Origin of the sequence: Mesorhizobium sp. M0040, from assembly GCF_040323505.1 — a bacterium.
In the GTDB taxonomy this organism is placed as follows: domain Bacteria; phylum Pseudomonadota; class Alphaproteobacteria; order Rhizobiales; family Rhizobiaceae; genus Mesorhizobium.
Window position 1 is genome coordinate 1 of record NZ_JAMYVA010000020.1, and the last position, 90,596, is coordinate 90,596.

General features: G+C 61.2%; 90 protein-coding genes, 2 tRNA genes and 1 pseudogene. 44 read left to right on the forward strand and 49 right to left on the reverse strand.

Annotation, left to right across the window (positions count from 1 at the left end; translation table 11 throughout):
- Nucleotides 1–192: 192 nt before the first annotated feature.
- The 6 genes from tnpC to NKJ91_RS18390 all read right to left on the reverse strand — a co-directional run bounded on the left by tnpC (nucleotide 193) and on the right by NKJ91_RS18390 (nucleotide 6,050).
- On the reverse strand, nucleotides 193–1,890 hold the full coding sequence (gene tnpC / locus NKJ91_RS18365; RefSeq protein ID WP_352456705.1) for an IS66 family transposase: 1,698 nt from the start codon (nucleotides 1,888–1,890) through the stop codon (nucleotides 193–195).
- Between the two features lie 45 nt (nucleotides 1,891–1,935).
- A complete protein-coding gene (tnpB, locus tag NKJ91_RS18370) occupies nucleotides 1,936–2,283 on the reverse strand; it encodes an IS66 family insertion sequence element accessory protein TnpB (RefSeq protein ID WP_292537414.1) in 348 nt (115 codons plus the stop codon).
- Nucleotides 2,280–2,672 (reverse strand): IS66-like element accessory protein TnpA, encoded by a 393-nt coding sequence (gene tnpA / locus NKJ91_RS18375; RefSeq protein ID WP_352456706.1) that lies wholly within the window; start codon nucleotides 2,670–2,672, stop codon nucleotides 2,280–2,282. Before tnpA ends, tnpB begins: the two co-directional genes overlap by 4 nt.
- 343 nt (nucleotides 2,673–3,015) lie before the next feature.
- On the reverse strand, nucleotides 3,016–4,854 hold the full coding sequence (locus NKJ91_RS18380; protein ID WP_352456707.1) for a carbamoyltransferase family protein: 1,839 nt from the start codon (nucleotides 4,852–4,854) through the stop codon (nucleotides 3,016–3,018).
- Between the two features lie 10 nt (nucleotides 4,855–4,864).
- A complete protein-coding gene (locus NKJ91_RS18385; RefSeq protein WP_352456708.1) occupies nucleotides 4,865–5,089 on the reverse strand; it encodes a hypothetical protein in 225 nt (74 codons plus the stop codon).
- 247 nt (nucleotides 5,090–5,336) lie between these two features.
- A complete protein-coding gene (locus NKJ91_RS18390; protein ID WP_352456709.1) occupies nucleotides 5,337–6,050 on the reverse strand; it encodes an SGNH/GDSL hydrolase family protein in 714 nt (237 codons plus the stop codon).
- 676 nt (nucleotides 6,051–6,726) lie between these two features.
- Here NKJ91_RS18390 and NKJ91_RS18395 point away from each other — a divergent pair.
- From NKJ91_RS18395 to NKJ91_RS18415, 5 genes are all read left to right on the forward strand, one after another.
- A complete protein-coding gene (locus tag NKJ91_RS18395; RefSeq protein ID WP_352456710.1) occupies nucleotides 6,727–8,532 on the forward strand; it encodes an ABC transporter ATP-binding protein in 1,806 nt (601 codons plus the stop codon).
- A gap of 6 nt (nucleotides 8,533–8,538) precedes the next feature.
- Nucleotides 8,539–9,720 carry a glycosyltransferase family 9 protein gene (locus tag NKJ91_RS18400; RefSeq protein WP_352456711.1) on the forward strand — a complete coding sequence of 394 codons (1,182 nt, stop codon included), beginning with the start codon at nucleotides 8,539–8,541 and terminating at the stop codon, nucleotides 9,718–9,720.
- 9 nt (nucleotides 9,721–9,729) lie between these two features.
- Nucleotides 9,730–10,917: a glycosyltransferase family 9 protein gene (locus NKJ91_RS18405; protein WP_352456712.1), complete on the forward strand. Its 1,188-nt coding sequence runs from the start codon at nucleotides 9,730–9,732 to the stop codon at nucleotides 10,915–10,917.
- Entirely contained in the window at nucleotides 10,907–12,112 is a 1,206-nt protein-coding gene (locus NKJ91_RS18410) for a glycosyltransferase family 9 protein (RefSeq protein ID WP_352456713.1), read from the forward strand. Before NKJ91_RS18405 ends, NKJ91_RS18410 begins: the two co-directional genes overlap by 11 nt.
- A gap of 208 nt (nucleotides 12,113–12,320) precedes the next feature.
- Nucleotides 12,321–13,016 carry a sulfotransferase family protein gene (locus tag NKJ91_RS18415; RefSeq protein WP_352456714.1) on the forward strand — a complete coding sequence of 232 codons (696 nt, stop codon included), beginning with the start codon at nucleotides 12,321–12,323 and terminating at the stop codon, nucleotides 13,014–13,016.
- A gap of 30 nt (nucleotides 13,017–13,046) precedes the next feature.
- Here NKJ91_RS18415 and NKJ91_RS18420 read toward each other — a convergent pair whose 3' ends face one another.
- Entirely contained in the window at nucleotides 13,047–14,027 is a 981-nt protein-coding gene (locus NKJ91_RS18420; protein ID WP_352456715.1) for a glycosyltransferase family 2 protein, read from the reverse strand.
- Between the two features lie 221 nt (nucleotides 14,028–14,248).
- Here NKJ91_RS18420 and NKJ91_RS18425 point away from each other — a divergent pair, with 221 nt between their 5' ends.
- The 4 genes from NKJ91_RS18425 to NKJ91_RS18440 all read left to right on the forward strand — a co-directional run bounded on the left by NKJ91_RS18425 (nucleotide 14,249) and on the right by NKJ91_RS18440 (nucleotide 18,441).
- Nucleotides 14,249–15,412, forward strand: a complete 1,164-nt coding sequence (locus tag NKJ91_RS18425) for a glycosyltransferase family 4 protein (RefSeq protein WP_352456716.1) — start codon at nucleotides 14,249–14,251, stop codon at nucleotides 15,410–15,412.
- A 113-nt stretch (nucleotides 15,413–15,525) separates the two neighbouring features.
- A complete protein-coding gene (locus NKJ91_RS18430; protein ID WP_352456717.1) occupies nucleotides 15,526–16,299 on the forward strand; it encodes a glycosyltransferase family 2 protein in 774 nt (257 codons plus the stop codon).
- A 108-nt stretch (nucleotides 16,300–16,407) separates the two neighbouring features.
- Complete coding sequence (locus NKJ91_RS18435) at nucleotides 16,408–17,130, forward strand: glycosyltransferase (RefSeq protein WP_352448862.1); 723 nt, start codon at nucleotides 16,408–16,410, stop codon at nucleotides 17,128–17,130.
- A 273-nt stretch (nucleotides 17,131–17,403) separates the two neighbouring features.
- The gene (locus tag NKJ91_RS18440) at nucleotides 17,404–18,441 is read left to right on the forward strand and encodes a phosphatidylglycerol lysyltransferase domain-containing protein (RefSeq protein ID WP_352456718.1); all 1,038 of its coding nucleotides are present in this window, start codon (nucleotides 17,404–17,406) and stop codon (nucleotides 18,439–18,441) included.
- Between the two features lie 198 nt (nucleotides 18,442–18,639).
- Here the strand turns inward: NKJ91_RS18440 and NKJ91_RS18445 are convergent, their stop codons facing one another.
- From NKJ91_RS18445 to NKJ91_RS18485, 9 genes are all read right to left on the reverse strand, one after another.
- Nucleotides 18,640–18,840, reverse strand: coding sequence for a hypothetical protein (locus NKJ91_RS18445; protein ID WP_352456719.1), 201 nt, complete (start codon nucleotides 18,838–18,840; stop codon nucleotides 18,640–18,642).
- A gap of 173 nt (nucleotides 18,841–19,013) precedes the next feature.
- Nucleotides 19,014–20,090 (reverse strand): ABC transporter ATP-binding protein, encoded by a 1,077-nt coding sequence (locus NKJ91_RS18450; protein ID WP_352456720.1) that lies wholly within the window; start codon nucleotides 20,088–20,090, stop codon nucleotides 19,014–19,016.
- A complete protein-coding gene (locus tag NKJ91_RS18455) occupies nucleotides 20,087–20,887 on the reverse strand; it encodes an ABC transporter permease (protein WP_352456721.1) in 801 nt (266 codons plus the stop codon). The genes NKJ91_RS18450 and NKJ91_RS18455 overlap by 4 nt, the downstream gene beginning before the upstream one ends.
- 1 nt (nucleotide 20,888) lies before the next feature.
- Complete coding sequence (locus tag NKJ91_RS18460; RefSeq protein WP_352456775.1) at nucleotides 20,889–21,749, reverse strand: ABC transporter permease; 861 nt, start codon at nucleotides 21,747–21,749, stop codon at nucleotides 20,889–20,891.
- Nucleotides 21,750–21,815: 66 nt separating this feature from the next.
- On the reverse strand, nucleotides 21,816–22,835 hold the full coding sequence (locus NKJ91_RS18465) for an ABC transporter substrate-binding protein (protein WP_352456722.1): 1,020 nt from the start codon (nucleotides 22,833–22,835) through the stop codon (nucleotides 21,816–21,818).
- A gap of 83 nt (nucleotides 22,836–22,918) precedes the next feature.
- Nucleotides 22,919–24,394, reverse strand: a complete 1,476-nt coding sequence (locus NKJ91_RS18470; RefSeq protein ID WP_352456723.1) for an aldehyde dehydrogenase — start codon at nucleotides 24,392–24,394, stop codon at nucleotides 22,919–22,921.
- On the reverse strand, nucleotides 24,391–25,449 hold the full coding sequence (locus tag NKJ91_RS18475) for an LLM class flavin-dependent oxidoreductase (RefSeq protein WP_352456724.1): 1,059 nt from the start codon (nucleotides 25,447–25,449) through the stop codon (nucleotides 24,391–24,393). Before NKJ91_RS18475 ends, NKJ91_RS18470 begins: the two co-directional genes overlap by 4 nt.
- Nucleotides 25,450–25,454: 5 nt before the next feature.
- Complete coding sequence (locus NKJ91_RS18480; protein ID WP_352456725.1) at nucleotides 25,455–27,254, reverse strand: alpha/beta fold hydrolase; 1,800 nt, start codon at nucleotides 27,252–27,254, stop codon at nucleotides 25,455–25,457.
- On the reverse strand, nucleotides 27,247–27,834 hold the full coding sequence (locus NKJ91_RS18485) for an amino acid synthesis family protein (protein WP_352456726.1): 588 nt from the start codon (nucleotides 27,832–27,834) through the stop codon (nucleotides 27,247–27,249). Before NKJ91_RS18485 ends, NKJ91_RS18480 begins: the two co-directional genes overlap by 8 nt.
- A gap of 139 nt (nucleotides 27,835–27,973) precedes the next feature.
- Here NKJ91_RS18485 and NKJ91_RS18490 point away from each other — a divergent pair, with 139 nt between their 5' ends.
- Nucleotides 27,974–28,645: a GntR family transcriptional regulator gene (locus tag NKJ91_RS18490; protein ID WP_352456727.1), complete on the forward strand. Its 672-nt coding sequence runs from the start codon at nucleotides 27,974–27,976 to the stop codon at nucleotides 28,643–28,645.
- A 198-nt stretch (nucleotides 28,646–28,843) separates the two neighbouring features.
- Nucleotides 28,844–29,836 (forward strand): tRNA dihydrouridine(20/20a) synthase DusA, encoded by a 993-nt coding sequence (dusA, locus tag NKJ91_RS18495; protein ID WP_352456728.1) that lies wholly within the window; start codon nucleotides 28,844–28,846, stop codon nucleotides 29,834–29,836.
- Nucleotides 29,837–29,844: 8 nt separating this feature from the next.
- Here the strand turns inward: dusA and NKJ91_RS18500 are convergent, their stop codons facing one another.
- The gene (locus tag NKJ91_RS18500; RefSeq protein WP_352456729.1) at nucleotides 29,845–30,549 is read right to left on the reverse strand and encodes a TIGR02281 family clan AA aspartic protease; all 705 of its coding nucleotides are present in this window, start codon (nucleotides 30,547–30,549) and stop codon (nucleotides 29,845–29,847) included.
- Between the two features lie 13 nt (nucleotides 30,550–30,562).
- Nucleotides 30,563–30,796 carry a DUF1289 domain-containing protein gene (locus tag NKJ91_RS18505; protein ID WP_031193575.1) on the reverse strand — a complete coding sequence of 78 codons (234 nt, stop codon included), beginning with the start codon at nucleotides 30,794–30,796 and terminating at the stop codon, nucleotides 30,563–30,565.
- A gap of 197 nt (nucleotides 30,797–30,993) precedes the next feature.
- Between NKJ91_RS18505 and NKJ91_RS18510 the strand changes: the two genes are divergently transcribed.
- Nucleotides 30,994–31,992, forward strand: coding sequence for a nicotinate-nucleotide--dimethylbenzimidazole phosphoribosyltransferase (locus NKJ91_RS18510; protein ID WP_352456776.1), 999 nt, complete (start codon nucleotides 30,994–30,996; stop codon nucleotides 31,990–31,992).
- Between the two features lie 4 nt (nucleotides 31,993–31,996).
- Here NKJ91_RS18510 and NKJ91_RS18515 read toward each other — a convergent pair whose 3' ends face one another.
- Nucleotides 31,997–33,511: a sensor histidine kinase gene (locus NKJ91_RS18515; protein ID WP_352456730.1), complete on the reverse strand. Its 1,515-nt coding sequence runs from the start codon at nucleotides 33,509–33,511 to the stop codon at nucleotides 31,997–31,999.
- A gap of 75 nt (nucleotides 33,512–33,586) precedes the next feature.
- Between NKJ91_RS18515 and NKJ91_RS18520 the strand changes: the two genes are divergently transcribed.
- The 4 genes and pseudogenes from NKJ91_RS18520 (at nucleotide 33,587) to NKJ91_RS18535 (ending at nucleotide 36,187) form a co-directional block, all read left to right on the forward strand.
- Nucleotides 33,587–34,210, forward strand: coding sequence for a thermonuclease family protein (locus NKJ91_RS18520; protein ID WP_352456731.1), 624 nt, complete (start codon nucleotides 33,587–33,589; stop codon nucleotides 34,208–34,210).
- A gap of 41 nt (nucleotides 34,211–34,251) precedes the next feature.
- Nucleotides 34,252–34,863, forward strand: coding sequence for a glutathione S-transferase (locus tag NKJ91_RS18525; RefSeq protein WP_352456732.1), 612 nt, complete (start codon nucleotides 34,252–34,254; stop codon nucleotides 34,861–34,863).
- A pseudogene (locus NKJ91_RS18530) lies at nucleotides 34,860–35,494 on the forward strand (uracil-DNA glycosylase family protein). Before NKJ91_RS18525 ends, NKJ91_RS18530 begins: the two are co-directional and overlap by 4 nt.
- 201 nt (nucleotides 35,495–35,695) lie before the next feature.
- Entirely contained in the window at nucleotides 35,696–36,187 is a 492-nt protein-coding gene (locus NKJ91_RS18535) for an Lrp/AsnC family transcriptional regulator (RefSeq protein ID WP_023675006.1), read from the forward strand.
- A gap of 11 nt (nucleotides 36,188–36,198) precedes the next feature.
- Here the strand turns inward: NKJ91_RS18535 and NKJ91_RS18540 are convergent, their stop codons facing one another.
- The 11 genes from NKJ91_RS18540 to NKJ91_RS18590 form a co-directional block, all read right to left on the reverse strand.
- Complete coding sequence (locus NKJ91_RS18540) at nucleotides 36,199–36,771, reverse strand: DUF3299 domain-containing protein (RefSeq protein ID WP_352456733.1); 573 nt, start codon at nucleotides 36,769–36,771, stop codon at nucleotides 36,199–36,201.
- Nucleotides 36,772–36,839: 68 nt separating this feature from the next.
- Complete coding sequence (locus tag NKJ91_RS18545) at nucleotides 36,840–37,421, reverse strand: GNAT family N-acetyltransferase (RefSeq protein WP_352456734.1); 582 nt, start codon at nucleotides 37,419–37,421, stop codon at nucleotides 36,840–36,842.
- Nucleotides 37,381–38,085: a DNA alkylation repair protein gene (locus tag NKJ91_RS18550; protein WP_352456735.1), complete on the reverse strand. Its 705-nt coding sequence runs from the start codon at nucleotides 38,083–38,085 to the stop codon at nucleotides 37,381–37,383. Before NKJ91_RS18550 ends, NKJ91_RS18545 begins: the two co-directional genes overlap by 41 nt.
- 9 nt (nucleotides 38,086–38,094) lie before the next feature.
- The gene (locus tag NKJ91_RS18555) at nucleotides 38,095–39,069 is read right to left on the reverse strand and encodes an NAD(P)-dependent oxidoreductase (protein WP_352456736.1); all 975 of its coding nucleotides are present in this window, start codon (nucleotides 39,067–39,069) and stop codon (nucleotides 38,095–38,097) included.
- Entirely contained in the window at nucleotides 39,030–39,857 is an 828-nt protein-coding gene (locus NKJ91_RS18560) for an ABC transporter permease (protein ID WP_352456737.1), read from the reverse strand. Before NKJ91_RS18560 ends, NKJ91_RS18555 begins: the two co-directional genes overlap by 40 nt.
- Nucleotides 39,854–40,567: an ABC transporter permease gene (locus NKJ91_RS18565; protein WP_023675013.1), complete on the reverse strand. Its 714-nt coding sequence runs from the start codon at nucleotides 40,565–40,567 to the stop codon at nucleotides 39,854–39,856. The genes NKJ91_RS18560 and NKJ91_RS18565 overlap by 4 nt, the downstream gene beginning before the upstream one ends.
- Before the next feature lie 118 nt (nucleotides 40,568–40,685).
- Nucleotides 40,686–41,468, reverse strand: a complete 783-nt coding sequence (locus tag NKJ91_RS18570; RefSeq protein ID WP_023717637.1) for an ABC transporter substrate-binding protein — start codon at nucleotides 41,466–41,468, stop codon at nucleotides 40,686–40,688.
- Between the two features lie 213 nt (nucleotides 41,469–41,681).
- Nucleotides 41,682–42,191, reverse strand: coding sequence for a molybdopterin-guanine dinucleotide biosynthesis protein B (gene mobB / locus NKJ91_RS18575; protein ID WP_352456738.1), 510 nt, complete (start codon nucleotides 42,189–42,191; stop codon nucleotides 41,682–41,684).
- Nucleotides 42,188–42,817: a molybdenum cofactor guanylyltransferase MobA gene (gene mobA, locus NKJ91_RS18580; protein WP_352456739.1), complete on the reverse strand. Its 630-nt coding sequence runs from the start codon at nucleotides 42,815–42,817 to the stop codon at nucleotides 42,188–42,190. The genes mobB and mobA overlap by 4 nt, the downstream gene beginning before the upstream one ends.
- A gap of 58 nt (nucleotides 42,818–42,875) precedes the next feature.
- On the reverse strand, nucleotides 42,876–43,796 hold the full coding sequence (locus NKJ91_RS18585; RefSeq protein WP_352456740.1) for a DMT family transporter: 921 nt from the start codon (nucleotides 43,794–43,796) through the stop codon (nucleotides 42,876–42,878).
- A gap of 122 nt (nucleotides 43,797–43,918) precedes the next feature.
- On the reverse strand, nucleotides 43,919–44,275 hold the full coding sequence (locus NKJ91_RS18590; RefSeq protein ID WP_352456741.1) for a hypothetical protein: 357 nt from the start codon (nucleotides 44,273–44,275) through the stop codon (nucleotides 43,919–43,921).
- A 199-nt stretch (nucleotides 44,276–44,474) separates the two neighbouring features.
- Between NKJ91_RS18590 and NKJ91_RS18595 the strand changes: the two genes are divergently transcribed.
- Nucleotides 44,475–45,203 (forward strand): DUF1579 family protein, encoded by a 729-nt coding sequence (locus NKJ91_RS18595; RefSeq protein WP_352456742.1) that lies wholly within the window; start codon nucleotides 44,475–44,477, stop codon nucleotides 45,201–45,203.
- A gap of 51 nt (nucleotides 45,204–45,254) precedes the next feature.
- Here the strand turns inward: NKJ91_RS18595 and NKJ91_RS18600 are convergent, their stop codons facing one another.
- A complete protein-coding gene (locus tag NKJ91_RS18600) occupies nucleotides 45,255–45,728 on the reverse strand; it encodes a hypothetical protein (protein WP_352456743.1) in 474 nt (157 codons plus the stop codon).
- A 55-nt stretch (nucleotides 45,729–45,783) separates the two neighbouring features.
- Nucleotides 45,784–46,779 carry a GTP 3',8-cyclase MoaA gene (gene moaA, locus NKJ91_RS18605; protein WP_352456744.1) on the reverse strand — a complete coding sequence of 332 codons (996 nt, stop codon included), beginning with the start codon at nucleotides 46,777–46,779 and terminating at the stop codon, nucleotides 45,784–45,786.
- 199 nt (nucleotides 46,780–46,978) lie between these two features.
- On the opposite strand from moaA, the gene NKJ91_RS18610 reads away from it, so the two are divergent.
- Entirely contained in the window at nucleotides 46,979–47,332 is a 354-nt protein-coding gene (locus NKJ91_RS18610) for a gamma-butyrobetaine hydroxylase family protein (protein WP_352456745.1), read from the forward strand.
- 23 nt (nucleotides 47,333–47,355) lie between these two features.
- Here NKJ91_RS18610 and NKJ91_RS18615 read toward each other — a convergent pair whose 3' ends face one another.
- Nucleotides 47,356–47,784, reverse strand: a complete 429-nt coding sequence (locus NKJ91_RS18615) for a nuclear transport factor 2 family protein (RefSeq protein WP_352456746.1) — start codon at nucleotides 47,782–47,784, stop codon at nucleotides 47,356–47,358.
- 158 nt (nucleotides 47,785–47,942) lie between these two features.
- Here NKJ91_RS18615 and NKJ91_RS18620 point away from each other — a divergent pair, with 158 nt between their 5' ends.
- Nucleotides 47,943–48,554, forward strand: a complete 612-nt coding sequence (locus NKJ91_RS18620) for a pyridoxamine 5'-phosphate oxidase family protein (RefSeq protein WP_352456747.1) — start codon at nucleotides 47,943–47,945, stop codon at nucleotides 48,552–48,554.
- 27 nt (nucleotides 48,555–48,581) lie between these two features.
- On the opposite strand, the gene NKJ91_RS18625 is transcribed toward NKJ91_RS18620, so the two are convergent.
- A complete protein-coding gene (locus tag NKJ91_RS18625; RefSeq protein ID WP_352456748.1) occupies nucleotides 48,582–49,034 on the reverse strand; it encodes a MarR family winged helix-turn-helix transcriptional regulator in 453 nt (150 codons plus the stop codon).
- A 47-nt stretch (nucleotides 49,035–49,081) separates the two neighbouring features.
- Here NKJ91_RS18625 and NKJ91_RS18630 point away from each other — a divergent pair, with 47 nt between their 5' ends.
- The gene (locus tag NKJ91_RS18630; RefSeq protein WP_352456749.1) at nucleotides 49,082–49,990 is read left to right on the forward strand and encodes an alpha/beta hydrolase; all 909 of its coding nucleotides are present in this window, start codon (nucleotides 49,082–49,084) and stop codon (nucleotides 49,988–49,990) included.
- 34 nt (nucleotides 49,991–50,024) lie between these two features.
- Here the strand turns inward: NKJ91_RS18630 and NKJ91_RS18635 are convergent, their stop codons facing one another.
- Nucleotides 50,025–50,639 (reverse strand): TetR/AcrR family transcriptional regulator, encoded by a 615-nt coding sequence (locus NKJ91_RS18635; protein WP_352456750.1) that lies wholly within the window; start codon nucleotides 50,637–50,639, stop codon nucleotides 50,025–50,027.
- 98 nt (nucleotides 50,640–50,737) lie between these two features.
- Between NKJ91_RS18635 and NKJ91_RS18640 the strand changes: the two genes are divergently transcribed.
- Entirely contained in the window at nucleotides 50,738–51,484 is a 747-nt protein-coding gene (locus NKJ91_RS18640) for an SDR family NAD(P)-dependent oxidoreductase (protein ID WP_352456751.1), read from the forward strand.
- A 220-nt stretch (nucleotides 51,485–51,704) separates the two neighbouring features.
- Entirely contained in the window at nucleotides 51,705–53,609 is a 1,905-nt protein-coding gene (locus NKJ91_RS18645) for a L,D-transpeptidase family protein (protein WP_352456752.1), read from the forward strand.
- A gap of 11 nt (nucleotides 53,610–53,620) precedes the next feature.
- Here NKJ91_RS18645 and NKJ91_RS18650 read toward each other — a convergent pair whose 3' ends face one another.
- Together NKJ91_RS18650 and NKJ91_RS18655 are read right to left on the reverse strand one after the other, a co-directional pair.
- On the reverse strand, nucleotides 53,621–54,097 hold the full coding sequence (locus NKJ91_RS18650) for a hypothetical protein (protein ID WP_352448896.1): 477 nt from the start codon (nucleotides 54,095–54,097) through the stop codon (nucleotides 53,621–53,623).
- A 125-nt stretch (nucleotides 54,098–54,222) separates the two neighbouring features.
- Nucleotides 54,223–54,474 carry a PepSY domain-containing protein gene (locus tag NKJ91_RS18655; RefSeq protein WP_023675031.1) on the reverse strand — a complete coding sequence of 84 codons (252 nt, stop codon included), beginning with the start codon at nucleotides 54,472–54,474 and terminating at the stop codon, nucleotides 54,223–54,225.
- A 646-nt stretch (nucleotides 54,475–55,120) separates the two neighbouring features.
- On the opposite strand from NKJ91_RS18655, the gene NKJ91_RS18660 reads away from it, so the two are divergent.
- Nucleotides 55,121–55,786 carry a hypothetical protein gene (locus NKJ91_RS18660; protein ID WP_352456753.1) on the forward strand — a complete coding sequence of 222 codons (666 nt, stop codon included), beginning with the start codon at nucleotides 55,121–55,123 and terminating at the stop codon, nucleotides 55,784–55,786.
- A 277-nt stretch (nucleotides 55,787–56,063) separates the two neighbouring features.
- Here NKJ91_RS18660 and NKJ91_RS18665 read toward each other — a convergent pair.
- Together NKJ91_RS18665 and NKJ91_RS18670 are read right to left on the reverse strand one after the other, a co-directional pair.
- A tRNA-Val gene (locus NKJ91_RS18665) sits at nucleotides 56,064–56,138 on the reverse strand.
- Between the two features lie 102 nt (nucleotides 56,139–56,240).
- A complete protein-coding gene (locus tag NKJ91_RS18670; protein WP_352456754.1) occupies nucleotides 56,241–56,924 on the reverse strand; it encodes a phosphoglycolate phosphatase in 684 nt (227 codons plus the stop codon).
- Between the two features lie 144 nt (nucleotides 56,925–57,068).
- Here NKJ91_RS18670 and rpiA point away from each other — a divergent pair, with 144 nt between their 5' ends.
- The 3 genes from rpiA (at nucleotide 57,069) to gor (ending at nucleotide 59,871) form a co-directional block, all read left to right on the forward strand.
- The gene (rpiA, locus tag NKJ91_RS18675) at nucleotides 57,069–57,800 is read left to right on the forward strand and encodes a ribose-5-phosphate isomerase RpiA (protein ID WP_352456755.1); all 732 of its coding nucleotides are present in this window, start codon (nucleotides 57,069–57,071) and stop codon (nucleotides 57,798–57,800) included.
- A complete protein-coding gene (locus tag NKJ91_RS18680; RefSeq protein ID WP_352456756.1) occupies nucleotides 57,787–58,365 on the forward strand; it encodes a DUF2059 domain-containing protein in 579 nt (192 codons plus the stop codon). Before rpiA ends, NKJ91_RS18680 begins: the two co-directional genes overlap by 14 nt.
- 117 nt (nucleotides 58,366–58,482) lie before the next feature.
- Nucleotides 58,483–59,871 carry a glutathione-disulfide reductase gene (gene gor, locus NKJ91_RS18685; RefSeq protein WP_352456757.1) on the forward strand — a complete coding sequence of 463 codons (1,389 nt, stop codon included), beginning with the start codon at nucleotides 58,483–58,485 and terminating at the stop codon, nucleotides 59,869–59,871.
- 57 nt (nucleotides 59,872–59,928) lie between these two features.
- Here gor and mgtE read toward each other — a convergent pair whose 3' ends face one another.
- Both mgtE and NKJ91_RS18695 read right to left on the reverse strand, forming a co-directional pair.
- On the reverse strand, nucleotides 59,929–61,293 hold the full coding sequence (gene mgtE, locus NKJ91_RS18690; RefSeq protein ID WP_352456758.1) for a magnesium transporter: 1,365 nt from the start codon (nucleotides 61,291–61,293) through the stop codon (nucleotides 59,929–59,931).
- A gap of 271 nt (nucleotides 61,294–61,564) precedes the next feature.
- Nucleotides 61,565–63,454, reverse strand: coding sequence for an ABC transporter ATP-binding protein/permease (locus NKJ91_RS18695; RefSeq protein ID WP_352456759.1), 1,890 nt, complete (start codon nucleotides 63,452–63,454; stop codon nucleotides 61,565–61,567).
- A gap of 628 nt (nucleotides 63,455–64,082) precedes the next feature.
- Between NKJ91_RS18695 and NKJ91_RS18700 the strand changes: the two genes are divergently transcribed.
- A complete protein-coding gene (locus NKJ91_RS18700; RefSeq protein WP_352456760.1) occupies nucleotides 64,083–64,517 on the forward strand; it encodes a hypothetical protein in 435 nt (144 codons plus the stop codon).
- 6 nt (nucleotides 64,518–64,523) lie between these two features.
- On the opposite strand, the gene NKJ91_RS18705 is transcribed toward NKJ91_RS18700, so the two are convergent.
- On the reverse strand, nucleotides 64,524–65,201 hold the full coding sequence (locus NKJ91_RS18705; RefSeq protein WP_352456761.1) for a DsbA family oxidoreductase: 678 nt from the start codon (nucleotides 65,199–65,201) through the stop codon (nucleotides 64,524–64,526).
- Nucleotides 65,202–65,224: 23 nt separating this feature from the next.
- Nucleotides 65,225–67,045 (reverse strand): extracellular solute-binding protein, encoded by a 1,821-nt coding sequence (locus NKJ91_RS18710; protein WP_352456762.1) that lies wholly within the window; start codon nucleotides 67,043–67,045, stop codon nucleotides 65,225–65,227.
- Between the two features lie 231 nt (nucleotides 67,046–67,276).
- On the opposite strand from NKJ91_RS18710, the gene NKJ91_RS18715 reads away from it, so the two are divergent.
- Nucleotides 67,277–67,906: an invasion associated locus B family protein gene (locus tag NKJ91_RS18715; RefSeq protein ID WP_023675042.1), complete on the forward strand. Its 630-nt coding sequence runs from the start codon at nucleotides 67,277–67,279 to the stop codon at nucleotides 67,904–67,906.
- Nucleotides 67,907–68,028: 122 nt separating this feature from the next.
- On the opposite strand, the gene hspQ is transcribed toward NKJ91_RS18715, so the two are convergent.
- Together hspQ and NKJ91_RS18725 are read right to left on the reverse strand one after the other, a co-directional pair.
- On the reverse strand, nucleotides 68,029–68,352 hold the full coding sequence (gene hspQ, locus NKJ91_RS18720; RefSeq protein WP_023675043.1) for a heat shock protein HspQ: 324 nt from the start codon (nucleotides 68,350–68,352) through the stop codon (nucleotides 68,029–68,031).
- A 221-nt stretch (nucleotides 68,353–68,573) separates the two neighbouring features.
- Complete coding sequence (locus NKJ91_RS18725; RefSeq protein ID WP_352456763.1) at nucleotides 68,574–69,782, reverse strand: UbiH/UbiF family hydroxylase; 1,209 nt, start codon at nucleotides 69,780–69,782, stop codon at nucleotides 68,574–68,576.
- A gap of 103 nt (nucleotides 69,783–69,885) precedes the next feature.
- On the opposite strand from NKJ91_RS18725, the gene NKJ91_RS18730 reads away from it, so the two are divergent.
- The 8 genes from NKJ91_RS18730 to NKJ91_RS18765 all read left to right on the forward strand — a co-directional run bounded on the left by NKJ91_RS18730 (nucleotide 69,886) and on the right by NKJ91_RS18765 (nucleotide 78,161).
- Nucleotides 69,886–70,782, forward strand: a complete 897-nt coding sequence (locus NKJ91_RS18730) for a DUF2182 domain-containing protein (protein WP_352456764.1) — start codon at nucleotides 69,886–69,888, stop codon at nucleotides 70,780–70,782.
- A gap of 14 nt (nucleotides 70,783–70,796) precedes the next feature.
- Nucleotides 70,797–71,411 carry a DUF1326 domain-containing protein gene (locus tag NKJ91_RS18735; protein WP_352456765.1) on the forward strand — a complete coding sequence of 205 codons (615 nt, stop codon included), beginning with the start codon at nucleotides 70,797–70,799 and terminating at the stop codon, nucleotides 71,409–71,411.
- Between the two features lie 35 nt (nucleotides 71,412–71,446).
- Complete coding sequence (pcsA, locus tag NKJ91_RS18740; protein ID WP_502896505.1) at nucleotides 71,447–72,223, forward strand: phosphatidylcholine synthase; 777 nt, start codon at nucleotides 71,447–71,449, stop codon at nucleotides 72,221–72,223.
- A gap of 18 nt (nucleotides 72,224–72,241) precedes the next feature.
- Nucleotides 72,242–73,219 carry a quinone oxidoreductase family protein gene (locus tag NKJ91_RS18745; protein ID WP_352456767.1) on the forward strand — a complete coding sequence of 326 codons (978 nt, stop codon included), beginning with the start codon at nucleotides 72,242–72,244 and terminating at the stop codon, nucleotides 73,217–73,219.
- A gap of 151 nt (nucleotides 73,220–73,370) precedes the next feature.
- Nucleotides 73,371–74,963 carry an ABC transporter ATP-binding protein gene (locus tag NKJ91_RS18750; protein ID WP_502893792.1) on the forward strand — a complete coding sequence of 531 codons (1,593 nt, stop codon included), beginning with the start codon at nucleotides 73,371–73,373 and terminating at the stop codon, nucleotides 74,961–74,963.
- The gene (locus NKJ91_RS18755; protein WP_352456777.1) at nucleotides 74,960–76,072 is read left to right on the forward strand and encodes an ABC transporter permease; all 1,113 of its coding nucleotides are present in this window, start codon (nucleotides 74,960–74,962) and stop codon (nucleotides 76,070–76,072) included. Before NKJ91_RS18750 ends, NKJ91_RS18755 begins: the two co-directional genes overlap by 4 nt.
- Entirely contained in the window at nucleotides 76,072–77,046 is a 975-nt protein-coding gene (locus NKJ91_RS18760) for an ABC transporter permease (protein ID WP_031211313.1), read from the forward strand. Before NKJ91_RS18755 ends, NKJ91_RS18760 begins: the two co-directional genes overlap by 1 nt.
- Nucleotides 77,047–77,093: 47 nt before the next feature.
- Complete coding sequence (locus NKJ91_RS18765) at nucleotides 77,094–78,161, forward strand: BMP family ABC transporter substrate-binding protein (protein WP_352456768.1); 1,068 nt, start codon at nucleotides 77,094–77,096, stop codon at nucleotides 78,159–78,161.
- A 63-nt stretch (nucleotides 78,162–78,224) separates the two neighbouring features.
- Here the strand turns inward: NKJ91_RS18765 and rimO are convergent, their stop codons facing one another.
- From rimO to NKJ91_RS18785, 4 genes are all read right to left on the reverse strand, one after another.
- Entirely contained in the window at nucleotides 78,225–79,538 is a 1,314-nt protein-coding gene (gene rimO / locus NKJ91_RS18770) for a 30S ribosomal protein S12 methylthiotransferase RimO (RefSeq protein WP_352456769.1), read from the reverse strand.
- 152 nt (nucleotides 79,539–79,690) lie between these two features.
- The gene (locus tag NKJ91_RS18775; protein ID WP_023675054.1) at nucleotides 79,691–80,350 is read right to left on the reverse strand and encodes a TerC family protein; all 660 of its coding nucleotides are present in this window, start codon (nucleotides 80,348–80,350) and stop codon (nucleotides 79,691–79,693) included.
- 190 nt (nucleotides 80,351–80,540) lie between these two features.
- On the reverse strand, nucleotides 80,541–80,948 hold the full coding sequence (locus tag NKJ91_RS18780) for a DUF930 domain-containing protein (protein WP_352456770.1): 408 nt from the start codon (nucleotides 80,946–80,948) through the stop codon (nucleotides 80,541–80,543).
- A 282-nt stretch (nucleotides 80,949–81,230) separates the two neighbouring features.
- A tRNA-Ser gene (locus NKJ91_RS18785) sits at nucleotides 81,231–81,320 on the reverse strand.
- Nucleotides 81,321–81,626: 306 nt separating this feature from the next.
- Between NKJ91_RS18785 and NKJ91_RS18790 the strand changes: the two genes are divergently transcribed.
- From NKJ91_RS18790 to NKJ91_RS18825, 8 genes are all read left to right on the forward strand, one after another.
- Nucleotides 81,627–82,511: a GNAT family N-acetyltransferase gene (locus NKJ91_RS18790; RefSeq protein WP_352456771.1), complete on the forward strand. Its 885-nt coding sequence runs from the start codon at nucleotides 81,627–81,629 to the stop codon at nucleotides 82,509–82,511.
- A gap of 273 nt (nucleotides 82,512–82,784) precedes the next feature.
- On the forward strand, nucleotides 82,785–84,008 hold the full coding sequence (locus NKJ91_RS18795) for a septal ring lytic transglycosylase RlpA family protein (protein WP_352456772.1): 1,224 nt from the start codon (nucleotides 82,785–82,787) through the stop codon (nucleotides 84,006–84,008).
- Between the two features lie 131 nt (nucleotides 84,009–84,139).
- Nucleotides 84,140–85,270 carry a D-alanyl-D-alanine carboxypeptidase family protein gene (locus tag NKJ91_RS18800; protein WP_352456778.1) on the forward strand — a complete coding sequence of 377 codons (1,131 nt, stop codon included), beginning with the start codon at nucleotides 84,140–84,142 and terminating at the stop codon, nucleotides 85,268–85,270.
- A gap of 64 nt (nucleotides 85,271–85,334) precedes the next feature.
- Nucleotides 85,335–86,009, forward strand: a complete 675-nt coding sequence (tmk, locus tag NKJ91_RS18805) for a dTMP kinase (protein WP_352448921.1) — start codon at nucleotides 85,335–85,337, stop codon at nucleotides 86,007–86,009.
- A complete protein-coding gene (locus NKJ91_RS18810) occupies nucleotides 86,006–87,061 on the forward strand; it encodes a DNA polymerase III subunit delta' (protein WP_352448922.1) in 1,056 nt (351 codons plus the stop codon). Before tmk ends, NKJ91_RS18810 begins: the two co-directional genes overlap by 4 nt.
- 153 nt (nucleotides 87,062–87,214) lie before the next feature.
- Nucleotides 87,215–88,765, forward strand: a complete 1,551-nt coding sequence (gene metG / locus NKJ91_RS18815; RefSeq protein ID WP_352456773.1) for a methionine--tRNA ligase — start codon at nucleotides 87,215–87,217, stop codon at nucleotides 88,763–88,765.
- A complete protein-coding gene (locus NKJ91_RS18820; RefSeq protein WP_352456774.1) occupies nucleotides 88,765–89,559 on the forward strand; it encodes a TatD family hydrolase in 795 nt (264 codons plus the stop codon). The genes metG and NKJ91_RS18820 overlap by 1 nt, the downstream gene beginning before the upstream one ends.
- A gap of 3 nt (nucleotides 89,560–89,562) precedes the next feature.
- Nucleotides 89,563–90,381 (forward strand): MBL fold metallo-hydrolase, encoded by an 819-nt coding sequence (locus tag NKJ91_RS18825; protein WP_023675062.1) that lies wholly within the window; start codon nucleotides 89,563–89,565, stop codon nucleotides 90,379–90,381.
- Nucleotides 90,382–90,596 lie beyond the last annotated feature (215 nt).

Sequence of the window (90,596 nt, forward strand, 5' to 3'; positions counted from 1 at the left end):
CCTCGCTTCCGCAGAAGCCTGGATATACGTCGCTCACATTCGCCTGCTCACCCGCAGGCTCGCAAGAAGTTGATATCAAAACACTCTTTTTGATTCAGGCTCTTAGAGATCGAAGGTACGCATACGACGAAGGCCGCATGATTGGCACACGCGCGTTAGCGCGGCGGGCTCTATGATGGCGTTGCGTGAAGGTCAGGCGGCCTGCTGATCGGCGGGCTTGTCGGCTTCGCGCAGGCGCTTCCATTCCCAGGGCAGTAGTTCGTGCAGACGCGAGGCGGGAAGATCGGCAATGCGGGCCAGGGCGTCGGCAAGCCAGGCTTTCGGGTCGACGTCGTTGAGGCGTGCCGTGGTGATGAGGGTAAGCATGACGGCGGCGCGGTCGGCGCCGCGCTGGGAACCGGCAAAGGTCCAGTTGCGCCTTCCCAGAGCTATGCCGCGCAACGCTCTTTCGGCCGCGTTGTTGCTGAGGCAGATCCTGCCGTCGTCGATGAAGCGGGCGAAGTCGGCCCAGCGCCTGAGCATGTAGTTGATCGGCTTCAGGACCTCGGAAGAGCGCGAGAGGGTATCGCGCTCGCGGAGCAACCAGGCGTGCGTGTCGTCGAGAAGTGGTTTGCTCTCCTCCTGGCGCACGGCATACCGCTCGTCAGCGCTGCGGCCGTTGATGGCGCGCTCGATCTCGAACAGCGCGTCGATGCGCCTGACCGCCTCCAGCGCGATCGGGGAGACCGGTTTGCCATTCCTCTTGCCCTCGCGGGCATTCTTCTCGATGTCGGCCAGTTCGAAGAAGCCCCGCCGCGCATGGGCGAAGCAAAATGCCGGCGTGATCGGCAGCACCTTCTTGTGCGGGTCGAACAGCGGTTCGAAGCCATTGTAGCAGTCGGCCTGCAAGATGCCGGCGAAGGCGGCCAGATGCTTCTGTGGGTGCTCGCCGCGTCGGTCGCTCGAGGCGTAGTAGACTGCCGCCGGTGGTGCAAGCCCACTGAAGGGCCGATCGTCCCGCACGTAGGTCCAGATGCGCCCGGTCGTGCACCTGCTCTTCGCCAGGATGCGGATGGTGGTGTCGTCGCCATGAAGGCGCTCGGCCGCGAGCACATGGCGCTCGATCAGCTGGAAGAGCGGCATGACGGCGAAGGTTCCGTGGCCGACCTGATCGGCCAGCGTCGACAGCGGCAGGTCGATCCCCTCGGCCTTGAAGCGCGCGCTCTGGCGGTTGAGTGGAGCATGCATGCCGAACTTGTCGAACAGGATCGTCGCCAGCAGCTGCGGACCGATGAAGCCGCGTGGCGTGGCATGGAAGGGCGCCGGCGGCTGGCTGATCTTTTCGCAATCGCGGCAAGTGAACTTCTCGCGCACCGTCTCAATCACCTTGAACCGGCGCGGGATCTCCTCCAGCGTCTCGGTCACGTCCTCGCCCAGCTTCGACAGCCGGGATCCGCCGCAGCAGGCGCAGGTGGTGGGAGGCTCGATGACGACGCGCTCGCGCTCGATATTCTCTGGCCAGGGTTTACGCACTGGCCGCTTGCGCGTGAAGGAACGCACGCTCTGGGTCTTCGCCGCCGCGGCGGCCGCGGCAAGCTCGTCCTCGCTCGCCGCGGTCACGAGGTCTTCGAGTTGCAATTCCAACTGCTCGATCAGCCGCGCCGTGCGCTCGGAGCGCTGCCCGTACAGTTCGCGTTTCAGCTTCTCGATACGCAGCTCGAGATGCGCAATCCGCGCCTCGGTGTCGGACAGCATGGCTTGCGCATTGGCCGCTTCGGCCTGCCAGTTGGAGGCCTCCGTCTGCGCCACGTCGCGCTCGGCTTCGACCCGCAACCGTGCTTCGCGTTCAGCCCGCAGCGCCGCCAGGGCACTCGCGAGGTCCGAAGGAAGATCATCCGGCTTCAACGTCATGAGGCCAGTGAATCAGATTTTGCCTGCAATTTCAAAATGTAAATGCTAGCCGACCCGCGTCGGACGCCAGGTTTCCTGAGGGTTGCGCCAATCGATCCCGGACAGGAGATAGCTCAACTGCGCCGTCGAGATCGTAACGCTTCCGTCTGCCAGAGAAGGCCAGATGTAGCGGCCACGCTCAAGACGCCTGGTAAACAGACACGATCCTTGCCCATCATGCCAAATGACCTTCAGGAGATCGCCTCTTTTTCCGCGAAAGCAAAAAATATGGCCGCTCAGCGGATCCTTCTTCAAGATCTCCTGCACGCGTAGAGCAAGGCTGGGAAAGCCGCAGCGCATGTCGGTGTGTCCCGTCGCCAGCCACACCCGCACCCCCGTCGGAATCGGGATCATCGCAGCGTTTCCAGGCCGCGCATGATCCGAAGCAGCGCTTCCACGTCCACGTCGGGCTCGACGATGACCCTGCGGCCATTCACGCTCACCACTTCCATGCGCCCGCCAGCCGGTTCTGGACCCTTCTTTGGCTGCTCCGCTACGATCATCGCCGGCACGAAACCGCAGACGCCACCTTCGCCGAGCCGACCCTCGCGATGCGCCTTGCGCCAAGCAAACAGCAGTGGGTTGGAAATCCCGTGACGCCGCGCTGTCGCGGATGCTTGCCGCGGAGCCGAATAGCTCTCCTCGACGATCCGCAGCTTCTCCTCCTCCGACCAGCGACGCCGGCGGCCAGTGTCAACAATCTCGAGTCGAGTGACTTGGCGACAGTCAGTAGCGATATCCATACCGACAGTCAGCTACACCATCCGTTCGCAGGCAAGGTGGCCGTCCGCGGACGCGTACGATCGAAGATCGAAGCGTCCAGCCTCTCGCCATACCCTGATACATGGGGTGGCCTCTCCGCTCGCACAGCTTAAGATCGAGTGAGGACGAGTTGCAGGAGGGACGGGGTCTACCAGAGAGGGTAATTGTCTCCCGGGTCAGCTTCTTCTTTGGTCCTCCCGCGGCTTTTCGTGACCATCCGCGCCAATGCTATTGCTGCGACGATCAGCAAAGCAGAGGCTATCCATAAAAGGACAGAAGCACTCATCTCAACACCTTGTAAAAGCCTGCAAGGGCAGCGCGAACCTAATCCGGCTCAAAATCACCTCGGTAGTCTATCGCGAGGGAAGGATCCTGCTCTGTTTTCCGAAGAACGCAGTTGCCCGCCACAAGCATATCCAGGTCTGTTCCCATAAAGCATCGAAAAGCGTCCGTGGGAGAGCACACGATCGGTTCGCTGCGAACATTGAAGCTGGTGTTCACCAAAACAGGGCAGCCGGTTAGCGCTTCAAACCGGCTGATCAATGCGTGGTATAGCGGGTTGGTTTCGGCGTGGACCGTCTGAACCCTGGCCGAATAGTCGACATGCGTGACGGCAGGAATGTCGGATCGCCGGACGTTGAGCTTATCTATTCCGAACATCGCTGCCTCTGAGGGCGTCATTGCACGGTGTCGGGACTGCTCAACCGGAGCGACAAGCAGCATATACGGGGATTCTACTTTCAAATCGAACCAGTCCGACACATGTTCCGACAGAACCGAAGGTGCGAACGGGCGAAAACTTTCCCGAAATTTGACCTTCAAATTGAGCGTCTTTTGCATGTGGTCAGAGCGTGGATCGGCCAGGATAGACCTGTTGCCAAGTGCTCTGGGGCCGAATTCCATCCTGCCTTGGAACCATCCGACAGCTTTGCCGGCCGCCAATGCGGTTGCCGTCGTGTCGATAAGTTGGTCGGTAGGCATGACCTCGAAAACAGCTTTGGCTCGGCTGAGCTGCGCTTCAATGTCGGCCTGGTCGAATTCAGGACCGAGATAGGCCCCTTTCATTGAATCTTGTTTGGCTGCGACACGGTTACCGCCGAGTTTTATGTGCCAGGCTGCGAGCGCTGCCCCGAGTGAGCCGCCTGCGTCGCCAGCCGCGGGCTGAATCCATATTTTCTTGAAGGCACCGTCTCTAAGTACTTTGCCGTTTGCTACGCAATTAAGCGCGACGCCACCTGCCAGGCAGAGATTGGGGATCGCAAATTCCCGTGCCAAACCGCGCGTCAGCCGCAGAACGATCTCGTCGGTGACCGCCTGGATAGATGCCGCGACGTCCATATGGAAGTCGGTCAGCAGGTCAGTGTCGGGCCTTCGGACCGGTTGCCCAAAGAGGTCGGCGAACCGTGTATTCGTCATTTTTAGTCCGGTAGCGTAGTCAAAATAGCTCTGGTCGAGACGGAAGGTTCCGTCCGCCCTAAGATCGACCAGCTTTTCAAGGATCAGCGACTTGAACCGAGGCACGCCATAGGGCGCCAGCCCCATTACTTTGTATTCGCCACTGTTTATCTTAAAACCGAGATAATAACAGAATGCCGCATACAAGAGCCCCAGGGAATGCGGGAAATGCAATTCCCTCACGACGTCCAAAGTTGCGCCCCTGCCGATGGCAACTGTGGTGGTTGCTTTCTCGCCCACGCCGTCGAGAGTCAAAATCACAGCTTCGTCAAATGGTGACGGGAAAAACGCACTGGCCGCGTGGCTTACGTGATGCTCGGAAAAAAGGATACGAGACGGATCATTGAAATCAGGGTCAATCCTTCTGAGCTCGTCGAAAATGAGCCTCTTCTGAAACAATTTGCCCCCAACCCAAGCTGGCATCGCCTTTCGAAAAGAGCTGAACCCACGGGGAGCCGCATCGAGATAAGTGTCAATTAGACGCGAAAATTTCAGTAGCGGCTTCTCGTAGAACACGACGTGGTCCACATCTTTCAGCAAGACCCCGCCGGTCTGCAAAACCGACCGAATGGCGTTCGAGGGGAAACGTTCGTCAGCCTTTCGACGGGTGAATCGCTCCTCCTGGGCCGCAGAAACTATGGCGCCGTCAACAACAAGGGAGGCTGCGCTGTCATGGTAGAACGCCGAGATACCTAGGATGTTTGTCACAAGGATGTCTTCAAAACTGACTGGTCATCGAATTCAAATCGTTCCTGCTTTCGCGCACGATCCAGAATGTCTCGTTTGAATGCCCTGGTTGGAGCCGTCGGCTGATTGTTCCGATCAACCGGCGCGCGAAACCGAGGGGGAATACGACACCATAGAACGTCAATGCGCATATCAAATCGGAAAACCAACCATTGGTTTCCGCCCTCTTGGAGAGAGCATTATCGACGTCAGACATTGTTCTGTCCCCATGCAACTAAGTCGATTGAGCCAAAGGGACTCGGCTTGTCAAGGGCGTGCCCCAACTGGCAGAAACATGAGGCTCCCAGTCCGGACTTGGCTGGAATAATACGTCGGTGCGTTCGCAGCGGTCAGGGAGATATTGGTCATGCTCGCGGGCTCCGGGAGGCGGCGCAGCCTTAAATTACCGACATGCAAGGATCCGATCGCAACCACACCCTCTCTTGGTCAACATGGGACAAATCTTAATATAGGATAGGCTTCTTTTTCGACGAGTATAGTATGTTATTTTTATGGATTACATCGGCAACAATTCTTGCTGCAGCATCTGCGCCGATCTCCGTAAAATGCACAGCGTCGCGGTAATTTTCATTAAGACTGGTGTTCCCATTTACGGAGTAAGGCAGCAACCCGTTCAGATCAGCAACCGGGACGTCCATCCTTTTGCCAATATCGTCAACAACGCGTCTGTGCTCCCAAACCGCATTTGCGGGTGGGTCGTCTGGACTCTCCTGCCGGTAATTTGGATTTACAAAAAGAACCGAAGCTCCAGCTGCTCTTGCCAAGACGACCAGGGCACTCAGATTCGCACGGAACGCATCAGGCGGATTGTGCGCTATGTTGCTAGATTTGCCAGGTCGATTGCCTGAACGGCGGACGACGTTCGCGACATACGACGTCGCCAGTTTTTGACGTCTATTTATCCAACCAGAAACGCCGCCGCCTGACGGAGGCTCGAACCAAGAGCAAGAGTATTCGTTGTAATCCCGAGATAGTCCCTCTAGTCGACGGGGATGAACGTCATTGTGTGTGTAGTAATATATAATGAGATCAGGAGATAAAGGAATTACATGGAAAAGAAGTCTCAAGACGTTCTCGATTGAGGTATAGCCCATCACACCTGCATTGACGACATCAAGATCGACTCCTGGCTTCAAACTCTTCAGATACTCGCCCAATCGATATGGGTAGGTCCGACTATCGTCTAATCCCGTACAGTATGTCGACGATTCCCCCATGCATACGACTCTCCGGCGCCCGGCCGGTTTTGGCATCGATATTTCCGAGCCCCGGAATCCCATACTATTGTGTCTGGATTTACCATCAGCCGAACGCCACGCTGGGTTCAGCTCATAGAGCGCGTAAGGGTGAGGCCGGACCAAAGGTGGTGGGCAACCAAACCACTTGGCAATTCGACCGGGATAACCGATTTGCAGCAACGCCCGATCGCCAAAAATCCTGATTAGGCTTCTGAGTACGCGCTCTGCGATCGAACGTTTCCTGGCCATGCTTATCTCGACTCCAAGCATCAACTACGTGTGCATCTGCTCAAGGGAACAGGGCGGTCTCATTTGGTTTATCGTACGCAAAAACTCCCATGGAGGTAGGCCATTCGGAGCGACCTCCCAGATCAAACCACCCCTGCAAGGTCAATAAGCATGCTCGAATGACTGGATGCAAGTGTCGGTTTGCTGTCCACAACGACTATGATCAATGAGCACTCGGCCTTCTGGCATTGACTGCGATCAGGAACATCGCCACAGACAATGCCAATGCCTAACTGGTAGCTCAGAAAGGTCAGATAAAGCGAATGGGAATTAGCTGGTACCGGATTGGATTACAGTGGGCGTCACGATGAAAGCAAAGAAACAGTCTTCAGCCTCGCTCACCTATCCGCTGGCAAAGCGCTTGATCGTGGAAAATCTGCCGCCGCACAAGATGCTGTATGTGACAGGTTTGCTGTGCTCGATCGCTGCTGCTGCCGCGGTCGGCGCGACGGCCTGGATCATGAAAATCATGATCAACACCATCTATGTCGAGCGAGATGCTGCCGCTGTATCGGGTATCAGTGTCGTCATCATCGGCATTTTCCTGGTCAAGGGCATAGCTGCCTACTGCCAGACCGTCACGACGGGAAAGATTCGCCGGGCTATCGTTTCGGACCTGCAAAACCGGCAATTTTCCCGAATGGTGTATTTCGACATCAGCCGTTTCGCGAACCAGCATCCGGCAAAATTCATCTCCAAAATCATGTTCAACGCGCGCGCCGGGGCGACCGTTATTCTCACCCTCACGAGCAGCGCCGTCTCTGATCTGCTGACCCTGATTGCCTTGGCCAGCGTCATGGTCAAGCAGGACCCGGTGATGTCGCTGATATCCGTGGCGGTTCTGCCGATGCTGTTCCTGTCAGTCGGCGCGATAACCAGGAAGCTCAAGGCGCTGGCGAGGGGCGAGACGGAATTGGCTGCACAAGTCCAGTCGATCGGCACGGAAGCCGTCGAAGGCATCCGCACCATCAAGTCCTTCCAGCTCGAGGACAAGGCCGTCGCCAGCTTTGCAAAGGCCGTCCGCAAGATGGAAAGACGTGGCATCCAGATCAACCGGACGTCAGCATTGATGAGCCCATTGATGGAGACCGGCGGCGGCGTGATCATCGGGCTTTTCGTTATGTACGCCAGCTGGCAGACCCTCGGCAACGGCAAGACGCCCGGCGAATTCATGGCCTTCATTACCGCGTTCCTGCTTGCCTATGAGCCTGCCAAGCGGTTGGCCCGGGTCAATGTCGACATCCAGAAGCAAATGGTCGCCGTCGAGCAGATGTATGATTTGATCGACACGCCCGAGCAGCGGCGACTCGCGATCGCGGGCGAGCGTCTGACCGACGTCGATGGTGGTATCCGCTTTGAAGATGTGGCCTTTTCCTATGACGGCAACAGCCCCGCGCTCGAGGGTGTTTCCTTCGACGTGCGACCTCGTGAGAAGCTGGCGATCGTCGGCCGCTCCGGCGCCGGCAAGACCACCATCGTCAATCTGATCCTGCGCCTGATGGAGCCGGACAAGGGCAGGATCCTGATCGACGGAAAGGACATTTCGAAGATCAGCCTGGCCGACGTTCGCGATAACATCGCACTGGTATCCCAGGACGTCTTCCTGTTCGAAGGCTCGATCCGCGACAACATTCGCGACGGCCGCCCGAATGCCACGGATCAGGAAATCGAGTCCGCTGCGAACCTCGCCCGGGTCACCAGCTTTGCTTCGGCGCTCGAAAACGGGCTCGACACGCTTGTCGGGCCAAGCGGCACCAACCTGTCCGGCGGCCAGAAACAACGCGTTGCCATCGCGCGCGCCCTGCTCAAGAATGCTGCGGTAATCGTCTATGACGAAGCGACATCCGCGCTTGACGGTGAAAACGAACGGGCGGTTATGGAGGCAGCCTTCGACAACACATTTCAGCGCACGGTGATCTGCATTGCGCACAGGCTGTCTACAATCAAGGCGGCCGATCGTATTCTCGTGTTTGACGCCGGACAGCTTGTCGATGCTGGAACGCATGACCAGCTTGCCAAGCACAGCGAGATATATCGTTCGATATTCCACCTGGAGACGCCCGATCCGATGGTCGAAAGCGGCAAAAAGCTGCGGCAGAGCGTATTGCGCTGAAGGCCGATGACCAGCTTTTATCACGGTTCCTATGTCCGGTATGTGATTGGTGGACTGGGCCTTCAGGTGCGCCGGTACAAAAAGGCGGTGCGCAGGTTGTTTTTCAGTCCCAAGCAGCCTCGTTCCATTCTTGAGCTGCAGGCCAAGGTTCAGGCCCTGATCGTGCGCAGGGACTGGAAAGGCCTTGAAGCCGGTACCAATGAGATGGCTGTCACGGCCGATCATAATCGCGACCCGGAGCTGATGCAGAAGGCGGGCCAGGCGTTCGAACGCCTTGGCAACTTTGCGCGGGCAGCTGAGCTTCGGCTTTCCGCTCGCCGGCTGCGGAAAGGGAAAAGCGCCAACGAGTGGACCGGCGAGAATCTCGGATCGGATACACTGCTGATCGATCTTGTGGAGGATGACCCGCGCAGCCTTGGCCGGGTTATCCGCCACGCGCGACTGGCCGGCGCTGCCGCTGCCTATGCCCAAAGCGCAACAATTCGGGTCGAGCCGCGCCTGGTATCAATTCTGCAGCGAACGTTCCCTAAGGCGACCGTGGTCCCGGCACAGCAGGATGTGGTCGGCAACAAACGTGCGACTTTCGAACATCTCGCCTGGGTGTTCGGACGCGATGCCGAAAAACTTGCTGCCGACTTCGTGCCGCTGCGGGCAGATCCTGAACTCGTCGAGACATTCCGCAAGCGCTATCGCTCGATGACGGATCTGCCGCTGGCAGGTCTCTCCTGGGGCAGCAAATCCCACACCAAGGACGTGCCTGATTTTTCTGAATGGGCACGGTTCATCGCCCAGACACAAGCGACATTCGTTTCGCTCCAGTACGGACAGATCAAGCCGGCGTTGCGGCGCCTTCGCAACGGCAACGACGCGCGTCTGATCTTTGACGACAGCGTCGACCAGATGGTCGACATGGACCGTTTCGCCGCACAGGTCGCTGCACTCGATGCTGTCGTGACGATCAGCAATACGGCGGCCCATCTTGCCGGAGCCCTTGGCGTGCCGACTGTTTTCCTCATCGACGATAATTTTCAGACGGCATGGCCAGTGACCGGCGACCGGACACCCTGGTATCCGAAGGGCATTGTCATTCGCAAGGAGGGGCGCCCTTGGTCGCTGGTGCTCGACGAGGCCGGCCGGCGGCTCTCGTCGATCCTGACGACGCTTTCCGACGCTCCCCGGGGACGATAGAACATCGCCGTGCAGAACAGACGAACCATCCTTAAGAAGGCAAAAACCGCCGATCTGCGCCCGCAGGGCGCCGTCGGCAAGCGGCTGCAGAAGGTCCTCGAGCGGGCAAAGGAACTTCTTAGACGTCCCTCGCGCCACGCCGACGAAAGCGCCGAACGGCATATGAGGCTGATGGAGGAAAGCGTGCAGCGTGGTGATTGGCAAACTGCTCGCGACCATGCACTGGCGCTTGGCGTGCTTGGTGAGCAGCTTGGCGATCTCGGCCTGATCAAGAAAGCGGGGCGTGGACTGAGGCGTCTCGACGGAGGAAATCGCATCTGGCAGTTGATGGCGGCGAGCAAGCAGCTGCGCGGCAGGCCCGATTGGGATGGCAGTGATCTTGCGGGTCGCACGCTTCTCGTCGATCGTCGCGAAGGCGACCTGGCGATCTTTTTCCAGTTCGCGTCTTTGCTTGGTCCAGCAGCTGCGGCTGCCGGTCGATGCATCGTCTTCGTCGAGCCGCGACTGGCACCGCTTTATTGCAGAACATATCCTGCGCTCGATGTCAGGATTGAAGGGGAAGAGGACATGGCGGCAGTGGACGCCGATGTCGTTGCCGGTTTCGAGACACTCGCAAAGCATTTCTGGCCGGACGACCCGGCGGCACGCGCGCCCTTCGTTCCGCTGGAGCCGGACCGCCGACTGGTTGCCGAGCTGCGCGGCACCTATCTCGATGGCGGCCCAGGTCCCCTGATCGGATTTGCCTGGGGAAGCCTCAACAAGAGCAAGGATCTGCCGGCTCTGGACGATTGGCGGACGCTGTTCAGCAGCCTGCCGGGGCGCTTGGTCAGCTTGCAATATGGCGATGTCGGGCCGGCCCTCTCCGAGTTCGAGCGCCACGCGCCGGGGCGCATCATCCATGACGCTTCAGTCGACCAGTTGACGGACATGGACCGCTTTGCCGCCCAAATTGCGGCGCTCGACGCGGTGGTGACGATCAGCAATACCGGCGCCAACCTCGCCGGAGCGCTCGGCGTGCCGACGATTGTCATGCTCGACGATGGATTTCGGCTGTCCTGGCCTGCTTTCGGTGAGACCGTCGCCGCATATCCGAGCGTTCGACTGGTCCGAAAAGGCGGCCGAGCCTGGGCGTCGGCAGTGCAGGAAGCAGGCGGACGGGTCATGCAAATCATCGGCGGAGCTGGCGATGGAGGGTAGCCAACTTCTCGGCCGGTTGCGCCGCGCTGTCGCGCTTGCAGGCTACAAATACAAGGTCTGGTCCCGACGTCACCGCCGGCAGCTCTTCCTTCGCTGGCGCGACGGCGACATTGCCGATCAGATGGCGGATTATCGGCGAAGCGTCGAGTCCCGCGATTGGCCGGCGGCACTGCCGAAAGCCCTGGCTCTTGGATCCATTGCGAAGTCGAGGGGCGAGGTCCACCTGATCGACGAGCTCAGCAAGGCGCTGATGCGGATGGGCGCCTATGGCGCAGCCGCCGAACTCAGGATCGCCCGACGCCACATCGTCAACGGCCGCGTCGATGGCGAGTGGCTGGGCCAGGATATTTCGGGCCAGACACTGCTGGTCGATCTGATGGAAACCGAAAAGCAGGGTCTGGCCACCGCGATCCATCATGCGAGTTCCGTCGGCCGTGCGTTGGGGCGTGCCGCCCGTTCGATCGTCTTGGTCGAGCGCCGCCTGGTACCGCTCTTTCAGCGCACTTTTCCGACCGCCGATGTGCGGCCGGTCGGCGCTGACGGCAAGGCTGCCTATGGCGAGGCGCAGGCCTTCGCCGGCGTCCAGCATCTGACTGCCGTCTTCGAGACCGACGAGGCGACGATCCGTGAGCATTTCGTCCCTCTTAAACCCGATCCAGCCAAGGTCGCTGAACTTCGCGCCCGCTACAGCAAGGGCGGGCGGGCGCTGGTCGGTGTCGCATGGGGCAGCTCCAATCCCGGCAAAGACCTGCCGCCGCTGGCCACCTGGCGTGGCCTGATCGGCCGACCGGACCTTCGGTTCGTCTCGCTGCAGTACGGCCAGATCGAGACCGATCTGAAGATCCTGACCGACGGTGAGCCGGAGCGCATTCTTCATGACAAATCAGTCGATCAACTCGTCGACATGGACCTGTTCGCCGCCCAGGTTGCCGCGATGGACGCCGTCGTAACCATCAGCAACACCGGGGCGCATCTGGCGGGCGCGCTCGGCATCCCCTCGGTCTTCATCCTGGGCGACGGTTTCAAACGTTCATGGCCGGTGGAAGGCGATCGCACGCCTTATTATCCCTCTGCCGTGCTGGTCTCGAAACGGGAACGGTCCTGGGCCGCTGTGATGGACGAGGCCGAGAGCATTATCGTCGGTCTGCTCGACGCTAATGACCGTTTGGCGGCTCATCGGCGGGGCGGCAGTTGAGAGCAAACAGGGCCTACTATATTGATCCGGCCCCGACCGGCCAAGGCCGGCAAAAGCTTTTGAGTCAAAGACTTCGCTTGGGAGCCGTTTTGATGTTCGAACTGTTTGGCGTCTGGGCACAGCTGGAGATCTTTTACGTGAACAACCTGAGCTATCGTCCAATAAATCATTACACCTCGTGGCTTCGAGCTGGAGGAGCATTGCCGACATGGTGATGCGGACCGGATTCATTTGCGGCTGCGGCCATAGCGGGACGACGTTGATTGCGACGATCCTTGCGTCGCATCCCGACGTCTACCTGCCGCTCCAGGAAACCAACATTTTCTTCAAGTGGACGCCACTGGCCATGTTCCGCTTCCGGAAACTGAAGCGGGCGGCGCTCGATGCTGGAAAGAACGTGCTGCTTGAAAAGACACCGCGGCATATCCGCCGTGTCGCCCGCATTCGCCGGCTCGTGCCCGGCGCGCGTTTCGTCATGCCAGTGCGAGATGGGCGCGACGTCGTAGCGTCCCTGATCAAACGACTTGGCGAGCCAACGGAGGCTCTCGACCGCTGGATCAACGACAATGCGCTGGTTCTTGCGGAACGGGGAAAGCCGGATGTGCTGATCTATCGCTATGAGGACCTGGTCGAGAATCCGGCCAAAGTCGTCGAGCAGATATGCGGCTTTCTCGATGTAACCTTCAGCCCGGATCTCCTCGACTATCACAAGAACCCGCAGCAGTGGTTCAAGCCGACCGACGCCAGCGGCGAGACGCCGCATGCGGTGCTCCGGAACCAACAGGTCAATCAGCCGATCTATGACGGGAGCGGAAGATGGCGCTCCGAACTTGGAAACGCCGAGCTACAGGACCTGGTACAAGGACGAGGTGCCCAGCTTATGAAAGCATTCGGTTATGCATGATGTCGGTTCGGCATCTGCTTGAAATGCCGTCTACCAATCAATTTTGTCGATCAAACCCGTTTTGAACAGGCTGTGAGCTCCTTCGTACAGCATTGACTGTTCGCTCATCGCGCTGAGAGCGGCTTTACCGCTCGATACCTCATGATACTGGCGATATTTGGAAGCGCCGTTCCAATACTGACCTTCCGCCACCGCGACCTGCGCCTTGTCGTTGAAATCGGCGAAGAACTTGAAATGAAGCAGGCCAGCCAATCCCTTTATATAGTTTCGCCAGTATGGCAGCGGTGAGTGAATCGACGTAAAAATCGTCTGGCGATCAACATATATCAGAGGAAACTTGGTCAACTTGTGCTGCCTGGCGAAAAGCCGGGTTCTCGGGCCGCCTGTGATCTTGAGATGCCGGGGGCTCCTCGTCACCTCATAGCCGCTGCCGTCGAAATGGTCCGCAACTTGCCATGGCGGCACGATGGGATCGAAGGGTACGTCCCAGATGTTTCCGCTCGGATACATGTCGATCATCGGCGCCAGCAGGCGTGTCATTCCGCGCCGCTTGAGCCAGTCGGCCATCGCACCGAGCGGATGCTGATCCATACCGTCATAGACAAGATATTCGTCCGCATCCACGGTCAGATACCAGCGAGGCTGACCATAGATCTGCACAATCCGCTGACGCCAAAGGTTTCCCAGGTCCGACTGCGAATAGGTGATCGGCGAGCTGAATAGATCGACATCTGGCTGCTCGGCCAGAAGCTCAGCTGTTCCGTCTGTCGAGCGGTCATCGAGGACGGCGAATCTGGTGACGCCGAGTTCGCGATAGTGCTTCAGGAACGGGCGTAGCCTGTCCGCCTCGTTGCGGATGACGAGGATCAAAGGCAGGTCATTCGCTTTAAGGGGCGTTATCGGCCGCAGCGATGACACTTCTGCCCGTCTTCCGAAGGTGTGTCTCAGCCGATATAGGGCGGTGTCGGTAATCGTCCGGCGGACAATGGCGGGCCAGGTTGCTTTGCTCAAGCCATCGATTCCCCTCATGGCGGTCACCGCCCGGAGCTGGCGCTGATCCGCTGTTTGCAGTTAATTTCTACATGCAGCACCGTTAGGCAAATCGCAAGCAGTTGCGGACAATGGACACAGGCCTGTTCTGAGTTCCGGCGGGTGAGCTTTCCAAGTGTTGCCGATGCGAGCTGGCCTCTATAGACATCGTCAGATGGCAACAAGGCCGGAGCCCAGAGCCCATGTACGCCGGCATTCGTGGCACCGAAAATCAATTCGACAGGCCGATCCTGTTCGTGCGCCAGCGTTATGCGCCTTTTGGCGGAGGCGAGATCATGCTGGAAAACATCATGGCCGCATTCGCCGCGCGTCAGCGGCCGGTGGCCGTGCTCTCCGGCGACTGGCCGCGCTATGAAGGCATAGAATTCATCCATTGTGCCGGCCGCCGCTTTCCGCGTTCGCTGCGGGCGGCGTCCTTTGCTCAAGCCGCCTGCCGCAAGATCGCCGAGATGCCACCGGCGCTGGTGCAGAGCAACGATCGCCTCCCGTGCTGCGATGTTTTCCGGGCCGGGGAGGGCGTTCATGCCGCCTATCTTGCCGAGCGGCGGCGTTTCGAGACGCGGCTTGGCAGGGCGGCAATGGCGCTGAGCCCCTTTCACCGCCAGACGCTGCGCCTTGAACGTGCAACCTACGCCAGCCCGAGGCTCAAAGCTGTCATTGCCATTTCGAAGATGGTGGCAGAGGACATTATCCGTCACTACGATTATCCGGCGGAAAATGTGCACCATATTCCCAACGGGGTGGATCTCGACCGCTTCAACCCGCAGCTGCGCCAGCAGCATCGGGCGACAATCCGCGCGCGGCTCGACGTTGACGAAAACAGGCCGGTCGTCCTGTTTGTCGGCTCGGGCTTTGCGCGAAAAGGACTTCTTGCACTGATGAAGGCGGTCGCCAGGCTCGATGGCGAGCCTGAATTGTGGGTCATCGGCCATGATTCGCGCGCCAACGCCTTCAGGCAGGCCGGTGACAGGCTCGGTCTCGGCGCACGGCTCAAGATGCTGGGGCCGCAGAAAGACATGCTGCCGTGGTACGGCGCGGCCGATATTGCCGTGCTGCCTTCCATCTATGATCCTTTCGGCACAGTGGTCATCGAAGCGATGGCCAGCGGCTTGCCCGCCCTGGTAAGCACCGGCTGTGGAGCGCGCGAGCTTGTCGAGCGGTTCGAGCCGACGCTCGTTTGCGATGCGGCCAGCGAAAGCGACCTCGCTGCAGCGCTCGCGCACGCGCTGCAGTTGTCGTCACGACCTGAGACCGCAGCCCGGGTGAGAGCGGCGGCCGAACACTATGATTTCAATGTCATGATCAAGCGAATGATGGCGCTGTATGAAAGCCTTGATCTGAAATGATTTTCGACTTTGTTAGATCAAGTTAGTACCCTCAGTGTGCCAACGGAGCGGGAGCCGATGCTGCAGATGCATTCGAATGACAGTGGCAGCTTTGATGCCGGAACATTCTGACCGTGCCGGCGCTCTCGGTCATTATCATCACCCGCAACGAGGAGGCATCCATCGCGCAATGCCTTCGGTCGGTCCATTTTGCCGATGAGATCGTCGTTCTCGACAACAACAGCAGCGACAGAACCAGGGAGATTGCCGGTGCTCTGGGGGCAAAGGTTCTGATGACCGTCGATTGGCCCGGTTTCGGCGCGCAAAAAAACCGTGCGCTGGCCGCGGCAACGGGGGATTGGATCCTCTCGCTGGATGCCGATGAGTGGGTGGAGGCGCCGCTCGGCGCGGAAATAAGGGCCGCAATCGCCGACCCAAAAGCCAATGACGGCTTCGAAATACCGAGAAGATCGCGCTTTTGCGGGCACATTGTCCGCCATAGCGGCTGGTCGCCCGATCTGGTGCTCAGGCTCTTCCGTCGCCGCTCCGGGCGGTTCAGCGACGACACCGTGCACGAGAAGGTATTGGTGAACGGGAAGGTCAGCCGATTGTCTCAGCCGATCGAGCACGATTCCATTACCGACTTGGCAGATGCCCACGACAAGATCGGCCGGTACGCAGAAGCGTCCGCCGCGCAACTGCTTGCCGAGGGCAAAAAAAGCTCGATAGGCAAGGCGGTTTTGCGCTCGGTCTGGTCCTATGTGCGCAGCTATATTTTCCGGTTGGGATTTCTGGACGGTTCCATTGGTGCGATGGTGGCCGCGTATTCGGCCAGCTACACCTATCAGAAATGGGCCCGTGTCGCATTGGGAATGCGAGGCCCGGTCCACCCAAAAAAGCAACGCTGAGGCCAGGACAAATCTGTGAGAAACCGGCTTGGTTGCCCGCAATTGTTGCCGAGCCATCGCCAACTAGTTAGTGTACGACCGTAAAAATCGAAAGCCAGGGTAGTGAATATGACTGATGCGTTTAGGGTATTTATCGGATGGGACAGCCGTGAGCCGATCGCGTACGACGTCGCGCGACACTCGCTGCTCAAACATGCGTCGGCGCCTGTCTCCGTCATTCCGATCAAACAGGACGAGATGCGTGCCCGCGGGCTATATTGGCGGGAAAAAGATCCGCTCGCCTCAACGGAGTTCACCTACACGCGCTTCCTCACGCCCTTTCTCGCCGACTACACGGGTTGGGCCCTGTTTTGCGATTGCGATTTCCTGTGGCTTGGTGACGTCGCAGGCCTGCTGAAATATACGGACTCGGACAAGGCGGTCTATTGCGTCCAGCATGACTATACGCCGAAGGCCACAACCAAGATGGATGGTGTGGTCCAAACGTCCTATCCTCGGAAAAACTGGTCGTCGCTGATGCTGTTCAATTGCGCGCATCCTTCGGTCAGATCGCTCACGCCAGAGGTCGTGAATCAGGAAAGTGGCGCCTATCTTCACCGAATGCAGTGGGTTGCCGACAAAGATTTGGGCTCATTGCCGGTAGAGTGGAATTGGCTCGAAGGTTGGAATGAAAAGCCTGCGGTCGGCACACCTAAGGCGGTCCACTATACCAGCGGCGGCCCGTGGTTTGCCGAATGGCAGAATGTCGACTACGCCGATCTGTGGATAGCAGAACGCGACGAGTTCCTGGCTTCCGATCAAGCGGAATCTTCTCAGAGCGCCGTTCGATAAGAACATCGTGTTTGGCAGGTGACCTGGGCGCTTCCGAAAGTGGCATTGATTTTCGTGTCGCCAAGGGCGCAGCAACCAGCCGTCAGGCGCTGGGCGTCGACAACAATGCGTGTTGCCGCCTGGGGGCGGGACCGGGGCAGATTGCGCCTACGAATCTGGCGGCTCCGGCCGGGTAAACATGCCGCGCTGAGATAAGGATCAGTTCGCGGCAATATGATCGGTTTGGGGTCCGTCAGCTCTTTCATCGGCCTAGCCGGCACGCGAAAGTCGACCATGCCGTCACTGCGAAGACGCCTCGATCGTTTCCTGGAGAACCGCGGGCCTAAAATACCGCGGCTGCAGCTGAACCATGTCGAGCGCCTGGCGCTGGTCCGTCGCCATGGTGATTTTTCCCTGGCCTATTCGACCGCCGTGCAGAAGGGGCTTCACTACTTCGGCGATGCCCAGGGCTACATCGCTTACGGCAGCAAAACGCGACATCATTTCGCGCTCGGTGATCCAGTGGCTGCCCCGGCCGATCGGCGCGACTATATCAGACGTTTCATCGAGGTTGCCGGCAGCCCGTGGTTCGTGCAGATCGGCGACCAGACGGCGCGCGTGCTTGCCGGGCTTGGCTATCAGGTCAACCGCCTCGGCGTCGACACCAGGCTTGTCCTGCCCAGACACGACTTTTCCGGAAAGCGCAATGAGACAGTGCGCTATTCCGAACGCTGGCTCTTGAAGAAGGGTTTTTCCTTCGCAGAGGACAACGGGACTGTCTTCCTCGACGAGATTGCCAGGCTCTCCCAGAATTGGCGGGCCGACCGCATCGTCAAGCGCTGGGAGATGAGATTTCTCAACAGGCCCTTTGCCGATCACCTTGGCGTCGACATGCGCCGTTTCGTCCTGCACGGTCCGGATGGGGAGCTCGTGGCCTTGCTGGATTTCGATCCGCTGTTCAGCGACGGCAAGGTCATCGGCTACACCACCTCGTTCAAGCGCAAGCACATCGATGCCTCGGCGCATGCCGAGATCGGCCTGACCAAATTCGCGGTCGACCGCTTTCGCGATGAAGGTGTTTCCGTCGTCACCCTAGGCCTGTCGCCGCTTGTCGAAATCGGACCTAGCGGGTTTGCCGAAAGCGATTTCTGGCGGCACGCCTTCCAGCGTGCCTATGACTCCCTCTGGGTCAATCGCACCCGCTTCAATCTGCAGGGGCAGGCGGCCTTCAAGCGCCGGTTCCATGGTGTCGAAGAGCCGACCTATCTTGCCTTTCGCAAGGGGACCTTTTTCGAAGCGCTTTCTCTGCTCCGGCTGATCAGGGCCGTCTAGTGGCTGAGCGCTCGTCGTCTCCTAGTATGGTCGACCTCACACCGGTCAGGCTCGGTTGTTTAGGTGGGAAAGGAATGCCGCGGCGAGAAGCAAAAGACCGGCTGCGAACCGCCGGCCCATTCTGCGGCGTCCCCCAGTCCCGCCGGGGCACTTTTGGCAGCCTGAGAACGGCTCCGCGTCAGCGCCAAGGGGTCGGATTCACGGTTGCTGCAGCGTACCGCCAGGAATAACGAGGGTACCCTGGCCTGGCCTTGAGTATCTGAAGCCTATGAAGAACAAAGCAACGATGATCAAACAAATGACGATGACCGCGACGACGCTGCCAGGATGGTGTCCGGTATCTGGCGGTTGGACCATTGCCTTATCGCCGCTGACCTTCTTCATCTTCCAACCGAGCATGACGACTGTCAATGGATACGGGAGTTGCGCCCGCCATCCAATCAGCCGACTGCAGCGTCGATCACGTTGCGCGCTTGCTGACCGAAGCTGATGATGGACCTAACCACAGCTTGTTCCCAAGCACGCTTCCATCGCTGCGAAGCGTTGAAGGGCGGCGATCCACCGCGGCTTGGTCAGGCCGGAAACAGGAATGCAGCAGCGGGATCGAAAAAGACCTGCCGGCTGCAGGGCCACACATCCTGCGATTGCATGGCGGCGGTGGTCGGCCTGATGTCAACCTCCTGTCCAGCGGCGATGCGCGCGACGATCCGCCGGCGCTCGCCGTAAAATGCGATGTCGACGATCTCGACATTCAGTTCCGCGCTCGCCGGGCTCCGCTCCATGCTAAAGGCTTCGGGCCGGATCATCAGCCTGGTCTTCTGGCCTTTGCCGAACGTACCGTTGGCCCTGACTCCGGATATGACCGAACCGTCTGTCAAGCGGATCGTTGTCGTGCCGTTGGTAGTGCCGAGATGTTCGGCGGCGAGGAAATTCGAATTGCCGATGAAGCCGGCGACGAAATCGGTCGCCGGCCTGAGATAGAGATCCTCGCCGGTGCCGGTCTGCTCGATGCGGCCATCCTTGAACAGGGCGATTCGGTCCGACAGATGCAGCGCCTCTTCCTGATCGTGGGTGACGTAGAGAATGGTGACGCCGGTCTGGCGATGGATGCGGCGGATTTCGCCCTGGATTTCCTCGCGCAGCTTCTTGTCGAGCGCCGACAATGGCTCGTCCATCAAAAGGATCGGAGGATCGTAGGCCAGCGCCCGGGCCAGCGCGACGCGCTGCTGCTGGCCGCCCGACAGCGCACCGGGTAAGCGTCCGGCAAAGCTTTCGAGCCGCACCAGGGCCAGCATGTCGGCGACCTTTTTCTTCACCTCGGCGTCCGGCCGGCGGCGAACCCGCAGCGGAAAAGCGACGTTTTCGGCCACCGTCAGATGCGGAAACAGCGTGTAGCGCTGGAAGACCATGCCGATGTTGCGCTTGTGCGAAGGCACTGCAAGCAGTGATTTTCCTTCCAGCAAGACATCGCCGGAAGTCGGGTCCTGAAAGCCGGCGATCGCGTAGAGCGTCGTCGATTTTCCCGAACCGGAGGGCCCGAGGAAGGTCAGGAACTCGCCCCTGGGAATGTCCAGCGTGACGTCGTGCACGGCGACGATCGCGCCGAACGCCTTGCGCAGATTGCGGATGGAGAGGAAAGGGTGGGTCATGTCCGGAACTTTCGCTGCAGCAGCGCCGTCATCACCATCAGGGCAAGCGTCAGCCCGACCAGCAGGCTGGAGGCAGCGGCGATCACCGGACTAAGATCCGACCGCAGACTGCCCCAGATCTTGACGGGCAAGGTTTGCAAGCTGGGGCTGGCCATGAAGATCGCCACCACGACTTCGTCCCACGAGGCGAGGAAGGAAAAGATCGCGGCGGAGAAGATGCCGATCCGGATCGACGGCAAGGTGATCCTGAGCCTGGCCTCGAGCGGGCTTGCCCCGCAGACGATTGCCGCGTCCTCGATCGACTTGTCGAACCCTTCGAGCGCGGTGGCGATCGGAATGATGGCGAAGGGCAGCGCCAGCACGGTGTGGGCGATGACGAAGCCGATGGTGGTGCCGCCGAGGCCAAGGCGAAGGAAGAGGGCGTAGATGGCGATGGCGAAGACAACGACGGGCAGCACCATCGGCGTCAGCAGCAGGCCGCGCAGGATCTCACGTCCGGCAAACCTTCCGCGAACCAGGGCAAAGGAGGCGAGCAGGCCGATCGCTACTGCCAGGATCGCCGTCATGGTGGCGATCCGAGCGCTGGTCAGCGCGGCGTCGAGCCAGGCCGGATCGGCAAAAAGCTCCTGGTACCATTTGAGCGTCCAGCCGGGCGGCGGAAAAGCCAGCCAGCGCGACGAGCCGAAGGAGAGCAGGACAATGAAGACCACCGGCAACAGAAGAAAGCCAGCGACCAGCGCGGTGAAGCCGAGCAGGGCAACCCGTAGCCAACCCATGCGGTCATAGTCGAGCAGCATCTCAGATGCCTCCGCTCGTGCGCCTGGCACCGACAAGGCGCAGCTGCAGTGCGTAGAGAACCATGGTGACGACAAGCAGGATGAAGGCAGCGGCGCTGCCGAGCCCCCAGTTGAGCAGCGACTGGACCATCTGCGCGATCATTTCGGCAAGCATCATGTTCGACGTGCCGCCGAGCAGTGCCGGCGTGACGAAGTAGCCGAGCGACATGACGAAGACCATCAGGCCACCGGCGGCGACGCCGGGCAGCGACAGCGGCACGAGGATGCGGCGGAACGCCTGGAAAGGGCTTGCGCCGCACAGCGACGCCGCACGCAGCGTCATCGGATCGATCGCCCGTAACGTGCCGACCAGCGGCAGGATCATGAAGGGCAGCATGATATAGACCATGCCGATAGTGACGCCGGTGAGATTGTTGATGAGCGGCAGCGGGTGGTCGATGACGCCGATGGTCATCAGCGTCCGGTTGATGACGCCGGTACGCTGCAGGAGCACCATCCAGGCATAGGTGCGGGTGAGCAGGTTCGTCCACATCGACAGAATGATGATGCCGAAGATGATCGAGGCCAGTCCCGAAGGCATGATCGCCAGCATCCAGGCGACCGGAAAGGCGACAAGGACCGTGACGATGGTGACCAACGCCGCGACCAGGAATGTGTTGAAGAACACCCGCGCATAGGTGCCGTCACCAAGCAGGGCAGCATAGTTCTGCAAGCCTGGCTCGGGCTCCGTGACACTGCGCAAAAGCAGCGCCAGCACGGGGACGATGAAGAACAGCATAATCAGAATCAGGGCCGGCAGCAGGCCATTGAGACCTGCCGGCACCCGCACCGTTCCAAAGTTCCGGCGTGTTTCGACCGACATGACAGCGACCCGGCTACGGGACGAGACGGCGCGAACCGTCTCGTCCATTGCGGTTCAAGGGCGGGCTTATTTCGCCTGCCAGGCATACCAGCGCGCGGCGATGGTGTCGCGATTGGCGGCCCAGTAGTTCATGTCGAGATTGATCTGTCCGTCGACATGAGCGTCCGGCAGCGATTTCACGGCATCGGCCGGCATCTCTGCCTTGGCCTTGGTGTTGATCGGCGCATAACCGCTGGCTTCGGCAAATTTGGCCTGGCCGGCGGGGCTGCTCGCCGCGGCGAGGAATTTCATCGCCGTATCCTTGTTCTTGGCACCCTTCGGTACCACCAGAACGTCGGCTGCGGTCAGGTTCTGGTTCCAGGAGACGCCGACATCGGCGCCTTCCTTGTCCAGTGCGAAGACGCGGCCGTTCCACAGCTGGCCGAACGTCGCTTCGCCGGATGCGACCAATTGCTGCGACTCCGCCCCGCCGCCCCACCAGACGATATCCGACTTGATGGTGTCGAGTTTCTTGAAGGCGCGATCGAGATCCAGCGGATAGAGCTTGTCCGCCGGAACACCATCGGCCAGCAGCGCGATCTCGATGACACCGGGCGCCGACCATTTGTAGAAGGTCCGCTTGCCCGGGAACTTCGTCAGGTCGAACATGTCGGCCCAGCCGGCCGGTTCACCCGAAACGGCGCCCTTGTTCCAGGCGAGCACGAAGGAATAGTAGAAACTGCCGACGGCGTGATCGGTGGTGAAGCGCGGATCGAGGTCGGCCTTCGGCACGGTCTTGAAGTCGATCGGCTCGAGCAGACCGTCCTTGGCCGCCTTGATGGCGAAATCCATCTCGACGTCGACGACGTCCCAGTTGACACTGCCGCTGTCGATCATCGCCTTCAGCTTGCCGTAGTCGGTCGGGCCGTCCTGCATGACCTTGATGCCGGATGCAGCGGTGAACGGCTCGGCCCAGGATTTGGTCTGCGCTTCCTGGGTCGTCCCGCCCCAGCTGGTGAACACCATGTCCTCGGCTTTTGCGGCCGTCGTTGCCAGAACTGTCGTTGCAATAAATCCGGCAAGGAAGCCGGTGATGATCAGTTTCATGTCGTTCTCCTCTGTTGTTTTCGTTGTTGTCTGTTCGCGATCGGTCGTTTTCGCCTTGATCGCGCATCTCCGGCCAGCGGCGGCTACCGCATGACAAAAGGATCGGGAATCGGGTCGTCGGAGGTGCGTATCCACACCGATTTCGAACGCGTGTAGTCGCGGATCGCATCGAGGCCGCCCTCGCGGCCGAGCCCGGATTGGCCGTAGCCGCCAAACGGAACCAGCGGCGAGACCGCCCGATAGGTGTTGATCCAGACCACGCCGGCATTGATGCCGCGCGCCATGCGGTGGGCTTTTGCCAGATTGGTGGTGAACACGCCGGACGCCAGGCCGAACTTCGTGTCGTTGGCGAGCGAAAGCGCTTCAGCTTCGCCGTCGAAGGCTAGCACACAGAGCACCGGGCCGAAGAGCTCTTCGCGCACGCAGGCAAGGGTCTGATCAGGCGCGTCGATAATCGTCGGCGCGTAATAGAAGCCGTCCGCCATGCCCGCGGGGCGAATGCCGCCGGTGACCAGTTGCCCGCCCGCGGCCAGGCTTTCAGCAATGATCTTCTCTATCCATTCGCGCTGGCGCGAGGTGGCGAGCGGTCCCATTTCGATCGCGGGATCCTGCGGATCGCCAATCCTGATCGCCTCGGCTTTGCGCTTGAGCCGGGCGAGGAATTCGTCCTTGACGGAGCGCTGGACCAGCAGCCGCGAGCCGGCGACGCAGCTCTGGCCGGTGGCAGCGAAGATGCCGGCAACGACCGCGTTGGCGGCGCTGTCCAGATCGGCATCGGCAAACACCACGACCGGGCTTTTGCCGCCGAGCTCGAGCGTCGTGAAGGCGAGGTTTTCCGCCGTATTCCTGACGATCTGCCGAGCGGTCGAGGGACCGCCGGTGAAGGCGACGCGGGCGACGAGCGGATGACTGGTCAGCCGGTGACCGCAATCGTGGCCGAAGCCGGTCAGGATGTTCACGGTCCCGGCGGGAAATCCCGCCTCATGGACGAGTTCGGCGAAGGCCAGCAACGGGGCAGGGCCGTCTTCCGATGCTTTCAGAACGATGGTGCAGCCGGCCGCCAGCGCCGGCCCGAGCTTGACGGCGGACAGGAAGAGCTGCGAGTTCCACGGCACAATGGCGGCGACGACGCCAATTGGCTCCGGCCGGATGGTCACTTCCATGTCGGCCTTGTCGATGGGGACAAACGAGCCCTCGTGCTTGTCGGCCAGCCCGCCATAATAGCGGTAATAGTCGCCGACATAGGCGATCTGGGCGCGGGTCTCGCGGATGATCTTGCCGGTATCGCGCGTCTCGAGTTCCGCCAGCCGGTCGGCATTGGCGACCACCAGATCGCCGAGCCGCACCAGAAGCTTGCCGCGTGCCGTTGCCGTCATTGCCGGCCACGTGCCGGAGCCAAGCGCCCGGTGAGCAGCTTCGACGGCGCGGTCGACGTCATCAGACGATGCAGCGGGCATCTTCGCCCATGGCGCGCCCGTCGAGGGATCGATGCTGTCGAAGGTCGCCGCCACTTCGACGAAGCTGCCGTCAATATAGTTCCTGAATTGAGTGGTGCTCATGGCAACCCAGCTTTCGGCTCGGAAAAGGCCGGCATCACCCTGTCGATGAAGAGCTGCAGCGATTTCTTCTTGCGCCGATGGGAAAGGCCGCTGTCGATCCAGATCGAATACTGATCGTAGCCGAGCGCTTCGTAGGCTTTCAGCCTGGCGATCACCTCGTCGGCTTCGCCAATGACCAGGTTCTGCTTGATCTTGTCAGGCGCATATTGCGGCATGGCCGCGATCTCGTCTTCGGTCAGCGCTTCCATTATGCCCTGGTGCACCGGCTTCTTGTTCTGGAACCAGGCGCCGAACTGGCAGTAGAACTGCGACAGATCCTGCGCGAGCCGGTCAGCCTCCGCGGCATCCTCGGCGACGAAAGTATGCATCAGCAGCATGATCTCCGGCCTTGGTACGTCGGGGTGGGCATTACACGCCGCGTTGAAACGCTCCATCAGGCTGGCCACTTCGCCATCGCCGGAGGCAAGCGGCGTCACCTGGACGTTGCATTTGCTGGAAACCGCAAAGTCGTGCGAGTTCGGATCGCGTGCGGCCACCCAGATCGGCGGATAAGGCTTTTGCAGCGGCTTGGGCGACGAGGTGGTCGACGGAAACGACCAGAACTCGCCGGCGAGTTCGAAATCACCATCCCAAAGGCCGCGGATCGCCGGCACCATCTCGCGCATACGCTGGCCGGCACCCCAGGCCTCGAGGCCCGGGAAAAGTCGCTGGTATTCGTAAGCGTAGGCGCCGCGCGCAATGCCGATGTCGAGACGGCCGCCGGTGACGACGTCGGCCATCGCTGCTTCGCCGGCAAGCTTGATCGGGTGCCAGAACGGCGCGACGATGGTTCCTGTTCCGAGCCGGATGCGCCTGGTTTTGGCGGCGAGCCAGGCGATGTTGATGAACGGGTTCGGCGAGATGGTGAATTCCATCCCGTGATGCTCGCCGATCCAGGCAGTCTCGAATCCTGCCTCTTCCGCCTGCAGAACCAGCTCCTCCAGCTCGCCGACAAGCTCGGAATGCGGCTTGGCCGGATCCGATCGCTCCATGTGGACGAAAAGCGAAAACTTCATCGGTTTCACCCGCGACCGGAAAGAGAAATTTGAGAAGGCGAGGACTTGGCGAGCGGCCGGACTTCGCCTTCGACCTCGTTGCCGACATAGACGCCGAATGCATCTTCCGTACGTTCGCGCGCATAGCGGGTAAGCATCGAACGCACCGCGGGATCGGCGATCTTCAGATCGGCGATCTGCTCGATGTCGACAAGCCGCATCTGGCGATCGTCGGAATATGCGCCATCGACCGTTCCGCGATAATAAACATGCGTGCGCCAAGGTTCGGCGGCATCGTCCCACACCGCGAACAGGAAGCCGAGCTGGGCGTCTATGGCCCTGGCGGCAAGGCGCCCCTTGAGGCTGCGCGCATCGTTGGGCGTGCCCAGTCCGTGCCCCGCAGGCAATTCATAAATCCCGTCGGCCGTTTCGACGAACAGCACACGGCCCTCGTTCTCGAGAATGGCGCCGACCTCCGTATCGGGGGGCGCCGCCGCCAGCGCCTCCTGGCTGAGGCCAGGCGTGACGTAGGTGCCTCTGCAATAACCGAGGGGCTGGGCTCCGTTGTGGCTGAAGTCGCGGACGCGGCCGATGAGGATCGAGTGATCGCCAGCATCGACCAGCTGCTCCATGCCGCAATCGAACACCGCAACGGAGCCGTCGATCAGCGGATTGCCGGTCCGGCCCGGTTGCCAGCTCACGGCCGCGAACTTGTCCGCTGCTTTGGAAGCGAAGATGCCGGAATGGGCCTTCTGGTCCTCTGACAGGATGTTGATGGCGAAACCTCTCGACGTCGAAAAAGCACTGTGCCCCAGCGCCCTCTTGGCGATGCAGACAAGCACCAGCGGCGGCTCGAGCGAGACCGAGGTGAAGGAGTTGGCGGTGAAGCCGCGCGGTTCGCCTTCCGCGCTGATCGTGGTGACGATGGTGACGCCGGTCAGGAACGAGCCGAGTGCGCGCCGGAATTCGCCTCTATCAAAGACTGCATCCGACTCCGGCTTCACGCCAGCGTCTCCTTCCGTGTCGAGAAACTCCATGATGTGTTTGGTCACTTTTTCAGGAGAAGCCATTGCCATCATGTGCCTTTCTCCATTGAGCACGAGGCATTGGCCGTGCGGCGCTAGCCTCGCCATCGCCGCCGACATGGCCGGGGTCGAATTGCTGTCTTGCGACCCGGTTATGAACAGGGCCGGCGCGGCAAGACCGGGGAGAGCACCGGCGTGCTCAGCATCGGCATGGGCAAAGAGGCGATAGGTGCGCGCGTAGCCTTCGGGGTCGACCTTTTCCAGGGCGGCGCGCGCTGTGGTGGCCGCCCCGACAAGGTTCGCCGGCAGCGGGTCGCCGAACCAGCGGGCAAGCGTAGCCGCAATGGCGGAAGGGTTGCCATGGGTGCCGAGCGCGGCCGCACGCTCGCGTACGGCCTGCGCCAAGGCCGCGGGGCGGCGGAACACCGCGTTGAGGCACACGATGGAGCGAACGCGCGAAGGGGTGCGAAGGGCGATCTCCAGAGCGACCAGCGCGCCCATCGAATGGCCAACGATCGACACCGACGCCACGCCAAGATGGTCGAGAAGGCGAACCGCCTGATCGGCGAAATCGGACAGGCTGGCTTCTTCCGGCGGCAGCGGTGAAACGCCATGGCCGAGCATGTCGATGGCGATCAGGTCATGATGGTCTTTCATCGCCGCGATCTGATCGTGCCAGATCGCGGCGTTCATGCCGACACCGTGAATGAGCAGAACCGGCGCGCCGGAGCCGGCGCGGATGAAGCCGGTGCCGTCCGGAGCCGTGTCCCGGACCCATGCGGTGGCAGCGACGTCAGCCATGCAGGTCTCCGACCTCCTTGAGGTCCTGATGGCGGTCCCCGATACGATGGTGCGGGCGGCCGCCAATCGAAGCGCCAAGCGCCACCACCAGCTCGTCGGGCGCGGGCGCGTCGCCGATTTGGAAATGTACGGTCAGATAGTGGGAGCGGCGGCCTTCGTCGTTCTTGTCCATCAGCGGGATCATGATCGGGGTGTTCGGCCCTCCGCGCAGATTGGTGAAGGCGAGATAGGTCTTGGCGCCGACCGCGCGACGGTAATGGTTGCCGAAATGCAGCGTATGGATCAGCGCCGATGCATGCTCGATCTCGCCCGCCGTGCCGCAGACCGCGGCTTTGCCATAACCCTCTATTGCCTCGCCGGAACCGGCAACGGCGATAATCTCGCGGGTCAGCAGTTCGCCGAGGACGGGAGCAATGACGCGGATCTCCGGCGACAGGTCGTCGGTGAAACCGCGGCCCGCCCAAGGGTTTGTCAGTACGGCGGCGACGCCGATCAGACGCAACGGTTTTGGGGCTTCCTTGCCGCCCTCGATTAACGTGTTCTCGATGTAAGTGACGATCTTTCGAATGGCTGGTTTCATGAAAGTCCTCGGTCGCCGGCGCTGTGCAACGCCGAAATCTTTACGTCATCTTATGGTATACCATACTATGGAGCACCAGAAGCCTTGTCAATCAGCTATGGAATCTGTTTTGTGGCCGGATTGGGGGTAGGGAGAGAAAATGTCAGGCGATACGCTGCGGATCGACCGCTCTGCCAAGACGCTGAGGACGCTGGCGCTGGAGCGCATGCGTGAAGCGATCATGGGCTTCCATTTCCAGCCTGGTGAAAGGCTGGTCGAGCGGCCGCTATGCGATCAGCTCGGGGTGAGCCGTTCCGTCGTGCGCGAGGTGCTGCGGCAGCTCGAGGCGGAAGGCCTGGTGCAGATGATACCGGGCCACGGACCCGCCGTGGCCAAGCCGGATCTCGGCCGCACCGACGAAATCTATGAATTGCGGGCGCTGCTCGAGGGAATCGCGGCGCGGGCTTGCGCCCTGACGGCCACGGACGCGCAGATCGCTTTGCTCGATGCCGCCTTGACGAACCTGCTTGAGGCGTGGGCGTCCGGTGCGCCTGTCGAGGTGATGCGGGCAACGACCAAGTTCTACGAAACGCTGTTCGAGGCGGCGGACAAGCGCATTGCCTGGGAAATCGTGACGGGGCTGAATGTCCGCATCAACCAGCTCCGCTCAATGACGATCGCGTCGGAGAACCGCCGCGAGCCGGCGATCGCCGAAATGACCGAAATCATGGATGCAATCCGGTCGCGCAGGCCGGACGAGGCGGAGGAGGCGGCGCGGCGGCATGTCGAATCCGCGTGGCAGATTGCCCGCAACGCGCTTCGCCTTGGCTGACTGGTATGCCGCCAACGCGGTTCATCGTTCCATGGCAGGCATCTAACTGGTGCGTACAGTGACATGTGTGACATGCCAATTTGCTTTCAGTTGCGGCGGCAAAATCGTATATCGGGTCAGTTAGGTGTGCATCTCTTGCCAAATTGCTCTGTCATTCGAACGGAGTATCGGACGGACTGAGACAGAAAAAATAGTAAAATGAACATGTTACGCCACAAAGTTGCCGTGGCGCCGATGATGGATTGGACGGACCGGCACTGCCGGTTCTTCCATCGCCAGCTGACGCGCGAGGCGCTGCTCTATACCGAGATGGTGGTGGCCGATGCGGTCATCCACGGCGCACGCGAGCGGCTGCTCGGCTTCGACGACAGCGAACATCCGGTGGCGCTGCAACTCGGCGGCGCCGATCCGGGAAAGCTGGCCGAGGCGGCGCGCATCGGCGAAGCCTTCGGCTATGATGAAATCAACCTCAATATCGGCTGCCCGTCCGACCGCGTCCAGTCGGGCACCTTCGGCGCCTGCCTGATGAAGACGCCCGTGCTCATCGCGGATTGCGTCGCGGCAATGAAGGCGGCGGTGAAAATACCGGTTACCGTCAAGTGCCGCATCGGCGTCGATGAGCAGGATCCGGAACCGGCACTCGATGCGTTGGCCGATGGTGTTTTCGCGGCCGGCGCCGACGCGCTGTGGGTGCACGCCCGCAAGGCCTGGCTGGAAGGACTGAGCCCAAAGGAAAATCGTGACATCCCACCGCTCGACTATGACCGCGTCTATCGGCTGAAAGCCAGAAAACAAAACAAATTCATCGGCATCAACGGTGGCATTCAATCTCTCGCAGAGGCGCTGACGCATCTCGACCATGTCGATGGCGCCATGCTCGGCCGCGCCGCCTATCACACGCCAGGGATACTGACCGGCATCGATGCCGCGTTTTACGGCAGCACAGCTGAGTCGTTCGATTTTGCCGCACTGATCGATGCCATGGCGGATTACGCGTCACACCATATCGAGCAGGGCGGACGCCTCGGGCATGTCACCCGGCACATGGTCGGGCTGTTTCACGGCCTGCCCGGTGCACGCCGCTACCGGCAGATCCTGTCCACCGAGGCGACACGGCCCGGTGCCGGACCGGAGGTGCTGAAGTCAGCCTTCGCAGAGGTCGATTTCGGCCGGACCGCAGAGGCGGCCTGAGGAAAAACTTAATCCCGCAAAATCATGCGATCGCCGCGTACGTCGAAACCCGATAGCGAGCCGATGAAATTCATACCGAGAAGGCTCTGGCCGAGCGTGCCTGGTGCGGCGATCATGATGGGCATGTCCTTGCGCACGATGCCGCCGATCGACAGTTCGTCGGTTCGCACCGCCGCCGCGCGTGTCATGCCGTTGGCGGTAGAGATCGGTATGGTGAAGCGGAGAGCCGCCGAATTGAACCCGACCGCCAGCGCGTCCTCGGTGGTCAGCACGGTGCTGGTCGCGCCGGTATCGACAACCGTCAGGATCGGCGTGCCGTTGATCGTGACGCGCGCTTCGAAATGGCCGCTGCCGGCCTTGTCCAGGGTCACGGTGGCATGGCCTTCTTCCACGCCCAGCGCCAGCGGACTGCCGGGAACAAGGCCGGCGGTGACGCGGCTGGCGAAATCCTGCAACTCATAGCGGTACTGATAGCCGGCGATCAGCGCCAGCACGATGGCACCCCAGGCGCCGAGGCTGCGGGCCATGGTGCCCAACGGCCTGCCCGATCTGACCAGGCCGGCGCCGACGAGTGCCGCTAAGGCGCCAAGCCAGATCAGCTGGCTGAAATCGTAATTCTCAATGCCGAATGTACTGCCGGCGGAATCGTTGAGCATGAGCAGGAGTACACCCGCCCCGATCGCGACGATCAGAATCCACAGCAGTCGGTTCATCTCTGCGGCCGGTTCACGAGAGGGCGTCGCGTTCGCGTGCCATGCGGCTGCGACGGGTTTCCCGGCGGGGGCGTCGCTCGACCGTTTCCAGCCTTGCCGGCAGCTCGGCCATGACGCTGCGGCGGGTTTGCGGGGTCATGTCGATCCAGGCGGCGATTTCCTCGCGCGTGCGCCCGCAACCGAAACAGAAGCCGGTTTTCATATCGATCGAGCAGACCAGGATGCACGGGGATTCAATGGCCGTCATAAGGATTTCCTTGGCTAGCCTCCACATGGTGCAACGACAAAGTCAATGCAAGCCCTCCGGGAAGCGCCGCCAACGAATGCTTTCGCGTCAATACCGCCAAGTTGTACCAGGCCTGGAGGTTGTGCCGGCTTGAGGTTGTGCCGGCTGGCCAAGGCGGCTATGCCGCTCACCAATTCACACGGACGATCGCCATCGACATGACCAGCGCGCTGCCTTTCGACGATTTTCGCGACCTCCTAGTGAGCCTGCCGCCGGGAGATATGGCGGCCAAGGCCCGCGTGCGCCAGTTGTTTGTTAGGGCAGACAAGCCCAAAGGCTCGCTTGGCCGCATCGAGGACATCGCCGCCTGGCTTGCCGGGTGGAGCGGCCGCGCGCCGCCGGCGGTGACGCGGCCATTGGTGGCGATCTTTGCCGGCAATCATGGCGTCACCCGCCACGGCATTTCGCCGCGCCCCGCCGCCGCCACGGCAAATGCAGTCGAGCTCTGCGCCGCCGGCGGTGCAGCAATCAACCAGATCTGCATCGCCAACGATCTCGGCTTGAAGGTGTTCGATCTGGCCCTGCACATTCCGACAGCCGACATTACCGAGGATGCGGCACTGGACGAGCGCGGTTGCGCCGCCACCATGGCCTTCGGCATGGAAGCGATTGCCGGCGGTACCGACCTGCTTTGCCTTGGCGACCTCGGCGTCGGCAATTCGACTGTCGCCGCGGCCCTTTGCACGGCATTGTTCGGAGGCACCGGGGCCGACTGGATCGGCCCTGGATCAGGGGCCGACACGGTGATGCAGAAGCGCAAGGCGGAGGTGGTCGATGCCGCGATCGCGTTTCACGGCGCGAGCCTCAAGGACCCGCTGGAAGCGCTGCGCCGGGTCGGTGGACGGGAATTCGCCGCGATCTGCGGCGCCATTCTGGCGGCGCGGATGCAGAAGATCCCGGTGCTGCTCGATGGGTTTGCGGTGACTGCGGCCGCTGGTGTCCTACATGCCGCCAACCCCGCCGCGCTCGACCATTGTCTCCTCGCAAGCCTGTCGCCGGAGCCTGGTCATGCCAAGGTCGCCGAGCGCCTCGGCCTTCGCCCGCTGCTCGATCTGGGCGTCAGTCAAGGCGAGGGGGTAGGGGCGGCGCTTGCCGCCGGCTTGGTCAAGGCGGCCGCGCTGACCAGCTCCGGCATGGCAGCCGCGGTCCGCGGTTAAGCATTCAGCGCCGGCGCGAGGCAACCGCCTTGGTCGGCAGCGCCGGCAGTTCCTCCATCACCCGGCTCAGCGGGAAGATGGCGATCGCCTCGGTGCCTTCGCGCAGCCTGGAATGGAGCTGGAATTCGCCGCCATGCATGGCCAGCAAGCCTTGCACGATCGGCAGGCCAAGCCCGGTGCCCTGTTCGGCGCTCTTGATGGCGATCGAGCCCTGGCCGAAGGCCGAAAGCACGATCGGAATCTCGTCTTCCGGTATGCCCGGCCCATTGTCCTTGACGGAGAGATATTGCCCGCCGCCCGCCGTCCAGCCGACGCGCACGCGGATTTCGCCGCCGGTGGCGGTGAACTTGATGGCATTGGACAACAGGTTGAGCGCAATCTGCCGCACCGCGCGTTCGTCGGCGAACAGGCGCGGCAAGGCGTTTTCGAAATCCTGGACGATGCGGATGTCCTTGTTGCGCGCCTTCAGCTCCATCATGTGGCAGCAATCCTCGACGACGGAGAGCAGCATCATCGGCTCCTCGTTGAGCTGGTAGCGGCCCGCTTCGATGCGCGACAAATCGAGAATTTCGTTGATCAGGTCGAGCAGATGCTGTCCGGAGTCGTGCACGTCACGGGCATAGTCGCGATAGGTCGGGTTGCTCATCGGGCCGAGCACCTCGTTGGCCATCACTTCGGAAAAGCCGAGAATGGCGTTGAGCGGTGTGCGCAGTTCGTGGCTCATCGAGGCCAGGAAACGCGATTTCGCCAGATTGGCGTCTTCCGCCCGCCGCCGTGCCTCGTCCGACATCGATTTTGCCGTCTCCAGTTCGGCGATCAGCGCATCCTTTTCGGAGCGGAACGACAGCAGCATCAGCGAGGAACGGTTGAGTTGGCGCGCCACATAGGCGAAGAACGGCAACGAGGAGATCAGCAAGCCTGCCATGATCACTTCGACCGGCATCCATAATTTCGCACTGGCATAAGCATAGATGGCGACCGGGAGGGCGAAGGTCGCCAACAGCGCACCGCGCAGGGACGAGGCCAGGATCGCGGTTGCCGACATGGCGAGCAGCAGCACCACCGCCTTGGCGACCTGGAACTGATCCATTTGGCAAGTTTCGCAGCCGAGCCATGCGAACCAAGCCCAGCCAAGCCCGCACAGAAAATGGCCGATCAGGAAATCCCTATGCGTTTCCAGCGGGTTGAGTTCGGACGCTTGAGTGACGCGTCTGGCCATGAACGCAACGATGGTATAGCAGATGAATGTGAACAGCGCCCAGACGCCGATCTCCTTGCCGATGCCCGCGAACAAGCCTGCCGCGGCCGTTGCCAGAACGAGCAGCGGGATAACGATCACGCCGCCGGTCATCGAAAGCGCGTGGAGCTTCAACAGCTCGCGGTCGAAGTCGGGATTTCCGGCTTGCTGCGAAAGACGGTCGCGCGTCTTGCGCACCGCGCGCGCGACATCGCTGTTGCGATGGCGTTTTCTGCGGTCCACAATAAACTTGTCCGCCGTGGTCGAGCGTTGCAGGGGCATGAAGTCTTCAATTTACGCGGGCAGCAATTTCAAATCGTTAAGCTACGTTCGAATGATTAACCAACGGTTTGCCATATGAGCCGTTCGTGGTCGCGATGGCCGCGCCAGCGATACTATGCGCCGCGTCCGCGAAGCCTGTGGCGCCGACTAATGGACTATGGGCTGACACTCATCGTGCTCGGCCTGGCGATCCTCCTGGCGGCGCGCCTCGACCGGATCGAGACGCGCAAGACGGAGGGCGCGGCCACCGTCAATGACGGCGATAGCATCACCCTCGGCAGCGAGCGTGTCCGCATGCGTGGCATCGACGCGCCGGAATATTCGCAGATCTGCCGCAAGAACGGTGCCGACTATCCATGCGGCAAGCTCGCGCGGCAGTCCCTGGTGCGGTTGATAGCCGGCAAAGCGGTCTCCTGCAGCGGCTGGCAGCGCGACCGCTACGGCAGGCTGCTCGGCGACTGCAAGGCCGGTGGCAAGGATCTCAACCGCGCACAGGTCGAGGCCGGCTGGGCGGTCGCCTTTGGCGATTTCGAGACCGAGGAAGCTGCTGCGCGCGCAGGCAAAGCCGGCATCTGGGGCGGAACTTTCGACGAACCGAAGAACTGGCGCGAGAGCCACGGCCACGAGCTGGTCGAAAGAAAGCACGGCACCTTGGCGTCGATCGGCGATGCCTTGCGTGAAATTTTTCGCTTCTGGTGAGTTGTGCCTATAGTTCGTCGGGACGGACGAGGAGGATGGAGATGAAGCTGTTCGACGGCGGGCGCGCGCCCAATCCACGTCGGGTTCGGATTTTTCTGGCCGAAAAGGGACTTCAGGTTCCGCTGGTGCCCGTAGACATGGGCGCGCTGGAGCACAAAGAGCAGCCGGTCAGCTCGCGCAATCCGCTGAAGCGTCTGCCGGTGCTCGAGCTCGATGACGGCACCATCATCACCGAATCCGTCGCAATCTGTCGTTACTTCGAGGAACTGCACCCCGAGCCGGCTTTGTTCGGGCATGGGGCGCTCGGCAAGGCAATCGTCGAGATGTGGCAAAGACGTGTGGAGTTCAATCTGTTCGGCTGCGTCGCCGCGGCGTTCCGGCACATCCACCCCGCAATGAGGGAATGGGAGATCCCGCAAATCCCCGAATGGGGCGAGGCCAACAAGCCGAAGGCGATCGAATTCCTGAGATTTCTGGACACTGAGCTCGCCGGCAGGGAATTCATCGCCGGCGATGCCTATTCGATCGCCGACATCACCGGGCTGGTCGCCATCGACTTCATGAAGCCGGCTCGCATCAAGGTACCCGAAGAGTGCACGAACGTGCTGCGCTGGTATCGAGAAATCTCCAGCCGGCCGAGTGCCGCCGCCTGACAACGAGTTCCGAATGCGCGAAGAGCTGGAAGCCTTGACGGCGCGGGTACGCGCCTGCCGCATCTGCGTCGATAACCCGGCCGGCAGGCCGTTGCCGCACCAGCCGCGTCCGGTGCTCAGGCCATCGTCGAGTGCGCGTATCCTGATCGCCAGCCAGGCGCCGGGTACCAAGGTTCACATCACAGGGACGCCGTTCACCGACGCCTCCGGCGACCGGCTGCGAAGCTGGCTGGGCGTCCGCAGCGAGGAATTTTACGACACGGACAAATTCGCCATCGTGCCGATGGGCTTTTGCTTTCCCGGTCAGGACGCCAGGGGCGCCGACCTGCCGCCGCGCCGCGAATGTGCGCCGGCCTGGCGCACATCGCTGATGGCGCTGATGCCGCAAGTCGATATGGTGCTGACGATCGGCATCTACGCGCAAAGCTGGCATATGGGCGCGGCGCGCCGTCCCTCGCTGACGGAAACGGTCATGGATTGGCGTGCCATCTGGGCGGCGGCAATCGACCCGAAAGTCCTGCCGCTGCCGCACCCGTCCTGGCGCAACACCGGTTGGCTGAAGCGCAATCCATGGTTTGAAATGGATTTGCTGCCCTTCCTGAGATCGGAAATCCGCTATCGCCTCGGCTAGGCATTCAGCAAGAAATCACTCGCTTTCGCACTATGCGGCAGAATTTCTTTCTTGTAATAGGCTCGAGCAAGAGGGATTATGGTAATCCATTCCTCGAAGCGCGCCGCGCATGAGGGGACGCGCGTTAAATTCTTGTTTTTATGCATGTCGTTGTGCCAAGGCCGCTGCGCACTTGGACGACTTGCATCAGGGGAGCACCCAATGGACCGCCTTGATAGAAAAATTCTCCGCCTCCTGCAGGAGGATGCGACGCTTGCAGTCGCCGACGTCGCCAAGAAGGTCGGCCTGTCGACGACGCCGTGCTGGCGGCGCATCCAGAAGCTCGAGGAAGAGGGCGTCATCAAGCGGCGCGTCGCCATCCTCGATCATGAAAAGGTCAATGTGCGGGTCACGGTGTTCGTCTCGATCCGCACCAATTCGCACAGCCATGAATGGCTGCGGCGCTTTTCGGAGGTCATCCAGGAATTCCCGGAAGTGGTCGAATTCTATCGCATGAGCGGCGACGTCGACTATCTCTTGCGCGTCGTGGTGCCCGATATCGCCGCCTACGACGCCTTCTACAAGCGGCTGATCGCCAAGATCGAGATCCGCGACGTGTCGTCTTCCTTCGCCATGGAGCAGATCAAATACACGACCGAGATGCCGCTGGATTACATGATGCTCGACAAGGAGTCCGGCGCCAACGCCGCCTGAGATTCTTCTGTTTAGTTCTTCTTTTTGTTCAGGAAAGTCCATGGCGAGTTGACCGGCAGCGTGATCGTGTCCGGCACGGTGTCGACATTGACCACCTCGGCCTTGCGCACGGTGTAGCCCGACTGGATGACGCTGACGCCGTCAAGCATGAAAAGCTGGCTCTTCTCCATGCCCGGCCGTAATGCGCCGGTCACCGAAACCGGCTGGTAGGCCTCGGACATCCTGTAAGGGTGTGCAGGCGTGACGAGGACGATCTGGTTGGGCGGCGGCGTCGGCATGTGGCTGCAGGCTCCCGTCCACGGCACCAGCAGGAACTGGTAGACGAGATCGCCGTCGCGATCGACCGGCAGCGCATAGCCTGCGAGTTGCACGGTCTTGTCCTGCAAGTTGAGTGAGAGCGTCTCGCCATGATCCGGCATTTTGGCCGCAATCATCGGCAGTCCGACGCTTTCGGCGGCTGCCTGGGTCGCCGGGCGCAGATCCTTCCAGAAAATATGCATCGTCCCGGCGCAAGCGCTGTCTGCCACAATGGACACGAACACCGCGGCCGCCAGGATCGCTCCTGATTTGAGACGGTTGCTCATTGCTGCTCCATTGTTGAGCCTTGATCTGCGGCCTATGCCAGCAAGTAAAGCTGCCGCTGTCGCCAAGGTCAACGTTCAAGCCGCATCACATGCCGACGCGAGCCGGTCATGCCGATCTCGCGAAAGCCGCGGGCGGCGAACGTGTCCCGAAAACCCATAAAGCTGTAGCTCGGCGACGCCTGGTCGACCGGATAGGCTTCGATCGTCCTGGCGCCTTTGGCAAAGGCGTGATCGATGGCCGCGTCGAGTAATGCGCTTGCCAGCCCGCCGCCGCGCAGCGCTTTCGGTACATAGAAGCAGACGATCGACCAGATGCCCATCTCGCTATCGTTCTGCTGCCGTGACAGCTTGCGGTAGGTCTCGCGCGGCGCAATCGAGCACCAGCCGACGGTCCGGCCATCGATCTGGGCGACAATGCCGACCGGCGTGCCGGCGTCGATCAGCGTCATCATCGCGCGTTTCTTCTCGTCGTTCTCGACATGCTCGCGGCGATCGAGATTGCGCCAAGCCATACACCAGCAGTATTTCGGCCCGCCGGGTTGCTCGAACAGGTTTTCGAAATCGGCGCGCGTCGATTGCGTCACCTCCGTGAAGCGCACTTCGCTCAGGTCAAGCTTTTCTGGCGGCGAGCCGTTCGAGCGTCTTGGCATCGGAAAGTTCCTTCACGGCATCCTTGCCGATCCAGCGAGCAGTCCTGTCTGTCGAGGCCGCCAATTTTTGCGCCAGGGCAAGGGCAGGGCCGTGCAAATTCATCGATCGCTTGCCGATCGAACGAAGCGCCCAGTTCACGGCCTTCTTCACAAAATTGCGGCCGTCGGTCGCATGCGCCTCGATGATCGACAGGAATTCGAGGAAGGTCGTCTCGGGTTCCTTCTTCCGGTGGACTACCGACCAGGCCATCATCGCAAAAGCCGTGCGTCGAACGAATTCCCGTTCGTCGACCGCGAATTCGGCGATCAATTCCTTCCAGCAATCCGTATCGACAAAGAGATCGGAGACCCCGTCGACGATATCCCACGAGTCGAAAGTCGCCGCCCATCGTCTTGCATCCGCGGAGGAGAACCGCTCCGGATCGGCTGTCACGGAAGCGATGAACTGCGCCTCCATGATGCCTGTCTGCCAAAGCTCAAAGGCACGCTCATGGTTGCGCTTGATTTTCTTGGAAATCTGCCGCTGCACGCCATGCGAGATACCTAGCGCACGTTCGATCTTGATGCCGTAGCGCAGCATGCCAAGTCGATTTTCCTCCGAGGCGATCGAGCGCAGATGAGCGACGATTTCATCGGCGCTGGATTGAGGCGAAAGCTCGGCCACGGTGAAATCCTATTTCTCCAGCCTTGCCAGCAGCGAGGACGTGTCCCAGCGCTTGCCGCCCATCGCCTGCACGTCCTTGTAGAACTGGTCGACGAGTGCCGTCACCGGCAGTTTGGCGCCGTTGCGGTCGGCCTCGGCGAGGCAGATGCCAAGATCCTTGCGCATCCAGTCGACGGCGAAGCCGAAATCATATTTGCCGGCATTCATCGTCTTGTGCCGGTTCTCCATCTGCCAGGAACCGGCCGCACCCTTGGAAATCACCTCTATGACCTTTTCGATGTCGAGCCCAGCCTTCTTGCCGAAATGGATGCCCTCCGCCAGGCCCTGAACGAGGCCGGCGATGCAGATCTGGTTGATCATCTTGGTGAGTTGGCCAGCCCCGGCCGATCCCATCAATCCGACCATGCGGGCATAAGCATCTATGACTGGCTTGGCCCTGTCGAAGGCGTCGGGCTCGCCGCCGACCATCACGGTCAGCATGCCGTTCTCGGCGCCTGCCTGACCGCCGGAGACCGGGGCGTCGAGGAACGCAAACCCGAGCGCGTGCGACTGCTGCGCCAGTTCGCGCGCGACCTCCGCCGATGCCGTGGTGTTGTCGATGAAGATGGCGCCTTTCTTCATGGAATTGAAGGCGCCTTCGGCACCGGTCGTCACCGAGCGCAGATCGTCGTCATTGCCGACGCAGGAAAAGACGAAGTCCTTGCCCGCGGCCGCCTCTGCTGGTGTCGCGGCGAAGCTGCCGCCATGCTGGGCAACCCACTGCTCGGCCTTGGCCCTGGTGCGGTTGTAGACGGTGACGTCGTGACCGCCCTTGTTCTTGAGATGTCCGGCCATCGGATAGCCCATGATGCCAAGACCGAGAAATGCCACCGAAGCCATGTTTTCGAATCCCTTAGAAGCCTGCTTTGCGGTCCTCTCTACCGGATCAGGCAAGGCGATGGGAGTCAGCGGTGCAGATGGATGGTGATGCGGCGTTCGATCCACTCGACGCCGTGGCGCAATGTTTCCACGATGATCAGATAGATGATCGCCGCCCAGATATACGACTGAAAGTCGAAGGTGCGCGCATAGGTGAGCCGGGTGATGCCCATCAAATCGTAGACCGTGATGATGGCGACGATTGCCGAGCCCTTGATCATCAGGATGATCTCGTTGCCATACGGGCGCAACGCGACGATCAGCGCCTGCGGCAGGATGATCTTCCACATCGTCTGCAGTTTGTGCAGGCCGAGCGAGGCGGCACCTTCCCACTGGCCCCTCGGCACGCTCTCGATTGCGCCACGCAAAATCTCGGCCTGGTACGCGGCCGTATTCAGCGAAAAGGCGAAGATCGCGCAGTTGAACGCTTCGCGGAAGAAGCCCCACAGTCCGACCATCTCGAGCTCCGGCCGGAAGGAGCCGACCCCGTAGTAGACCAGGAAGGTCTGCGCCAACAGCGGCGTGCCGCGAAAGAAATAGACATAGGCATAAGCGAACCCCGAAAGGATCGGGTTCTTCGACATGCGTGCATAGGCGATCGGCACCGACAGGATCGCGCCAAGCACAATCGAGATGGCAACCAGCAGCAGCGTGACGCCGAGGCCGGATATGTAGCCGGGTGCATATTTCTGGAAGAACTCCGGGTTCCACGCAGCGACCAGGTAGACGACCATGCCAATGCCGAGAGCGATCCACAGGCCGACCAGGACATGGCCGAGGATGCGTTGACGCGACCAGCCGCGTGCGGGCGGCGGCGGCCGGTCGACCTTCAGCGTGTCGGTGGCCAGGCTCATCTCTTGACCTCGCTGCCGCCGACCGCTCGTTCGATCGCATTGATGCCGAAGGAGGAGACGATCGCCAGCAGGAGATAGATCAGGCCGGCAAAACCGTAAAACAGGAAGGCATGCTTGGTGACGCGCGCGGCAACCCCGCTCTGCCTGAGGATCTCGTTGAGACCAACGGCCGATACGAGCGCGGTGTCCTTGAGCAGGATGAGCCAGAGATTGGCAAGTCCGGGTAATGCGATGCGGATCAACTGCGGCAGCACGATCAGCCGCATCGTCTGGCCGCTGGACAGGCCAACCGAATAGCCTCCCTCATATTGCCCTTTTGGAATGGCGCGGAAGGCGGATAAAAACACCTCGCTGGAATAAGAGGAGAAAATGAAGCAGAGCGCGATCATGCCGGCGACGAAGCTGTTGACGTCGGCGGACGTTCCGGGGCTCACCAGCCGGACAATGTACTGCAGGATCAATGGGATGCCGAAGAAGATCAGAAACAGCGTGAGCAGCTCGGGTATTCCGCGAAAAATCGTGGTGTAGATGTTCCCGGCCAGTCTCAGCGACGGCTCTTCCGATTGTTTGGCCAGCGCCACGAAAAAGCCGAGCGTCAGCCCGAAGGGCAGAGTGGCCAGCGCAAGACATACCGTGACAAATACACCCGCGGCGATGTCGTCGAGCCAGCCTTCGGGTCCCCAACTGAGAAGCGTCAGTGCGCTCTGCATCCGCCTGCCTGTTCTCCTTGAGGCTCTTCGAGACCCGTGCCGCGTCACCCCTCGTGCGCGGCATCCTTATAAGCACGGCGGGAATCTCCCGCCGTTCAAGTCCTCGTATGTCGGTCGATCAGGACTCGCCGCCATAAACGTCATATTTGAAGTATTTGTCGTTGATTTCCTTGTACTTTCCGTTTGCTCGGATGGCGTCGATCGCCGCATTGAACTGGTTGACCAGATCGGTCTCGCCCTTGCGCACGGCAATGCCGGCGCCCGGACCGTGGATTTCGATGACCGGCTTGATTGTGCCGACCAGCTTGCAGCAGGCGCCGTCCGGCGAATCCAGCCATTGCTGCAGCACGACGATGTCGTCATTGGCGGCATCGAGCCGGCCATTGGCCAGATCGAGCTGGTATTCCTGTGCGGTCGGGTACGGCTTGACGGTGCTGTCGGTATAAGTCTTGGTCGAATAGTTGAAATGCGTGGTGGACGCCTGCACGCCGATTGTCTTGCCGGCCAAATCTTCCTTGGTGACACCCTTGATGTCGGTGTCCTTGGGCGCGGCGATCGCCGGCGGCGTATTGTAATATTTGTGGGTGAAGTCGACCTTCTCGGCGCGTTCCGGCGTGATCGACATCGACGCGACGATGGCGTCGAACTTGCCTGCCTGAAGGGCTGGAATGATGCCGTCCCAGTCCTGCGCGACAAAGGTGCACTTCACCTTCATCTCGTCGCAGAGCGCCTTGGCAATGTCGATATCGAAGCCTACGAGCTGGCCGTCGGCTGTCAGATTGTTGAATGGGGGATAGGCTCCCTCGGTGCCGATCCTCAAGGTCTTTTCCTGGGCCTGGGCAACGCCAAGCGTCAGCAGCGCAGCCGAAGCGGCAAGCGCGATACGCAGTGCAATACGCATAATGGTCCTCTCTGTTGGTCCCGGCCGTCGTTCCCGAACGGCTCTGTGGGCGGTGCTTTTGACCGCCCGCTGATGCGATACTCCCATTCTTTCCCAAGAAAAAGCAACTGCAAAACCGTCGCTTGAGGGAAGGTCATGTTCAGAAAGCGATGACGCTGGGTCAGACGCCTAAATTGGAAAGCAAGTGGGCGGAAACTGTCTTCTGCCGCATTTTCAGCGCGACAGGCTTGTGGCGCGCTCGATGAAGTCAGCTATCGAATTCGTGTCGTCGAGATCGAAGGCCGGCAGGTCTTCGCCGATAATGGGGAAGTCGGAGGCGATGGCGACAATGTGTGGATCGCCTGCCGAGAGCGGTGTCCGGTCCTTGGCCTCGAGCCGTCTCGTCTCGATTTTCTTGTGCGCTTCGCGCTTGTAACCCTCGACCAACACGATGTCGCACGGTGCCAGCCGTGACAGGATCGCGTCTAACGTCGGCTCGTCCTCGCCGCGCAATTCGTGCATCAGCGCCCAGCGCCTGCCCGACACGACCGCGACCTCCATCGCTCCCGCCTGCCGGTGGCGAAAGCTGTCCGCTCCGGGTTTGTCGATGTCGAAATCATGATGGGCGTGTTTTACCGTCGACACTTTCCAGCCGCGCCGGACGAGTTCGGCTACCAGCTTTTCGGTCAATGTCGTCTTGCCGGAGTTCTTCCAGCCGGTGATGCCGAAAATACGTCTTTTCATGGCTCGATGCTCTGCAACAGATGCACGGCCTGGGCAAGGTCGTCGGGAGTGTTGATGTTGAAGAACGGATCGATCTCGGCCCCGCCGGATTTCAGGATGGGAAATTCCACCTCGACAAAACCGTGCCGGTCGATGAACGCCGCAACGCGCCGGTTGTCTTCCTCGATGAGAAATTTTCGCAAGACCTGATCTAACCCTAGCGGCCAGAGTGCAAAGGTCGGATGCCGTTTGCCGCCGGAACAGGCGACGGCAATCGAGCCGGGGCGTTCGTCGGCTGCCGCGAGCAGCCGCTCGACCATATCCCTGGGCAGGAAAGGCGTGTCGCCGGCAGCCGTGACCAGCGCCTGGCAGGTCGTGTCGGAAGCCCATTCGAGGCCGGTCAGGATCCCGGCAAGCGGCCCGGCATAACCTTTGACAGTGTCGGCAAGCACCGGAAGCCCCGTCGCGGCAAACCGTGTCGGATCGCCATTGGCGTTTAGCGCAAGCGGTCCGACCTGCGGGCCAAGGCGCGAAACGACACGGTCGAGCAGGGTACCGTCGCCAAGCGCAAGCAGCGTCTTGTCGCCGCCACCCATCCGGCTCGATCGGCCGCCGGCCAGAATGATCCCTGCGATATGTCGGCCCATCGTTTGCTGCCTAGACCCAAAATCCAGTTTTCAAATCAGACAGTCGTCGACAGTCACTCTATATGCCGTCCGGCGCCATGTCCGGTCCAGTGCTTTCGGCGGCTGTTTTTCGCCGGCCGACGATCCGTTCGCGGTAGAGTGCATAGAGGCCTGACGCGATGATGATCGTGGCACCGAGGATCATCGGCAGATCGGGGACATCGCCGAAGATCGTGAAGCCAAGCAGGATCGACCAGAGCAGGGCGGTGTAGCGAAACGGCGCGATGAAGGAGATATCGCCCACCCGCATCGCCGTGATGATGAAGTGATAGCCGATGAGCACGAGCACCGCCGCCAGCGCCAGGAACGCCGTGCTTTGTCCTGTCATCGGTGTCCAGCCGCCCATCGGCGAAAGCAGTGCCGCGCCCAGAACTGTCATGGCAAGTGCGGTGGCGGTCGACACCAGCAATGTCGGAATTGCCTGCGGGATCCGCTTGGTAGCGAGATCGCGCACCGCACAGCATGCGACGCTGGCCAGCGCCAGCAGAGAAAAGACGCTGAACCCTTCGAAGCCGGGCCGCACGATGATCAGCACGCCGGCAAAACCGGCGGCAATGGCCAGCCAGCGCCGCCAGCCGACGCCCTCGTTGAACACAAGCGCGGCGCCCATCGTCACCGCCAGCGGCAGCGCCTGCAGCACGGCGGAGACATTGGCGATCGGAAGATGCGCCAGAGCAACCAGGAACGACACGGTGGCGCCAGCCTCGCCGGCAACGCGCAGCGCAACGGTCGGCTGCAGCATCGAACCTGGCCGGGCAAGCGCGCCCCGTTGCCACGCAAGCAGGCCAACGAAAAGCGAAGCGAAGGCGCCGCGGATCAGCATGACCTGCGCCATGTTCATCGATTCCGATGAGAATTTGGTGATCGCGTCGTTGAGAGTGAACCCAGCCATGGCCACCATCATGAACAACGCGCCGCGGAGGTTTGGCGAAAGAGGCAAGGCGATTACCGGGTGAGTCCTGCAGCAAGCGTCTAGCAGGCACCCACAAGACAGCAACGTCAAAGGGCTGGGCCACAGCCTTTCTGTGGCCCGTGACATCTGCCGCGCAAGAGCGGCAGGGCTTATTTGGGCGTCAGTACCTCGGTGCCGTTGCCTTCCTTGCCGGCAATCGTCCACAGGCCATGCAGCGAGCCGTCTTCCTGCATCTTGTAGACGACTAGACCGACCGCCTTGCCCATGACATAGCCGGCGGAGAAGGCATCGTCGTTGCGCATGCAGATACCGTCCGAGGACGAGCCGCCTGTCTCCCAATGGATCGTGCAGGTCGTCTCGCTGGTCAGCGTGATCGTCGCGTCGCCACCATAGGACGACCCATCGAAATTGGTGCCGGCCACGGCATAGGTGCCGCCGATCGACTGAGCCGCCGCGGGCAGGGCCGCGAGGCTGAGCAATGCAAGAGAAAGAATGAGTTTGCGCATATCGTATTCCCCCACTGGGCGAAGAACCGCTCCAGAGCAAAGGCTAGGCCCGAATGGGCTTGCGGTAAATCCGGTGACCGTTTGCGGACAAGACCTTTTCTGGGTGTGACCCAAAAAAAAGGTGCCGTTCTAAAGGATGGGTTCGGAGGGCAAATTTATCACACTGCGGCTCGAGGAAAATTTTTCGACGAGATCAAATTTGCTCGGCAAGATTCACCAAATTGGTCATTGTAAGCTTCTGATCGTGTTGGGGAGATGGTCCATGATGAATGCACGAGGCAATGCGGACTGGCTTGGCACAGGCAGCAGGCGGCATGTTTCGTCGGCTTTCCGGTTCTCTTCTGCCCTGGCGGTTATCCTCATGGCGATAGCGCCTGCGTTCGCCGAGAACGGCGCTTCGGCGTCGGCAGTCGAACGGATGTCCACGCCGGGTCACGAAGCGGATGAGCTCGCTCGCCGCGTCGGGACATGGTCCGTCGTCAACACGATCTGGCCAACGCCCGGCGCCCAGCCGATCGTGATGACGGGGCTGGTGGCCGAGCGCACGATGATCGGTCCCTTCATGCAGGAGGTGATGCGCCCGGCGCCCGGGTCGAAAATGCCGGACTTCCAGCGGATAGCCTATTTGAGCTATGACCGGGTGGAGGGCCGCTGGAAGTATGTCTCCATGGACACCCGTTTCCCGGCAGGGATCATGCCCGCCTGGAGTTTTGGTGGCGAGGAGGACGGCAAGATTTCACTGCTGTTCCAGCCGCTTGGTTTCGTCGGCTTCGGCCCCGAGGTCGAAGGGCGGTTCACGGCCTCCGATTTCGTCATTTCCAGGGACGGCGACAATCACGAAGTGGCCGAGCAACATTTCCTCCAGGCCAATGGCAGCGGCAAAAAATGGCTTGCCGTACGATATGACTACACGCGCCAACAACCGTGACTCGCTAGCAAAAACAATAGGCTGCCAATAAGTTCTGACGTCGCCGGATGCTCACGGTCCCCTGAGGCTGCCGGCGATCGCATCGACGAGCGGGTCGTATTTCGATTTCAGGGCTGGCGGGTAGTCGATCCAGACCGTTCGGATGACACCGTCTTTTCCGAACAGGCGGCGTTCATAGAAGATGTTCCCGCCTTTGATGCCCGACAGCACCGCCCAGTCCTTGCCGGTCTTGCTGTAGGTGATCCTGTAGCCAGGTTCCTTGCTGGCCCTCTCGGCGGAGACGAAGGCTGTCGGGGTGTCATCATCGATGTTGAGGATACCCGAACAGATCAGGCTGGCGCCATCGGCAGTGAGCCATTGTTGTCCATCGCCATTGTCCGGCTCAGGCTGGCGAAGAGTGAAGATTTCATCCGGATAGGTGCAGATGGTACCGAAGCGCTCGTTCGTGTAGGTAAATGGCGCGGCAACTGCCGTGGTCCCCGCCATCACTCCGAAAAACGTCAGGACTGCAAAAAACCGCTGCACGCCTTGCCTCGCGCCGATACCAAGGTGATTATTCTTGCACGAAATCGGCGAAAAATCAGCCGCCGGTGACGCTCATATGCCGCGACACCGACGGACGGTTGGTGCGGCGATCGATGATGAAGTCGTGGCCTTTGGGCTTGCGGCCGATTGCTTCGTCGATGGCATCGGCGACCAGCTCGTTGCCTTCCGACGCACGCAGCGGCGCGCGCAGGTCGGCCGCATCTTCCTGGCCGAGGCACATGTAAAGGGTGCCGGTGCAGGTCAGCCGGACCCGGTTGCAGCTTTCGCAGAAATTATGCGTCATCGGCGTGATGAAGCCCAGCCGTCCGCCGGTCTCGGCGACTTGGACATAGCGGGCCGGGCCACCGGTCTTGTAGGGAATGTCGCTTAGCGTGAACTGGCGTTCGAGAGCCGCGCGCAGCAGCGACAGCGGCAAATACTGGTCGGTGCGGTCGGCGTCGATCTCGCCCATCGGCATGGTTTCGATGACCGTCAGATCCATGCCGCGGCCATGCGCCCAGCGCAGCATTTCCGGCAATTCGGCGTCATTGAAGTCCTTCAACGCCACGGCGTTGAGCTTTACCCTTAGCCCGGCCGCCTGCGCGGCGTCGATGCCGTCCATGACCTTGTCCAGATTGCCCCAGCGGGTGATCTGGCGGAATTTGTCGGCATCGAGGGTATCGAGCGAGACGTTAATGCGCTTGACGCCGCAGTCGGCGAGCTCGGCGGCAAAGCGGGAAAGCTGCGATCCGTTGGTGGTCAGCGTCAGCTCTTCCAGTGCACCACTCTCGAGATGCCGCGAAAGCTGGCGTACCAGGTGCATGATGTTCTTGCGCACAAGCGGCTCACCGCCGGTGAGGCGGAGCTTGCGCACACCCTTTTCGATGAAGACCGTGCAGAGCCGGTCGAGCTCTTCCAGCGACAGCAGGTCCTTCTTCGGCAGGAACGTCATGTCCTCGGCCATGCAATAGGTGCAGCGGAAATCGCAGCGGTCGGTGACCGACACGCGCAGGTAGGTGATCGTGCGACCGAAAGGATCGATCATATCCATGCTTGTGCGCTTCCCGTGGGCGTGAACGGCTTCGTTATATATGGCTATGTGATACGAGCCAACTTGGCATTCAAGATAGAAGCTCGCGATCATCGGTAACATTCCGACGCCGACAGATCATGTCGGAACTTTCCATGCGGCCTTTTCCCTCGACGCGAAGCGGCGTAGGGAAGGGCAGTTCTCCGCAGGATCCACCAGCATGACAGCGCCAAAAGAACTTAGGGTCTCGAAGGACCGCAAGCTGCTTTCCGTCACCTTTCCGGGCCATCAGCCGTTCGAATTGTCGGCCGAGCTGCTGCGCGTCGCCTCGCCATCGGCCGAGGTGCAGGGCCATTCGCCCGAACAGCGCGTCACCGTTCCCGGCAAGCGCAATGTAGCGATTCTGAAGATCGAGCCGGTCGGCAATTATGCCGTGCGCATCACCTTCGACGATTTCCATGATACCGGCATCTTCACCTGGAATTACCTGCATACGCTGGGTCATGAGAAGGATGCACGCTGGGCCGCCTATCTCGCCGAACTGGAAGAGAAGGGGCTGAGCCGCGACCGTTGAATGGATCCCGCAGGGCTCTCAGGTCAACGCAGGATCGCCAGTATCTCGCTGGTGTCGTAATAAAACGGCGTGCCTTCGATCAGCCGGTCATCCTTGAAGCGCAAGACTTCGGCAAACGGCTGTTTGACGGTTGCACCATTGGCCCGCGATGTCAGCGAAAGCGAGCAGCTCATGAACACCGTGTCATCGTTTTGGGCGACCTGAAGGTCCTCCACCGCCACGTCGCTCCAGATTTCCCGCATTTTGCGGAAAAGGGCGCCAACGCCGTCGAGGCCGTTCCAGTCACCGGCATAGGGCAGGGAGCGCGGCTCATGCACGACAATCTCGGCATGAAATGCGCCGGCAAGCATATCGAGGCTCTCCGAGCCTGATTGCAGGAAACGCATTTCAACATTGAACATGTTTTCAATAAGTTCCATGGCGGTGCGTCGCCGGTCGAGCGGTTTATCCATTTTTGACCTCCGTATCCGTTGGCACGATCATGCAGGTAAAGCGGTTTGCCCTTGTTCGCGTTGCCTCGACCCCGTTTCCTGATGACCGGCAAACGGGCACTTGTCGTGAAAACGTCATCCATCTGGAGTAGCGCCGGCAAAGCGTTGGAGACGAAAACATGTCCATAATCACCAGCATCGAACAGCTTGAAGCGCTCTATGGCCTGCCCGGCGAGGCGTCGGTGGTCAAGGAACTCGACCAGCTGATTCGCGAATACGCAGCTATCATCGAGGCTTCGCCGTTTGCCGCGCTCGCAACCTGCGGGCCAGAAGGGCTGGACTGCTCGCCGCGCGGCGATCTCGCCGGCTTCGTCCGCATCCACGATCCGAAAACGCTGATGATGCCGGACCGGCGCGGCAACAACCGTGCCGATTCGCTAAGGAACATCCTTCGCGATCCGCGCGTCGCGCTCCTGTTCCTGGTGCCGGGTTCCGGCACGACGCTGCGCGTCAATGGCCGCGCCCACATCACCACCGATACCGGGCTCTGCGCCTCGTTCGCCGTCGAGGGCAAGCCGGCGCGCTCGGTGACGATCATCGAGATCGATGCGGTTTATTTCCAGTGCGCCCGCGCCATCCACCGATCGGAACTGTGGAATCCGGCAAGGCATGTCGACCCGAGATCGCTGCCGACTCCCGGCCAAATCCTGGAAATCACCAGCCGCAAGAACATTGACGGCGAGGTCTACGACAAGGAATGGCCCGAGCGCGCGAAAAAATCGATGTGGTGAAGCATTTGGTGGTGGAGCACTGGGCTGTCAGGCGGTCTTCAAAACCTCGGCAACCCTACGCATCTGTTCGCCGATCATGTCACATTGTTCCGGCGTCGACTGGCTCATCGCCTTCTCGATCAGCGCCATATGGACCTTCAGCGCCTGCATCAGCAGTGCCTCGCCGGCCTCTGTCAACGTCAGCCTCAGCACGCGCTTGTCCTTCTCGTCGCCCTCGCGGCGCAGCAGGCCACGGGTCTCCAGCTGAGGCAAAAGCATGGTGATGTTGGAGCGGCCGACCAGCAGCCGACGAGCAAGGTCGTGCTGCGACATGCCGGGATGACGGTAGAGATTCATCAGCACGTCGAGCTGCGCCGGCTTCAGGTCGAGCGGCGCAAGCTTCACCGCCAGGGTGCGTTCCACCACATGGCAGGCGCGCGCCACCGCGACCCAGTTGCGAAAACGCGGGTTGTCCCAGGGCAGGTCTTGCTTAATGTTCATGTTTGAACTATTATGTTCATGCTTGAACCAATGAATGGATCGCCACTATGGCATCATTTGGACTGAAGGTCATCCGCGGCACGTTCGGCGTGGCTGAGCATGTGGCACCGCGACTCACCGGGCGTGCTGCATTCGAGCTGTTCTGCCGCACGCCGCACGAGAAGAGCTTGAGCAAAGGCGAACGCCGCGCAATCGATCGCGCCGCCGATTTCATGACCCAGGCACGCCATCACCGGCTAAAGACCAGAACCGGCTGCGTCATGGTGCATGAATTCCGGCCCGAGCCGGGCAGGGCCACTGCCGGCACCGTGCTCGTCATCCATGGTTGGCGTTCGCGCACCGAATACATGCGCACGCTGATCGAAGCCTATCGCGATGCCGGCTACAAGGTGGTCTCGCTCGATCTGCCGGGCCACGGCCAGTCGCAGGGCCGCCGGCTTACCCTGGTCAGTGCGGTCGATGCGGCACGGGTTGCCGGCGAATGGTTCGGCCCGTTCGCGGCCATTGTCGGCCATTCCTTTGGTGGTGCCGTTGCCGCCAACGCCGTCGCCGGTTCGATCAGGAACATCCCGCGATTGGCGGCCGGGCGGCTGGTGCTTATCGCCGCGCCGAGCTCGCTGCCGGCGATCTTCGCTGATTTCAGCCGCATGCTGAATGTCGGCTCGCGCTCGCAGGCCGCCATGGCCGACCGGGTCGAGCGCATCGCCGGCCGGCCGTTGCACGAGTTCACCGGTGACCGCCAGCTCGCAAGCACGCCGCTGCCGACGCTGGTGATCCACGCGCCGGACGACCGCGAAGTGTCCGCCGAGCATGCAAGGCTCTACACGCGCGCCGGAGACCATGTGCGGCTTTACTGGGCCGACGGGCTCGGCCACCGCCGCATTCTCGCCGACAGGGGTGTGGTGGAGCGTGCCGTTGGCTTCGTTGCCGGCAGGCTGGAGCCGTCTCTGCAGTGACCTGAATATCGTTCTTGTCAGCCGGGTTCGACCGTCACGCCGCCCCGGTGCTGGCCATCGCTATCCAAGCCGCCATTGCCCCGTCCACCGTCGCCAGAAGAGCCGAGCGCGACGCGCCGTCGCGCGCCTGGATCGACATGCCGTGCTGCACGGTCGCGTAGAAGGTCGCGGCCGTACCGCAGTCGAAATCAGCCGGCAACTCCCCCTCGGCCACGCCACGCTCGAGCCGTCTCAGCAAGGCTTCGCGGTTTTCGGCGCGGCGACGGCGCAGATCATCGCAGATGGCGCCGCGGCTTGAGTCCTGGTGCAATGCGCCGAGCGCGATAAGGCAGCCTTGCGGACGACCGGTCTGTGAATAGGCCCTGGCAGTCTGCCGCAGGAACCGTTCGACCGCCTGGCGCGCGGTCGGCGCCTTTTCCAGCGCGGACCAGATCTCGGTTCCCTCGACCCGCGTGTAAAGCTCGGTTGCCTCGAGAAACAGCGCTTCCTTGCTGCCGAAGGCGGCATAGAGGCTGGGAGAGTTGATGCCCATTGCAGCGGTCAGGTCGCTTATCGACGCGCCCTCATAACCCTTGGCCCAAAACACTTCCATTGCGCGCCGCAAGGCGGCGGCTCGATCGAAGGTGCGGGGGCGGCCTCGTTCCGGCATGGCATCCTTTCTGTATTGATCGATACATAATTCAGTTGACGTGGTTCAGCAAGGCTGGCAGATATTTATGTATCAATCACTACAAAATGGAGAAGCAGATGTCATCCAGAAGCTTGAACGGCAAGGCCGCCCTCGTCACCGGCGGCAGCCGCGGCATTGGTGCGGCGATCGCAAGAAGGCTCGCGGCCGACGGCGCAGGCGTGGTGATCACCTATGTGAATGGCGAGGAAGGGGCGCGTGCGGTGGTCAGGGAAATCGAGGCGGCCGGCGGCCGGGCCTTTGCCATCAAGGCCGACAATCGCGATGCTGGGGCGATCGAGGCGGCAGTCGATGAGGCGGCAAAAGCCTTCGGACGGCTCGACATCCTCGTCAACAGCGCCGGCATCTGGCGCGCTGCGCCGATCGATGTGCTGTCGCTTGCCGATTTCGATGAGACGATGGAGGTCAACCTCAGAGCCCCGTTCGTCGCCGCCAAGGCGGCAGCAGCGCATATGGGCGAGGGTGGCCGGATCATCTCGATCGGCAGCAATCTGGCCGAGCGTGCCACCGACACCGGCCTGAGCGCCTATTCGGCCAGCAAGGCTGCCTTGGTTGGCCTGACCAAGGCCTTTGCACGCGATCTCGGTCCGCGCGGCATCACCGCCAATGTCGTCCATCCGGGGTCGACCGATACCGACATGAATCCGGCAGCCGGCCCGCACGCCGAGCATCAGCGCCAGAAGATGGCGATGCCTCGCTTCGGCACGGCCGACGAGATCGCCGGCATGGTCGCCTGGCTTGCCGGTCCCGAAGGACGCTTCGTGACAGGCACGGCATTGACCATCGACGGCGGCGCCAACGCTTGAGGCTTGGCTCACGGGCACTACCATTGATCGGGGGCGATGACGGATTGACTCGACCCGTCACGATCTTGTGAAACCGTTCTGCAACAGACGTTCCGAAATTTATGGAAGCTTAACGAAATCAGTATGAATCAGTGTAGTCACGCCTTACATCCGCCATGCGGTGGGCGAGACCGTGAAAGCGGTGCGGAACGGGATCCGGTTCAACCGGAGCGGGTGATCCATGAAACTCCTTGGAAACAAAGCAACCGTGCTGCCGTTTGCAGTGGCCGCGGCAATGCTGGCCTTCGGGGCGCCGAAGGCTGAAGCGCAAGGGTTCTTCGACATGCTTTTCGGCGGCGGCGTCAAACACGCACCGCCGAAAGGTAACTTTCCGCCGCCACCGTCAAAATACAAGCCGAAGCCCAAGGCGCCGGCCGCTTCCGGTGGTGGGGGCGGTGGTGGTGCGCAAATCAGCGGCCCGTCCTATTATACCTACAAGAGCGATCCGCTGGTGCGCGTCGATTTTTCGGCACTGTCGGCAGCGCCTGAACCAGCAACGCCTCAGGACGCTGCTTTCGAGCCGGCGGCCACCGGGGCTGCATTCCGCGAAGCCATTGCCGGCCTCGACGGCTATGACCTCTACGCCGAGAAGGACATCGCCAAGGCGCTGATCGCCTATTACTCGGCCAATCCGGATTTCATCTGGGTGACGGGAACCAGTCCCAGCAGCCGTGCCCAGGATGCCGTGCGGGTGCTGGGCGAGGCCGCGAGCTACGGCCTGACGCCCGCCGACTACACCGTCGAAGTTCCGGCAGCAGGCACATCGGCGGGCAATGTCGATGAACGCCTGAAAGAGCTGGTCCGCTTCGAGATGGCGCTGTCGGCGCGTGTCCTGCGCTACGCCCGTGACGCACAAAGCGGCCGCGTCGATCCCAACCGCATGACCGGCTACTACGATTTTCCGCCGAAGCCGCTCGACATGGAAGGGGTGCTGAAGACGCTGGCTCATACCCAGCAAGTGCGCACTTATCTCGAGTCGCGGCATCCACAGAATTCCGAGTATCAGGCGCTGCGCGTCGAACTGGAAGCGCTCCAGGCCAGCGCCGAAGACGAAATCGCCATCGATCCCAATCTGCTGTTGAAGCCGGGGCAGACCAGCCCCGAGCTGCCGAAGCTTTTGACAAAGATCGCGCGCAATCTCGATGACGAGATGGGCGGCGCCTATGGCGAGGTCCTGGCGAGGCTCGCTACCAGCGAGGTCTACGATCCGGAGCTGGTGCCGGTGATCAAGGCGGTGCAGAAACGGGCCGGCATGAAAGGCGACGGCGTCATCGGCCCGCGTACCGTTGCATCGTTGGCCGGAACGTCCAAGGCCGACAAAATTCAGAAGGTTCGGGTTGCGCTCGAAGAGTTGCGCTGGTTGCCTTCCGACCTTGGCAGCCCGCGCGTCTTCATCAACCAGCCGGCTTTCGCCGCGAGCTATATCGATGATGGCGAGGAGAAGCTGAAGACCCGCGCCGTGGTTGGCAGGCCCACCAACCAGACTGCTTTCTTCTATGACCAGATAGAGCAGGTCGACTTCCATCCCTATTGGGGCGTGCCGCAGTCGATCCTGGTCAACGAGATGCTGCCGCGGCTGCGCCGGGATCCTGGCTATCTCGACCGCGCCGGCTACGAGGTGGTCAATGCCCGCGGCAAGCGCATTCCCTCGTCCTCGGTCAATTGGGGCGCCTACGGCGCAAAGATACCCTACGGCGTGCGCCAGCTGCCGAGCGAGGCCAATGCGCTGGGCGAGCTGAAGATACTGTTCCCCAATAAGCATGCCATCTACATGCACGATACGCCGCAGAAGTCGTTTTTCCAGCGCGACATGCGTGCGCTCAGCCATGGCTGCGTTCGCTTGCAGGATCCGCGCGGCATGGCCGCTGCCGTGCTCGGCACCTCGGTCGACTACATCGAGGACAAACTGAAACACGGACATTCGACCGAGGACGTGACACGCAAGATCCCGGTCTATGTCGCCTATTTCACCGCATGGCCGGACCTGTCCGGCAAGGTCGAATACTTCAACGACGTCTACGGCCGCGATACAAGGCTGCAGCAGGCGCTCGACAGCACGGAAGCGGTGCGTTCGCCGGCAAGCTGACGAATGCGGTTCTAGCGCTGAAACAGTGGACGCCGGAAACCGGCATCGCGTCCGGCGATGAGCCAATAGACCAAGCCCGCGACAACGCCTGCGGCGGCAATGATGCCGATATCGGCCCAGCGCTCCGGGTTCGTGTCATCCGGTACACTCGGCCAGATCAAGGCGAAGCCGCCAACCGCGGCCGCCGCGCCGAAGACCATGTGCAGCCAAAAACTGCGCAGCGAGAAAAACTCGGCAATCAGTGCGAAGATCAGCGTCTGCAAGCCGGTCAGCACGATCGTCAGAAAATAGATGAACATGCCGAGCGGCGGCAACAGCAGCACCGCAACGGGGGTGACACCCATGACGTCGAAATAATTCGGCGCATTTGGCAGCGAACTCAGCCCGCCATAGATCGCCGCCACCGCGATCAGCCCAACCAGTACCGCTATGAAATAACCCGCGAGCATCATCAGAAAGCGTTTCAATACGTGCTTTACCGTCGCCATGCCCACCCCCGCGCGCAATGATAGCACCCAGTCAGCCATCAAAGTCATATCTACGCAAGAGTGTGCCGAAGGCCGGGGGCCTTCGAGGCGCGCCTTTTTCGAATGCTAACCTTTGCAGGCAGCGACTATTTCGGCGCGGCTGTCACCGGATCGTAGGTGATTTCGACTTTCGCCTTGTCGCTCGTGTAATAAATGACGGTGTAGCCATCGCTGTCCCAATCGATTTCCTTGATGTAGCGGAAGTCGTCGCGCTGCTCGACCTTGGCGATGATTTCCGACAGCTTCTTGGCATTCTGCGGCGGCACCGGATTTTCGTCCGCGGCAAAGGCCGATCCGCCGACAAGCAGCACGGCGGCCGCCAAAACAAGTCTGGACATGGCTTTCCCTCACATCTCGATCAGCAGAAACTCGTTTCTATGTAGGTTTGTTCCGGGATAGCGGACCGTTGCGCTACAAGGAGGCGCCGGCCGTGCCTGACTTATGGCCGCCGAAAGAACACGGCGACTGCTTAAAATCATGATGCGTCGCCTCAACATCGCGGCCATAATAGTGCCGGCGGTCATTCGGGGGTCTACATGCAAATGCGTCATGCCATCATATTTGTACTTTCCATACTTTCCATCCTGGCCGTTTCGATGCCTGTGCAGAAAGCCGCAGCGCTCGAACCTGAACGCTATACGGTCTATTGCGCCGACGACCGCATCGAGGTTTCGTTCTGGGATATCGAGCAGATGAGGTGCGGGCCGGCTCCAACGTTTGCCAGTTCCAAAGCTATACGAGCTACAGCAGCGCCTTGAATTTCGCCCAAAAAGAATTTTGGCGGCGAGGGGGCGACCTGCAGCTGCTAGTGGTAAAAATCTGACGCTTGGTGCCCGATGCGGATTATCTGTTCCGACCCTTTCCGGTCGTACAGACGTGGCAATGCTACGGCGTCAGTTGACCCGTTCCGATCATTGGCCATCTTGCAACCGTTTGAAATCTGGCGCTAGATGGGACATGGGACCATTACTGCGCGAGGTCTCTATGGCAAACACAGAAGAAGGAACGCGCGTAGCAGGAGTTTGGCTTGCGATCGCCTCTATCCTGCTGGCAGGCGCGCTGGTCGGCCATGGTCCGATCGATCCCGATATGGGTCGCCAGATGGGAGTCATCACCGACGACCCTGTCCGATGGGCGATCATCCATTGGGTTTCCGCGGTAGCGCTATCACTGTTCGTCCTGACAGGTCTGATCGTGCTGGCGGCCAGATCGCGCCTCACCGAGGCGTGGTGGACGTTGTCTGCCTGGGGTGTGCTGACTGTCGGCGCGCTCTGGACCATGACGACCGCGGTGGCCGAGGCCACCGTGGTCTCCGCCGCAGCTGCCGCCGGGGACACGGCAACTTTCGAGGCCTGGTGGGCATTTTCCGAAGGAAAGGCTAACGGCTTCATGTTTTTGGCGTTGGCCGTTGCCGTGATCGCTGGCAACGAGGCGCGGACCACTCACCGAGCCACGCCGGTCTGGGCATCGTACATCGCAGTCGTGGCCGGAATTGGAGCCTTCCTCGGTTGGCCCCTGGGCATGTGGCTCGGAGTCACCCTGGGCAGTTTCGTCTGGGTCGTGGCATCACTGGTGATGTCCCTGTGGACACTTTGGTTCGGGTTGGGTTTAGCGCGGACCGTGATCGGGCTGCGGCCTCACAATGGGTGACATCGAGTCCGTAGCGGGAGCGTAGCGAGCGACCGCTTGATGACCGCGACGGGCGCTCCAGCCGCTCCGAGGCGGCGGGGATTGCTTCGCGCCGCTGAAAACGGCCTCGACGCGCGAGTTTGCCGAATGGGCAATATGCTTGCAGTAGGCGCGATAAAGCCGCTTCAGCAGCCGGAGCGAAAGGCAGGTTTACCCAGAGCGGGCCTACTGCTTCGGCACCAAGCGTCAGATTTTGACCACTAGCCGCTCTGACTTGGAATTGATTCAGGAAAGCAGATGGTGGGCGATGCAGGGATTGAACCTGCGACCCCACCCGTGTGAAGGGTGTGCTCTCCCGCTGAGCTAATCGCCCGCTCGTTGCCCGAAGGCCAAGCGCGCCGCGATATAAGGGAGGCCGGCCTATGAAGTCAACCACTTGTCGGTCGTCATCTGGCGGTCTGGACTATGGTCGGCTTCAGCCCTCTGCCGCGGCCATCAGCCCTTGTACCAGATCGAGCGTCAGCGAATCGAAATGCGAGATCACCGCCGACGGTTCGAACTCCCGTACATGACGGTCGGTGTAGCCGAAATCGACTGCCACCACCGGAATCCCGGCGGCCTTTGCCGTGTCGATGTCGGTCTGCGAATCACCGACCATCAGTGCACGGTGCGGGTCGCCGCCGGCGCGCGCGATGGTTTGCGTGAGATGGCGCGGGTCTGGCTTGCGGAACGAAAAACTGTCCTGGCCGCAGATCGCCGCGAAATGCCTGGTCATACCGAGCGCCTCGATCAGCGCCACCGAATTGGCCTCGTATTTATTGGTGCAGATGGCCAGCAGGTAACCGGCTGCCTCGAACCGTGCGATCGCCTCGGGGACGCCGGGGTAGGGGCGCGATTTGCCGGGAATGTTAACGGTGTAATGGTCCAGAAACAGCTTGAGCAGGCGGTCGTGCTCCTCCACTGCCAGCGACCTGTGCTGCGCTGCGTGAGCGCGCTCGATCATCACCCGGCCGCCATGGCCGACGAAGCGCTTGAAGCCGGCTTCGTCGACGGCCGCGAGCTGGCTGGCGGCAAGGCTGTGGTTGAGACTGTCGAGCAGGTCCGGCGCCGTGTCGATCAGCGTCCCGTCGAGGTCGAACACGATGATCGGTCGGGTCATGGCCTGTCCTGTGACGATTTGATTGCCGGCAGGCGATAAACGCTGCGGCCCGTTCAGGCAAGCCGGCTTATCCACCGCGGGCAAGGTCCTTTGACCAGCCCGGCAAAAATGCTACGAGCGCCGAAACAAATCTCGGGACCCGGCATGGATGCGAGGCAATTGAAGGTTGAGGCAGCGCGGGCAGCGCTTGCCCATGTCACGGATGGCATGCGGCTCGGCATCGGCACCGGCACGACGGCGGATGAGTTCGTGCGGCTGCTCGCCGACAAGGTCGCCACCGGCCTGACTGTCATCGGCGTGCCGACCTCGGAGCGCACCGCCGTCCTTTGCACCGAGCTTGGTGTGCCGCTGTCCACCCTCGAGGAAACCCCCGAGCTCGACCTCACCATCGACGGCGCCGACGAGATCGATCCGGCGCTGACGTTGGTCAAGGGCGGCGGCGGCGCGCTGCTGCGCGAAAAGATCGTCGCGGCGGCCTCCGCCCGCATGATCGTCATCGCCGACAGCTCCAAGATGGTCGAGATGATCGGCCGTTTTCCGCTGCCCATCGAAGTCAACCGGTTTGGCCTGCGCGCCACCGAAATTGCGGTCGGCGCGGCGGCTGCAAACCTTGGCCTTTCCGGCCCTGTTACATTGAGGATGACGGGGAGCCAGCCATTTGTTACAGACGGCGGCCATTTTATCCTCGATGCATCTTTTGGCCGCATTCCGGATACAAGAGCGCTTTCGAATGCTCTCCACGCCATTCCGGGCGTGGTCGAGCATGGTCTTTTCATCGGGCTGGCATCAACGGCCATCATAGCCGGCGGCGACGGCATCCAAACCGTCCATGCCGCCCGAAAATCAGGGAGTTTTACCGATCATGACGTTGCATAACCGGGTTGGCCGCTTTTTTGCCATTCTGGCGGCCTCGGCCGTTTTCGCGTTTTCGTCGCCTGCGTCTTCGCAGGACGTCACCGATGCGCATTTGAAGGCGGCGCGCGCCGCCGTCGCGGCGATCCATGCGACGGATACGTTCGACAGCATCCTGCCGCAAGCGGCCGCGGCACTGGAGCAGCAGCTGATCCAGAAGAACCCGGACATGCAGGAACTGATCGCCAAGACGATCAACGAGAAGGCGATGGCCTTGGCATCGCGCCGCGCCGACCTGGAAAGGGAAGCGGCGCTCGCCTATGCAAAGGTGTTCTCGGAAAAGGAACTCAATGAAATCGCCGCCTTCTACAATTCCGATTCCGGCAAGAAGCTGCTCGACAACGGCCCGATCGTGACGCGCGAACTGGTGAAGGCTGCCGAGATCTGGCAGAACGGCCTGGCTCGCGATCTCGCCCAGCAGGTCGGCGAGACCCTGGGTGCAGCGGCGAATGCCAAGGCGCCGGCTGCACCTGCCGACGGTACCGCTCCGGCCGATGGCGCAGCTCCCGCGGATGCTACACCGAATTGATTGCGGACTTCCGAGCCGCCTGACCGCCACTGGACCAAAAGCCCGGCAAATCCGGGCTTTTCTTTTGATAGTCGGCAGCCTACCTGTCTCGGGGTTTGAGGGGCAAGGAGTTCAGCCATGGCCGGTTACGACTACGATCTTTTCGTCATCGGCGGCGGCTCCGGCGGGGTGAGGGCGGCGCGCGTCGCGGCCGCACTCGGCAAGCGTGTCGGCATTGCCGAGGAATACCGCTATGGCGGCACATGCGTGATCCGTGGCTGCGTGCCGAAGAAGCTCTATGTCTACGCCTCGCAATTCCCCGAGCATTTCGCCGATGCCGCCGGTTATGGCTGGACGGTGCCTGAGGCGCGTTTCGACTGGCAGACGCTGGTCGCCAACAAGGACCGCGAAATCAGCCGGCTGGAGGCCATCTACCAGAAGAACGTGCAGGGCGCCGGCGGCGAGGTCTTTCATTCGCGCGCCACCCTGGTCGATCGGCATGTGGTGCATCTTCTTGGTGAGGATCGCACCGTTACCGCCGACCAGATCCTGATCGCTACCGGCGGGCGACCGGCGCCGCATCCGGCATTGCCCGGCCATGAGCACTGCATCTTTTCCAACGAGGCCTTCGACCTCAAGGAACTGCCGAAGGCAATCATGATCGAGGGCGGCGGCTATATCGCCGTCGAATTCGCCAACATCTTTCACGGCCTCGGCGTCGACACGACGCTGGTCTACCGCGGCAAGGAGATCCTCAGCCGTTTCGACATGGACCTCAGACGCATGCTGCACGACACGATGGAAAAGAAGGGGATAAAAATCCTCTGCCACGCCGTGTCCGAGTGGGTCAGGAAGCGGCCTGACGGCCGGCTCGACGCGCTTGTCACCGGCGGCACGGTGCTGACGGTCGACCAGGTCATGCTCGCCATCGGCCGCATTCCCAATACCGAGAACATGGGCCTGGAAGGCGTCGGCATCGAGATGACCAAAACCGGGGCAATCCACGTCGACGAATACTCCCGCACGAACATCGACAACATCTGGGCAATCGGTGACGTCACCCATCGCGTGCAATTGACGCCGGTGGCAATCCACGAGGCGATGTGCTTCGTCGAGACCGCCTTCAAGGACAAGCCGACGGCGCCCGACCATGACACGATCGCTACCGCAGTCTTTTCGCAGCCCGAGATCGGTACGGTCGGCCTGTCGGAGGATGAGGCGGCAAAGCGCTTTTCGGATGTTGAAATCTACCGCGCCACCTTCCGGCCGATGCGGCACACGCTTTCCGGCCGCGACGAAAAGATGCTGATGAAGCTGGTCGTCGACGGCGCCTCGAAAAAGGTCCTCGGCGCCCACATCCTCGGGCCGGATGCCGGCGAAATGGCGCAGCTTCTCGGCATACCGCTGAAGGCCGGCCTGACCAAGGATGATTTCGATCGCACCATGGCGGTGCATCCGACCGCCGCGGAAGAACTCGTCACCATGTACAAGCCGACTTACCGGGTGAGAGATGGTGAGCGCGTCTGACGCGACAAGAACCCATCGCGGCAACGAGATTGCCGCGATGGAAGCGCGTGAGGTTTTTTACAGCAGCGTTCCGCGCAGGATCACCAACGCCACCGAAAAATAAATCACCAGCCCGGTGACGTCGACCAGCGTGGCGACGAACGGAGCCGACGCGCTGGCCGGGTCGAAGCCGATGCGCTTCAGGGCGAACGGCAGCATCGATCCAGACAGCGAGCCGAAGGTGACGATGCCAACCAGCGTGGCGCCGATCGTCATTGCGATCAGCGGCCAGTGGGGGCCGTAGTCGTAGAAGCCGAGATACTGCCAGAGCGCGATGCGGCAGACGCCGACTACGCCAAGGATCGAGCCAAGCACCAGGCCGGTGGGCAGCTCGCGCAGGGCCACCCGCCACCAGTCGCCAAGGCCGATCTCGCGCAGCGCCAGCGCCCGGATGACGAGCGAGGTCGCCTGCGAGCCGGAATTGCCGCCGGAGCTCATGATCAATGGAATAAATAGCGTCAGCACGATCGCCTTTTCCAGCTCGCCCTCGTAACTTTGCATCGCGTTGGCGGTCAGCATCTCGCTGATAAACAGCGCGCACAGCCAGCCGGCGCGTTTCTGGATCATCGCCAGAAAGCTCATCTTCATATAGGGCTCGTCGAGAGCCTCCATGCCGCCGAAACGATGCACATCCTCCGTCGTTTCCTCGATCATCGTGTCGATAATATCGTCGATGGTAACGATGCCGAGGAGCTTGCCGTTGTCCACGACCGGAACGGCGAGCAGATCATATTTCGAGATCAACTGAGCGACCTTTTCACTATCGGTCAGCGGTGAAACGGTGATAGGCGCACGATCCGGCGCTATTGCCATGATCAGCTCGTCGGGCCCGCCAGCGATCAGCCGACGCAGGCTGGTCGAGCGCAATAGGACCTGCGTTTGCGGATCGACGATGTAGATCGCGTAGACGGTTTCGCGCGTCCGCTCCACCTTGCGGATGTAATCCAGCGTGCGGGCCACGCTCCAGTCCGGCGGCACGCTGACATATTCGGTCGTCATGAGCGAGGCGGCGCTGCCTTCGGGATAGCCGAGAATGGCAAGCAGCGTCGCGCGCAGCGGTGGCGCCAGGCCACCGAGCAGTCCGGAACGAGCCGGCTCGTTCAGATCGCGCAGTATGTCGGCGGCGCGGTCGACCGACATGGCGGCAAGCAGTCTGCCTGCCTTGATGCGGGGCAGCGCCTCGACCAGTTCGGATGCGCCGTCGAGTTCAGGCTGGTCGAAGATCTCGACCAGCCGCTCGAACGGCACTTCGCAAAGCAGCTCCGATGCCGTCTCGCGGGGCTCCTGGTTCAAGGCCTCGACGATGTCGGCGACGTGTTCGTTGGCAAGTACGCGAGCGATGGCGATGGCATCGCCGCCCGCGACAGGGGAAAACTCGTTCATGGCTCACTCCTTGCCGTCCGGCAGGACGTGAGCCTGTCAGGTCACGTCAAGCGGACGGCGGTTGCGTTCGACTGTGACTGTCGCCAGGCATGGCGCGGTGACCTTTCTGCTCGCGGGTTCGAGTTGAGATTCTGCAAGCCGGCGCAACATAGGAGCGCGCCTTGCCGAGTCAATCGCGAGAGCGGGTTAAAACGGCGGCAAACCGACTGGATCGCGAGACTGTGATCGGGCTACGTGGCAGGCTGGCTGGATGCTGGCAGTGGTGCCGCGGCTATCTCTGCTTCAGCCGGCGGGGAAAGCGCAGCCACTTGTCCTCGGCCGGCCGCGTCGGCTGCGTGAGGATGGTGGTGAGCTCTACCGGCAAGCTCGGAACCAGCGGCTTCTTGGTGGCGACGCCGTCGGCGATCGCAACCACGCTGTGGTAGAATTCGGTGCCCGCGAGCGATCTCGGCGGCGTCGCCTCATGCATGATCGAGATCACAGTTGCATCAGGGCAATTGTCCTTGATCGCCTGGTGGAAGGCGATCCGTCCATCGGGGTCGAGCGCGCCGGTGGCTTCATCGAGGAACAGCAATCCCGGCTGCTGCAGCACGATACGGGCGACAACCAGCTTCTGTTTCTGCCCACCCGAGAGAACCTGATCCCAGATCTTTCCTTCACGACTCTCATCGGCCAAATGCTCGATGAAATCGCCGAGGCCGGCCTTGTGCAGGGCGGATGCGACCTGCAGGTCGGCGTAATCATGCTCGGAACCGGGCAGGCAGACCAGTTGCTTCAACGAGACCTGCTGCAGCTTCACCTCCTGGGCGGCGTAGAAACTCCTGACCCCTTCCGGGAAGACGATGGTACCGCGGCCATAAGGCCACAGCCCGTTGATCGCCTTAATCAGCGAGGTCTTGCCGCAGCCGGATTCGCCCTTGAGGAAAGTCCACTCGCCACGCCGGAAGCGCAAATTTGCAGCACTCAGGAAGGGCGTTGCGTCCTCGCCCTGATGCGCCAGTTCGAGCTTCTGGATGGTCAGGCCGAAAACTGGGTTTTGGCGGTCGTAGCGAAAATCGGAGCGGCCGGTCTGCTGATAAAATTCCTGCGGGTGCTGGACGTTTTCGATCGCCTGCGCCAATTCAATGACGCGCAAGCTGTTGGCGCGCAACGTGGCAAGACTTGGCATGACATGGATGAACCACGAACATTTGCTGATCAGCGCGTTGACCTGTTCGGAACCTGTTATGTAACCCTTGAGGTCGAGGCCGTTATGGATGAACGGCACAAGGCCAGGCCCGAAGGCGACAATTTTGGCACCGACAAAGTTATAGACCGATTCGAATCCCGAATAGATGGTGTTGACGATGTTGAACTTCGACCAAGTCCTATCGATGTCGAGATAGAGCCGGCTATGTATCGTCTTCTGCACGACTTCGCCTTGCGAGGCCGCGACATGAAAGCTGCGGCGCAATAACGTGATCAGTTCGCCCCGATAGCTGCCTTCAGCCTTCTGCATCCTGATGTTGAGCCACTCCAGCATTCCGCCGATTTTGACTGCGATCCAGGTGTTGAACGGCACGTAGAGAGCGACCGCCAGCAGAGCAAGCACGACACTCCCGTAGCTGCCGAGGAACTCGAGTCCTTTTACCTCCACAGAATTTGCCAACAAAGCTCCACCGACAAAGTAGAGCGAGGTAAAGACACTGAATACCCCCATGGCAAGCCCAATAGCGCCCCCTGTCATGTCCTTGATCGATTCCTGCACGCGCTGGTCGATGTTGTCGGGCGCTGCCGTGCCGGACGAGCCATGCTGGGCGTGGTAGTGTGAATGGTTGGGGTCGAGTAGCGCCGCATTGAAGCGGCTATCTAGCCAGCCGCGCCATTTGCGATGCAATGTCGCCGATACAAACTTGCATGTACTGGTAATGCCCATGTCCTTGAGCACGACCAGCAGCACGAGCAGGCCGGCATTGGTCAGCAACGTTTTGAGCGGCGTGGTATTCGCGGCGTCGTGAAAAAAAGCGATTGAGGTATATAGTTCAGCCGCCGCCACGGTAAACCAGACGTCGGCTTTGCTGGAGAGCCCTGTCAGCAAGCCTATTACCAAGGTGAGCGTCCAGGCTTCGACCCACTTGTCCGAGAACCAGTAGGCCCGCATCAGTCCCCAGAAGCTGCGCATCGACGATACGGGCGTCAGGGGCGACTGCCTTGCGGCACCGCGGAGCCATTTTTCCGATATTGAATGTCGCGTTGGTCTATCGACCCGAATCACTATCCCGCCCAAACGATTTTTCTTTTGTTACGGACAGTAACACCAATTGATCATTTTCCATTAGCTTTTCACCAGTCGCAGGTGGCTTAGCTCGCCGGCCGTTGCAGTGGAGCAACAGAATGAATGATCATGGCGCTATGCCGTCATGCTTCGAGGGGCGGAATACCCACGCAATTTCAATTAGTTACTTGCCTGTGCCGGAGCAAGTAGAGACCTTCCCCAAGGGAAGGTCTTCACACAGCTTTGTGAACATAGAAGCGCCGTCCAGCGGTCGATCTTCACAGCCTGAATCGCCTTCACGGCCAGTCCGGCCTCGTCGGCGGCCAGAAAGTGACCGCATGATTCGTGGTTGAAGCCGCCTTGTCAGGACGCCGTAGTCGGCCAAGCAATGACTTTGCCGACACAGTCCAGGGTGAAGATCAATATCAATTGGCCCGTGCCTTTTTAAGAGCGCGCACAAACCGCGTTTGACAAACACGCGCTTCGGATCGAACCTGCCGGACGCATCCAGGTTTGACCCGGGGGGAAGTTTGCCATGCTTGCACGGACATTGTTTGTGGCGATGCTCGTGATGTTTGCCTGGCTGCCGCAAACATATGCCGGCAGCCAGACCGTTCCCGCAAACGCCGAGGGACAGATCGAGTTCAACACGCCGTCCGGCAATATTGGCTGCATCTACACGCCGAACGGCGGCACCAGCACCTACGAGCCGCAGGATGGCGGACCGGAGTTGAGCTGTTCGCGCGTCGAGCCCAGCTACGTCACCGTCATCCTCGGCCCGAAAGGCCAGGCGACGCTGATCAAGAATCCGGGCGAGCAAGGCTGCTGCGGCGACGTCGCCAACCTGGCGTACGGCGCCAGCTGGAGTAAGGGCCCGTTTTCCTGCCAGTCATCCACCAAGGGATTGACCTGCACCGGCAAGCATGGCCATGGCTTTTTCGTCAGCAAGGCCAAGGTGACGGTGAAATAGTCCGACTCAGTTCGCCGTTTCCAGTTCGCCGCGTGCCTTGGCCGCGGCGACCTGGCGGAGTGCATCGGCGAGCGTATCGGCGTCCTGGGCGCCCATCACCGCATATTTGCCTTCAAGCAGAAAGCACGGCACACCCGATATGCCCATGCGCGAAGCGGTGGCGATTTCGGTGCGCACCGCCTCTACATCGGCGTCGGTCGGCAGAAGCGTTTCGACCACGGACGCATCCATGCCGGCCTCGCGGGCGGCTTCGATCAGCACGGCATGATCGCCGAGATTGGCGCCTTCCTCGAAATTCAGCTGGAACAGCCGACGCACCAGCCGGTTCTGAATGGCCTCGCCGGCCGTCCCGGCCCAGCGAATGAGACGGTGCGCATCCAGCGTATTGGGCGCGACCTTGATGGCGTCGAAGGCGAAGGAGATGCCTTCAGCCTCGCCCAGCGGTTCGATCCGGGCATGGATTTCGCGGATGCGTTGCTCGCTGCCGAATTTCGCCACCATATAGTCGCGGCGGTTCTTGCCTTCGGGCGGGATTGTTGGGTCGAGTTGGAAGGGCCGCCAGCGTATGTGAACGTCGATATCGACGGCGGCAATCGCCTTGTCGAGCCGTTTCTGGCCGATAAAGCACCAGGGGCACACGACGTCGGAGACCACATCGACGGTAATCGAGTTCTCGTCGTTCATCTTGATCTCCTGTTGTGAAGAGGTCACTTCGGTTTGCGCCACCAGGTCGGCAACTGATAACCGTATATGGGCGTCTTTTGCGGATGTTCCAGATAGTTCCAATAAGCGAGCCATTGCTGGTTGTTGTGCTGCGTCGGCACCATGTAGTTGCCGGAGATCAGCAGCCGGTCGAGAACGCGGACGGCGGCGACGGAGTCCTCCTTCGAACGAGCTCTCAGCATCGCCTCGATCGCCGCATCCACCGCCGGATCGGCGACGCCGGCGAGGTTGAACGATCCTTCGGCCTTGGCGGCAGCGGATCCCCAGCGCCCGGTTTGCTCGATACCGGGCGACAGCGAGTTGTTGAAACCGGTCGAGCCGACCAGCACCTCGAAATCGAAACGCTGCTTGCGCGACTGGATCTGATCACCGTCGAGGCTGCGGATGCCGACATCGATGCCGAGCTTCTCAAGGGTGCGCTGATAGATAGCGGCAAGTCGCTCTTCGTCCTGCGAGGCGGTCAGGATCTCGAAACCGAACGGCTTTCCCTCGGCATCGAGCATCGCGCCGTCCCGCACCGCATAGCCCGCGCTCTTCAGCAGCTCGAATGCCGCCTTCAGCACCTTGCGGTCCTGGCCGGAGCCGTCGGTAACGGGCGGCCTGTAGGTGCCGTCCATGACATCTGCGGGCACGCGGCCGGGGTAGGGGGCCAGCAGGGCCTTTTCCTTTTCGCTGGCCGGGTGGCCGAGCGCGGACAGCTCGGAATTCTGCCAAAAGCTCATCGTGCGCGTGTATTTGCCGCCGAACAGATTCTTGTTGGCCCATTCGAAATCGTAGAGCATGCCGAGCGCGCGCCGCACGACCGGATTGGAAAATTTCGGCAGCCGCGTGTTGAACAGGAAACCGTTGACCACCGGCGGAATGCCGGTATCGAAAGTTTCGGCGATGACCTCGCCCCTGTGGAAGGCCGGAAAATCGAGATCGCGCTCGCGTTTGACCGGGTCGCTGTCGTCGTCGATGGCGCAGATGCCTTTCTTGAACGCTTCCTGCTTGGCGTTGGCGTTGAGGAAATATTCGATGGTGATCTGGTCGTAATTGTCGAAGCCGCGCTTGGACGGCACGTCCTTGCCCCAATAGTCCGGATTGCGCTTGAACACGATGCGCTGACCGGGCACGACTTGCGCCACCGTGTAAGGCCCGCTGCCGATCACCGGCTTTAGCGTCGTCCTGTCGAAGGTGTCCTTGTTGAAGGCGTGTTTCGGGATGATCGGCGTCAGCGCAATGATCAAAGGAAATTCGCGGTCGGCCTTGTCGTTGAAGGTGAAGCGCACACTGCGGTCGCCGGTCTTTTCGAGCTTGGCAATCGCTTTCATTCGCTGGCTGTAAGGTGGGCGGCCCTTCTCGGTGAAGACGTCATAGGTAAACAACACGTCTTCCGGCGTCACCGGCTCGCCGTCCGACCATTTGGCGTTGGGATCGAGGTGGAATTCGATGCTCTTGCGCTCGGGATCCATGTCGGCGGTATCGGCGAGCAGGCCGTAGAGACTGAAGGCCTCGTCGTAGTTGCGCTGCATCAACGGCTCGAAGACAAGATTGCCAAAGGCTTGATCCATCATGCCGCGCGCGGTGGTGCGCAGGCTTCTCAGGATGAACGGATTGAGATTGTCGAAGCTGCCGACGACGCAAAAGGTAATGCTGCCGCCTTTCGGCGCGTCGGGATTGACGTAGTTGAAATGATCATAGTCGGCCGGCAGCGCCGGCTCGCCCTGCATGGCAAGCGCGTGCACCGGTTCCGACAGGGCCGGCTGCAGGGAAAGGCCGACAAACAAGATTGCGGCGATCAGCCAAACGACAACGCGGCCCATGACCGTCTCCTTCCCGATTCGATGCGCAGCATACATGAGCCGGTCGTGCACCGGCCAACCCCTTGAGCCTATCCCTCGGCCAAGATTCGCGAGACCCGGGCTGGATTCGGCACCGCTTGCAGTGTAACACGCCGTCCGAAGTCATTCTGTTGCCTCATTTCGGCAACAGGTAGCTGGACCACACGGCATGAAAAAAGCCGGTTCCGGGATCATTTGAGAGGAATGCACGACATGACGAGCCTGAACAGCAACGCGTACCGCCTGTCGGTCATGGCCGCTGGCGTGGTCGGCATTCTGGGCGCCGGGATTCCCGCTGCTTCCGCGCAGCAGCAACAGCAGATTCCGCAAGGCTGGTTCAAGGCCTGCACCAAGCAGGAAGACGTCGACATCTGCAATGTCCAGAACATCACCACCGCCGGCAACGGCCAGCTCATCACCGGCGTCAGCCTGATCGAATTGAAGGGCAAGGTGAACCGCAAGGTGTTCCAGGTGACGGTTCCGACCGGCCGTCTCGTTCCTCCCGGCATCGGCCTCCAGATCGACGGCGGCAAGGCGCAGAAGCTCGACTATGTGATCTGTTTTCCGGACCGCTGCGTGGCGGAAGTGCCGCTGACCGATCAGCTCGTCGCGTCCTTCAAGAAAGGTTCGAACCTGACGCTGACCTCGGTCAATTTCCAGAACCAGCCGAACCCGATCAAGATCGCGCTGACCGGCTTCAGCGGCGCCTTCGACGGCCCGCCGCTGCAGCAGTCGGACATCGAGGACCGACAGAAGAAGCTCCAGGAGTTCGTCGCCAAGAACAATCAGGACTTTGCCAAGAAGCTCAAGGAAGAGCAGGAAAAGGCGAAGGCCGCCAACTGATCGGGGGGTTTCGGACGAATAAAAAAGCGGGGTTCATGCCCCGCTTTTTTCGTTTGGACCGGCTGTTTGTCGGGTCCGGCCATGTCTCAAGCCTGTCCCAGTCCAGCCAGATTCCGACTAAGTCAATGTCTCAATTGGTGCTTCGGCTCGTAGCGCCCGTCCGGCTTCTTGTCGAACATTTCACCAATCTGCGGATGCCGGACCGGTTCGCCCGACCGGTCCTCGAGTAAATTCTGCTCGGACACATAGGCGATGTATTCCGTTTCGGAATTCTCGGCGAGCAGATGATAGAAAGGCTGGTCCTTGCGCGGCCGCACGTCAGCGGGGATCGCCTCGTACCATTCGTCAGTATTGGCGAATTGCGGATCGACGTCGAAAATGACGCCGCGGAACGGAAACAGCCGGTGCCGAACCACCTGTCCGATCGAGAATTTGGCTGTCTTCATCGCACTCACCACTTGAACTTCTTGAACGCCACGTATCCTGGAACACGCAAGGAACGCTCCAGGACTTTAGATTCTTACGCACCGGTCCGGCAAAGATTGGCCCAGACCTTAAGGTCGACATCGTCATTATTTGGCGCAGACGCCGCGTCAATTCAATCCCGATCCCCTTGTTGCCGGGTTGAGCATCGCGAGATGCGGATCAAGGGCGGTGGCCAAGATCGCTATCGCTCAGCCGGTTTTCGCAATCCGCCAAAAAACGCCGCAAAACCGCTGCCGGGTCGAAGACCCTCGCGCATGAAAAACGCCCGTAACGGCGCAAACCCCTCAAGCGCGCCAAGGCCAGCGCTGCGCACCATCTGAGCCGGCAGCATGTCGGAAAGCAACGACATGTTGAGCAGGTTGACCGCGCTGCTGCGCGCCAGAATGTCCGGCCGCCGCTTGAAATCATAGGCTGCAAGCGCCTTGGCGGCGCCTGGGTCCGAGCGGTTTCTGCTTGCGGCACCAATCAGGTCGTCGATGTCCCGGATGCCGAGATTGAGGCCTTGCGCGCCGATTGGGGGAAACACGTGGGCGGCTTCACCGACAAGTGCCACGCGGCGATGCGCAAACCGCCACGGGCTCACCGCTGAAAGTGGGTAGATCTGCCGGCCGGGCTCAACCGACACGCGGCCCAACATCGATTGCATTCGCTGTTCGACCCGCGTCGAAAGCTCGGCGTCGTCGAGTGCTGCAAGGTCCTTGGCGATATCGGGTTCGAGCACCCAGACAAGGCTGGACCGGTTGCCGGGCAGGGGAACCTGTGTGAACGGACCGGTCTCGGTGTGGAATTCGGTCGAGGTGAAGGCATGGTCGCTGCGGTGACCGAAATTGAGCACCAACGCCGCCTGCGGATAGGATCGGATCGAGGTCCGGATGCCGGCTGCCTCGCGGGCCGGCGACTGACGGCCATCGGCGGCAACTGCCAACGATGCCTCAACCTCGCTGCCGTCGGCGAGAACGGCATGGGCATGGTCGGCATCGAGGCGCCATGCCTCCACCATCGACTTTCGCCATTCGATGCCCGAATGCGCGACAGTCTCGGCTAGCGTGCGGTTGAGAACGCTGTTGGGCAAGTTCAGCCCGAATTGCTCTTCGTTGATCTCGCTGGCGCGAAAGGTCACTGTCGGGCTGCGGATCAGCCGGTTGGTTGCGTCAACGATACGCATCACCTTGAGCGGCGCTGCATGCGGCCTGATTCCGTCCAAGATCCCTAGGCGTTCGAACATCTTCAGGGCAGGGTTCATCAAGGCTGTCGTCCGGCCGTCGGGGCCGGCTGCATCGGGTCCGACGAGCGTCACGGGAAAGCCCGCCTCGGCAAAGCCAAGCGCCGCGATCAGCCCCGCAGGGCCGCTGCCGGCGACCAGTATGCGTGCTGTTTCCCGATGGTTCAAATTCGGCTTCCGGATTGCGAGGTGAGGCCCGTCCGACCTGCTGGTCCATATAGGTCAGGTGATGCGGCTTGATCAACGCGGCGATTCGGCCCATTCGGTTGCCATGACCGGCCAACAAGACGATTTCAGCCACCTCGACGGCACCGGCCGCGCGATGGCGAGCGTTGCGCGCAGCCCTCGACTGACGGTGAGCGTCGTTGCCGGCATGGGCATCGCCCTTGCCTGGCTCCTTCTCGGCGCAATGGCAGTTCGTGGTGCCGTAAGCCGGCTCCCGGGCACCGATGCACCCGGCGACACGATGCTGGGGAACCTGCCGCAACTGCCGCTGCCGGATTTCCTTGCGCGTTTCTTCGCCCTTTGCCTTGCGCCGGCGCCCCTTCGCGCAAGCGTAGGCGCGCAAGGCGGGGCACTCACCGCGATGTGGCTGTTGATGGCCATCGCGACCATGCTGCCCTCCGCGGCGCCGATGATCCGCACCTATTGCGAGATCGCAGATACCGCCAGGATCAAGGGGGAACCCGTTGCCCATCCGTTGATCCTTGTCGCTGGATATTTGAGCGTCTGGCTTGCCGCTTCGGCAATATTCGCTGCCCTGACGCTCGCAGTCCATGCATTCGTGTCATCCGGGCAGATGCTCGATCCGCTGCTTGGAATTGCCGGAGCAGCCGCGCTGTCGATCGCTGGTCTCTATCAGTTCAGCTGGCTGAAGGAAGCCTGTCTGGAGAAGTGCAGAAATCCGTTCTCGGTCCTGTTCGCCAACTGGAGCGCCAGGCCCATTCGCATTTTCCGGCTCGGTATGGAGCAGGGCCTGTGGTGCCTTGGATGCTGCTGGGCGCTGATGCTGGTAATGTTTGCCGTCGGTGTGATGAACGTGTTCTGGATGGCGCTGATCGGCTTGTTCAGCCTGGTCGAAAAACAGACGGCAGGCAATCTGCCGACGCGGTTGGGCGGTGCGATACTGCTTGTCTGGGCAGCCGCGCTACTAGTAGTCTCGGCATGAGGGGGGAGAATTCGATGACAGATCAAAACTGGGCAATGAAGGGAGAGCTCATCCTTTCCTGCAATTGCACGGTTTTTTGCCCTTGCGTTCTGTCGCTCGGCAATCATCCGCCTACGGAAGGCTATTGCCAAACCTGGGCGGGGTTCCAGATCGATGCCGGCCATTTCGGCGAGGTCGACCTGTCCGGCCTCAATCTTGGGCTGGTCATGGAAATCCCCGGTTATATGAGCCGCGGCAACTGGACGGCGGGCCTGTTCATCGACAAGCGCGCCTCGGTTTACGCTGTGAAGGGACTGACGAAGATATTCACCGGCAAGGCCGGTGGAACCACATCGCTGCTCTCCATCCTGGTCGGACAGTTCCTCGGTGCCGAGCAGGTGCCGATCACCTACGAGACGCGTGAGAAAACACGCATCTTTCAGATACCGAAGATCATCGACGGTGCGGTGACGCCAATCACCGGCAAGGATCGCGACAAGGATACGGTCATCAGCAATTCGGAATACTGGATTGCGCCGGAAATCATCGTCGCCAAATCCGACAAGAGCAAAATGCGGGCCTTTGGCCGCAACTGGAACTTTGCTGGCCGTTCGGCCGAAATCTGCAAGCTGGACTGGCGGGGCCCGTGAGCAAGAAGACGACGGCCAGGAAAATCGCCGACCGGATTCCGCGGCCGAAGAAGAAAGTCACATGGCCTCAGGCGCGGGCGTTCTCGGTCCATCTCTTGACCGCGTCGGGCTCATTCCTGGCGTTTCTGTCGCTAGTGGCAGCAAGCGAGCAGCGCTGGACGGCGATGTTCTGGTGGCTGGGGCTGGCGCTTTTCGTCGACGGCATCGACGGGCCGATCGCCAGGAAGCTCGATGTCAAGGAAATCCTGCCGACTTGGTCGGGCGAACTGCTCGACAACATCATCGATTACGTGACCTACGTGCTAATTCCGGCCTTCGCGCTCTATCAGCGCGGTTTCATGGGCGAGCGCCTGTCGTTCCTGTCGGCGGCGATCATCGTGGTGTCGAGCGCAATCTACTATGCCGATACCGGCATGAAGACGAAGGAGAATTTCTTCAAGGGCTTTCCGGTCGTCTGGAACATGGTGGTGTTCACGCTGTTCGTCATCGAGCCCGGACAATGGGTTTCTTTCGCCGTGGTCGTGGTGGCCGGCATTCTCACCTTCGTGCCGATCAATTTCATCCATCCGGTGCGGGTGAAGCGGCTGCGGCCAATCAATCTCGGCATGACGCTGCTTTGGTGCGCTTTCGGCGCGCTGGCGCTGGCGCAGGCCGCACTTGCCTCCTTCTACGACCAGATCGGCGTGCTGGGCGAGCAGGTCAGCGATTTCATCAAGTTCGGGATTACGTTCACCGGGCTTTACCTCGCCTGCATCGGCGCTATCATGCAGTTCTTCCCAAATCTCGGCGCCAAGCCGGATAAGAAAGCCTGATCCCAAGAGAGCCAGAAAATGTCCAAAGCGATCCGCATCCATGCCCATGGCGGCCCGGAGGTCCTGACCTATGAGGATGCCGATCCCGGGCAGCCGGGCTCTGGACAGATCCTGGTCAAGCATACCGCGATCGGTCTCAATTTCATCGACGTCTATTATCGCTCTGGCCTTTATCCGCCGCAGGGCGGATTTCCGCTGATCCCTGGCGGCGAGGCGGCCGGCGTGGTCTTGGATGTCGGCTCGGATGTCGACTGGCTCAAACCCGGCGATCGCATCGCCTACGCCGTGACGACCGGCGCCTATGCCGGGCAGCGCGTGATCGCCGCCGACCGCGTGGTGAAGGTGCCGGACGGCATCAGCGACGAACAGGCCGCAGCCATGATGCTAAAGGGCATGACCGCCGAATATCTGTTGCGCCGTACATTCAAGGTGAAAGCCGGCGACACGATCCTGTTTCATGCGGCGGCCGGCGGTGTCGGGCTGATCCTCGGCCAATGGGCCAAGCATCTCGGCGCGACAGTGATCGGCACGGCGAGTTCCACCGACAAGATCGAGCTCGCCAAGGCGCATGGCTTCGACCACGTGATCAACTATCGCGAACAGGATTTCGTGGCCGGCGTTGCCGCTATCACCGGTGGCAAGAAATGCGACGTTGTCTACGATTCAGTCGGCAACGACACATTTCCAGCCTCGCTCGATTGCCTGCGGCCGCTCGGCACTTTCGTCAGCTTCGGTCAATCGTCTGGGCCGATCCCGCCCTTCAGCATCTCGTTGCTGGCGCAGAAGGGCTCGCTGTTCGCAACGCGGCCGACGCTGTTCGTCTATAATGCCAGGCGCGAAGACCTCGAGGTTTCCGCCGCCGCCTTGTTCGACGTGGTGCTCAGCGGCGCCGTCAAGATCAAGATAAACCAGCGTTACGCGCTCAGCGAGGCCGGCAAGGCGCATTCCGATCTCGAAGGGCGCCGGACCACCGGGACAACAATACTTATCCCTTAGGCGCGGCAGTTTCGGGCCGCCGACGCCGCCGTTCTTGCGAACTGCTCTTTACCGCTTGAGTTTCCGCTGAAATTCTTGAAGCTCTTTCAAGTCGTGAGGCGCTTACCGTAGAGAGCAGCCCGCGCATACGATGCTTGCGGGAACACAGAACATGTCTGGCAAACCAGATGGAGGCACCGTGAGTGCAGATCAGGACGGCGCAAACCTGCTTGAGGTTCGCGGCCTCACAAAGATATTCGGCACGTTGACGGCGTGCGACCATGTCGATCTCAACATCGCCAAGGGCGAGATCCATGCGTTGCTTGGCGAAAACGGCGCCGGCAAGTCGACCCTGGTGAAAATGCTGTTTGGATCGCTGGAACCGAATTCCGGCGAGATTTTCTGGAATGGCCAGGCGGTCAGGATCACCAGCCCCGGCACCGCAAAAAAGCTCGGCATCGGCATGGTTTTCCAGCATTTTTCCCTGTTCGAAGCGCTGACGGCGGCTGAGAACATCGCGCTGTCGCTGGATGACGGCTCGCCGATCAGCACGATCGCGGCCAAGGCGAGGGCGCTCTCCTACAGTTACGGCCTGCCTCTCGATCCGCTATCGCTGGTCGGTGATCTGTCGGTCGGCGAGCGTCAGCGTATCGAAATCATCCGCTGCCTGCTGCAGACGCCGCAACTTATCATCCTCGACGAACCAACTTCGGTGCTGACGCCGCAGGAGGCCGATAAGTTGTTCGAGACGCTCGAACGGCTGCGTTCGGAAGGAAAGTCCATCCTCTACATTTCGCACCGGCTGGAAGAGGTCAAACGGATCTGCGACCGCGCCACCGTTCTGCGTCACGGCAAGGTGGTCGGCCATTGCAATCCGCGCCAGGAAACCGCGTCTTCGTTGGCGCGGATGATGGTCGGCAACGAGGTGCTGGCCGTGGTGCGGGCGCCGGCCGAGGGTATCGAGACCGCGCCGGTGCTGCTTCAAATCCGCGAACTCACCCGCAAGCCGGCGACCCCGTTCTCAATCCCGCTCAGGAACATCAATCTCGAGGTCCGCGCCGGCGAGGTGATCGGCATTGCCGGTGTGGCCGGCAACGGCCAGGGCGAATTCTTCGAATCCGTTTCCGGCGAGGTGCTGCAGCAGGATGCCGGCTCGGTCCGCATCCGCGGCAAGGATGCCGGCGGCCTCACCATCACCGGCAGGCGTCTGATGGGCGCTGCCTTCGTCCCGGAAGAGCGGCTCGGCCATGGCGCAGCACCGCGCATGAAGCTTTCGGAGAACCTGCTTCTGTCGCGCCACGCCACCGATGGCAAGATGTTTGTCGGCGCCGGTGGAATGGTCAAGGGCGATGCGATCCATACCGCTGCCCAGCGCATCATAAAGGCAATGGACGTGCGCAAGAGCGCGCCGGATCCGGAGGCTGCGGCTCTTTCGGGCGGCAATCTGCAGAAATTCATCGTTGGCCGCGAACTCGACCGCCGGCCTAGCGTCTTGGTGGTCAATCAGCCGACCTGGGGGGTCGACGCGGGTGCGGCGGCCCACATCCGCCAGGCACTGATCGAACTGGCGCGCAGCGGCTCGGCGGTGCTGGTGATCAGCCAAGACCTCGACGAGCTGTTCGAGATTTCCGATGCGATCACGGTCATGCACAATGGCGAACTGTCGAAGCCGCTGCCGATAGCTGAAGCGACATTCGAGAAAATCGGGCTGCTGATGGGCGGCGCCGAACCCGGTCATGCCGAACATACGCTGGAGACGGCCTGATGCGCCTCGAACTTGTAAAACGCCCGCAGCGCTCGATGCTGTTTTCGGCACTCTCGCCTTTCATCGCTTTCGTTTTGACGATCATTGCCGGTGCCATCATGTTCGCGCTGCTCGGCGTCAACCCGTTGACTGCGTTCCGCATCTACTTCATCGAACCGATCAGCCAGGTCTGGCAGCTGCATGAGCTGGCGATCAAGGCCGCCCCCCTGATCCTGATCGCGGTCGGACTGTCGGTCTGCTACAAGGCCAACATCTGGAACATCGGCGCCGAAGGCCAGTTCATCCTGGGCGGCATTGTCGGCTCGATCATCCCCGTGCTGTTTCCGCAGTTCGAAGGCCCATTGGTGCTGCCGCTGACGCTTCTGCTCGGCATGGTCGGTGGGGCCGCCTATGCTGCAATCCCGGCACTGCTGAAGACGCGCTTCAACACCAACGAGATCCTGACCAGCCTGATGCTGGTCTATGTCGCCCAGCTCTTCCTCGATTGGCTCGTACGCGGGCCGTGGCGCGATCCGCAGGGCCACGGTTTCCCGCAGACCATCCAGTTCAACGACTCGGCCATACTGCCGGAACTCCTCCCGGAATCCGGCCGGGCAAACTGGGGATTTGTCTTCGCGCTGATCGCGGCGATACTGATCTGGATCCTGATGAGCCGTATGCTGAAAGGCTTCGAGGTCCGCGTGCTCGGCTCAAGTCCGAGGGCAGGGCGCTTCGCCGGGTTTGGCCTTAACCGCATGGTCTTCTTTGCCTTCCTGCTGTCGGGCGCACTGGCCGGACTTGCAGGGATTTCGGAGGTCTCGGGAGCCATCGGACAATTGCAGCCGGTGATCTCGCCCGGCTACGGATTTACCGCTATCATCGTGGCATTTCTCGGCCGGCTCAATCCGCTCGGCATCGTCGCCGCAGGCCTTGTACTGGCGCTGACCTATCTGGGCGGCGAGGCAGTGCAAAGCGCGCTCGGCATCTCCGACAAGGTGGCGCGCGTGTTCCAGGGCATGCTTTTGTTCTTCGTGCTCGGCTGCGACACGCTCATCCATTACCGCATTCGCCTGACCGGCTTTTCCGCGCCGAAGCTCGAGGCGGGGCCGAAGCTGGAGGAAGCCCGCTGATGGACATCACCGTCAACATCCTCTTGACCATCGCGACGGCGGCGACGCCGCTGCTGATCGCGGCGATCGGCGAACTGGTGGTCGAACGTTCGGGTGTGCTCAATCTCGGCGTCGAAGGAATGATGATCATGGGTGCCGTCGGCGGTTTCGGCGCCGGCTATCTCACCGGCTCGCCTTGGATAGGGCTGTTGGCGGCAGTCACCATGGGGGCAGTGTTCTCACTGCTGTTCGCCGTCATGACGCTGTCGCTGGCCACCAATCAGGTGGCCACCGGCCTGTCGCTGACACTGCTCGGCCTCGGCCTTTCCGGCATGATGGGAACGAATTTTGTCGGCCAGCCCGGCGAAAGGCTGCCAAACCTCGATATTCCCGGCCTGACCGCAATCCCGGTCGTTGGCAGGCTGCTGTTCGGCCAGGATCCAATCTTCTACATCTCGATCGCGCTGACCGCCGCCGTCATGTGGTTCCTGTTCAAGACCCGCACCGGGCTCACGCTGCGCTCGATCGGCGACAGCCATGCCTCCGCCCATGCGCTTGGCATCCACGTCATCCGCTACCGCTATCTCTCAGTGATTTTCGGCGGCGCTTGTGCCGGCCTCGCCGGCGGTCACCTATCGCTGGTCTACACACCGCAATGGGTGGAGAACATGACCGCCGGCCGCGGCTGGATCGCGCTGGCTCTGGTCGTCTTCGCCTCCTGGCGGCCATGGCGGGTGCTGGCCGGCGCCTATATTTTCGGCGCGATCTGGGTTGGCCAGCTTCACGTCCAAGCCATAAATCTGCAGGACTTCGTCGACGCGCCCTGGTTGCTCTACAAGTTAATTGCGTTCTTAAAATCGTTTCCCTCGCAACTGCTTTCTTCGCTGCCCTATCTGGCAACCGTCGTGGTTCTCGTTCTAATCTCGCGCAACAAGCGTTTGACGATGATGAACACGCCGGCCTCCTTGGGCCAGCCATTCGTTCCGGATCGTTGACAACAAAAAGACGGAAGCTCCAAGGCTTAACTCAGAGAGGTAACACAATGAAAAAACTGCTTATTGCCCTGATGGCGACGACGGCCGCATTGTCGCTGGCGGCCTCAGCCGGGGCGGCGGACAAGCTGAAGGCGTGCTGGGTCTACACCGGCCCGATCGGCGATTTCGGCTACTCCTACCAGCACGACCAAGGCCGCCTCGAGGTGGAAAAGGCACTCGGCGACAAGGTCGAGACCGCCTATCTCGAAAACGTCTCCGAAGGCCCCGATGCCGACCGCGCCTTCGAGCGCCTGGCGCGCGAGGGATGCAAGATCATTTTCGGCACGTCCTTCGGCTTCATGGACCCGGAAGTGAAGATCGCCAAGAAATTCCCCAAGGTGATGTTCGAGCACGCCACCGGCTACAAGACGGCCGAAAATCTCGGCATCTACAATGCGCGTTTCTATGAAGGCCGCTACGTGCTTGGCCAGATCGCCGCCAAGCAATCGAAGTCGGGCGTCGCCGGCTACATCGTTTCCTTCCCGATCCCGGAAGTGGTGATGGGCATAAATTCCTTTATGCTCGGCGCACAGTCGATCAACCCGAACTTCAAGGCGAAGATCGTGTGGGTGAACTCCTGGTTCGATCCGGGCAAGGAGGCCGATGCTGCCAAGGCATTGTTCGACCAGGGCGCCGATATCATCGTCCAGCACACCGACTCGACCGCTGCCTTGCAGGTGGCGGAGGAGCGCAAGCTGCACGGCTTCGGGCAGTCCTCCGACATGATCAAGTTCGCGCCGCACGCGCAGCTGACCTCGCTGACCGACGAGTGGGGTCCCTACTACATCAGCCGCGTCCAGGCGGCGCTCGACGGCACCTGGAAGCCCGACAATGTCTGGCTCGGCATTAAGGACGGCGCCGTCAAGCTGGCGCCGTTCACCAACATGCCCGACGACGTCAAGGCGATGGCCGAAGCCACCACCAAGAGGATCGCCGACGGCTGGAACCCCTTCACCGGGCCGATCGCCAAGCAGGACGGCACACCTTGGCTGAAGGAGGGCGAGGTCGCCGACGACGCCACGTTGCTCGGCATGAATTTCTACGTGAAGGGCGTCGACGACAAGCTGCCGCAGTAGGCGGTCGGAAACATATCGAACGAAAGGGCGCCACGCGGCGCCCTTTTCATTTTGGACGGAATATCAGACTGCTGAGCCGCAAAGGTCGTAAGCGTCGGCGCGCTCGACCTTGACCGTGACGATGTCGCCCGGGCGCAGTGGCCGCCGCGACTGGATATGGACCGAACCGTCGATTTCGGGCGCGTCGTATTTGGTCCGGCCCTTGGCCGAATTGCCATGCGCCTCGTCGATCAGGACCGGCAGTCGCTTGCCAATTTTCTTGGTGAGCTGCGTTGCCGAAATCTTCTGCTGGCGCTGCATGAAGCGGTGCCAGCGGGCTTCCTTGATCTCCTGCGGCACTTGCTCGAGGCCGAGCTCGTTGGAGCGGGCGCCTCTGACCGGCTCGTATTTGAAACAGCCGGCGCGGTCGATCTTGGCCTCGTCCAGCCAGTCGAGCAGCATCTCGAAATCGTCATCCGTCTCGCCGGGGAAGCCGACGATGAAGGTGGAGCGGATGGCAAGGTCCGGGCAGATGTCGCGCCAGCCGCGAATACGCTCGAGCGTCTTTTCGCCATGAGCGGGCCGGCGCATGTTCTTCAGCACCTGCGGCGAGGCGTGCTGGAACGGAATGTCGAGATAGGGAACGATCTTGCCTTCGGCCATCAGTGGGATGACGTCTGCGACATGCGGGTAGGGATAGACATAGTGCATGCGCACCCAGACACCGAGCTTGCCCAGTTCTTCCGATAGATCGAGGAATTTCGCCCGCACTTCGCGATCGCCGAACATGCTGGTCTGGTATTTGATATCGATGCCGTAGGCGCTGGTATCCTGCGAGATGACGAGGATCTCCTTGACCCCGGCCTTGGCCAGCTTCTCGGCTTCGCGCAACACGTCGGCCGCCGGCCGCGATACGAGGTCGCCACGCAGCGCCGGGATGATGCAGAAGGTGCAGCGGTTGTTGCAGCCTTCCGAAATCTTGAGATACGCATAGTGGCGCGGCGTGAGCTTGACCCCTTGCGGCGGCAAAAGGTCGATGTGGGGATCATGGCTCGGGGGGGCAGCCTCATGCACCGCCGCCATCACGCTTTCATAAGCTTGTGGTCCGGTGATGGCGAGGACGTTCGGATGTCTTTCACGGATGACGTCCGGCTCGGCGCCGAGGCAGCCGGTGACGATAACTTTGCCATTCTCCGAAAGTGCGGAGCCGATGGCGTTGAGCGATTCATCGCGAGCCGAATCGAGGAAGCCACAGGTGTTGACGACGACCAGGTCGGCGCCGTCGTGCTTGCGGGCGATCTCGTAGCCTTCGGCGCGCAGGCGGGTGATAATGCGCTCCGAATCCACAAGGGCTTTCGGGCATCCAAGGCTGACGAAACTGACGCGAGGGGCGGACATCTAAGCTTTTCCGGATTTTCAGGAGTGGCGGCGCAGTATCACACTTGTCGCGGCATTGGTATGGGCAGCGGCTGCGGCGAAACGCAACCGCCAGCGTCGCCGAAGGCTCGCCGAAGCTGAAAGGCCGACCGATGAGAATTCGAGTCGGCGTGTCAGCTCACCGCACTGCTGACATGCGGCAAGACTTCCACCGCGCCCCGGTAGATCATATCGAGTGCGACATAGAAGATGATCAAAAGGCCGATATAGGCGATCCAGCGATGGCGGTGCAGCAGCTTGGCGATGAAGCTCGCGGCAAGGCCCATCAGCGCGATCGACAGGACGAGGCCTATCACCAGCACCTGGAAGTGATCGCGCGCCGCGCCGGCGACCGCCAGTACGTTGTCGAGCGACATCGACACGTCGGCGATGACGATCTGCAATGCCGCCTGACCCAAGGTCTTCTTGCGCGCCTTGCCGGCCACCATATCATCGCTGTTGATATCGGAATTGGACAGCGCTTCGGTCGCCTCCACCTCGTCGGCATACGACGTGCGCAGCTCGCGATACATCTTCCAGCACACCCACAGCAGCAAGATGCCGCCGGCCAGCAGCAGACCGACAATCTGTAACAGGGTGACGGTGATCGCAGCAAAACCGATACGCAGCACCGTCGCCGCCACCACGCCGATGAGAATCGCTCTCTTGCGCTGCTCGACCGGCAAGCCCGCCGCGGCCAAGCCGATGACGATGGCGTTATCGCCTGCAAGCACGAGGTCGATGGCGATGACCTGGAGCAGGGCAGAGAAGCCCGCGGCAGTGAAAATTTCCATCGACTGGAAGTCCCTTGCTGGTTGGCCGACCGTTCGCGTCGAATGCCTGGAGGGCCTAACGTGTATGGTTCCCGCGCGTCAAGGGACTGGTTGGAACAAGGTCGGCAAACCGCCCGTTATTGCGGCAATATACAGAGTTTGCGACGATCGGCCCGAACACCGGCAAAATGCGGCCACAGGTCGCGAATGCCTAGTTATAGAGATTGTATTTGGGCCAGTCGCTTTCCGGAATTTCATCACCGATCCGGTAGCGGAGCTGCAGGACTTCCATATGGTCCGGCGCTGTTTCGCATTTGAATTTCAGCCGGTACCACTGTCCCTTGCTGCGAAACGCAGCACCCGGGCTCTTGATCGCATCGGCGCCCATTTCGGGCGTCGCAAAAGCGTAGGCGACGACACGATCGGCTTTGTATTTGTGGTCGTCGCGGGTAATCCGGTCGAGAATTTCGGCGTCGCATCGCTGCTCCAGCCGGGTTTGCGGATCGAGTTTCAGCAGGCCGGCGCGCAATGCGCTGTCCATTGCGCTGGCCGGCCAAGCCACTATCGTCCATGCGAGGACCGCAGAAAATAGTTTATTCATGGGCGGGAGAAGCACCATATTCGGGCGGAGAAATCAACCCGACGAAGCGCGGCTGCGCGGCGGGTGACAGTCTTCGCTTTGTGGCAGGTTGTTGATTACGCAATAGTATCACCGGTACTTTGGTATCGTTGCCACGATCAGCACCTGTCGCATTTCAGCGACGCGAGAGGTGGTGCGCTGCATAAGGCAGAGCGGCGGTTCTCCCCGAAGCGGACCGGCCTGTTAAACCCAGGCAGTCGAGAATCCGACGAGCGGAAAACTCGACGTCATGCCTGCAGGATTGAAGAAATTGGACGGATATGGCGGAGGGAGTGGGATTCGAACCCACGGTGGGCTTGCACCCACGCCGGTTTTCAAGACCGGTGCCTTAAACCGCTCGGCCATCCCTCCAAGGTGATTTTCAATCACTTAGGATATCGCGAGAGGAGCGGGTTCGAGCTGTCGGTACCGGATTGGCACCAGGACGTTCCCCGACCGGTTCGCGCTCCATTCCTGTAAAGCCGCATTCAACGCCAAGTCAACCGTGGCGGCCGCACCTTTCGGCGCGATCCAGGACGGTGAGCAGCGTCATGGCGAGCTGTGTTTGTGCTGAGTGTGGAAAATCGTTTTTAAAACCCGCACGGACTATTAATCGTTGAGCGCTGATATGTGGAGCGCATTAGGCACATGTAAGTAAATCGTATTCTGGAGTTGATTTTGGCCGTACTTGGCGCTCTCCCGCCCGGTCTTCGCTGTAGACCAATCCGCGAAACCGACTGGGAGGGAGTGGTTGATTGCCTGTGCAGGGGCTTTCCGGCGCGTAACCGGAGTTACTGGATACACGCTCTGACCCGTTTGTCGCAGCGTCCTGCGGTTGCCGAGTTCCCACGATATGGCTTTGTTTTGGAGCATGCCGGTCGGATCGTCGGCGTTGTGCTCACCCTTTATGCTCGCTACCAGGGGCCAGAGGGCGACGAAATCCGCTGCAATCTTTCAAGCTGGTCAGTCGATGCAGATTTCCGTCCCTATGGCGCCATGTTGGTTGCGGCGGTTCTCAAGCGGAAGGACGTGACCTACACGAACATTTCGCCGGCACAAGCGACATTGAAAGCCAACCGGGCGCTAGGCTTTCGGCTCTTCTCCAGCGGACAATTTACCTTCTTGCCGGCTTTAAGTTTGACGCAGCGGTCATGTCGCGTGGTCGAAGTGCGTCCCGATCTTCCGGAATTGGCGATGCTGCCCGAGAGTGAGAGATACATACTCTCGGAACACGCCGCGCTGGGCTGCCTGTCGTTGATCTGCATCTGCGTTGGAGCAGCGTTCCCCCTGGTATTGATGCGGCGCCGAATGTTGCACGGTGTTATCCAGTGCCATCAGGTCATCTATTGCCGCTCGCTTGCGGATTTGAGCCGCTGCGCCGGTGCGATGGGGCGCTTTCTCTTGCGAAGCGGAATCCTGGTTTGCTTTGTCGACGCCAAGGAGCCGATTCCAGGCTTGGTGGGATGGTACCGCCCCAACAAGGGGCTGAAATACTTCAAAGGTCCCAGACCACCCGCACCTGGAGATCTGACGTTCACCGAACTTGTGATATTCGGTCCCTGAATCTGCGCTCGCAGACACGCCAAGCCAGGGGCAAAGTGCGCCACGAACGGCGTTTCTGATCGATAAGCGATGATTTTCATGCCGATCAGCGAGGCGGTCCGTGCCACAATCTCGCCCGGTTCCGACCACAATCGGTTAATACGGTGATAAACAATTCCTGCGCACAAAAAGGATTGGGGTAGGGCGTCGCCGGCGTTTCTGGAGTGGGTGCTTTGGCATCGCTGACGTTCATGCTGCGGTGCCTTCGTCGATGCTATAGGGGACAATCAAAATATGCAGACCACGGCGCGCCCGCGTCTTCGTCGCGCTTCCGCTTTCGCGCTGTTTGCCTTGTCGGCAGCCTTTCTTGCAGCATGTGCCGGGCCGCAGCAAAAGGCGATGGTCAACAAGAAACCTCGCTCCAAGGAATATTTTTCTGAAGCCGAATACGGCGTAAAAGCCAGCCCGCGCGTCATGTTCAAGACGTCTCGCGGACGCGACCAGCTCGGCAAGCCCTATCAGGTGCGCGGCAAGTGGTATTATCCGAAGGAAGACAAACGTTACGCCAAGGTTGGCCTCGCATCCTGGTACGGTGAGGCCTTCCACGGCCGGTTGACCGCCAACGGCGAAGTCTACGACATGGCAGATCTGACGGCGGCGCATCCGACCATGCCGCTGCCGAGCTATGCGCGGGTCACCAACATGAAGACCGGCAGCTCGGTGATCGTGCGCGTCAACGACCGCGGGCCCTATCATGATGGACGCATCATCGATGTGTCGAAGCGCGCTGCTGAAATGCTCGATTATGCCAATGTCGGTACGGCCGAGGTGAAGGTTGAATATGTCGGCCGTGCGCCGCTCGAAGGCAATGACGGGCAGTATCTGGTGGCTTCGTATCGTCCAGGCAACAGGGCGCCGGATCCGTCGGACGGTCTGCCCAGCGGCGTCATGGTCGCGATGAATGGGCCGTCGCCAAGCCTGCCGGTGAGCGCTGCTGCCGTGCCGTTCCCTGGTCAGCTGACGAATTCCGGGCAGGGATCCGATGCAGGGCCTGTCATGGCAGTGCAAGCATCTGCTTTGGGAGACATTGTACTGCCCGATTTCGGCCCGATCGTGCCGGAGCGCCCGGAGATCAACCTGCCGGCGCAATCGCCGTTCACCGTGGCGTCGCTGTCTTATGCGGACGAGCGCGTGCAACGCGCCTCCAACGCGTTTGCCGGGCTGGATGGCGCCGGCATGTCGCCCGCCGAAATTCTTCAATCGTGGAAGCGGCAAGCTCCTCCAACCGGGTCGCCCACGGACTATGTCGCGGCGGGTTCGTTCGAGAATGCCGCCGAAGCGGAGCGTGTGGCTGCCCAGCTTTCCAGCTTCGGCAAGACCGAAATCCAGCGCTCGGAACTTGAAGGCAAGGACTGGTACTCGGTCAACCTCTTTGCCGATGGTCGTGGCAGCCTGGACGAGATGCTGCAGGCAGCGTGGTCGCATGGTGCGCCGGATGCGCTTGCTGTACGCAACTGAGCTCGGGGCTGCCTGGTTTTTTCGCGCGCGATTGATCCGCCAGGCAAAAGCCTGATAGCTTCTGCCAACTTGCAAAAGCGCCGGCTCACTGGTCGAACCTGATGAAATCTTTTCACCCTTTCACCGGGCTTATGGCGCTCGGCCTGCTGCTGCTCTCGCTTGCGCAGGCCTCAGCTCAGCTTTTCGAGACCAAGGCCGCGCAGGCCTTCATGATCGATGCCGAAACCGGAACCGTGCTGTTTTCCAAGGACGCCGACAGGTTGATCCCGCCGGCCTCGCTGGCCAAGCTGATGACGATGGAAGTGGTTTTCGACGCCATCAAATCAGGGCGCATGACGCTCGATGATACCTTCGTGGTGAGCGAGAACGCCTGGCGCAAAGGCGGCGCTCCTTCGGGGACATCGACCATGTTCGCCAAGCTCAAGTCGACGATCCGGCTGGAAGACCTGATCCAGGGCGTGACCGTGCAGGCGGCCAATGACGGCTGTATCGTCATCGCTGAAGGGATGGCCGGGTCCGAAGCAAACTTCGCGGCGCAGATGACCGAGCGTGCCCGCCAGATCGGCTTGCAGAAATCGACTTTCGTCAATTCCACCGGTCTGCCGGCCGATGGGCAGCAAACGAGCGTTCGCGAACTCGCGCTTCTGGCGCTGCATATCTGGCGCAACTACCCGGATCTCTACCGCTATTACGGCCAGAAGGATTTTACCTGGAACAAGATTTCCCAGAGGAACCGCAATCCGCTACTGGGCATGGACATAGGCGCCGACGGGCTCGCGGTCGGTGCCAGCGAGCAATCCGGGTTCGGCATTGTTGGCTCGGTCAGCCACAACGGCACAAGGGTGATCGCGGCGATGAGCGGCCTGGCAAACGACCGTGAGCGTGCTGAGGAAGCGCGAAAGCTGCTCGACTGGGGCGTTCGCTCCTTCGAGAAGACTGAAGTATTCGCCAAGGACGAAGTGGTTGGCGAAGCCCAGGTCTTTGGCGGCGCCAAGTCCGGTGTCGCATTAAAGGCAAAAGGACCGGTGCAGATCTTCCTGCCGATCACCAACCGCGACAAGCTCACCGCCAGGATCGTCTATGACGGACCGGTGGCAGCGCCGGTGGAGGAGGGGCAGCCGGTGGGTACGCTGCGCGTCTGGATCGGCGATACGCTGAGCCAGGAGACGCCGCTGTTTGCCGCCGAGTCGATCGGTGTCGGTTCGCTGCCGCAGCGCGCGCTCGATGCCGCCAAGGAACTGGCCGTCGGCTGGCTGCGTTAGCACCGTCGCGGTGGACCTTTTTTCCCGCCGGGACTATACGGTCCCCGAAGTATGGACAAAGGCTTTGGCGCGCGGATTTTTCATCACTTTTGAAGGCGGCGAAGGAGCAGGCAAGTCGACGCAGATCGAGCGGCTGGCAAAGAAGATGCGCGCCAAGAAATACGATGTGCTGGTGACACGTGAGCCGGGTGGCTCGCCGGGCGCGGAGGCGGTCAGGCATGTCCTGCTTTCAGGCGCAGCCGAGCCGTTCGGCCCCAAGATGGAAGCGCTGCTTTTCGCCGCTGCGCGTTCCGACCATGTCGAACAGGTCATCCGGCCGGCAGTCGAGCGCGGTTCGGTCGTGCTTTGCGATCGTTTCATGGATTCCTCGCGCGTCTACCAGGGCGTCACCGGCGGCCTCGACCCGGCATTCATGGACGCATTGGAGAAGGTCGCCATCAACGGCATGGTGCCGGACATGACACTGATCTTCGACATCGACCCCGCCGAGGGCCTGAGGCGCGCTACCGCCCGGCGGGGCAGCAGTGACGGACCGGACCGCTTCGAGAAAGAAACATTGGCCATCCACCAACGCCGGCGCGAGGCGTTTCTCGCGATCGCCTCAGCTGAACCCGAACGCTGCGTTGTCGTCGATGCCTCAGCCGACCTAGATGCGGTGGAGGATGTCGTTACCGCCGCGGTCTTCGCGGCTCTCGAGAGGATGATGCCGGCGCAAAGAAGGCAGGCGGCGCCAGCATGATTTTCGAACGCATCGCGCCCGAACAGCACGATACGCTGGACGGGGTGCCCGAGCCATCCGAGACGCCGCGTCTTGTCGGTCACCTGCAGGCGGCCAACATGCTCGCCACCGCTTACCGCTCGGGAAAGCTGCCGCACGCACTGATCTTTGCCGGACCGGTTGGCATCGGCAAGGCGACGCTGGCCTTTCACCTGGCGCATCATCTGTTGAAGCACCCGGCCTTCGAGCAGGCGCCGGAAAGCCTTGCCGTTCCAGATCCGGCTTCGTCGCTGTTTCGACAGATCGCCACCGGCGCGCATCCTTCGGTGCTGCATCTTACACGCCCGGCGAACGACAAGACCAAGAGCTTCAAGACAGTGGTCACGGTCGACGAAATCCGCAAGGTCAGCCGTTTTCTGTCGCTGACCTCGCACGACGGCAGCTACCGGGTGGTTATCGTCGATCCCGCCGACGACATGAACACCAATGCTGCCAATGCCTTGCTGAAGAATCTTGAAGAGCCACCCGCGCGCACCTTGTTCATCCTCATCGTCCATGCGCCGGGCAGTCTGCTGCCGACGATCCGGTCGCGCTGCCAGATGGTGCGGTTGGCGCCGCTCGATGCCGAGAGCTTGATGACGGTTCTGGAAGGCATCGAGCCGCCGCCACCGGAGGATCCTGGGGCGCGCGCGGCGCTGGCGGAGCGGGCAGGGGGCAGCGCGCGCAATGCGATCCTGTTGACGCAGTATGGAGGGCTCGAAATCGCCGCCACCCTCGACGCCCTGGTGATGTCCAAGAAGATAGATGTCGCAGGCGCCTACCGTCTTGCCGAGGCGGTCGCCGGCCGCGACCAGGCAATCCCGTTCGAGATATTCAATCGCCGCGCGCTTGATCTGCTGTCGGCCGGCGCCAGCCAGGCCGCGCTCGCCGGCGATCTCGCGCGGGCCAAAACGCTGTCGGATACTTGGCACGAGGCTTTGAACGCTATATCTGAAACCGAGACCTACAATCTCGACAAAAAGCAGCACGCCCTGACCATGATCGACCGCCTGAATTCTGCAATGCGAATGTGACGGCCGCTGGCGTGGCTTTGAAGCCCCTGAGTATTGATCCCAATCAATCGCAGGAACTTCGAAGCCACCACATTGGCGTCGGATGGCAATTGCCGTTTCGATGCGATATCTCACCGCGACATCTTTCATTCAGACATTCATGACGGCTCATCCATGGCACGCGAAAAATACTACGTCACGACGGCTATTTCCTATCCGAACGGCAAACCGCATATCGGCCATGCCTACGAGTTGATTGCCACCGACGCGCTGGCCCGCTTCCAGCGGCTCGACGGTAAGGACGTGCTCTTTCTCACCGGCACCGACGAGCACGGCATCAAGATGCTGCAGACGGCGAAGAGAGAAGGTATTTCAGCGCGCGAGCTGGCAGACCGCAACTCGGCCGATTTCGAGCGCATGGCCGTCGCGCTCGATGCCTCCAACGACGATTTCATCCGCACCACGGAAAAGCGGCACTACAAGGCCTCGCAGGCGATCTGGAAGGCGATGGCCGCCAATGGCGACGTCTATAAAGGCGGCTATGCCGGCTGGTACTCGGTGCGTGACGAAGCCTATTACGGCGAAGAAGAGACCGAGGTGCGTGCCGACAATGTCCGCTATGGGCCGCAGGCGACGCCGGTCGAATGGGTCGAGGAAGAGAGCTACTTCTTCCGGCTGTCGGCTTATCAGGACAGGCTCCTTGCACTTTACGAAAACCAGCCCGATTTCGTCGGTCCTGCCGAGAGGCGCAATGAGGTGATGAGCTTCGTCAGGTCCGGCCTGAAGGACCTATCGATCTCGCGCACCACGTTCGACTGGGGCATCCCGGTGCCGGGCGACGAGAAGCATGTGATGTATGTCTGGGTCGACGCCTTGACCAACTACATCACCGCCGCCGGCTATCCGGATCCGGCCAATGAGAGATGGTCGTTCTGGCCGGCAAACGCGCACGTCATCGGCAAGGACATCGTCCGCTTCCACGCGGTCTACTGGCCGGCTTTCCTGATGTCGGCTGGCATCGAATTGCCGAAGCGCGTGTTCGCGCATGGTTTTTTGTTCAACCGCGGCGAGAAAATGTCGAAGTCGGTCGGCAACGTCATCGACCCGTTCGCGATGATCGAGCACTACGGCCTCGACCAGGTGCGCTATTTCTTGCTGCGCGAAGTGCCGTTCGGCCAGGACGGCAGCTACAGCCATGATGCGATCGTCAACCGCACCAATGCCGACCTTGCCAATGGCCTCGGCAATCTGGCGCAGCGCTCGCTGAAGATGATCGCCAAGAACTGCAGCGGCGCGGTGCCAAAGCGCGGCGAACTGACCGAAGCCGACAGCGCCATCCTCGACCAAGCGGTGGGGGCACTCGCCGTCGCGCGAAAGGCAATGGCGGATCAGGGCATCCATTTGGCGCTGGCGGCGATCTTCGGAGTGGTGGCCGAAGCTGACCGCTATTTCGCCTCTCAGCAACCCTGGGCGCTAAGCAAAAGCGATCCAGAGCGTATGAAGACAGTTCTGTGGACGACGATCGAAGTCGTCCGGCGCGTCACGCTGCTCTGCCAGCCCTTTGTTCCGGGGTCGGCTGCTAAGCTGCTCGACCTGCTGGCGGTGCCGGCAGACAACCGTGACTTTGCGCATGTCCACGCCGACTATGCGCTGGTGCCCGGCACGGCATTGCCCGCGCCGGAGGCGGTCTTTCCGCGTTACGAAAAGCAGGACGCGAACGCCTGATGCTGGTCGACAGTCACTGCCACCTCGACTTTCCGGATTTCGCCGAAGAGCGGGCGGCCATTGTCGCCCGCGCCCTAGCGGCCGGCATCGGCCGAATGGTGACGATCTCGACGAGGGTGAAGCGATTTAACCAAGTGCTTGAGATTGCAGAGACTTTCGATGAGGTCTATTGCTCGGTCGGCACCCATCCGCATAATGCGGCCGAAGAGCTTGACGTCACTGTCGATGATCTGGTGCGGCTCTCTGCTCATCGCAAAGTGGTGGCGATCGGCGAGGCCGGACTCGACTATTTCTACGATCATGCGCCGCGCGACGCACAGGCGCAGGGCTTTCGCACCCACATCGCCGCGGCGCGCGTGACCGGTCTGCCGCTGGTCATCCATTCGCGCGACGCCGACGACGACATGGCTGATATCCTCGAAGAAGAAACGGGGAAGGGTGCCTTCCCCTTCATCCTGCACTGTTTTTCGTCGGCGCGCCGGCTGGCCGAGATCGGCGTGGCGCTCGGCGGCTACGTCTCGTTTTCCGGCATCCTGACCTTCAAGAACTCCGCCGAGCTGCGCGCCGTCGCCGCCGATGTGCCGCGCGACCGTCTGCTGGTCGAAACCGACGCGCCATACCTTGCGCCGATCCCGTTTCGCGGCAAGCGTAATGAGCCCGCCTATGTCGCGCATACAGCCAAGGTGCTGGCCGAGACGATCGGCTTCAGCGAGGCCGAGATCGCTAATATCACCACGGATAATTTCTTCCGGCTGTTCAGGAAAATGCCGCGCCCGAGCGCGCCGGGCGCCTGACGCATGAGCGACCGGTTACGTCTTACCGTCCTCGGCTGCGGCTCATCGCCGGGCACGCCACGCATCACCGGCGACTGGGGCAATTGTGATCCCGCGAACCCCCGGAACCGGCGCACGCGCACCGCAGCGCTCGTCGAGCGGATCGCGGCGAGTGGCGCCCGGACCACGGTCGTCATCGACACCGGCCCGGATTTCCGCGAGCAGATGCTGCTGGCATCGGTCAAGCGCATCGATGCGGTGGTCTATACACATCCGCATGCCGACCATATCCACGGCATCGACGATTTGCGCGGCTTCGTGCTCGAGCAGCGCCACCGGATCGACATCCATGCGGATCAGGCTACCATGCTGCGCCTACGCGAGGCGTTCCGCTACTGTTTCGAAACACCGAAAGGCAGTTCGTATCCGCCGATCGTCAACGCCCATATCATCGACCACCACAGGCCGGTGGTGATCGCAGGCGAGGGCGGCGCCCTCACCCTCGAACCGCTGCTGCAGCTCCATGGCGACATCACCTCGCTGGGTTTCCGCATCGGCGGGCTGGCCTATTGCCCTGACGTCAGCGACTTTCCGGAGGCGACCGCCAAGCGTTTGCGCGGGCTGGACATGCTGGTCATCGACGCGCTGCAATACACCGTCCATCCGAGCCATCTGTCGCTTGGCCAGGCGCTTGGCTGGATCGAAAGACTGGCGCCGAAGAACGCGGTGCTGACGCATATGCATGTGCCACTCGACTACGCTACGGTAATGGCCGAGACGCCGGCCAACGTCGAGCCTGCTTATGACGGCATGACAATCGAAATCCCTTACGAATCAGCGTGAAAGACTAAGTTTTTACCGCCTGGGTTCCCGAGTTGGATCTCGCGAGGTGCTATCTTCACGTCACATCCAATCGGCCAACTAGTTCCATAATCTATCTTATGCGACTACGCCTTGTAGCAGCTAAGTTAAAATGTCCGGATCTGGCAAAGTAGGAATGTCGCTCCTGCCTTGCCAATCTGCCCGCATTTGAGAGCGCGGGAGATTGCAGATTGGGA

What these genes read in the sequence shown, in the direction of transcription:
- tnpC (WP_352456705.1), bottom strand. Translation starts at nt 1,890, where the DNA reads ATGACGTTGAAGCCGGATGATCTTCCTTCGGACCTCGCGAGTGCCCTG.
- tnpB (WP_292537414.1), bottom strand. Translation starts at nt 2,283, where the DNA reads ATGATCCCGATTCCGACGGGGGTGCGGGTGTGGCTGGCGACGGGACAC.
- tnpA (WP_352456706.1), bottom strand. Translation starts at nt 2,672, where the DNA reads ATGGATATCGCTACTGACTGTCGCCAAGTCACTCGACTCGAGATTGTT.
- NKJ91_RS18385 (WP_352456708.1), bottom strand. Translation starts at nt 5,089, where the DNA reads ATGTCTGACGTCGATAATGCTCTCTCCAAGAGGGCGGAAACCAATGGT.
- NKJ91_RS18395 (WP_352456710.1), top strand. Translation starts at nt 6,727, where the DNA reads ATGAAAGCAAAGAAACAGTCTTCAGCCTCGCTCACCTATCCGCTGGCA.
- NKJ91_RS18400 (WP_352456711.1), top strand. Translation starts at nt 8,539, where the DNA reads ATGACCAGCTTTTATCACGGTTCCTATGTCCGGTATGTGATTGGTGGA.
- NKJ91_RS18410 (WP_352456713.1), top strand. Translation starts at nt 10,907, where the DNA reads ATGGAGGGTAGCCAACTTCTCGGCCGGTTGCGCCGCGCTGTCGCGCTT.
- NKJ91_RS18415 (WP_352456714.1), top strand. Translation starts at nt 12,321, where the DNA reads ATGGTGATGCGGACCGGATTCATTTGCGGCTGCGGCCATAGCGGGACG.
- NKJ91_RS18425 (WP_352456716.1), top strand. Translation starts at nt 14,249, where the DNA reads ATGTACGCCGGCATTCGTGGCACCGAAAATCAATTCGACAGGCCGATC.
- NKJ91_RS18435 (WP_352448862.1), top strand. Translation starts at nt 16,408, where the DNA reads ATGACTGATGCGTTTAGGGTATTTATCGGATGGGACAGCCGTGAGCCG.
- NKJ91_RS18440 (WP_352456718.1), top strand. Translation starts at nt 17,404, where the DNA reads ATGCCGTCACTGCGAAGACGCCTCGATCGTTTCCTGGAGAACCGCGGG.
- NKJ91_RS18445 (WP_352456719.1), bottom strand. Translation starts at nt 18,840, where the DNA reads ATGCTCGGTTGGAAGATGAAGAAGGTCAGCGGCGATAAGGCAATGGTC.
- NKJ91_RS18450 (WP_352456720.1), bottom strand. Translation starts at nt 20,090, where the DNA reads ATGACCCACCCTTTCCTCTCCATCCGCAATCTGCGCAAGGCGTTCGGC.
- NKJ91_RS18455 (WP_352456721.1), bottom strand. Translation starts at nt 20,887, where the DNA reads ATGCTGCTCGACTATGACCGCATGGGTTGGCTACGGGTTGCCCTGCTC.
- NKJ91_RS18460 (WP_352456775.1), bottom strand. Translation starts at nt 21,749, where the DNA reads ATGTCGGTCGAAACACGCCGGAACTTTGGAACGGTGCGGGTGCCGGCA.
- NKJ91_RS18465 (WP_352456722.1), bottom strand. Translation starts at nt 22,835, where the DNA reads ATGAAACTGATCATCACCGGCTTCCTTGCCGGATTTATTGCAACGACA.
- NKJ91_RS18470 (WP_352456723.1), bottom strand. Translation starts at nt 24,394, where the DNA reads ATGAGCACCACTCAATTCAGGAACTATATTGACGGCAGCTTCGTCGAA.
- NKJ91_RS18475 (WP_352456724.1), bottom strand. Translation starts at nt 25,449, where the DNA reads ATGAAGTTTTCGCTTTTCGTCCACATGGAGCGATCGGATCCGGCCAAG.
- NKJ91_RS18480 (WP_352456725.1), bottom strand. Translation starts at nt 27,254, where the DNA reads ATGGCTGACGTCGCTGCCACCGCATGGGTCCGGGACACGGCTCCGGAC.
- NKJ91_RS18485 (WP_352456726.1), bottom strand. Translation starts at nt 27,834, where the DNA reads ATGAAACCAGCCATTCGAAAGATCGTCACTTACATCGAGAACACGTTA.
- NKJ91_RS18490 (WP_352456727.1), top strand. Translation starts at nt 27,974, where the DNA reads ATGTCAGGCGATACGCTGCGGATCGACCGCTCTGCCAAGACGCTGAGG.
- dusA (WP_352456728.1), top strand. Translation starts at nt 28,844, where the DNA reads ATGAACATGTTACGCCACAAAGTTGCCGTGGCGCCGATGATGGATTGG.
- NKJ91_RS18500 (WP_352456729.1), bottom strand. Translation starts at nt 30,549, where the DNA reads ATGAACCGACTGCTGTGGATTCTGATCGTCGCGATCGGGGCGGGTGTA.
- NKJ91_RS18505 (WP_031193575.1), bottom strand. Translation starts at nt 30,796, where the DNA reads ATGACGGCCATTGAATCCCCGTGCATCCTGGTCTGCTCGATCGATATG.
- NKJ91_RS18510 (WP_352456776.1), top strand. Translation starts at nt 30,994, where the DNA reads ATGACCAGCGCGCTGCCTTTCGACGATTTTCGCGACCTCCTAGTGAGC.
- NKJ91_RS18515 (WP_352456730.1), bottom strand. Translation starts at nt 33,511, where the DNA reads ATGCCCCTGCAACGCTCGACCACGGCGGACAAGTTTATTGTGGACCGC.
- NKJ91_RS18520 (WP_352456731.1), top strand. Translation starts at nt 33,587, where the DNA reads ATGAGCCGTTCGTGGTCGCGATGGCCGCGCCAGCGATACTATGCGCCG.
- NKJ91_RS18525 (WP_352456732.1), top strand. Translation starts at nt 34,252, where the DNA reads ATGAAGCTGTTCGACGGCGGGCGCGCGCCCAATCCACGTCGGGTTCGG.
- NKJ91_RS18535 (WP_023675006.1), top strand. Translation starts at nt 35,696, where the DNA reads ATGGACCGCCTTGATAGAAAAATTCTCCGCCTCCTGCAGGAGGATGCG.
- NKJ91_RS18540 (WP_352456733.1), bottom strand. Translation starts at nt 36,771, where the DNA reads ATGAGCAACCGTCTCAAATCAGGAGCGATCCTGGCGGCCGCGGTGTTC.
- NKJ91_RS18545 (WP_352456734.1), bottom strand. Translation starts at nt 37,421, where the DNA reads ATGCCAAGACGCTCGAACGGCTCGCCGCCAGAAAAGCTTGACCTGAGC.
- NKJ91_RS18560 (WP_352456737.1), bottom strand. Translation starts at nt 39,857, where the DNA reads ATGAGCCTGGCCACCGACACGCTGAAGGTCGACCGGCCGCCGCCGCCC.
- NKJ91_RS18565 (WP_023675013.1), bottom strand. Translation starts at nt 40,567, where the DNA reads ATGCAGAGCGCACTGACGCTTCTCAGTTGGGGACCCGAAGGCTGGCTC.
- NKJ91_RS18570 (WP_023717637.1), bottom strand. Translation starts at nt 41,468, where the DNA reads ATGCGTATTGCACTGCGTATCGCGCTTGCCGCTTCGGCTGCGCTGCTG.
- mobB (WP_352456738.1), bottom strand. Translation starts at nt 42,191, where the DNA reads ATGAAAAGACGTATTTTCGGCATCACCGGCTGGAAGAACTCCGGCAAG.
- mobA (WP_352456739.1), bottom strand. Translation starts at nt 42,817, where the DNA reads ATGGGCCGACATATCGCAGGGATCATTCTGGCCGGCGGCCGATCGAGC.
- NKJ91_RS18590 (WP_352456741.1), bottom strand. Translation starts at nt 44,275, where the DNA reads ATGCGCAAACTCATTCTTTCTCTTGCATTGCTCAGCCTCGCGGCCCTG.
- moaA (WP_352456744.1), bottom strand. Translation starts at nt 46,779, where the DNA reads ATGGATATGATCGATCCTTTCGGTCGCACGATCACCTACCTGCGCGTG.
- NKJ91_RS18610 (WP_352456745.1), top strand. Translation starts at nt 46,979, where the DNA reads ATGACAGCGCCAAAAGAACTTAGGGTCTCGAAGGACCGCAAGCTGCTT.
- NKJ91_RS18615 (WP_352456746.1), bottom strand. Translation starts at nt 47,784, where the DNA reads ATGGATAAACCGCTCGACCGGCGACGCACCGCCATGGAACTTATTGAA.
- NKJ91_RS18620 (WP_352456747.1), top strand. Translation starts at nt 47,943, where the DNA reads ATGTCCATAATCACCAGCATCGAACAGCTTGAAGCGCTCTATGGCCTG.
- NKJ91_RS18625 (WP_352456748.1), bottom strand. Translation starts at nt 49,034, where the DNA reads ATGAACATTAAGCAAGACCTGCCCTGGGACAACCCGCGTTTTCGCAAC.
- NKJ91_RS18630 (WP_352456749.1), top strand. Translation starts at nt 49,082, where the DNA reads ATGGCATCATTTGGACTGAAGGTCATCCGCGGCACGTTCGGCGTGGCT.
- NKJ91_RS18635 (WP_352456750.1), bottom strand. Translation starts at nt 50,639, where the DNA reads ATGCCGGAACGAGGCCGCCCCCGCACCTTCGATCGAGCCGCCGCCTTG.
- NKJ91_RS18640 (WP_352456751.1), top strand. Translation starts at nt 50,738, where the DNA reads ATGTCATCCAGAAGCTTGAACGGCAAGGCCGCCCTCGTCACCGGCGGC.
- NKJ91_RS18645 (WP_352456752.1), top strand. Translation starts at nt 51,705, where the DNA reads ATGAAACTCCTTGGAAACAAAGCAACCGTGCTGCCGTTTGCAGTGGCC.
- NKJ91_RS18650 (WP_352448896.1), bottom strand. Translation starts at nt 54,097, where the DNA reads ATGGCGACGGTAAAGCACGTATTGAAACGCTTTCTGATGATGCTCGCG.
- NKJ91_RS18655 (WP_023675031.1), bottom strand. Translation starts at nt 54,474, where the DNA reads ATGTCCAGACTTGTTTTGGCGGCCGCCGTGCTGCTTGTCGGCGGATCG.
- NKJ91_RS18660 (WP_352456753.1), top strand. Translation starts at nt 55,121, where the DNA reads ATGGCAAACACAGAAGAAGGAACGCGCGTAGCAGGAGTTTGGCTTGCG.
- NKJ91_RS18670 (WP_352456754.1), bottom strand. Translation starts at nt 56,924, where the DNA reads ATGACCCGACCGATCATCGTGTTCGACCTCGACGGGACGCTGATCGAC.
- rpiA (WP_352456755.1), top strand. Translation starts at nt 57,069, where the DNA reads ATGGATGCGAGGCAATTGAAGGTTGAGGCAGCGCGGGCAGCGCTTGCC.
- NKJ91_RS18680 (WP_352456756.1), top strand. Translation starts at nt 57,787, where the DNA reads ATGACGTTGCATAACCGGGTTGGCCGCTTTTTTGCCATTCTGGCGGCC.
- gor (WP_352456757.1), top strand. Translation starts at nt 58,483, where the DNA reads ATGGCCGGTTACGACTACGATCTTTTCGTCATCGGCGGCGGCTCCGGC.
- mgtE (WP_352456758.1), bottom strand. Translation starts at nt 61,293, where the DNA reads ATGAACGAGTTTTCCCCTGTCGCGGGCGGCGATGCCATCGCCATCGCT.
- NKJ91_RS18695 (WP_352456759.1), bottom strand. Translation starts at nt 63,454, where the DNA reads ATGCGCAGCTTCTGGGGACTGATGCGGGCCTACTGGTTCTCGGACAAG.
- NKJ91_RS18700 (WP_352456760.1), top strand. Translation starts at nt 64,083, where the DNA reads ATGCTTGCACGGACATTGTTTGTGGCGATGCTCGTGATGTTTGCCTGG.
- NKJ91_RS18705 (WP_352456761.1), bottom strand. Translation starts at nt 65,201, where the DNA reads ATGAACGACGAGAACTCGATTACCGTCGATGTGGTCTCCGACGTCGTG.
- NKJ91_RS18710 (WP_352456762.1), bottom strand. Translation starts at nt 67,045, where the DNA reads ATGGGCCGCGTTGTCGTTTGGCTGATCGCCGCAATCTTGTTTGTCGGC.
- NKJ91_RS18715 (WP_023675042.1), top strand. Translation starts at nt 67,277, where the DNA reads ATGACGAGCCTGAACAGCAACGCGTACCGCCTGTCGGTCATGGCCGCT.
- hspQ (WP_023675043.1), bottom strand. Translation starts at nt 68,352, where the DNA reads ATGAAGACAGCCAAATTCTCGATCGGACAGGTGGTTCGGCACCGGCTG.
- NKJ91_RS18730 (WP_352456764.1), top strand. Translation starts at nt 69,886, where the DNA reads ATGACCGGCCAACAAGACGATTTCAGCCACCTCGACGGCACCGGCCGC.
- NKJ91_RS18735 (WP_352456765.1), top strand. Translation starts at nt 70,797, where the DNA reads ATGACAGATCAAAACTGGGCAATGAAGGGAGAGCTCATCCTTTCCTGC.
- NKJ91_RS18745 (WP_352456767.1), top strand. Translation starts at nt 72,242, where the DNA reads ATGTCCAAAGCGATCCGCATCCATGCCCATGGCGGCCCGGAGGTCCTG.
- NKJ91_RS18750 (WP_502893792.1), top strand. Translation starts at nt 73,371, where the DNA reads ATGTCTGGCAAACCAGATGGAGGCACCGTGAGTGCAGATCAGGACGGC.
- NKJ91_RS18760 (WP_031211313.1), top strand. Translation starts at nt 76,072, where the DNA reads ATGGACATCACCGTCAACATCCTCTTGACCATCGCGACGGCGGCGACG.
- NKJ91_RS18765 (WP_352456768.1), top strand. Translation starts at nt 77,094, where the DNA reads ATGAAAAAACTGCTTATTGCCCTGATGGCGACGACGGCCGCATTGTCG.
- rimO (WP_352456769.1), bottom strand. Translation starts at nt 79,538, where the DNA reads ATGTCCGCCCCTCGCGTCAGTTTCGTCAGCCTTGGATGCCCGAAAGCC.
- NKJ91_RS18775 (WP_023675054.1), bottom strand. Translation starts at nt 80,350, where the DNA reads ATGGAAATTTTCACTGCCGCGGGCTTCTCTGCCCTGCTCCAGGTCATC.
- NKJ91_RS18780 (WP_352456770.1), bottom strand. Translation starts at nt 80,948, where the DNA reads ATGGTGCTTCTCCCGCCCATGAATAAACTATTTTCTGCGGTCCTCGCA.
- NKJ91_RS18795 (WP_352456772.1), top strand. Translation starts at nt 82,785, where the DNA reads ATGCAGACCACGGCGCGCCCGCGTCTTCGTCGCGCTTCCGCTTTCGCG.
- NKJ91_RS18800 (WP_352456778.1), top strand. Translation starts at nt 84,140, where the DNA reads ATGGCGCTCGGCCTGCTGCTGCTCTCGCTTGCGCAGGCCTCAGCTCAG.
- NKJ91_RS18810 (WP_352448922.1), top strand. Translation starts at nt 86,006, where the DNA reads ATGATTTTCGAACGCATCGCGCCCGAACAGCACGATACGCTGGACGGG.
- metG (WP_352456773.1), top strand. Translation starts at nt 87,215, where the DNA reads ATGGCACGCGAAAAATACTACGTCACGACGGCTATTTCCTATCCGAAC.
- NKJ91_RS18820 (WP_352456774.1), top strand. Translation starts at nt 88,765, where the DNA reads ATGCTGGTCGACAGTCACTGCCACCTCGACTTTCCGGATTTCGCCGAA.
- NKJ91_RS18825 (WP_023675062.1), top strand. Translation starts at nt 89,563, where the DNA reads ATGAGCGACCGGTTACGTCTTACCGTCCTCGGCTGCGGCTCATCGCCG.